Below are 112,487 nucleotides of genomic sequence, written 5' to 3'. Positions count from 1 at the left end.
GATATCGCCGGAATGCGCCCCGGCGAACTGGCCCCGATCCGCGCGGTGCTTCCCCAGCAAAGCGTCCTGAGCTTTCCCTTCACCGTCGCCGAGATCGTGAGGATCGGCCTGACATCCAGCCATGTGCAAGACGACGGCCATGCACTGATCCGCGCCGCCCTGTCCCGTGTCGGTCTGCCTGATCACGCCGGGCGGCTTTACCAGGAGCTTTCGGGCGGAGAGCAGCAGCGCGTGCAACTGGCGCGGGCGCTGGTGCAGATCTGGCACCCGGTCGGATCGGACGGCCCGCGCTGGCTGCTTCTGGACGAGCCGGTCAGCAGCCTCGACATCGCCCAGCAACTGACCGTCATGAGGCTTGCCGCGGAATATGCGCGGCAGGGCGGCGGGGTCGTGGCGATCATGCATGACCTGAACCTGACGGCGATGTTTGCCGATCATGTGCTGCTGATGCAGGAAGGGCGCGCGGTGGCCGAGGGATCGCCCGTGGACGTGCTGACCGATCACCGGCTTTCGGGCGCCTATGGCTGCTGTCTGCAGATCAACCACACCCCGTCCGACGGCGTCTGGCTGTTGCCGCAGGGAGCGGGCCTGTAATAACGATCCGTCCGGGTCTTGACCGGGCAGCCGGGAATGTCTAGCTCCCTCCTTCGAGGACGACCTCCCCATCACGGGCAGCATCGCCGGGACGGCCCGGCCCCTGTCACGAGGCTTTCCATGCCCTGGCTCACCCTCACCATCGCTGGCCTTCTCGAAATCGTATGGGCCACCGCGATGAAGCAATCCGACGGTTTCACCAAAATATGGCCGACCGTCATCATGGTTGTCGGAATGATCGCGTCATTCTGGCTTTTGGCCATCGCCATGCGCCAGCTTCCCCTCGGCACCGCCTATATGGTCTGGACGGGTATCGGCGCCGTCGGCAGCTTCATCCTCGGGATCATCCTGATGGGAGAACCGGTCACGTTTTCCCGCCTCTTTGCCGCCGCCCTCATCCTCGCGGGGATTCTGGCAATGAAAATGGCGTCCTGATCAGCCCTTCTTCTTTGGGCAAATACCTCGGGGGAGCGCCCGGAACGGGCGCGGGGGCAGGGCCCCGGTCCTTTCGCGAAGCAATCCCACCGATCAAGGACAGAAAACATCCCGTTTCCCTCACCTCAGGCAATTTCCTTCCGCCGCAAGGGGTGATAAAGAAGACCGCCAGCTAAAGGAGACCGCTTATGCCCGCCTATCGTTCCCGCACCACAACCCACGGCCGCAACATGGCAGGTGCCCGGGGCCTGTGGCGTGCGACCGGGGTGAAGGACAGCGATTTCGGCAAGCCGATCATCGCCATCGTCAACAGTTTCACGCAATTCGTGCCCGGCCATGTCCATCTCAAGGATCTTGGCCAGCTTGTTGCCCGCGAGGTCGAGGCTGCGGGCGGCATCGCCAAGGAATTCAACACCATCGCCGTCGATGATGGCATCGCGATGGGCCATGACGGGATGCTCTATTCGTTGCCCTCGCGCGAGATCATCGCCGATTCCGTCGAATACATGGTCAACGCGCATTGCGCCGACGCGATGGTCTGCATCTCCAATTGCGACAAGATCACGCCGGGTATGCTGAACGCCGCGATGCGTCTGAACATCCCGGCGGTCTTCGTCTCGGGCGGCCCGATGGAGGCCGGCAAGGTGGTGCTGGAAGACGGCAGGGTCAAGGCGCTGGATCTCGTCGACGCCATGGTTGCCGCCGCCGATGACAATGTGTCAGAGGCCGATGTGCAGGCGATCGAGCGCTCGGCCTGCCCGACCTGCGGTTCCTGCTCGGGCATGTTCACGGCCAATTCGATGAACTGCCTGACCGAGGCGCTCGGCCTGTCGCTGCCCGGCAACGGCTCGACCCTGGCGACCCATGCCGACCGCAAGCGCCTGTTTGTCGAGGCGGGTCACCTGATCGTCGATCTCGCCCGCCGCTACTACGAGGGCGAGGATGACAGCGTGCTGCCGCGCTCGATCGCCAGTTTCAACGCTTTCAGCAATGCCATGACGCTCGATATCGCCATGGGCGGCTCGACCAATACCGTGCTGCACCTGCTGGCCGCCGCGCATGAGGGCGAGGTCGATTTCACCATGGCGCATATCGACAAGCTGTCGCGCAAGGTACCGGTGCTGTGCAAGGTCGCGCCCGCGAAATCCGACGTGCATATGGAGGATGTCCACCGCGCGGGGGGGATCATGGCGATCCTCGGCGAGCTGGACCGGGCGGGGCTGCTCGATACCTCGGTCGGCAATGTCCATTCCGGCACGCTGGCGCAGGCGCTGGACCGGTGGGATGTCGCCCGCACCGATTCCGCCACCGTGCATGATTTCTACCGCGCCGCGCCGGGGGGCGTGCCGACGCAGACCGCCTTTTCGCAGGACCGCCGCTATGACACAGTGGACTTGGACCGCGAGGGCGGGGTGATCCGCGATGCCGAACACGCATTCTCGAAGGATGGCGGGCTTGCGGTGCTTTACGGCAACCTGGCCGAGGATGGCTGCATCGTCAAAACCGCCGGCGTCGATGAATCGATCCTGAAATTCGAGGGTCCCGCCCATGTCTTCGAAAGCCAGGATTCCGCCGTTTCCGGCATCCTGACCGGCAAGGTCAAGGCGGGCGAGGTCGTATTGATCCGCTACGAGGGACCGCGCGGCGGCCCCGGCATGCAGGAGATGCTCTATCCGACCAGCTATCTGAAATCCAAGGGCTTGGGCAAAGCCTGCGCGCTGGTCACCGATGGCCGTTTCTCGGGAGGCTCCTCGGGCCTGTCCATCGGTCATGTCTCGCCCGAAGCCGCCGAGGGCGGAATGATCGGGCTGGTAGAGCAGGGCGATCTGATCCGCATCGACATCCCCAACCGGACCATCGAACTGGCCGTGGACGAGGCCGAACTGGCCCGCCGCCGCGAAGCGCGCGAGGCCGAGGGCTGGAAGCCGGCCGAGCCCCGCAAGCGCAAGGTCACCACGGCCCTGCGCGCCTATGCCGCGATGGCGACCAGCGCGGCCAAGGGGGCGGTGCGGGTCATTCCCGAATGAACCGGCGTGGCGGATATCAGGCATATCCGCCACCCTTTTCACGCCGCAATTGACCGTGCCGCGACATCAATTTCGCATCCGAATGTCGGGAACCCGCCCAGCCAATCGTCCTTGGGATAGAGAGGCTTGGGAGAACGACAATGACCATCACCATTACCGCCTTTGAAAACTCACCCGATCGCGGGCGCGGGCTGGCGCGCGACATGCGCGTTCGTTGGGCACTGGAGGAAGTGGGCCAGCCTTACGACGTCCGGCTTCTTTCGTTCAAGGCGATGAAGGAACCTGCGCATCTTGCGCTTCATCCCTTCGGGCAGATCCCGACCTATGAAGAGGGCGATCTCGCCCTGTTCGAGTCGGGGGCGATCCTGCTCCATATCGCGGAGCATCATGCGGGCCTGCTGCCGGACGGTGCGAATGCCCGGGCTCGCGCGATCGCATGGATGTTTGCCGCGCTCAACACGGTAGAGCCACCGGTCTTCGACCGCGCTCTTGCCATGATCCTCGAGCGTGATGAACCGTGGTATCAGCATCGTCTGCGTGCGCTGGAAGACAGTATCAGCAAACGGCTTGAGGGCCTTTCCCGCCACCTTGGCGATGCGGACTGGCTTGACGGAGCGTTCAGCGCCGGGGACCTGCTCATGGTGACGGTGCTGCGCAGGCTGGAAGGATCGGTTATGCTGGAAGAATATCCAAACCTTTCCGCCTATGTCGCACGCGGCGAGGCGCGCCCCGCATACAAGCGGGCGTTCGAGGCTCAACTGGCGGTATTCACCGCCGCATCGGCCGGCTGACGAAGGCAGGGCAAGACACGGGATAGCGTCTCACCCGGGTTGAAGCTGTGCAATTTCGCCGGGATCGTCGGGCGTCGCCCCCGGGCGAAAGGTAATCTGACCGTAGCCTGACCCGTGACGTAACGTTATTTGCGCAACCCCCGCGGGCGTTGCGCCTTTTTGGTCTGGTTCGATCCAGGTGCCCTGATCAGGCGCGTTCGCTGTATTCGAACAGTTCGGTATTGACGATGATATCCTCGTCCTGCCCGATGAATGGCGGCACCATGATACGCACGCCATTGTCCAGGACGGCGGGCTTGTAGCTGTTGGCTGCGGTCTGGCCTTTTACCACCGGCTCGGTCTCGATGACCTTGCAGGTGACTTTCTGGGGCAGGGCGACGGACAGCGCTTCCTCACCGTAATATTCGATCGTGGCGGTCATGCCGTCCTGCAGGAAGGGGCGGCGCTCGCCCAGCAGATCGGCGTCAAGCTCGGTCTGCTCGAAGGTCTCGCTGTCCATGAAGACCAGCTTGCCGTCGCTTTCATACAGGAATTGCTGGTCTTTCTGGTCCAGACGGACACGTTCAACCTTGTCCTCGCTGCGGAAACGTTCGTTCAGCTTGCGGCCGTCGCGCAGGTTCTTCATCTCGACCTGGGCGAAAGCACCGCCCTTGCCGGGCTTGACATGGTTGACCTTCACGGCGGCCCACAGGCCCCCGTCATGCTCCAGCACATTGCCGGGGCGGATTTCATTGCCGTTTATCTTTGGCATGGAAGCACTCTTGGAACTGTTGCGGGAATCTCCGTCCAGGCATTGAACGGCGTTGCGTCGCCCCTATATCGGGACGGACAAGCTAAGGCAACAAGTGCGGAAACGCGCGGATGTCAAGGCGATTTCCACCTGTCGCCGAAATGCCGGTTCATGCCGAATACAGCGGGAATGTCACAATTTTCCACGCGTTGCATGATATGCATGGCAGATATGTGCTAAGGGGAATATCGAATCGGCGGCATAACGTCTAAGTCAACGTCACCGTCGGAGAAACGGAACTGATAAGAAAGGCCTGTGCTTCTGGCCTGTATAAATGGTCATGGCAGTAGGCCATAGAAACGGAAAGATGTTATGCGCGACTTTGTTGATGGCTCCGCTTTCAATTTCGAACAAGGCCAGCGTGCCCGCAAGCTGTTTGCGGCTGTCGTGCTGGCTGCGCTTGATGATGCGATCGCAGATGACAAGAAATATGGCAATGGTCCCGAGCAGATCGCCCGTTGGGCCCGTTCGCGCGATGGCCGCGAAGTGCTGAGCTGTGCCGGGATCGACCCCAATGAGCGTGTGGTCAAGGGGCTGATGGAGTTTGTTTCCAAGGGCGTCCGGACCTCGGTCGCGCTATCCCGCGAAGAAAGCGAGCGGCGCATGGCCGCAGAGGCAGAAGCCGCTTGACCGGAACCGAACCGGCTGCGAGAAAGGCCGCCTCCGGGGCGGCCTTTCTCGTTCCGTACCACCTTACCGGCGGCGCACCCATTTCCAGCCGGTCAGCATCGGCCGGATCAGGTCCTCGTTCTTCCAGATGCGATAGAACAGGATCGCCGCGATATGCATCAAGACGAAGATCAGGATGAGATCCGCGCCAAGCGCGTGCCACGCATCCGCTTTCGTCGCGATATCGCTGCCGACCTTGTTCGCCAGAGGCCCGACATTCACGAAATCCTCGGGATCCGCGATCAGGCCGGTGCCGACCTGCCATATCAGGACCAGGAGCATGGCGATAACCGCCAATGCGCCAAGCGGGTTATGTCCGGGCCAGTGGCTCGGCTCACGTTTCACCATGTCGCGAAGATAGCCTGTCACGGAACGGGGATGATGGAAGAGGCTCGAAAAGCGTGCGCTTTCGGGACCGATGATCCCCCATATCAGCCGGAAAGCCAGCAATGCCACGATGCTGTATCCCAGCCAGAAATGCAGGGTCATGATGTTGGGGCCGAACTTGCCCAGCAGCCAGTTGGCAACCACCAGAAGCGCGAGAAGCCAGTGAAATGCCCGCAGCGCCGGGTCCCATATTCTGACGCGGCGGGCCTGATCCTCAGCCATCAGTCTTTCTTGCGGTAGTCATCGTGGCAGACCTTGCAGGTGCCGCCCAGTTTTTGCACGACCGGTCCGACATTCGCCTGACCGCCCTTGACCGCTTCGCCCGCACCGGCGGCAGCCTCGCCGAGATCCGCGAATTTCTGCACGAAATCGTCAGGATTTTCCCAGATGGCCGGCAATGCGTCGGAATCGTCGACCTCTCCGTTGGCGGTGCCTTCGATGAACAGGTCGGATACCGCGTAATTGCCGAGCGCCTCGATATTGGCGCCTGCTGTCGAGGCGGCGGCCTCGTCATATTCGATCTCTCCCTTCGCCATTCCGGCGAGGGTGCCCATGTTGATCGCCAGCATGGTCATATAGCCATGACGCGCCTCCAGCGCGTCCTCGATCCTGTCATCGGCATGGGCGAACAGGGGAAATGCAGTAATCGCGGCAATTGCAGTAAGGGAAATCAGACGCATAAGAGTTCCTCGCTATAAGCTGGGGCAGCTTTGATGACATCCATGAACGGCATCCGAAAAGATGCCGTATTTCCATCTTGTCAGAGGGTTGCGCCGCGATCAATCGGGATGGATGCCGCTCACGCCTTTGCTATCTCGCAAGCGGCATCGGGGCAGGGAATCAGTTGTAAAGCCGTGTCGTGCCGACCTCGTCATGGATCTTGTTGACCGCCTCGCGCGGCAGACCCATCGCCTCGGCAAGCGCATGCAGGTAGCGCGCCTCTTCCTCGTTGTCGAAATCGATGGCCAGCAGCGACATCAGGTAAACCTGCGCCTGCAGCCCATCGGGCACTTCGCGGGCCAATGCTGCGGCATCGACCGGTGCGGCCATCTGCTCGCGGATGAACTGGCGCTCGTCATCATCCAGTTCATCGCCCAGATGTCCCAGCAGCCGCTCTTTCTCGGCATCGTCGATACGGCCATCGGATTTGGCCGCCTGGATCATGGCTTTCAGCATCAGCCCGGCGACGGCGTTCTGCTCGGGCGTGGGCGTTACCTCGGGCTCGTCGTTGCGAGACAGGGAATCGTTGAAAAGCTCGCCAAAGCTGGCGTTGTTGCTGGGCTGCGAATCCTTGCGTGCAAGCCCGCCTGCTGCCGCGCCTGCCGCACCGCCTGCAGCGGCACCGCCCAACAATCCGCCCAGCATGTCGCCAAGGCCGCCCGCGCCGGAAGAACCTCTGCCGCCGCTCAACTGGCCCAGCATTCCCCCGAGTCCGCCGCCTGCTCCGCGGCCGCCCAGCCCGTCAAGCATACCGCCAAGCCCGCCCTGGGCACCTGCGGAATTCGGGCCGCTATAGGGGCGTCCGCCTCCTGCGCCGCGCCCGCCCAGAATCTGGCCCAGCTGATCGGTGATGCTGCCGCCGCGCTGACCGGCGACGTTGTTTCCGAGCAGGCTGTCCAGCAATCCTCCGCCCGAACGGCCCGCGGATGATCCCCCGGGGCGGCCCTGCTGGCGGCTTTTCATGACCGCGCCGACGCCTTTTGCCAGCATGACACCGGCGGCAACCTTTGCGAGAGATTTCATCAGGCTCATGATCCTGTCCTTTCGGCTTGGAATACGATTAACATGGCTCCGTTCTGGATGCGAACGTTCGCCGGTTCTCTCCGGTTCCAGAAAGGCATTTGGAAGGCCTTGTGGCAAGAAGGAAATCCGGCCGGTCAAAGCGCATTCCTTGCCCTTGATTTTTCCCCTGCGGCCTTATACATCGCGGCGCACGTTTAACCGGGGCCGTTTCATGCCATGCCCCGCGATCAGGAGGCCCTAGATGGCAAAGGCAAAGTTTGAACGGACGAAACCGCACGTCAACATCGGGACGATTGGTCACGTTGACCACGGCAAGACGACGCTGACGGCCGCGATCACGAAGTATTTCGGCGATTTCCGCGCCTATGACCAGATCGACGGCGCGCCTGAGGAGAAGGCGCGTGGGATCACGATCTCGACGGCTCACGTGGAATACGAGACCGACACGCGTCACTATGCGCATGTGGACTGCCCGGGCCATGCCGACTATGTGAAGAACATGATCACCGGCGCGGCGCAGATGGACGGGGCGATCCTGGTGGTGAACGCCGCCGACGGCCCGATGCCGCAGACGCGCGAGCATATCCTTCTGGGCCGGCAGGTGGGCATCCCCTACATGGTGGTCTACCTGAACAAGGTCGACCAGGTGGATGACGAGGAACTGCTGGAACTGGTCGAGATGGAAGTGCGCGAGCTTCTGACCAGCTACGAGTATCCCGGCGACGACATTCCGATCGTGAAGGGCTCGGCGCTTGCGGCGCTGGAGGGCCGTGATCCGGAGATCGGCGAGAACTCGATCCGCGAGCTTCTGAAGGCCGTGGACGACTATATCCCGACGCCGGAGCGCGCCGTTGACCAGCCCTTCCTGATGCCGATCGAGGACGTGTTCTCGATCTCGGGCCGCGGGACGGTGGTGACCGGCCGCGTCGAGCGTGGCGCGGTGAATGTGGGCGACGAACTGGAAATCGTGGGTATCCGCGACACCAAGAAGACCACCTGCACGGGTGTGGAGATGTTCCGCAAGCTGCTGGACCGTGGTGAGGCCGGCGACAATATCGGCGCGCTGCTGCGCGGGATCGAGCGCGACGGCGTGGAGCGCGGGCAGGTCCTGTGCAAGCCGGGTTCGGTGAAGCCGCATACGAAGTTCGAGGCCGAGGCCTATATCCTGACCAAGGAAGAGGGTGGCCGTCACACGCCGTTCTTTGCGAACTACCGTCCGCAATTCTACTTCCGGACGACGGATGTGACCGGGACGGTGAACCTGCCTGAGGGCACCGAGATGGTGATGCCGGGCGACAACCTGAAATTCGAGGTCGAGCTGATCGCGCCGATCGCGATGGAGGAAAAGCTGCGCTTCGCCATCCGCGAAGGCGGACGCACCGTCGGCGCAGGCGTGGTGTCGAAGATCATCGAGTGATCCGTTAGCGGATCGCGGGAAAGGGCCGTCCTTCGGGGCGGCCCTTTTCGTATTGGCGGTTCGAAACCTGTTTCAGCCCGCTTGGTTCAGGTCAGCGCGTGACCGAATGCGCTGCGGGTTCGGCAACCTCGCCCGGACGGGTGGAGCGCCCTTTTCCACGGCTCATTCCCTGCTGCCGCATTTTGTCAGCAAGCCTGCCGCATGATCCGTCATGAAAGGAGCCTGCCATGATCGATCATATCGGATTTCCCGTTTCTGACATTTCCTCGTCCCGCGCGTTCTACGAGCGTGCGCTTTCGCCGCTCGGTATCTCGCTGCTGATGGAGATCACCGAAGAGATGACCGGGGGGCACGGGGTTCATCTGGGCTTTGGCCGCGATGGCAAGCCGTTTTTCTGGATTGGCACCGGCCGCCCGGCGGCCTCCGGGACGCATGTCGCCTTCGCGGCTCGCGATCATTCGGCAGTGGATGCCTTTCACAAGGCCGCGCTGGAGGCGGGCGGGCGCGATAATGGCGCACCGGGGCCACGGCCCATCTATCACCCGGATTATTACGGTGCCTTCATACTTGATCCTGACGGGAACAATATCGAGGCCGTCTGCCATGGGGAGGGCGGGGCATGAAAACCTATCATGGAAGCTGTTTTTGCGGTGCGGTCGGTTTCGAGGCCGACGGCGATCTGGCCGAGGGGACCATGCGCTGCAATTGCCGGTTCTGCCGCAAGATGCGCTATTGGGAGATGCGGCTGCCTGATCCTGCCGGTTTCCGGCTGATCCGGGGGCATGACCAACTGGCCGAGACCCCGCGCGTTCAGGATGACGGGGTCGAGATGCATCACCGCTTCTGCTCCCGCTGTGGCACGAGGCTGTGGACCGAGGGAAACATTGCCGAAATGGGCGGGCGTTTCGTGCAGGTCATGGTCTCTGCGCTGGACGATGCGACAGAGGAGGAACTGATCTCCGCGCCGGTCTATTGGGCCGATGGCGCGAATGACAACTGGTGGAACCCGGCGCCAGAGACGAGGCATCTGTAACGATTTCCGGCATGCCGGATACTCGGGTTCCCGCGCGGAAATGCATGGGTCTCAAAGGGTTTCACAACGCGCCGAATCGTGCTATATGCGCGTTGCGAGAAAAGGAGTAAGCGCCATGGACAATCCAGCGATCTGACTTTCCCAGTCCAGAATCGAAAGGATTTTCCATGCCCGTCAAATTCCTTGGCGCTGCCTCCCCCTATCCGATGTGCTTTCCAGATGGCCGGGTCAATTATGGTCTGGTTCATCTGAACCGCGTCATAGATCACCCGAATATCGAGATCGGCGATTACACCTATGCCAGCAGTTTCGAGCCGCCCGAGGATTGGGCCGCGCGGTTGGCCCCCTATACCTATCCCGGTGCGCCAGAGCGTCTGGTGATCGGGCGTTTCGGGCAGATTGCCGATGGCGTCCGGATCATCACCGCCTCGGCCAATCACCCGATGGCCGGCGTCTCGACTTATCCCTTCGCGATCTTCGATCACGAGCGGGTCGGGGATTATATCGGGCAGATTTCCGACCTGCCCGATACGATCATCGGCCACGATGTCTGGCTGGGCGATGGTGCGGTGATCCTGCCCGGGACAAGAATCGGCGATGGCGTGATCGTGGGCGCGCGGGCGGTGGTATCCGGCGAGATACCGGATTACGCGATCGTCGCCGGAAATCCGGCGCGGATCGTCCGGATGCGCTTCGATCCCCCGGACATCCGGCGCCTGCAGGAACTGGCTTGGTGGAACTGGCCCGCAAGCCGGATCGACGCCGCCACTTCCGCGCTGGCCGCCGCAGATATCGGCGCATTGGCGGAACTGGCGCCTTAGGCAATCCTTACCCATCCCGGGGCGGGCACCACTTGACCTGTGCAGGAAATCAGGTCAGCACTTCTGCCCCGGCTCCTTTCACTATCTGCAAATTCAGGTGACGCCATGTTCGCGTGGTTCGAGCGACGCATTGACCCTTATCCCAACGACACGCCGGATATGCCGCCGCGGTCGTTGTGGCGATTTCTGCTTCACTACAGCCATGGCGCCTTGCCCTGGCTGGTCTCGCTTGCGCTGTTGTCCAGTGTCATCGCGCTGATCGAGGTGATGCTGTTCAACTGGCTGGGCGAATTGATCAACCGGCTGTCCGACACGCCGCGCGAGGTTTTCTGGCAGGAGCAGGGATCGCGCCTGGCGCTGATGGCGGTCGTGCTGCTGGTGCTGATGCCGGTTCTGAACCTGCTGGGCTCGCTGATCCTGCACCAGTCGCTGATGGGGAATTTTCCGCAGCGTATCCGCTGGCAGGCGCATCGTTACCTGCTGCGGCAGTCGATCGGTTATTTCCAGGACGAGTTCTCGGGCCGGATCGCGCAAAGACTGATGCAGACCGCGCTGGCGGTGCGCGAGGTCGCCATGAAGATCATGGATGTCGGCAGCTACGTGCTGATCTATTTCATTGGTGCATTGACTCTGGCGGCCAGCCAGGACTGGCGGCTGGCGCTGCCCTTCCTTGCATGGGCCATCGGCTATGGCGTGATGCTGTGGCTGATCGTGCCGCGATTGGGGCAGGTGGCGAAGGCGCAGGCGGATGCCCGTTCGGCGATGACAGGACGCGTGGTCGACAGCTATACCAATATCGCTACCGTCAAGCTGTTCTCGCATTCGGCGCGGGAAGAGGCGTGGATGCGCGATGGCATGGATGACTTCCTGCAGACGGTCCACCGGCAGATGCGGCTCAGCAGTGTGCAGGATATCACCCTGAACAGCATGAACGTGCTGCTGGTGGCGCTGGTCACCGGTCTTGGGCTGTGGCTCTGGTCCGAAGGGCAGGTCGCGGTCGGAGCGGTCGCCATCGCGGTGCCGCTGGCGCTGCGCCTGAACAACATGGCGCATTGGATCATGTGGGAATTCGCCGCGCTGTTCGAAAATATCGGCACGGTGCGTGACGGCATTTCCAGCCTTGCCCTGCCGCGCCAGGTGGTGGACAGGCCGGATGCCCGCCCGCTGGTCCCGGGACCGGGCGAGGTGCGGTTCGATCATGTCACCTTCCGCTATGCCAGCATTGCGGGCGCGCAGCCGCTGCCGGTTCTGGACGATCTGACCCTGCATATCGCGCCAAGCGAAAGGGTCGGGCTGGTTGGGCGTTCGGGCGCGGGAAAATCGACGCTTGTGAATCTGCTGCTGCGTTTCCACGATATCGATAGCGGGAGGATCATGATTGATGGTCAGGACATCTCGCAGGTGACGCAGGACAGTCTGCGGGCCGGTATCGGGGTGGTGACACAGGACAGCTCGCTTTTGCATCGTTCGGTGCGCGAGAATATCGCTTATGGCCGCCCCGAGGCCAGCGAGGCCGAGATCGCCGATGCCCTGCGGATCGCCGAGGCGCATGGTTTCGTGCCGGGCCTGTCGGACAGCTATGGCCGGCGCGGGCTGGATGCCCATGTCGGCGAGCGGGGCGTCAAGCTGTCGGGCGGGCAGCGCCAGCGAATCGCGATTGCCCGCGTGGCGCTGAAGGATGCGCCGATCTTGGTCCTGGACGAGGCGACCAGCGCATTGGACAGCGAGGTCGAGGCGGCAATCCAGTCGCGGCTCGAGGCGCTGATGGAGGGCAAGACCGTGATCGCCATCGCGCATCGCCTGTCGACCATCGCGGCGATGGACCGGCTGATCGTCATGGATCAGGGGCGCATCGTAGAGCAGGGCAGCCATACCGAACTGCTGGCGCGAAACGGGCTCTATGCGCGGCTGTGGTCCCGCCAGTCGGGCGGATTTCTTGCCGCCGATGCCGCCGAATGATGCAAGTGGGGCCAAAGCCCCCTTGCACCGGCACCGCCACTGCCGTAAACGGGCGCACGGCCTAGGGGTATAGCTCAGTTGGTAGAGCATCGGTCTCCAAAACCGAGGGTCGGGGGTTCGAGTCCCTCTGCCCCTGCCAGTTTTCATCAATTCCGATTTTAGTTTTCATTCCGAGCAGAGGCGTCTTGCATGGGCCTCCATATTCATGTCGGCGTTCACAAGACTGCCACAACCCATCTGCAGCGGTGTATCAACGCCGTTGAACCGCAGTTGATGGATCGCGATATCATGTTTCTGGGTCCGCAAACCCTGCGGGCAAATCCGGTGGATCTCCGCTCGCTGCTGGATGGCGATCGGTCTGCCACGGAGCGGTGGCGAAAAACGCGGGACGTGCTCCGGGGGTTGCTGGCCGATCATCGTGACACGCTGATCTCGGAAGAACTTCTTTTGGGAGGGCTTGATCCGGCCCGCTTTCTGGGCAGGGACGGGCAAATTTACACCACTGCCGAAGAACGGTTGGCAAACCTGTTCCGGCTGCTGGGCGCCAGGGAAGCGACGCTGTTTCTGGCGTTGCGCTCTCCCGCCGATTTTCTGACCTCGGTATTCGCTGAACAGATGCGCTTTGGCGGCGAGCTGAACATTGCCGAATATATGGGAGGCTTCGACCCTGTTTTGCTGGATTGGCCGGGATTGGTGGCCCGCCTGCTGAAGGCCGGAGCAACCACGGTGGTCTGCTGGCGTTACGAGGATCTTGCGGCAGTGCGATCGAAAATGCTGCGGCGCCTGTTGGGGCAACGGATTGCCGGTCTCACTCCTGATTTGCGGCCGGTGCGCTTAGGCCTGTCCCGGGCAGCCTATCGGATGATCGAGAAAAACGCCGCCAGCGTCGCGGTGGATGAGCGCCAGGAGTTGGTGGCCAGGGCGATGAAGGCCCACCCCAAGCGGCGCAATGATCCGCCGCTGCGCATTTTCGATCCCGCTATCCACGCGCTGTGCGAACAAGGCTATGACCGCGATTGCGCACGCATCGCCGCCATGCCGGGAGTCGAATTTCTGCGGCCCGCCGATACTGCGTGAACCGCGCGAATATGCGGTGCGGGCTTGAAAACCGCCTGCGGCTTGGTTACATCGGCCATGGAATTTCCGAAGGAGCCGACCGTGGCCAATCCCGTCCAGTTCATCAATCAGGTTCGAGCCGAAGGCGCCAAGATCACCTGGCCGACCCGCCGCGAGGTGGTGACCACGACCATCATGGTGCTTATCATGGCGGCGCTGACCAGCCTGTTCTTTTTCCTGGTCGATCTGGCGATTCGCTTTGGTATCACAAACGGATTGCAGATGATCAGCGGTTGATCGGGGCTTGCAATTCCGGGCCGGTGGCGTTATTTGCGCCCGACTGTCCGGCAAACGGCGTGCATCGAATCCGCATGCGCGCCGATTTCAATTTCCGCGGACGTATTTGAATTCAAGGAGTTGGCGCGCGCGTCGCGTGATTCTCCCACGATGAGCAGGGGTCGCTAAAGGCATGGCAAAACGTTGGTATTCGGTCAGCGTCCTTTCGAACTTCGAGAAAAAGGTTGCCGAGGCGATTCGCCAGTCGGTGGCCGAGAAGGGACTCGAGGACCAGATCGACGAAGTGCTGGTGCCGACCGAGGAGGTCATCGAGATCCGGCGCGGCAAGAAGGTGACATCCGAGCGCCGCTTCATGCCGGGCTATGTGCTGGTCCATATGGAGATGACGGACCGCACCTATCACCTGGTGAACTCGATCAATCGGGTCACCGGTTTCCTGGGCGCGCAGGGCAAGCCGATGCCGATGCGTGACGAGGAAGTGAACACGATCCTTCACCGCACCGGCGAAGGGGACGAGGCTGCGCCGCGCAACCTTATCCGCTTCGACGTGGGCGAGAGGGTGAATGTGACTGACGGGCCCTTCGAAGGGTTCTCGGGAATGGTCGAAGAGGTTGACGAGGTGTCCGCGCGCATCAAGGTCACCGTTTCGATCTTTGGCCGGCCAACGCCGGTGGAACTGGAATTCACGCAGGTCGCCAAGACCTCGTGATCGGTCGCGGGAGGCTTGTCGCCGTACCGCTAAGTCGGCCCCATGAACCCAATGACGGGCGGGGCGTGATGATAAAGGAGAAGGCCAGATGGCCAAGAAAGTCGTCGGGCAGCTGAAGCTGCAGATCAAGGCGGGTGAAGCCAACCCGTCGCCCCCTGTTGGTCCCGCCCTGGGTCAGCGCGGCATCAACATCATGGAATTCTGCAAGGCGTTCAACGCCAAGACGCAGGAGATGGAAAAGGGTGCGCCCGTTCCGGTCGTGATCACCTATTACGCCGATAAGTCGTTCACCTTCGAGACCAAGACGCCTCCCGCGTCGTTCCTGCTGAAAAAGGCCGCCGGCCTGAAGCCGCAGGGCAAGCGGAACCGTGCGAAAGGTTCCGAAAAGCCGGGCCGTGCGACCGCTGGCTACGTCACCGTCAAGCAGGTCCGCGAGATCGCCGAGGCCAAGATGGCCGACCTGTCGGCCAATGATGTCGATCAGGCGATGAAGATCGTTCTTGGTTCCGCCCGTTCGATCGGTATCGAGGTGAAAGGCTAAGCCATGGCGAAGATTTCGAAAAAGAAAGCCGCGGCCCGCGCCGCCTTCGAGGGCAAGTCGAACCTCTCGGTCGAGGATGCCGTCAAGCTGGTCAAGGAAAACGCTGCCGCGAAATTCGACGAGACCGTCGAGATCGCGATGAACCTGGGCGTGAATCCGCGCCATGCCGATCAGATGGTGCGCGGTGTGGTGACACTGCCCGCCGGGACCGGCAAGGATGTCCGCGTCGCCGTCTTTGCCCGTGGCCCCAAGGCCGACGAGGCGAAGGAAGCGGGTGCCGATATCGTCGGTGCCGAGGACCTGATGGAAACCGTGCAGTCGGGCAAGATCGAATTCGACCGCTGCATCGCAACCCCGGACATGATGCCGCTGGTCGGCCGTCTCGGCAAGATCCTCGGCCCGCGCAACCTGATGCCGAACCCCAAGGTCGGCACGGTGACGATGGATGTCGCGGATGCGGTCAAGGCTGCCAAGGGCGGCGAAGTCCAGTTCAAGGCCGAAAAGGCCGGCGTCGTCCATGCCGGTATCGGCAAGGCGTCCTTCGATGCCGACAAGCTGGCCCAGAACCTGCGTGCCTTCGTGGATGCGGTGAACAAGGCCAAGCCCACGGGCGCGAAGGGGACCTATATGAAAAAGGTCTCGATCAGCTCGACCATGGGGCCGGGCGTGTCGGTGGATATCGCGTCGGCTACGGCCGAGGCCTGATGAAATTTGCCGGAGCAATCCGGCGAATGGCGGGGCTGCCCATATGCCGCCCCGTCCTGTCCGAGACGGAGGGTGCCTGATCCTGCAAGGGTGACGGCTTAATGTCCTTCCCGAGATGGGGACCAAGCATTTTTCCGAAGGCGCAACCTTCGGGCGATCTTGTCCCTGGCGGACCCGACCCGGTCCCCTGTGGCCGGGAAAAGTGAGAGCCGGGGGGAAACCCCCAAATTGGAGTGAAACCGTGGATAGAGCGCAAAAAGAACAGGTGGTCGAAGAACTCGGCCAGATCTTTGAAAGCTCTGGCGTCGTGGTGGTTGCCCACTACGAAGGGATGACGGTTGCGCAAATGCAGGACCTCCGCTCGCGCATGCGCGAAGAGGGCGGTTCTGTGCGTGTTGCCAAGAACAGGCTCGCCAAGATCGCCCTTGAGGGTAAGCCTTGCGCAAGCATCGCTGAATACCTGACGGGCATGACCGTGCTCACCTATTCGGAGGATCCTGTCGCTGCTGCGAAGGTCGCCGAGAAATACGCCAAGGACAACGAGAAATTCGTGATCCTCGGCGGTGCGATGGGTGACACGGCTCTGGACGTTGCCGGCGTGAAAGCCGTTGCCGCGATGCCTTCGCGCGACGAGCTTATCGCTTCGATCGTGGGTTGCATCGGTGCACCCGCCTCGAACATCGCCGGCGCGATTGGCGCACCTGCAAGCAATATCGCTGGCATCCTCTCGACCCTGGAGGATCGAGAGGCGGCTTGACGCAACCCTTTCCCGACGAGTGGTTGAATACCCGACGTTGGAACACTAACTGAAAGAACGGAAAAATGGCTGATCTGAAAAAACTCGCCGAAGAAATCGTGGGCCTGACCCTGCTGGAAGCCCAGGAACTGAAAACCATCCTGAAAGACGAATACGGCATCGAGCCCGCCGCTGGCGGCGCGGTGATGATGGCCGGTCCGGCTGCCGGTGGCGACGCCGCCGCTGCTGAAGAAAAGACCGAGTTCGACGTTGTTCTGGTCGAAGCCGGTGCCAGCAAGATCAATGTAATCAAGGAAGTGCGCGGCATCACCGGCCTGGGCCTGAAGGAAGCCAAGGACCTGGTCGAAGCCGGCGGCAAGATCAAGGAAGGCGCCAACAAGGAAGAAGCCGAAGAGATGAAGAAAAAGCTCGAGGCGGCTGGTGCCAAGGTTGAACTGAAGTAATCGGCCTGTCCGGCTGATCGAGAAAGGGCAGGGTCCGGGATTTCCCGGTCCCTGCCGAACCTGTCTTGAAGGACGGTCTTTGTTGACGCTACGTCAGACCTTCCTTCAGGGCATGTTCGGGGTTCGGGCGCTGCGCGGTGGGACGGGCGGCAAGTATGGAACCTCATCCCTGCATTCGTAGGCCGCGCCTCGGGGGCCCCGACCCGGGACGCGCGCGAAGACGAAAGGTGACAAGATCCCATGGCGCAATCCTATGTCGGCCAGAAGCGTATCCGGCGCTATTACGGCAACATCCGCGAAGTTCTGGAGATGCCGAACCTGATCGAGGTTCAGAAATCTTCATATGAGTTGTTCCTCAAGTCGGGCGAGGGCGACGGCCACAATGACGGCGAGGGCATTCAGGGCGTCTTCCAGTCGGTGTTCCCGATCAAGGACTTCAACGAGACGGCGACGCTGGAATTCGTGAAATACGATCTGGAACGTCCGAAATACGATGTCGAGGAATGCCAGCAGCGCGACATGACCTATGCGGCTCCGCTGAAGGTGACGCTGCGTCTGATCGTGTTCGATGTCGACGAGAATACCGGCGCGCGTTCGGTCAAGGACATCAAGGAGCAGGACGTCTTCATGGGCGACATGCCCCTGATGACGCAGAACGGCACATTCATCGTGAACGGGACCGAGCGTGTCGTGGTCAGCCAGATGCACCGCAGCCCCGGCGTGTTCTTCGACCATGACCGCGGCAAGACCCATTCCTCGGGCAAGCTGCTGTTCGCCTGCCGCATCATCCCATATCGCGGAAGCTGGCTGGACTTCGAATTCGACGCCAAGGATCTGGTCTTTGCCCGCATCGACCGCCGCCGCAAGCTGCCGGTGACGACGCTGCTCTATGCGCTTGGCATGGATCAGGAGGGCATCATGGATGCCTTCTATGAGACCGTTGATTACAGCTTGCGCAAGAACGGGCGCGAGCAGGGCTGGGTCACGCGTTTCTTCCCCGAGCGCGTGCGCGGCACCCGTCCGTCCTATGACCTGGTGAATGCCGATACCGGCGAGGTCATCACCAAGGCGGGCGACAAGGTGACGCCGCGCCTGGTCAAGCAATTGCTGGAAACGGGCGAGCAGGTGAACCTGCTGGTGCCCTTCGACCGGATCATCGGCCGCTTTGTCGCCAAGGACATCATCAACGAGGAAACCGGCTTCATCTATGCCGAGGCCGGGGACGAGATCACGGCGGAATACGACAAGGAAGGCGACCTGAGCGGCGGGCTGCTGAAGACCCTGCTGGACAATGGCGTGACCGATATCCCGGTTCTCGACATCGATCATGTCAATGTTGGCCCGTATATCCGCAATACCATGGCCGCGGACAAGAACATGAACCGCGAGCAGGCGCTGATGGATATCTATCGCGTCATGCGTCCGGGCGAGCCGCCCACCGTCGAGGCCGCCTCGAACCTGTTCGACAGCCTGTTCTTCGATTCCGAGCGTTACGACCTTTCGGCTGTCGGCCGGGTCAAGATGAACATGCGTCTCGATCTGGACGCGCCCGATACGCAGCGGACCCTGCGCCCCGAGGATATCGTGGCCTGTGTGCGCGATCTGGTCGAACTGCGCGACGGTAAGGGCGAGATCGACGATATCGACCATCTGGGCAACCGCCGGGTGCGTTCGGTCGGCGAGTTGATGGAAAACCAGTATCGCGTCGGCCTGCTGCGGATGGAACGTGCAATCCGCGAGCGCATGTCGCAGACCGAGATCGACACCGTCATGCCGCAGGACCTGATCAACGCCAAACCTGCCGCGGCCGCGGTGCGCGAATTCTTCGGTTCCTCGCAGCTGTCGCAATTCATGGACCAGACCAACCCGCTGTCCGAGGTGACGCATAAGCGCCGCCTGTCGGCGCTTGGGCCGGGCGGTCTGACCCGTGAGCGCGCGGGCTTCGAGGTTCGCGACGTGCACCCGACCCATTACGGCCGGATGTGCCCGATCGAGACGCCGGAAGGTCAGAATATCGGCCTTATCAACTCGCTGGCCACCTTTGCCCGCGTGAACAAATACGGCTTTATCGAGACCCCCTACCGCAAGGTCGAGGATGGCAAGGTCACCGACGAGGTCGTCTATATGTCGGCCACCGAGGAAATGCGCCATACCGTCGCCCAGGCCAATGCCGAACTGGACGAGGATGGCCGTTTCGTGCAGGAACTGGTCAGCACCCGCCAGGCCGGTGACTTCATGCTGAACCCGGTCGATGCCGTCGATCTGATCGACGTGTCGCCGAAACAGCTGGTCTCGGTCGCTGCCGCGCTGATCCCCTTCCTGGAAAACGACGACGCCAACCGCGCGCTGATGGGCTCGAACATGCAGCGTCAGGCCGTGCCGCTCCTGCGTGCCGAGGCGCCTTTCGTCGGCACCGGGATGGAGGCCATCGTGGCCCGCGACTCGGGCGCCGCGATCATGGCGCGCCGTGGCGGGATCATCGACCAGGTCGATGCGCAGCGGATCGTTGTCCGGGCGACCGAGGATCTGGGCTCGGGCGATGCGGGCGTGGACATCTATCGCCTGCGCAAGTTCAAGCGCTCGAACCAGTCCTCGACCATCAACCAGCGCCCGCTGGTCAAGGTGGGCGAAAAGGTCGTGGGCGGCCAGGTCATCGCCGACGGTCCCTCGACCGATCAGGGAGAACTGGCCATCGGCCGCAACGTGGTCGTCGCCTTCATGCCCTGGAACGGCTACAACTACGAGGACTCGATCCTGATCTCCGAGCGGATCCACCGCGACGACGTGTTCACCTCGATCCATATCGACGAATACGAGGTTGCGGCGCGCGACACCAAGCTGGGGCCCGAGGAAATCACCCGCGACATCCCCAATGTCGGCGAAGAGGCGCTGCGCAACCTGGACGAGGCGGGCATCGTCTATATCGGTGCCGAAGTCGGGCCGGGCGATATCCTGGTGGGCAAGATCACGCCCAAGGGCGAAAGCCCGATGACGCCGGAGGAAAAACTGCTCCGCGCCATCTTCGGCGAGAAGGCTTCGGATGTCCGTGACACGTCGCTGCGCCTGCCGCCCGGCGCTTATGGCACGATTGTCGAGGTCCGGGTGTTCAACCGCCACGGCGTCGACAAGGACGAGCGCGCGCTGCAGATCGAGCGCGAGGAAGTCGAGCGTCTGGCCCGTGACCGGGACGACGAGCAGGCGATCCTCGACCGCAACATCTATGCGCGCCTGAAATCGCTGATCATGGGCAAGGTCGCCGTCAAGGGGCCGAAAGGCGTCAAGGCGAATTCCGAGATCACTGAGGAATTGCTGGGCACCCTGAGCCGTGGCCAGTGGTGGCAGCTTGCCGTCAGCGAGGAAGAGATCGCCAAGGAAGTCGAGGCGCTGAACCAGCAATATGACAGCCAGAAGAAGCTGCTGGAGGCCCGTTTCGAGGACAAGGTCGAAAAGGTCCGCCAGGGCGATGATCTGCCGCCGGGCGTGATGAAGATGGTCAAGGTGTTCGTCGCCGTGAAGCGCAAGCTTCAGGCGGGCGACAAGATGGCCGGCCGTCACGGCAACAAGGGTGTCGTCTCCAAGGTCGTGCCGATGGAGGATATGCCGTTCCTTGCGGACGGGACTCCGGTCGATCTGGTGATGAACCCGCTCGGCGTGCCGTCGCGGATGAATGTCGGCCAGATCCTCGAAACCCACATGGGTTGGGCTTCGCGTGGCCTTGGCATCAAGATCGACGAGGCATTGGAGGCCTATCGCCGCGATGGCGACATGACTCCGGTGCGCGAGGCGGTCAGGAACGGCTATGGCGACGAGATGTATGCCGAAACCTTTGCGGAAATGGATGACGACACGCTTGTCGATCATGCGAACACGGTCCGCAGCGGTGTGCCCATCGCGACCCCGGTCTTTGATGGCGCCAAGGAGGCGGATATCAACGATGCGCTGACGCGAGCCGGTTTCGACAGCTCGGGCCAGTCCATCGTGTTCGACGGCCGCACGGGCGAGCAGTTCGCGCGCAAGGTCACGGTGGGGATGAAATACATCCTCAAGCTGCATCACCTTGTCGACGACAAGATGCATGCCCGCTCGACCGGTCCTTACTCGCTGGTCACGCAGCAGCCCCTGGGCGGCAAGGCGCAGTTCGGCGGGCAGCGTTTGGGTGAGATGGAGGTCTGGGCACTCGAAGCCTATGGCGCCGCCTATACCCTGCAGGAAATGCTGACCGTGAAGTCGGACGACGTCGCCGGACGGACCAAGGTCTACGAGTCCATCGTCAAGGGCGAGGACAATTTCGAGGCCGGGGTGCCGGAATCGTTCAACGTGCTGGTCAAGGAGGTCCGGGGTCTGGGCCTCAACATGGAACTCCTGGATGCGGAGGAAGACGAGTGAGGGCCCAGGCCCTCACCCGTCCGACCCGTACCCTTCATTAGGATTTGAAAATGAACCAGGAACTTGCCACCAATCCCCTGAACCCGCTGGCTGCGCCGCGGCAGTTCAACGAAATCAAGATCTCGCTGGCCTCGCCCGAAGAAATTCTGGCCTGGTCCTTCGGCGAGGTGAAGAAACCCGAAACCATCAATTACCGCACGTTCAAGCCCGAGCGTGACGGGCTGTTCTGTGCGCGTATCTTTGGCCCGATCAAGGATTACGAATGCCTTTGCGGCAAATACAAGCGGATGAAGTATCGCGGCCTGGTCTGCGAGAAATGCGGTGTCGAGGTGACGCTGCAAAAGGTTCGCCGCGAGCGCATGGGCCATATCGAACTGGCCGCGCCGGTCGCGCATATCTGGTTCCTCAAGTCGCTGCCCTCGCGCATCGGCCTGATGCTGGACATGACGCTGCGCGACCTGGAGCGGATCCTCTATTTCGAGAATTACGTCGTCATCGAGCCGGGCCTGACCGATCTGGCCTATGGGCAGCTGATGAGCGAAGAGGAATATCTCGACGCGCAGGACAATTACGGCGCGGATGCCTTCCAGGCCGATATCGGCGCCGAGGCGATCCGGACCATGCTGGCCAATATCGATCTGGCGGCGACGGCTGAACAGCTGCGCGAGGACCTGAAAGAGGCCACCGGCGAGTTGAAGCCGAAAAAGATCATCAAGCGGCTGAAGATCGTCGAAAGCTTCCTCGAATCCGGCAACCGTCCGGAATGGATGGTGCTGACCGTCGTGCCGGTCATTCCGCCGGAACTGCGTCCGCTGGTTCCGCTGGATGGCGGCCGTTTCGCGACCTCCGACCTGAACGACCTGTATCGCCGGGTCATCAACCGCAACAACCGCCTGAAGCGCCTGATCGAGCTGCGCGCGCCCGATATCATCGTCCGCAACGAAAAGCGGATGCTGCAGGAATCGGTCGATGCGCTGTTCGACAACGGCCGCCGCGGCCGCGTGATCACGGGCAACAACCGCCGCCCGCTGAAATCGCTGTCGGACATGCTGAAAGGCAAGCAGGGCCGCTTCCGGCAGAACCTGCTGGGCAAGCGCGTGGACTTCTCGGGCCGTTCGGTCATCGTGACCGGTCCCGAGTTGAAACTGCATCAATGCGGTCTGCCCAAGAAGATGGCGCTCGAACTCTTCAAGCCGTTCATCTATTCGCGGCTTGAGGCGAAGGGTCTGTCCTCGACCGTCAAGCAGGCGAAAAAGCTGGTCGAGAAGGAACGTCCCGAAGTCTGGGACATCCTCGACGAGGTGATCCGCGAGCATCCGGTTCTGCTGAACCGTGCGCCGACGCTGCACCGTCTTGGCATCCAGGCCTTCGAGCCGATCCTGATCGAGGGCAAGGCGATCCAGCTTCACCCGCTGGTCTGCTCGGCCTTCAACGCCGATTTCGACGGCGACCAGATGGCCGTTCACGTGCCCCTGAGCCTTGAGGCGCAGCTTGAGGCGCGTGTCCTGATGATGTCCACGAACAACGTGCTGTCGCCCGCCAACGGTGCGCCGATCATCGTGCCGTCGCAGGACATGATCCTTGGCCTCTACTACATCTCGATGGAGCGCGAGGGCATGAAGGGCGAGGGCATGGTCTTCGCCAATGTCGAGGAGGTCGAGCACGCCCTTGCAGCGGGTGAGGTGCATCTGCATGCCAAGGTCACCGCGCGCCTGCGTCAGATCGACGAGAATGGCAATGAGATCATTCGCCGTTTCGAGACGACGCCGGGCCGGATCCGTTTGGGCGCCCTGCTGCCGATGAACGCCAAGGCTCCGTTCGAACTGGTCAACCGGCTGCTGCGCAAGAAGGACGTCCAGCATGTCATCGACACCGTCTACCGTTATTGCGGCCAGAAGGAGTCGGTGATCTTCTGCGACCAGATCATGGGCATGGGCTTCCGTGAAGCCTTCCGCGCCGGGATCAGCTTCGGCAAGGACGACATGGTGATCCCCGACAACAAGTGGACCATCGTGGACGAAGTGCAGGAGCAGGTGAAAGAGTTCGAACAGCAATATCTGGACGGCCTCATCACCCAGGGCGAGAAATACAACAAGGTCGTGGACGCCTGGTCGAAATGCAACGACCGCGTCACCGAGTCGATGATGTCCACCATCTCGGCCAGCAAGAAGGACGAGAACGGCGCCGAGCAGGAACCGAACAGCGTCTACATGATGGCGCATTCGGGTGCCCGTGGCTCGGTCAACCAGATGAAACAGCTGGGCGGGATGCGCGGCCTGATGGCCAAGCCCTCGGGCGAGATCATCGAGACGCCGATCATCTCGAACTTCAAGGAAGGTCTGACCGTTCTTGAATATTTCAACTCGACCCATGGCGCCCGGAAAGGTCTTTCCGACACCGCTTTGAAAACGGCGAACTCGGGCTATCTGACCAGACGTCTGGTGGATGTCGCGCAGGACTGCATCATCCGCGAGCATGACTGCGGCACCGACCAGTCCATCACCGCTTCGGCGGCCGTCAATGATGGCGAGGTGATCGCGCCCCTGTCCGAGCGGATCCTGGGCCGCGTCGCGGCCGAGGACGTGCTGGTTCCGGGCGAGGACGAGATCATCGTCCGTGCGGGCGACCTGATCGACGAACGCAAGGCCGACGAGATCGAGCAGGCGGGCGTTCTTACGGTCCGCATCCGCTCGGCCCTGACCTGCGAGTCCGAGGATGGTGTCTGCGCGCTCTGCTATGGCCGCGACCTGGCCCGCGGCACGCTGGTCAATATCGGCGAGGCCGTCGGCATCATCGCTGCCCAGTCCATCGGCGAGCCCGGCACGCAGCTGACGATGCGGACCTTCCATATCGGAGGTATCGCCCAGGGCGGTCAGCAATCCTTCCAGGCCGCGTCTCACGAGGGCAAGGTCGAATTCCGTAACGAGAACGTGCTGACCAACGCGAATGGCGAGCAGGTCGTGATGGCACGCAACATGCAACTGGTCATCGTTGATGATCAGGGCGTCGAGCGGGCCAACCACAAGCTGTTCTATGGCAGCAAGCTGTTCGTGAAGGCCGGAGAACGGGTCATTCGCGGTGCCAAGCTGTATGAATGGGACCCCTACACCCTGCCGATCATCGCGGAAAAGGGTGGCGTGGCCAAGTTCGTCGATCTGGTCTCGGGTCTTTCGGTCCGGGACGAGACCGACGATGCCACCGGCATGTCGCAGAAGATCGTGACCGACTGGCGCTCGGCTCCGCGCGGCAGCGACCTGAAGCCCGAGATCATCATCATGGATGCCGATGGCGAGCCGGTTCGCAACGATCAGGGCAACCCGGTCAGCTATCCGATGTCGGTGGATGCCATCCTGTCGGTCGAGGACGGCCAGGAAATCCGTCCGGGCGACGTGGTGGCGCGTATCCCGCGCGAGGGTGCCAGGACCAAGGACATCACCGGGGGTCTGCCCCGCGTGGCGGAACTGTTCGAGGCGCGCCGTCCCAAGGACCACGCCATCATTGCCGAGATCGACGGCTATGTGCGCTTTGGCAAGGACTACAAGAACAAGCGCCGCATCGCCATCGAACCCGCCGAGGAGGGTCTTGAGCCGGTCGAGTACATGGTGCCCAAGGGCAAGCACATCCCGGTGCAGGAAGGCGACTTCGTGCAGAAGGGTGACTACATCATGGACGGTAACCCGGCTCCGCATGACATTCTGCGGATCATGGGGATCGAGGCGCTGGCCGACTACCTGATCGACGAGGTGCAGGACGTCTATCGTCTGCAGGGTGTGAAGATCAATGACAAGCATATCGAGGTGATCGTTCGCCAGATGCTTCAGAAGATCGAGATCATCGACAGCGGCGAGACCACCCTGCTCAAGGGCGAGCATGTCGAGCGCGACGAGTTCGAAGAGGCCAATGCCAAGATCGAGGCGCGCGGCGGCCGTCCGGCCATTGGCGAACCGGTCCTTCTGGGCATCACCAAGGCCAGCCTGCAGACCCGCAGCTTCATCTCGGCGGCGTCGTTCCAGGAAACGACCCGCGTGCTGACCGAGGCTTCGGTCCAGGGCAAGCGCGACAAGCTGGTCGGGCTGAAGGAGAACGTCATCGTCGGCCGGCTGATCCCGGCGGGCACCGGCGGCGCGACCGCACGGGTGCGCCGTATCGCGGCCGAACGGGACAACGAGGTGATCGATGCCCGCCGTGCCGAGGCCGAAGCCGCCGCGGCACTGGCCGCGCCGGAACCGGCAGGAAGCGATGCCCCGGCCGGCATGCCCGAAGCGGGCACCGAAGAGTGATCGGTTCGAAATGACGAGAAGGCCCGGCAGACCGCCGGGCCTTTTCCCTTTCGGGATGCCTGCCTGCGGCATTCCGTGGCAACGGACGAAACTGCCCCTTGTCTCGGCAGAAGCGACCTCCTAACGCTTGGGCGATGCAGGAGGAATTCGCCCATGCGCACACCCATCATTTCGCCTTTCCGCAGGGTCAGCCCGGCATCCATCACAACCCAGCCACATCAACCGGGCGACAATCTTCGCGGAGCGGTATTGATGTGCTTTTCGATGATCGGGTTCACCTGCAACGACACGGTGATGAAATTCGTCACGCAGGACATGCCGCTTTACCAGGCGATCACCCTGCGGGGATTGGCGGTCATGGCGGGAATTCTGCTGCTGGCGATGCGCGAGGGCGGCTTGCGGCTGAGCGTCGGCGTCCCCGACCGCATGCCGATGGTGCTCAGGGTGCTGGGCGAGGTCGGTTCGACCGTGCTGTTCCTGAACGCCTTGCAGAACATGGCGATCGGGGACCTTTCCGCGGTGATGCAATCCCTGCCGCTGGTGGTCATGCTGGGGGCCGCCCTGCTATATGGGGAACAGCTTGGCTGGCGGCGGATGAGCGCGGTCGGGATCGGCCTTCTGGGGGTGATGATCATCCTGCGCCCGGGAAGCGGCACGTTCGGCATCTGGTCGCTGGTCGCCCTGGCGTCGGTGGCGCTGGTGGCGATGCGCGATCTGGTGACGCGAAGATTCGGCCGCGGGGTCAGTTCCACCACCATCGCCTTTTACGCGGCGATTTCGGTGACATTGCTGGGCCTGGCCGCCAGCCTCGGGCAGGGCTGGATTGTTCCGAGCATCTCGCAACTGCTGCTTTTGCTGCTGGCCGGCGCCTTCCTGACCGTTGGCTACATGACGGCGGTGGCCGCCATGCGGGTAGGGGAGATTTCCTATATCGCGCCATTCCGCTATACCTCGTTGATCGTTGCCATTGTCGCGGGTCTGCTGGTATTCGGTGAATGGCCGGATATCTGGACCTGGACCGGGGCGATACTGGTGGTTGGCGCAGGAATCTACACCATCTGGCGTGAGGCCCAATTGAGGAGAGAGCAGTGAGGCCGCGGATGTCGGAAATCTGGCGATTACAGGCCGGCCGGGGTCAGCCGATCTTTCGCTGCACAAGCCTCTTTGATTTTTACCATTCTAGGTCAAAGCATTAAAGATGAAAATACAACCTATCGGCGTTTGCCGCTTCTCACTCGTGACCGAAGGGGGCTTCAAGCATCAGTTGTCCTCGTCCGAAGATATCGCCGCCCATATTTTCGAAGACCGGCGGATGGGGATTCGCATGGCATGGTTCCGCCATGTGCTTATGCCATCGATACGGGCGCAAACCGATCAGGACTTTATCTTCGTGGTTCTGGCCAGCACCCTGATGCCGCAAAAATGGCAGGACCAGTTGCTTGAGGCGGTCAGCGGCTGCCCGGCAATCAGATTGGATTTTGTCGAGCCCGGCAAGCACTGGAAAATCTGCAATGCCGCCTTTCACCGTTACACGGAGCCGGACACCGATATTGTCGCGCAGTTCCGGCTGGATGACGACGATGCGCTGGAGCGAAGCTATATCAGCCGTGTCCGGAGCGATTTCAAACAGTTTGTCGCCCCGCTTTATCAGCGGTTCGGAAAGGTGAGCTGCGATTATACAAGGGGTTTCATTCTGGACGCCGATAGTTCCGAAGCGCGGCTCTACAGGACCGACAGCCTGGCGTTGACCTGCGGGCAGACCGTGTATCTGCCGCCGCATTCCCGCGACAGCCTGTTCACATGGGGGCACCACCGGCTGCATTGCGTCATGCCGACCGTGACCCTGAACGACGGCAACATGTATCTGCGCGGGCGGCACGGAACCAATGACACCAGTTTCCGGCTGCCCAAACAAAATATAGTGGACTGGGATTTGAGCGCGCTGGAACGCCGCTTTGACATCAGGCTTGAGCAGTTGCAAAAGGGATTAAGTGCGGTGGCGGCCTAGCGGGTCGGATCGGCGCCGGATCCGGCCGTTCCTTTTGCAATTGATGCCGTGGCCCGTGTTGACAGTCACCGTGATTCCTCCTATACGCCCCGCACCCGGCGGGGTTCCGTTTCGGGTACCAGAACCTGTGTGGTCATGATCCGGGCCATGTTTGCCCCGATCCTCTGGAATTTTCCTGTCCACCCCGACATGCGGGGACGGATGGGTTAGGCATTTCACGATTCGCGTGGAATGCCGTCGAGAAGTGGCGCAGCCGGTGGCTGCGAGTATTGACAGAGCAAGACGGGGAACCGAATGCCGACGATTCAACAGCTGATCCGCAAGCCGCGGCAGCCCAGAGTGCAGCGCAGCAAGTCGATGCACCTTCAAGGATGCCCGCAGAAGCGCGGTGTCTGCACGCGCGTCTATACCACGACGCCGAAAAAGCCTAACTCCGCTATGCGCAAGGTGGCCAAGGTCCGCCTGACGAATGGCTTCGAGGTCATCTCTTACATCCCGGGCGAAAAGCACAACCTCCAGGAACACAGCGTCGTGCTGATCCGTGGCGGCCGCGTGAAAGACCTTCCGGGCGTCCGTTACCACATCCTGCGCGGTGTGCTGGATACCCAGGGTGTCAAGGATCGTCGCCAGCGTCGTTCGAAATACGGCGCCAAGCGTCCGAAGTAAGGAGATAGGCAGATGTCCCGTCGTCACGCCGCTGAAAAGCGCGAAATCCTGCCCGACGCCAAGTTTGGCGATCGTGTGCTGACCAAATTCATGAACAACCTGATGGTTGACGGCAAGAAATCGGTTGCCGAGCGCATCGTCTACAATGCGCTGGACCGTGTCGAACAGCGCCTCAAGCGCGAGCCGATCGAGGTGTTCCACGAGGCCCTCGACAATGTGAAACCCTCGGTCGAGGTGCGTTCGCGCCGCGTCGGCGGTGCCACCTACCAGGTTCCGGTCGAGGTTCGTCCGACCCGTCGTGAAGCCCTGGCGATCCGCTGGCTGATCACCGCGGCCAAGAACCGCAACGAGAACACGATGGAAGAGCGTCTTGCAGGCGAGCTGTCCGATGCCGTGAACGGCCGCGGCACGGCCGTCAAGAAACGCGAAGACACCCACAAGATGGCCGACGCCAACAAAGCGTTCAGCCATTACCGCTGGTAAAGCGAAAGGACCCATTCCATGGCACGCGAATATCCGCTGCAGCGTTATCGGAACTTCGGCATCATGGCTCACATCGATGCCGGCAAGACGACAACGACCGAGCGCATCCTTTTCTATACCGGCAAGTCGCACAAGATCGGCGAAGTGCATGACGGCGCCGCGACCATGGACTGGATGGAGCAGGAACAGGAACGCGGCATCACCATCACGTCTGCCGCGACCACCACGTTCTGGCAGCGTCAGGAGGATCCGACGACCGAAGGGACATCGGACACCAAGTTCCGCTTCAACATCATCGACACGCCGGGCCACGTCGATTTCACCATCGAGGTGGAGCGTTCGCTGGCCGTTCTGGACGGCGCGATCTGCCTGCTGGACGCCAATGCCGGCGTCGAGCCGCAGACCGAGACCGTCTGGCGCCAGGCCGACCGCTACAAGGTTCCGCGGATCGTCTTCGTCAACAAGATGGACAAGATCGGCGCGGATTTCTTCAACTGCGTCCGCATGATCAAGGACCGCACCGGCGGCACGCCTTGCCCGATTGCACTGCCGATCGGCGCCGAGGACAATCTCGAAGGCATCGTCGACCTGATCAAGATGGAAGAATGGGTCTGGCAGGGCGAGGATCTTGGCGCAAGCTGGGTTCGTCAGCCGATCCGCGACGAACTCAAGGACGTGGCCGAAGAGTGGCGCAACAACATGATCGAGCTTGCCGTCGAGCAGGACGATGATGCGATGGAAGCCTATCTCGAAGGCAACGAGCCCGACGAGGAAACCCTGCGCAAGCTGATCCGCAAGGGCACGCTGGCACTGGACTTCTTCCCGGTCACCGCAGGTTCCGCCTTCAAGAACAAGGGTGTGCAACCGCTGCTCAACTCGGTCATCGACTTCCTGCCTTCGCCGCTGGACGTGCCGGCCTATATGGGCTTCTCGCCCGATGACGAGACGGAAACCCGCAATATCGCGCGTCATGCCGATGATGCGGAGCCGTTCTCGGCGCTGGCCTTCAAGATCATGAACGACCCCTTCGTCGGCTCGCTGACCTTCACGCGGATCTATTCCGGCCTGCTGAAGAAAGGCGATTCGATCATCAACTCGACCAAGGGCAAGCGCGAGCGCATCGGCCGGATGATGATGATGCACTCGAACAGCCGCTCTGAGATCGAAGAGGCGTTCGCGGGCGACATCATCGCGCTGGCCGGCCTGAAAGAGACCACCACGGGCGATACGCTGTCGGATGTGAACAAGCAGGTCGTTCTGGAAACCATGACCTTCCCGGACCCGGTGATCGAGATTGCGGTCGAGCCGAAATCTAAGGCCGACCAGGAAAAGATGGGCCTGGCTCTGCAGCGTCTGGCTGCCGAGGATCCGTCCTTCCGCGTCGAGACCGATCTGGAATCGGGCCAGACGATCATGAAGGGGATGGGCGAACTCCATCTCGACATCCTGGTCGACCGCATGAAGCGGGAATTCAAGGTCGAGGCGAATATCGGTGCGCCGCAGGTGGCCTATCGCGAAACCATCTCGTCCGAGGCCGAGATCGACTACACGCACAAGAAGCAGACCGGCGGTACCGGTCAGTTCGCGCGCGTCAAGCTGGTCATCACCCCGACCGAGCCGGGCGAGGGATATTCCTTCGAATCGCGCATCGTGGGTGGTGCGGTGCCGAAGGAATATATTCCGGGCGTCGAGAAGGGCATCAAGTCGGTGATGGATAGCGGTCCGCTGGCCGGCTTCCCGGTGATCGACTTCAAGGTCGCGCTGATCGACGGCGCGTTCCACGATGTCGACTCCTCGGTCCTGGCCTTCGAGATCGCCTCGCGTTCCGCCATGCGCGAAGGTCTGCGCAAGGCCGGTGCGAAACTGCTGGAGCCGATCATGAAGGTCGAGGTGGTCACGCCGGAGGAATATACCGGTTCGATCATCGGCGACTTGACCAGCCGCCGCGGCATGGTTCGCGGGCAGGATTCGCGCGGCAACGCGAATGTCATCGACGCCTTCGTTCCGCTGGCCAATATGTTCGGCTACATCAACAACCTGCGCTCGATGTCTTCGGGCCGTGCGGTGTTCACGATGCAGTTCGACCATTACGAGGCCGTTCCGCAGAACATCTCGGACGAAATCCAGAAGAAATACGCCTGATGCGATGCGCCCTCGGGCGCATCACCCAAGAACGAAAAGGAGCCAATCATGGCAAAGGCAAAGTTTGAACGGACGAAACCGCACGTCAACATCGGGACGATTGGTCACGTTGACCACGGCAAGACGACGCTGACGGCCGCGATCACGAAGTATTTCGGCGATTTCCGCGCCTATGACCAGATCGACGGCGCGCCTGAGGAGAAGGCGCGTGGGATCACGATCTCGACGGCTCACGTGGAATACGAGACCGACACGCGTCACTATGCGCATGTGGACTGCCCGGGCCATGCCGACTATGTGAAGAACATGATCACCGGCGCGGCGCAGATGGACGGGGCGATCCTGGTGGTGAACGCCGCCGACGGCCCGATGCCGCAGACGCGCGAGCATATCCTTCTGGGCCGGCAGGTGGGCATCCCCTACATGGTGGTCTACCTGAACAAGGTCGACCAGGTGGATGACGAGGAACTGCTGGAACTGGTCGAGATGGAAGTGCGCGAGCTTCTGACCAGCTACGAGTATCCCGGCGACGACATTCCGATCGTGAAGGGCTCGGCGCTTGCGGCGCTGGAGGGCCGTGATCCGGAGATCGGCGAGAACTCGATCCGCGAGCTTCTGAAGGCCGTGGACGACTATATCCCGACGCCGGAGCGCGCCGTTGACCAGCCCTTCCTGATGCCGATCGAGGACGTGTTCTCGATCTCGGGCCGCGGGACGGTGGTGACCGGCCGCGTCGAGCGTGGCGCGGTGAATGTGGGCGACGAACTGGAAATCGTGGGTATCCGCGACACCAAGAAGACCACCTGCACGGGTGTGGAGATGTTCCGCAAGCTGCTGGACCGTGGTGAGGCCGGCGACAATATCGGCGCGCTGCTGCGCGGGATCGAGCGCGACGGCGTGGAGCGCGGGCAGGTCCTGTGCAAGCCGGGTTCGGTGAAGCCGCATACGAAGTTCGAGGCCGAGGCCTATATCCTGACCAAGGAAGAGGGTGGCCGTCACACGCCGTTCTTTGCGAACTACCGTCCGCAATTCTACTTCCGGACGACGGATGTGACCGGGACGGTGAACCTGCCTGAGGGCACCGAGATGGTGATGCCGGGCGACAACCTGAAATTCGAGGTCGAGCTGATCGCGCCGATCGCGATGGAGGAAAAGCTGCGCTTCGCCATCCGCGAAGGCGGACGCACCGTCGGCGCAGGCGTGGTGTCGAAGATCATCGAGTGATGATCTGTGACCCGAAAGCCGCATGATCGCGGCTTTCGGATCGCGCGAAAATTTTCCCCCAAAAGGGGATTGCATCGGGGCATACCGGCGGTTAAAGCGCCGGTCTGCCTTTTTGGAACGGTTCGAAGCAGGCGTCGCGTGGTGCGGTGTCTGCCTCTCAACTGAAACTCCCCACCAGAGGGAAGTGACATGCAAAGCCAGAATATCCGCATCCGGCTGAAGGCCTTTGATTACCGCGTGCTGGACGCCAGCACCCAGGAAATCGTCAACACGGCCAAGCGCACCGGTGCGACCGTTCGCGGCCCGATTCCGCTGCCGAACAAGATCGAGAAATTCACCGTCCTGCGCGGTCCGCATATCGACAAGAAATCGCGCGACCAGTGGGAAATCCGCACGCATAAGCGTCTGCTGGACATCGTCGACCCGACGCCCCAGACCGTTGACGCCCTGATGAAACTCGACCTCGCCGCCGGCGTGGATGTCGAGATCAAGGTGTAAGGGGGGCTTCGATGCTACGTACTGGTGTTATCGCCAAGAAACTGGGCATGACCCGGCTGTTCCTAGAGGATGGCCGTCAGGTTCCGGTGACAGTCCTGCAACTGGACAACCTGCAGGTCGTGGACCAGCGCACGGTCGAGCGTGACGGCTACACCGCCGTCCAGCTGGGTGCCGGCACTGCCAAGGCCAAGCGGACCACCGCCGCGATGCGCGGCCATTTCGCCAAAGCTTCGGTCGCGCCCAAGCGCAAGATCGCGGAATTCCGCGTGGCCGAGGAAAACCTGATCAAGGTGGGCGAAGAGATCACGGCTGACCATTATTTCGCCGGTCAGTATGTTGATATCGCCGGCACCTCGATCGGTAAGGGTTTTGCCGGTGCGATGAAGCGGCATAATTTCGGCGGTCTGCGCGCGTCGCACGGCGTGTCGATCAGCCACCGCAGCCACGGTTCGACCGGCCAGTGCCAGGACCCCGGCAAGGTGTTCAAGGGCAAGAAGATGGCCGGTCATATGGGCGCTGCCCGCGTGACCACGCAGAATCTGCAGGTCGTTCGCACCGACGCCGATCGCGGCCTGATCATGGTCAAGGGCTCGGTTCCCGGCTCCAAGGGTGGCTGGGTCACGATCAAGGACGCGGTCAAGAAGGCCCTGCCCGAGAACGCGATCTTCCCCGCCGCGCTGAAATCCGCCGCCGAAGAGGCCAAGCGCCTGGCCGAGGAGGCCGCCGCTGCTGCTGCAGCCGAGGAAGAAGCCGCCCGCAAGGCCGCCGAAGCCGAGGCCGCCGCCGCCGAAGAGGCCGCGCTGAAAGAAGCGGAAGCTTCGATCGAGGCCGAGAAGGCCGAAGGTGGCGAGGCTGCATCTGACGACTCCGCGCCCGAAGGAGACAAGTGATGAAACTCGATGTGATCAAACTGGACTCGGGCAAGGCCGGGTCGATCGATCTGAGCGACGAGGTCTTCGGGCTGGAACCGCGCGGCGATCTCTTGCAGCGCGTGGTTCGCTGGCAGCGTGCCAAGGCTCAGGCCGGCACCCATTCGGTGCTGACCAAGTCGGAAGTCAGCTACTCGACCAAGAAGATCTATCGCCAGAAGGGCACCGGTGGCGCACGTCACGGCAGCCGCAAGGCGCCGATCTTCCGCAAGGGTGGCGTCTACAAGGGCCCGACCCCGCGCAGCCATGCCTTTGACCTGCCCAAGAAGGTGCGGGCCCTGGGCCTGAAACATGCGCTTTCGGCGAAAGCCACGGCGGGCGAGCTGGTGGTCGTCGAGGATCTGAACCTCGCCGATGCCAAGACCGCTGCCGTCGCCAAGGCCGTCAAGGAAAACGGCTGGAAGCGCGTGCTGGTGATCGATGGTGCCGAGGTCAACGAAGGCTTCGCCCGCGCCGCGCGCAACATCGAGGGCGTGGATGTCCTGCCGTCGATGGGCGCCAATGTCTATGACATCCTCAAGCGTGATACCCTGGTCATCACGCGGGCGGGTGTCGAAGCTCTGGAGGCTCGCCTGAAATGAGCGCGAAACCCGAACATTACGATGTGATCGTCAAGCCGGTGATCACCGAAAAGGCCACGCTGACCTCGGAAAACAACGGTGTTGTCTTCCAGGTGACGAATGACGCCACCAAGCCGCAGATCAAGGAAGCGGTCGAGGCGCTGTTCGGCGTCAAGGTGAAGGCGGTGAACACCACCATCACCAAGGGCAAGCAGAAACGTTTCCGTGGCCAGCTTGGCCGCCGGAGCGATGTGAAGAAGGCCTATGTGACCCTCGAGGAGGGGAACACTATCGACGTCTCGACGGGACTCTGATAATAGGCTGCGAATCTGCGGCCCCGGATAACCGGGGCCGCGCGTTTTTTGATTGAAACGGACCAATTCGGTCCAAAGCGACGGAAGACAGAAAGATGGCATTGAAGTCGTATAAACCGACGACGCCTGGCCAGCGCGGGCTGGTTCTGATCGACCGTTCGGAGCTTTGGAAAGGTCGTCCGGTCAAATCCCTCACCGAGGGTCTGACCAAGAAGGGCGGACGGAACAACACCGGACGGATCACCATGCGCCGCAAGGGCGGCGGGGCAAAGCGCCTGTATCGCATCGTCGATTTCAAGCGCAACAAGTTCGACGTGACCGCCGTGGTCGAGCGGATCGAATACGATCCCAACCGGACCGCCTTCATCGCGCTGGTTTCCTATGAGGACGGCGAGCGCGCCTATATCCTCGCGCCGCAGCGTCTGGCCGTGGGCGACAAGATCGTTGCCAGCAGCAAGGTCGACGTGAAGCCCGGCAACGCCATGCCCTTCAGCGGCATGCCGATCGGCACCATCGTCCATAATGTCGAGCTGAAGCCCGGCAAGGGCGGTCAGATCGCGCGTTCCGCCGGCACCTATGCCCAGTTCGTGGGCCGCGACGGTGGCTATGCCCAGATCCGCCTGTCCTCGGGTGAATTGCGGATGGTCCGCCAGGAATGCATGGCGACCATCGGCGCCGTGTCGAATGCCGACCATTCCAACCAGAATATCGGCAAGGCCGGCCGCAACCGCCACAAGGGCATCCGTCCCTCTGTCCGCGGTGTCGTCATGAACCCGATCGACCACCCGCATGGTGGTGGTGAGGGCCGGACCTCGGGTGGCCGCACGCCGGTCACGCCCTGGGGCAAGGACACCAAGGGCAAGAAGACCCGCAGCAACAAGTCGACCGACAAGTATATCCTGCGGTCGCGTCACGCGAAGAAGAAGGGGCGTTAAGTCATGGCACGTTCTGTATGGAAGGGCCCCTTTGTTGACGCCTATGTGCTCAAGAAAGCGGAAAAGGCCCGGGAGTCGGGGAAATCCGACGTCATCAAGATCTGGTCGCGCCGTTCGACCATCCTGCCGCAATTCGTCGGCCTCACTTTCGGCGTTTATAACGGGCACAAGCATATCCCGGTGAACGTCACGGAAGAGATGATCGGTCAGAAATTCGGTGAATACTCGCCCACCCGGACCTATTACGGTCACGCGGCGGACAAGAAAGCCAAGAGGAAGTAATCGTCATGGGTAAGGAAAAGAATCCGCGCCGCGTGGCGGAGAACGAGGCGATGGCGAAGACCAAGATGCTTCGCGTCTCGCCGCAGAAGCTGAACCTCGTCGCAGGCCTGATCCGCGGCAAGAAAGTCGATCGCGCGCTGGCCGACCTGACCTTCTCGCACAAGCGTATCGCCGGTGACGTGAAGAAATGCCTTCAGTCGGCCATCGCGAATGCCGAGAACAACCACGGGCTGGATGTCGACAACCTGGTCGTCGCCGAAGCCTGGGTCGGCAAGAACCTGGTGATGAAACGCGGCCGTCCGCGGGCCCGTGGCCGGTTCGGCAAGATCATGAAGCCGTTTTCGGAAATCACCATCAAGGTGCGCCAAGTCGAGGAGCAAGCGTAATGGGTCAGAAGGTCAACCCCATCGGGATGCGCCTCCAGGTCAACCGCACCTGGGATAGCCGCTGGTATGCAGACGACAAGGAATATGGCGATCTGCTTCTTGAAGACCTGAAAATCCGGGACTTCATCAAGAAAGAGGCCAAGCAGGCCGGTATCAGCCGCGTCATTATCGAGCGTCCGCACAAGAAATGCCGCGTGACCATTCACGCTGCGCGTCCGGGCGTCATCATCGGCAAGAAGGGCGCCGATATCGAGGAGCTGCGCAAGAAACTGTCGAATTTCACCGGCAGCGAACTGCACCTGAACATCGTCGAGGTGCGCAAGCCCGAAGTCGATGCCGCGCTGGTCGCAGAGTCGATCGCGCAGCAGCTCGAGCGTCGTGTTTCGTTCCGCCGCGCCATGAAGCGCTCGGTCCAGAACGCGATGCGGATGGGTGCGCTTGGTATCCGCGTGAACGTGTCGGGCCGCCTTGGCGGCGCCGAGATCGCCCGGACCGAGTGGTATCGCGAAGGCCGCGTGCCGCTGCATACCCTGCGCGCCGATATCGATTACGCGCTGGCCGAGGCCTCGACCCCTTACGGGATCATCGGCGTCAAGGTGTGGATCTTCAAGGGCGAGATCATGGAACATGATCCGCAGGCCCGCGATCGTCGCGCAGCCGAGGCCCAGGAAGGCCCGGCACCTCGCGGCCCGCGTGGCGGCCGGTAAGGAGAAGAAACAATGCTGCAACCGAAACGGACGAAGTTCCGCAAACAGCACAAGGGCCGGATTCACGGCAACGCCAAGGGCGGGTTCGATATCAATTTCGGATCCTTCGCCCTGAAGGCCGCCGAGCCTCAGCGCGTCACCGCCCGCCAGATCGAAGCGGCCCGCCGCGCGATCACCCGGCACATGAAGCGTCAGGGCCGGGTCTGGATCCGGATCTTCCCCGATGTGCCGGTTTCCTCCAAACCGACGGAAGTGCGGATGGGTAAGGGCAAGGGCTCGGTCGATTTCTGGGCCGCCCGCGTGCATCCCGGCCGCATCATGTTCGAGATCGACGGCGTGTCCGAAACCATCGCCAAGGAGGCGCTGCGCCTCGGCGCGATGAAACTGCCAATCCAGACCCGCATCGTCGAGCGGACCGACTGGTAAGGGCAGGGCGGTCTTTCGCCTTAAGTGGAAATGAACGAAGCCCCGGCCGAGAGGCCGGGGCTTTGCCTTGCCGGGGAGTGATCCGAGCGGCGTCAGATGGATGATGCAGGGGCGATAACCAGGTCGGCATCGGATATGGGGCCATTGACCCTGACGCTTACCGAGGCCTCGGTGCCCGAACCGGTTGGATCGGCAAAACGCAGGATGACCTCGGTCGAGTTGCCGTCGTCGAGCGGAATGAACTCGTGCCCCAGATATTCCGCGCCGTTCGCATAGGATTCGGTATCGATCACAAGCTGATCCTCGCCCGACCGGAAGTCCGTGATCTCTGCCATCTGGCCGCCGATGTCATATTCGAACATTGCTGCGGTCATGGCGGGAGCCAGCATGAAATCGTCCTGGCCCTCTCCGCCAGTCAGCAGGCGGCTATTGCTTGCGTTGGTTTCATATGTGTCGAAACCGGGGGGATTGTCGGCATAGGTGACGGCGATCACGTCGTCGCCGCTGCCGCCATCCAGGCTCACCCCATCATTCGCCGCGCTGGCATTCGTCAGGGTTATCGTGTCGGCACCCTCACCGCCGGATACCGCAGTCCCATTCGCCCCGCCCAGATTGATATCGTCGTTGCCGGACCCCGCGTCGACACTCCCGCTGTTCAGTATCAGCCCAAGTGCTTCAGGGCCGCCATCGATACTGTCATCCCCATCGCCGAGATCGATTTCGTCAAGCGAGCTCGAATATTCCAGCGAAATGGTGTCGTTGCCGCCAAGCGTGGCAAGTATGCCCTCATCGTTGATGCCTCTTTCGACTGATATGTCGCTGTCGATCAGATCATCGCCCTCTGAAACCGACCCGGGAATATTGAGCAGTTCCAGATCTCCCTCGGCGATCGTCGGCGTGCCTTCGAGCCACAGGGTGGAATGAAGCGCGGGTGTCGTCGCCCCTTCCGGGCCATAATGGAACTGGATGCCGGTCGACCTGCCGTCCTCTGACTGGATGATCTCGTGCCCCAGGTAATTCACCCCTTCGGCATATGTCACCGGATCCACCGTCAGCCGGTCCTCGCCCGATACGAAATCGGTGATCACGCCGATCGGATTCTCCCTCGGCAATTCGTCTTCGCCGCTGTCAACGAATTCCCTCATGCCTTCATCCAGTTCGATCGACAGATCGAAACCGTCGCTTCCCTCGCCGCCCGACAGGGTGGGGCCGGCGTCACCGTGCTCGGATTCCATCTGGGTCAGGGCATCGATCATGCCGACCCTCAGGATGTCATCACCCTCGCCTCCGGACAGCGAAAGACCCCCGGTATCGAAATAGTCGTCATCGGCAACGGTAAGGGTATCGTCGCCCGCATCGCCATGGATCACCGCAGCGGTGCCGTCTTCCAGTGCAATATCATCATCGCCGGCGCCGCCATGCACCTGGTTGCCATCGGCGATGCCCATGTCGATGGTATCATTTCCGTCACCGGCATCGATATCCGCCTCGAAATCCGAATCCTCATCGAAACGGATAAGATCGTCGCCGCCGAGCGTGGACAGCACCCCGTCCGGATCCTGCTCTGCGTCATACGAGGTAATCTCATCATCGCCTTCGGTGCCCTCGTCGGCGGAAGGAGGAGGAGACGGCGGGTTGCCATCGTCATCATCGTCGTCGCTGTTTCCGAAAATGGTGGCGCCGCCGATCGCCAGCGCAAGCAGGCCGAATCCGATCAAAAACGGATCGTTCATCTGAAATCTCCTGAAATATGGTTTAAACGGAGCGTGCCGCAAGAACATGATTGCGCAAGCCAAACATCGTGGCAATAAGCAACAGGGGTGGGTATCTGCACTTTCCGGCGGCATTCGCTGTTGCATAACGCCTGCTTAGGGTGTATGCGCGCATCTTCATCACGGAACTCCACCGGGAATCAGGGTGGCCTTGGCAATCAGGGGCCCTCCGGTGATGTTGGAAAGGAACAAGCGCAATGGATGCGCAGGAACTGAAATCGAAGACTCCGGACCAGTTGCAGGAGCAGCTTGTCTCGTTGAAGAAGGAAGCGTTCAACCTGCGCTTCCAGCAGGCTACCGGCCAGCTCGAGAATACCGCCCGCATGCGCGCCGTGCGCCGTGACGTCGCGCGTGTGAAGACCATTCTGAACCAGAAAGCGGCGGAAGCCGCGGCATCGAACTAAGGAGGCTGGCTCATGCCCAAACGCATTCTGCAAGGCCGCGTGACCAGCGACAAGAACGATCAGACCGTGACCGTTCTGGTCGAGCGCCGCTTCAAGCATCCGCTGCTGCACAAGACGGTTCGGATGTCGAAGAAATATCGCGCCCATGACGCGAATAACCAGTTCAAGGTCGGGGATACCGTTCGCATTGCCGAATGCGCCCCGGTCTCGAAGACGAAACGCTGGACCGTTCTGACGGATGAGGCCGCTTCGGCGTAACCTCTTTACCAGAATTAATCGAAACCCTGGGGCCGGAAGTGCCGGTCCCCAAAGGTCGGGAGAAACCAAATGATCCAGATGCAGACTAATCTGGATGTCGCTGACAACTCCGGCGCGCGCCGGGTGCAGTGCATCAAGGTCCTGGGTGGTTCGCACCGTCGCTATGCGTCGGTGGGCGACATTATCGTCGTGTCCGTCAAGGAAGCCATCCCACGGGGCCGGGTCAAGAAAGGCGATGTGCGCAAGGCCGTCGTCGTTCGGACCGCCAAGGAAGTAAAGCGCGAGGACGGAACCTCGATCCGTTTCGACCGCAACGCCGCCGTCATCCTGAACAACCAGGGCGAGCCCGTCGGAACCCGTATCTTCGGGCCGGTCGTGCGCGAGCTGCGCGCCAAGAACTTCATGAAGATCATCTCGCTTGCTCCGGAGGTGCTGTAATGGCTGCCAAGCTGAAAAAGGGCGACAAGGTCGTCGTGCTGGCCGGCAAGGATAAGGGCAAGCAGGGCGAGATCACTGCCGTGATGCCCAAGGACAACAAGGCCATCGTTGACGGCGTGAACATCGCGATCCGTCACCAGCGCCAGACCCAGGCAAGCCAGGGCGGCCGCGTGCCGAAGGCGATGCCGATCGACCTGTCGAACCTGGCTCTGATGGACAAGAACGGCAAAGCGACCCGCGTCGGCTTCCGCGTGGAAGACGGCAAGAAGGTCCGTTTCGCCAAGACCACGGGAGACGTGATCTGATGCTGGACGCTTCGAAATACACGCCGCGCCTGAAGGCGCAGTTCCGCGACAAGATCAAGGCCGCTCTCAAGGAAGAGTTCGGCTACAAGAACGACATGCAGATCCCGCGCCTGGACAAGATCGTCCTGAACATGGGTATCGGCGAGGCCGTCAAGGACACCAAGAAGGTCAAGCAGGGCGCCGAGGAACTGTCGCTGATCGCCGGCCAGAAGGCCGTGATCACCAAGGCGAAGAACTCGATCGCCGGCTTCCGTGTCCGCGAGGACATGCCCCTGGGCGCCAAGGTGACGCTGCGCGGCGACCGGATGTATGAGTTCCTTGACCGCCTGATCAATATCGCGCTGCCCCGCGTCCGCGACTTCCGCGGCGTCAAGGGCACGGCTTTCGATGGCCGCGGCAACTATGCCATGGGCCTGAAAGAGCACATCGTGTTCCCGGAAATCAACTTCGACAAGGTCGACGAAGTTCTGGGGATGGACATCATCATCTGCACCACCGCGAAGACCGACGCGGAAGCGAAGTCGCTGTTGAAGCATTTCAACATGCCGTTCAGCAGCTGAGTCGCGGAGGGAAGAAGATATGGCAAAGAAGTCGATGGTAGAGCGCGAGAAGAAACGCGCGAAACTGGTTCAGAAATACGCCGCCAAGCGCGCCGAACTGAACGAGATCATCAAGGATCAGTCCCGCCCGATGGAAGAGCGGTTCAAGGCCACGCTGAAGCTGGCCGAACTGCCGCGGAATTCCTCGGCTACGCGTCTGCACAACCGCTGCCAGCTCAGCGGCCGTCCGCACGCGTATTACCGCAAACTGAAACTGTCGCGGATCGCGCTGCGCGAGCTTGGCTCGAACGGCTATATCCCCGGCATGGTCAAATCCAGCTGGTAAGGGGGCAGATATGTCGATGAACGATCCTCTCGGCGATATGCTGACCCGCATCCGCAATGCGCAGATGCGCGGCAAATCGACCGTGCGCACTCCTGCCTCCAAGCTGCGCGCTTGGGTTCTGGACGTGCTGAAAGCAGAAGGTTACATCCGCGGCTACGAGGAAGTGACCACCGATGCCGGCCATACGGAGCTGGAAATCGGCCTGAAATATTTCGACGGCACCCCGGTCATCCGGGAATTGTCGCGCGTATCGAAGCCGGGCCGCCGCGTCTATGCCGGCGCCAAGGAAATCCCGCAGGTCCGTCAGGGCCTGGGCGTTTCGATCGTGTCGACTCCCAAGGGCGTCATGTCGGATGCAGCGGCTCGCAATGCCAATGTCGGCGGCGAAGTCCTCTGCACGGTATTCTAAGGAGGGCAGCAGATGTCTCGGATTGGTAAAAGACCGGTCGAACTGCCCAAGGGCGTGACGGCCGAGATCAAGGGTCAGACGATCGAGGTGAAGGGGCCCAAGGGCACCCGCAGCTTCACGGCGAATGACGATGTCGACCTGGTGCTGGAAGACGGTTCCGTTTCGGTCAAGCCTCGCGGCCTGTCCAAGCGGGCGCGCCAGCAATGGGGCATGACCCGCACCATGGTAGCGAACCTGGCGCAGGGCGTGTCGGAAGGCTTCAGGAAAGAGCTGGAAATCCAGGGCGTGGGCTACCGCGCGCAGATGCAGGGCAAGACCCTGAAACTGTCCCTGGGCTACAGCCACGAGGTGAATTTCGAAACGCCCGAGGGCGTGACGATCACCGCCCCGAAGCAGACCGAAGTGGTTGTCGAAGGGATCGACCAGCAGCTGGTCGGCCAGGTTGCGGCGAATATCCGCGAGTGGCGTGCGCCCGAGCCCTACAAGGGTAAGGGTATCCGCTACAAGGGCGAGTATATCCTCCGCAAGGAAGGCAAGAAGAAGTAAGGGGCGCGAGAAATGGCACTGAAAAAGCAAAAGCTGTTCCAGAAGCGCCGCTTGCGCGTAAGGAACAAACTGCGGGCGATGTCGAATGGCCGCCCGCGTCTGTCGGTTCACCGTTCGTCCAAGAACATCTCGGTTCAAGTCATCGACGACCTGAACGGCGTGACCCTGGCCTCGGCCAGCACGCTGGAGAAGGATCTGGGCGTCGTGGGCAAAAACAATGTCGAGGCCGCCGCCAAGATCGGTGCGGCAATTGCCGAACGTGCGAAGAAGGCCGGAGTGGAAGACGTTGTCTTCGACCGCGGCGGCTTCCTGTTCCACGGCAAGATCAAGGCCCTGGCCGACGCTGCCCGCGAAGGCGGGTTGAAGTTCTGATCCCTGCGGGTGGCGGCTGCGCCACCCCGATGATCCGGGAGCAACGGGCCACCTGGCCGAAAGGCTCACCTGGATTGATGATAACGGCGTAATTTTGCGCCAGCTTGATAAGGAAAGCCGTATGGCAGAACGTGAAAATCGTCGGGGCCGTCGCGAAGACCGCGAAGAAACCCCGGAATTCGCCGATCGTCTCGTAGCGATCAACCGCGTGTCGAAAACCGTCAAGGGGGGCAAGCGCTTCGGCTTTGCCGCTCTGGTGGTGGTCGGCGACCAGCGGGGCCGTGTCGGCTTCGGCAAGGGCAAGGCCAAGGAGGTCCCCGAGGCGATCCGCAAGGCGACCGAGCAGGCCAAGCGTGGCCTGATCCGCGTGCCGCTGCGCGAAGGCCGCACCCTGCACCACGACATCGAGGGCCGTCATGGCGCCGGCAAGGTGGTGATGCGGACGGCTGTTCCGGGGACCGGGATCATCGCCGGTGGTCCGATGCGCGCCGTGTTCGAGATGCTGGGCGTGCAGGATGTCGTGGCCAAGTCACTGGGGTCGCAAAACCCCTATAACATGATCCGCGCGACGCTGGACGGGCTGAAGAACAACAACAGCCCCCGTTCGGTCGCACAGCGCCGCGGCAAGAAGGTGGCGGATATCCTGCCTTCGCATGACAAGCCGGCCGAGGCACCCGCTGAAGCTGCGGCTGAAGCGTAAGGAGGCAAGGACATGGCCAACAAGAAAACCATCGTCGTCAAGCAGATCGGTTCGCCGATCCGCCGCCCTGCCATTCAGCGGGAAACGCTGAAGGGCCTGGGCCTGAACAAGATGCACCGCACCCGCGAACTGGAGGATACTCCGGCGATCCGCGGCATGGTCGCCAAGATCCCGCATCTCGCGGTGATCGTGGAAGAACGCGGCTGATCAGGTTCAGTTCGGGAATCCTATCGCAAGGGGCGCCTCGGGAAACCGGGGCGCCCTTTACTATTGAGGGTCGGACTGTTCTGATGGACTGTCTTCGGGATGCATCGCTCGACGATCATGTTCCGTTGATATAATTCACCTGAGAATACCAGGATACAATCTTGTAAAAACAAGAAATATCAGAGCAGAAGATAATCCGGGCGACGGTGGATTGGAGAATATGATGAGATGTTGCGCCCTTGACCCGCGCCGCGCCATCCGCTACTCACCCGCGGTGCCCCTAGGCGGGCCGACTCGATAACCAAGAAATGCCGTGTCCGTCCTGTATCGCTTCGGGGACGTGTCCGGCTCAGGAGAAGCGATATGAAACTGCATGAAATCCGCGATAACGAAGGCGCGAACCGTACGAAAAAGCGCGTGGCGCGTGGTCCCGGTTCGGGTAAGGGCAAAACTGCCGGCCGTGGTATCAAGGGCCAGAAATCGCGTTCGGGCGTGGCCCTGAACGGCTATGAAGGCGGCCAGATGCCGCTGTATCGCCGCCTGCCCAAGCGCGGCTTTACCAAGCCCAACGCGCTGAAATTCGCCGTCATCAACCTGGGGCAGCTGCAGCGTTTCGTCGATGCGGGCAAGCTGGACGCCAAGGCCGATGTGACCGAGGATGCGCTGGTTGCCGCCGGTGTCGTGCGCCGCAAGCTGGACGGTGTCCGGCTGCTGGGCAAGGGCGAGCTGAAGGCCAAGCTGAACATCACCGTCACCGGCGCGTCGAAATCGGCTGTCGAGGCAGTCGAAAAGGCGGGTGGCAAGGTAACCCTGCCGGCAGCGGCGGAATAAGCTGTTGAACGGGGCGCCCGCGCCTCATAGATAGCAAACAGGTTTTCCAGGCGCCGCCGGACCCCGGAAACGGATCGGCGGCGCTGTCATGACACGGGACGGAAAATATGGCGTCAGCCGCAGAACAGATGGCCGCGAACCTCTCTTGGGGGGCATTGGGCAAGGCCACGGAACTTCGCCAGCGTATCTGGTTCACGATCGGCCTGCTGATCATCTATCGCCTCGGCACCTATATCCCCGTGCCGGGTATCGACGGCGCCGCGCTGCGCAACTTCATGGAGCAGGCGCAATCGGGAATCGGTGGCATCCTGTCGATGTTCACCGGCGGCGCGCTTGGGCGGATGGGCGTATTCGCGCTTGGCATCATGCCCTATATCTCGGCCTCGATCATCGTTCAGCTCATGGCATCCATGGTGCCCGCGCTCGAACAGCTCAAGAAAGAGGGCGAGCAGGGCCGCAAGAAGATCAACCAGTATACCCGCTACGGCACCGTGCTGCTGGCGCTGTTCCAGGCCTACGGCCTTGCGCGCAGCCTTGAGGCGGGCGGCCTGGCCCATGACCCGGGCCTGTTCTTCCAGGCGTCCGTTGTCATCACGCTGGTCGGCGGCACGATGTTCCTGATGTGGCTGGGCGAACAGATTACCGCGCGCGGCATCGGCAACGGCATCTCGCTGATCATCTTCGTGGGTATCGTGGCCGAGATCCCGGCGGCGCTGGCGAATTTCTTTGCACAGGGCCGTTCCGGCGCGATTTCGACCCCGATCATTCTGGGCGTGATCGTCATGGTGATCGCGGTGATCGGTTTCGTCGTGTTCATGGAGCGCGCCCTGCGCAAGATCCGCATCCAGTATCCGCGGCGCCAGGTCGGCATGAAGGTCTATGACGGCCAATCCAGCCACCTGCCGATCAAGGTCAACCCGGCGGGTGTCATCCCGGCGATCTTCGCCAGCTCGCTGCTGCTGCTGCCGATCACCATCTCCACCTTCTCGGGGAACCAGACCGGGCCGATCATGTCCACGATCCTGGCCTATTTCGGGCCGGGTCAGCCGCTTTACCTGGTGTTTTTCGCGGCGATGATCGTCTTCTTTGCCTATTTCTACACCCAGAACGTGTCCTTCAAATCCGATGATGTCGCCGAGAACCTGAAGAACCAGGGCGGCTTCATTCCGGGCATCCGGCCGGGCAAGCGGACCGAGGAATACCTGGATTACGTCGTCAACCGCGTGCTGGTGATCGGTTCGGGCTATCTGGCCGCCGTCTGCCTGCTGCCCGAGATCCTGCGGCATCAATGGTCGGTGCCGTTCTATTTCGGCGGCACCTCGGTGCTGATCGTGGTTTCGGTGACGATGGATACGATCAACCAGGTTCAAAGCCACCTGCTGGCGCATCAATATGAAGGTCTGATTGAGAAATCCCAGCTCCGTGGTAAACGTAAACCGGGAAGCGGGAAATCGCGCAAGGCGCCTACGCGGCGCTGACCAGTATACCGGAACGGCCAGCCGAGGGGGACACAGGCTACATGACGATCAATATCATTCTTCTCGGACCTCCGGGCGCCGGCAAGGGAACACAGGCCCGCAAGCTGGTCGAAGAGCGCGGCATGGTGCAGCTTTCCACCGGCGACATGCTGCGTGCCGCCCGGACCTCGGGAACGGAAATGGGCCAAAGGGTGGCCGAGGTCATGGATCGCGGGCAACTGGTCACGGATGATATCGTCATCGGGCTGATCCGGGAGAAGCTGGCCGAAGGCGGCAAGGGCTTTATCTTTGACGGGTTCCCGCGCACGCTGGCGCAGGCCGATGCCCTGGGGGCGCTGTTGAATGAGGCCGGGATGGCGCTGGATTCGGTCATCGAGATGCAGGTCGATGACGAGGCGCTGGTGCGCCGGATCACCGGCCGTTTCACCTGCGGCAATTGCGGCGAGGTCTATCACGACGAAACCAAGCCGACCGCCAAACCGGGTGTCTGCGATGTTTGCGGCTCGACCGATCTCAAGCGCCGCGCCGATGACAACGAGGACAGCCTGCGGACCCGCCTGCTGGAATATTACAAGAAGACCTCGCCGCTGATCGGCTATTACTATGCCAAGGGCAAGCTGGCACCGGTGGACGGGCTGGCCGATATCGACGAGGTTGCCGCGCAGATCGGTGCCGCGCTCGCCGGGAAATAGGGGCGGGGGACGAAACGGCCCTTTGTCAAGCCCTTGTTAACCTATGCCCTTGACGTGGACGTGATCTGCCATTAGATCACGACATCTCGAAAGAGAATCACCCTCTCATGGGTGGACCATAGATCGGCCCGAAGGCATGGCTTTCGGGCCTTACGTTGTGAAAAAAGGTTCCGGCGCTACGGAACCGCAACCGAAAAGGATAACGCGTGGCTCGTATTGCTGGCGTCAATATTCCGACGGGGAAGCGTGTCCCCATCGCACTGACTTATATCCATGGCATCGGTCCGGCCAATGCCGAACAAATCTGCGAAGCTGTCGGCATCGACACTGCTCGCCGTGTGAACGAATTGTCGGATTCCGAAGTTCTTCAGATTCGCGAATATATCGACGCCAACCTGACCGTCGAAGGCGATCTGCGCCGCGAAGTGCAGATGAACGTCAAGCGCCTGATGGATCTTGGCTCCTATCGCGGTCTGCGCCATCGCCGCGGTCTTCCGACCCGCGGTCAGCGCACCCACACCAATGCCCGTACCCGCAAGGGCCCGGCGAAACCCATCGCCGGCAAGAAGAAGTAAGGGGGAACGGACATGGCACGTGATAAAACCCGCATGAAGCGCAAAGAGCGCAAGAACATCGCCACCGGCGTGGCGCATGTGAATTCCAGCTTCAACAATACCAAGATCCTGATCTCGGACGTGCAGGGCAACGCGATCTCGTGGTCGTCGGCCGGCACGATGGGGTTCAAGGGCTCGCGCAAATCGACTCCTTACGCCGCCCAGATGGCCGCCGAGGATGCCGGTCGCAAGGCCCAGGAACATGGCGTGAAGACGCTTGAGGTCGAAGTGCAGGGCCCCGGCTCGGGCCGCGAATCGGCGCTCCGCGCGCTAGCCGCGGTCGGCTTCAACATTACCGCCATCCGGGATGTGACCCCGATCGCGCATAACGGCTGCCGCCCGCCAAAGCGTCGCCGCGTCTGATACTGGATCATCATTCACCGGGCCGCGCGTCTTTCGCGCGGTTCGGAAATTCGTATTCAACCTCGGGCGTTTCCGGCCTCGGTCATGGGCTCGGAAACAAGTATGGAGGCAAACCCATGATCCACAAGAATTGGGCCGAACTGATCAAGCCGACGCAGCTTGTCGTCAAGCCGGGCGCCGACGCGACCCGGACGGCGACGCTTGTCGCAGAGCCGCTGGAGCGGGGCTTTGGCCTGACGCTCGGCAACGCGCTGCGCCGTGTGCTGCTGTCGTCGCTGCAAGGCGCTGCCATCACCTCGGTCCAGATCGATAACGTCCTGCACGAGTTCAGCAGCGTTGCCGGTGTCCGCGAGGATGTGACCGATATCGTTCTGAACCTCAAGGGCGTGACCCTGAAAATGGAAGTCGAGGGTCCCAAGCGCCTGTCGCTGACGGCCAAGGGCCCAGGCGAGGTGAAGGCCAGCGATATCCAGGAAACCGCCGGGATCACGGTGCTGAATCGCGATCATGTCATCTGCCATCTGGACGAGGGCGCCGATCTGAGCATGGAACTGACCGTGCAGACCGGCAAGGGCTATGTCGCAGCCGACAAGAACCGCCCCGAGGATGCGCCCATCGGCCTGATCCCGATCGATGCGATCTTCTCGCCGGTCAAGCGCGTCAGCTATGAAGTTACCCCGACCCGCGAGGGCCAGGTGCTGGATTACGACAAGCTGACCATGAAGATCGAGACGGACGGCTCGCTGACCCCGGAAGACGCCGTGGCCTATGCCGCCCGCATCGTTCAGGACCAGCTTTCGGTCTTCGTCAACTTCGAGGAGCCCGAAGCCGCCGGACGCCAGGACAGCGACGACGGTCTGGAATTCGATCCGCGCCTGCTCAAGAAGGTGGACGAGCTGGAACTGTCGGTCCGTTCGGCCAACTGCTTGAAAAACGACAATATCGTCTATATCGGCGACCTGATCCAGAAAACCGAGGCAGAGATGCTGCGGACCCCGAATTTCGGCCGCAAATCCCTGAACGAGATCAAGGAAGTGCTCTCGGGCATGGGCCTGCATCTGGGCATGGATGTCGTGGACTGGCCGCCGGAGAATATCGAGGATCTGGCCAAGCGCTTCGACGACCAGTTCTGAAGCGGAGAATTCCGATGGCGGCGGGTGATCCCGCCCCGTCGAACCCCGGGCATTCCGCCCCAAGGAGAGCGGCCCGCACGCATGGGCTGCCGGACAAAGCAAAAGACGTCAAAGGAGAAATGAAATGCGTCACGCTCGCGGCTACCGCCGTCTCAACCGCACCCATGAACACCGCAAGGCGCTGTTCGCCAACATGGCCGGTTCGCTGATCGAACACGAACAGATCAAGACGACCCTGCCCAAGGCCAAGGAACTGCGTCCCATCGTCGAAAAGCTGATCACGCTGGCCAAGCGCGGCGACCTGCATGCCCGCCGTCAGGCCGCCTCTCAGCTCAAGCAGGACGCCCATGTCGCCAAGCTGTTCGACATCCTGGGCGAGCGCTACAAGGAGCGTCAGGGCGGCTATGTCCGCGTCCTGAAGGCCGGTTTCCGCTATGGCGACATGGCGCCGATGGCGATCATCGAACTGGTCGACCGTGATCCGAGCGCGAAGGGCGCTGCCGATCTCGCACGTGCCGAGGCCGAGGCCTCCGAGGGCGACGAAGGCTGAACCGTCCCGCCAGAGCATGCCGCCAAGGACCTGCGGCAGGCCGTGGACCGAAAGATTGAAAACCCCGTCGCTGACATCAGCGGCGGGGTTTCTCGTTGCCGACATGGCGGCATCGGAATATGGCAATGCCATCCGGGGCTTTCCGTCCCGCCGCCCGCGCCCTAATATGCGCCTGCCATGGCCGATCTTTTCGACACCCCCGACGCATCCGACAGGACGCCCCCGAACCCGGCGACGCGCCCGCTGGCCGACAGGATCCGTCCTGCGCGGCTGGCAGATGTGATCGGCCAGGACAGGGTGCTTGGCCCGGACGGTCCGCTCGGCTCGATGCTGGCGGCGGGCAGCCTGTCCTCGCTGATCCTTTGGGGGCCACCGGGGGTGGGCAAGACCACCATCGCCCGGCTGCTGGCCGACGAGACCGACCTCGCCTTCGTCCAGATCAGCGCGATCTTCACCGGCGTCCCGGATTTGCGCAAGGTGTTCGAGGCCGCCAAGCTGCGCCGGGGGCAGGGGCGGGGCACCCTGCTTTTCGTCGACGAGATCCACCGCTTCAACAAGGCCCAGCAGGACAGTTTCCTGCCGCATATGGAGGATGGCACCATCCTGCTGGTCGGCGCCACGACCGAGAACCCCTCGTTCGAGCTGAACGCCGCCGTCATGTCGCGCGCGCAGGTGATCGTGCTGGAACGGCTGAGCCTCGCCGATCTGGAACGTCTCGCGCAGCGGGCCGAGGGGGAACTGGGCCGGAAACTGCCCCTGACCGCCGAGGCGCGCGAGGCGCTGCTGGAAATGGCGGATGGCGATGGCCGCACTGTCCTGAACCTGATCGAGCAGGTGGCGGCGTGGAAGATCGACAAGCCGCTGGATGCGCAGGCCATGGCCAACCGGCTGATGCGCCGCGCCGCCAAATACGACAAGTCGGGGGACGAGCATTACAACCTGATCTCGGCCCTGCATAAATCGGTGCGCGGCTCGGACCCGGATGCCGCGCTCTACTGGCTGGCCCGGATGCTGGAGGGCGGCGAGGATCCGCGCTACCTCGCCCGCCGCATCACCCGCATGGCGATCGAGGATATCGGGCTGGCGGAACCGGCGGCGGCACGGCATTGCCTGGATGCCTGGGCGATGTATGAACGCCTCGGCAGCCCGGAGGGCGAGCTGGCACTGGCGCAGGCGGTGATCTTCCTGGCGCTGTCTCCGAAATCGAACGCGGGCTATGTCGCCTACAAGGCCTCCCGTGCCGAGGCGAGGCGAACGGGCAGCCTGATGCCGCCCGCCCATATCCTGAACGCGCCCACGAAGATGATGAAGGAACAGGGCTATGGGGCGGGCTACGCCTATGACCACGATGCCGAGGACGGGTTCTCGGGTCAGAATTATTTTCCCGAGGGCATGAAGCGCCCGGTTCTCTACACCCCGATCGAGCGCGGCTTCGAGCGCGAACTGAAAAAGCGGCTGGATTGGTTCGTCGCACAAAGGCTCAAGCGCGGCGGATGATCGTCCGGCGGGCGGGCTCGCTTGTCATGGGATTGAAAATTCACCTCGATACCGTAATCTCGACCCATATTCGTCTATTTTCTCGCAGCCGGATTGGAGAACCTAATGAATTTCGAGGCCATGGATATCAGCCTGCGCCAGATCATGGCGGGTGTCATCAGGCAAAGCGGGCAATTGCAGGTCGGGACGGTCGTCAGGGACAGCAATTCCTATAACGAACTGAAGGCGGAGCTTTTGCAATGGGGCCGGATCCTGAAGGGGATGCAATCCAGCCTCATCTCGGACAATCACCTGAATGCGCTTGTCTACCGACAGAACCGCTTCGGCGAGAACAGCTATTCCGCCGGGCAGCGCTTCCGGGACAAGAGCAGCAACAACGACATGCTCCTGGCCACGGCAGAGCTGCTGGCGCAGGAAATCGCGAGATTGCTGGCCCTGCTGGAAAGCGGCGGGAACCCGGCGGGCGTCGCGCTGGACGGGATCGGCAAGGGGAACAAGGAACTCGGCAAGTTCCTGGAAGATCTGATTGCCCGGAACTCCAATGAACTGGGTGCACGGAAGAACGAGCTTGTCGCAAGCGTCCGGCAGGCCGAGCAGGGCGAGGGGGTCGGTATGCAGGGCAATTACCAATCCCCGATCGTATCCGCGCTGGTCGTGCTGATCGGGGTTTATGCGCTGATCCAGACCATCAGGAAACGCAACGCCTGAAAATTCGCCCGGGCCCCTGTGGCGGGGCGTGGCAAAGGTTGACTTTACGCCCGCCCGGTCACATCACCGCGCCATGATGAATCCCTTTCTCCAGGTCGCCTTGGGCGGCGCAATCGGTGCGACGGCGCGCTATGCGGTCTATCGCGCCATCGCGTGGCATGGGCCGGGTTTTCCCATCGCCACCGGCCTCGTGAACGTGCTGGGCAGCTTCGCCATGGGTCTGCTGGCGGCCTTCATGGCGCATCGCTGGCACAACCATTACGCGCCATTCCTGCTGACCGGCGTGCTGGGCGGTTTCACCACTTTCTCGGCCTTTTCGCTGGACGCGCTGACCCTGTGGGAGCGGGGCCAGATGGCTGGCACGATCATTTACGTCGCGGTTTCGGTCGTGCTGTCGCTCTTTGCGGTGACGGCGGGGCTGGTTGTCGGCCGGGGGCTTTTCGCATGAGCGGCGTGCAGCTGATCCGCGTGAGCCATGACGAGGGCGACCAGCGCCTTGACCGTTGGCTGAAGAAACGCTTTCCGCAACTGACGCAGGGCGCGGTCGAGAAGATGTGCCGCACCGGGCAGTTGCGCGTCGATGGCGGGCGGGTCAAGGCCGCCACCCGGATCGGGGCAGGGCAGGAGGTGCGCGTGCCGCCCTTGCCTGATGCAAAGACGGTGCCCGCTAGGGCCAGATCCGAAAACCCGCGCATTCCCGACAATGATCAGAAGATGATCCAGCAGGCGGTGCTGTGGAAGGACGAGCATATCATCGCGCTGAACAAGCCTCCGGGCCTGCCGTCGCAGGGGGGCAGCGGGCAGGGCACCCGCCACGTGGACGGGCTGACCGGGGCGCTGATGTTCGGCTACAAGGACCGGCCCAAGCTGGTGCACCGGCTGGACAAGGACACCTCGGGCCTGCTGCTGCTCGCCCGCACCGACCGCATCGCCCGCGCGCTTTCCGAGGCGTTCCGCTCGCGCAGCACCCGCAAGATCTACTGGGCGGCGGTGGCGGGCGTTCCCAATCCGCGCATGGGCACGGTCCGCTACGGTCTGGTCAAGGCCGCTGGCCACGGGCGCGGCGGCGAGGGCGAGAAGATGATCGCCGTCCATCCCCGCGATATCGCCTCGACCGAGGGCGCCAAGCGGGCGACCACCGATTATGCCGTGCTGGACGCCTTGGGCACGCGCGCAAGCTGGTGCGCGCTGGTGCCGATCACCGGGCGCACGCATCAGCTTCGCGCGCATATGGCCGAGCTGGGCCATCCCATCGTCGGCGACGGCAAATATGGCGGCTCGGGGCAAGAGAACCTGGGCGATGGCTGGGGCGCGCAGCTTGGCGGAGAGATCAGCCGCAAGCTGCATCTGCACGCCCGCAGCCTGTCCTTCGACCACCCGATCACCAGGCGACGGATGACGCTGACCGCGCCCTTGCCCGACCATATGCAGCGCACGTGGAAAACCCTGGGCTGGCACGAGAATGACGTGCCCGACGATCCCTTCGCGGAGGAAGAATGAAGCTGGTCATCTTCGACGTGGACGGCACGCTGATCGACAGTCAGCACCATATCCACCATGCCATGAGTCACGCCTTTCAGGCCGCCGGGCTGACACCGCTGCCGCAATCGGAGGTGCTCGGGATCGTCGGCCTGTCCCTGCCGGTCGCCGTCGCCCGGCTGGCGCCAGAGACCGACGAACCCACGCAATCGCGGATCGTGCAGGGCTACAAGGACTCCTTCATGAGCGCCCGCAAGGCCGCGCCCGCCCCGCTTTACCCCGGTGCGCGGGACTGCCTGGACGCGTTGTCGGCGCGCGACGATCTGCTGCTGGCGGTGGCCACCGGCAAATCGCGCCGGGGCCTGCGGGCGATGATCGAGGCGCATGGGCTGGAGGGGCGCTTCGTCTCGTTGCAGACGGCGGATGACCACCCGTCCAAGCCGCATCCCTCGATGCTTGAGGCAGTGCTGGCAGAGACCGGAGCAGAGGCCGGGGATGCCGTCATGATCGGCGACACGGCATTCGATATCGAGATGGCCGTCGCCGCGGGAATGCCCGGCTTCGGCGTCGCATGGGGCTATCATCCCGTGGCGGCGCTGCATGATGCCGGTGCGGCGCTGGTCGCGCCCGACTTTCCGGCGCTCACCGCCGCGATCACGGAGTGGGCGGCATGAGCGAATGGAAGGCGCGGCGGTTCTGGAAGGTGGCCGATACGCGGCCAGCGGATGAAGGATGGGAGGTCGCGCTGGACGGGCGCCCCGTCCGGACGCCGGGCAAGCAGCCGTTGATCCTGCCGACAAGCGCGCTCGCGCAGGCCGTGGCCGCCGAATGGGACGCGCAGGCCGAGGTGATCGATCCCCATTCGATGCCGCTGACCCGCGCGGCGAACTCCGCCATCGAGAAAATCCGTCCGCAATTTGCCGAAGTTGCGGCCATGCTTGCCGAATATGGCGGCACCGACCTGTTATGTTACCGCGCCGGGCAGCCCGAGGAACTGGTGCGGATGCAGGCCGAGGGCTGGGATCCGCTGGTCGATTGGGCCGCCACCGCGCTGCAGGCGCCGCTGCGGATCACGCATGGAGTGATCCCGGTCCCGCAATCCCGGGATTCGCTGGCGCGGCTGCGGGCAGAGATCGACAGGCTCGACAGCTTTGCCATGATGGCGCTGCACGACCTTGTGACGCTGCCCGGATCGCTGGTCCTGGGCCTTGCGGTTCTTCACGGGCGGCTGGACGCGCAGGAGGCGCATCGCCTGTCGCGGATCGACGAAACCTGGCAGGCCAGTCAATGGGGGCAGGATGCCGAGGCCGAAACGGCGGCGCGCAACCGGCTGGATGCGATGCTGGCGGCGGAGCGGTTCAGAAAGCTGTGCCTGCCCGGGTGATTTACCGCAGTGACGCGTCACGCTTGACCTGTGAGACAGGATCGGCAAGATGTTGCCGGTAGTGGCTGCATTCCCCTTTGTGGTCCCATTCAGAAATCATGGTCTGGCCAGCAGGCCTCGAAACCCGAACAGGGCAAGAGCGTGGCTCTGTAGATCCAACAACGAGGTAAACATGAAAAAGACAGCATTCCTGGGCACCATCGCAGTTGCCGGCATGGCGGCGGGGATGGGCTTTGCCGATACCCTGTCCGACGTGAAGGCTCGCGGCGTGTTGAACTGCGGGGTCAATACCGGACTGGTCGGCTTCGCCGCGCCTGATGCGAACGGCAACTGGGCGGGCTTCGACATTGATCTGTGCAAGGCGATTGCGGCGGCGGTCCTGGGCGATCCCTCCAAGGTCAAATATGTGCCGACCACCGGCCAGACCCGCTTTACCGCCCTGTCCTCGGGCGAGGTGGACGTGCTTGCCCGGAACTCGACCTGGACATTTTCGCGCGACACCGATCTCAAGCTGGATTTCGCCGGCGTGAATTACTACGACGGGCAGGGTTTCATGGTGCCCAAGGACCTGGGCGTCACCTCGGTCAAGGAATTGAGCGGCGCGACGATCTGCATCCAGACCGGGACCACGACCGAGTTGAACCTCGCCGATTACTTCAAGGCCAACGGGCTGGAATATCAGCCCGTCAATATCGACAGCAATGCCGAGGGCGAGCAGCAATATATGGCCGGGGCATGCGATGCCTACACCACCGACATATCGGGGCTTGCCGCGACCCGCGCCGCTTTCGCCGATCCCGAGAATCACGTCATCCTGCCCGAGGTCATCTCGAAAGAGCCGTTGGGTCCTGCCGTCCGTCATGGCGACAACAACTGGGGCGATATCGTCCGCTGGACCCTGAACGCCCTGATCGCGGCCGAAGAATACGGGGTGACGTCGAAGAATATCGAAGAACTGGTGAAATCCTCGAACAACCCCGAGATCCAGCGCCTGCTGGGCGTGACCGACAATCTTGGCGCGATGATCGGTCTGGACAAGGATTGGGCCAAGCGGGCCATCCAGGCCAGCGGCAATTACGGCGAGATCTTCGCCGCCAATATCGGGGAGCAAACCCCGATCGGGCTGGCGCGGGGGCTGAATGCCCAGTGGAAAGAGGGTGGCCTGCTTTACGCGCAGCCGTTCCGCTGATCCGGAGATTGAATGGGGGCGATCTGTCGCCCCCATCGCATTTGCACGAAAACGAATCCGGTCACAACAAAGCGGTGGCAGGGCATTTTGAGAAAAGCCGGATACCGATTCCCCGTCCGGAGATGAACAAAAGCCATAGATGCCAAAGCCGCGGACCGGCGACAGGGAAATTTATATGACGGAAGCCCCGCTACCGGTCGATCCGCCGTTTCGAATCAGCATGCTGGTCTATGACCGGCGCTATCGCTCGATGACGTTTCAGGTGATCGTTTTCATTCTGGTCATGGCGCTGTGCTGGTGGCTGATCAGCAATACCATCCAGAACCTTGCCGCCTTGGGAAAGGACTTCAATTTCGGCTTCCTGTTCCAGCGGGCCGGTTACGACATTTCGCAAAGGCCGATCCCCTATACTTCGGATGACACGCATCTGCGGGCAACCTTTGTCGGGCTGCTGAACACGCTGATCGTTTCGGTTCTGGGCTGTGTGGCCGCGACGATACTCGGGGTTGCGATCGGCGTCGCCCGGCTGTCGAAAAGCTGGCTGTTCGCCCGGCTGATGACCGTCTATGTCGAAATCTTCCGCAATATCCCGCTGCTTTTGTGGATCCTGATCATCTACGCGATCTTTACCGAGGTCATGCCGCCGCCAAGCGCCTATCGCGGCGACGATCCCGCATGGTCGATGATCCTGTTCGACAATGTCGCGCTGACCAACCGCTATACCGCCATTCCCTCGCTTGGCATGACCAATGATCCGGGCAGCCTCGATCTTGGTGCGAGGATTACGGTCAACTGGGCGACCATCGCGTTCCTGGTCGCGATCATTGGCGGCTGGTTCCTGCGCGACATGATCCTGAAACGGGCGCAGGCCATCCAGGACCGCACCGGGCACCGCCCGACGACATGGTGGATCAATCTTTCGGTGATGACGGTCCCGTCGCTGCTGCTGATCTGGTATTTCGGCCTGCATCTTATGTCGCCCGAGCTGAAGGGGTTCAATTTCGGCGGCGGGCTGAATGTCCATAACTCGCTGGTCGTGCTGTGGCTGGCGCTGACGCTGTATACCGGCGCCTTCATCGCCGAGATTGTCCGGGGCGGGATTCTCGCCATCAGCCACGGGCAAAGCGAGGCGGCCTTCGCATTGGGGTTGCCGCCGAACCGGACGATGAACCTGGTGATCCTGCCACAGGCTTTGCGGGTCATCATTCCGCCGCTGATCTCGCAATATCTGAACCTGATGAAGAACAGCTCGCTGGCCATCGCGGCAAGCTACATGGACTTGCGCGCCACGCTTGGCGGAACCACGCTGAACCAGACCGGGCGCGAACTGGAATCGATGGTGCTGATGATGCTGATCTATCTGGCGCTCAGCCTTGTCATCTCGGCGGGGATGAACATGTTCAACCGCCGCGTCAGACTGAAGGAGCGCTAAGATGGGCAAGACCTCTGCCGCCTTCGTCCGCGAGACCATGCTGCCGCCCGAACCGCCCCCGATGCGCGAAAGGGGCGTGGTGAAATGGCTGCACGAGAACCTGTTTCCCACCCCGGTCAGCACCGTGCTCACGGTTCTCGGGGTGTTGATCATCTGGTTCCTTGTCGATCATTTCTATGCGTGGTTCGCCCATTCCGTCTGGAACGCATCGAGCCTGCCGGAATGCCGCGAGATCATCGCCGCGACATGGGGCGAGGGGGCGAGCGGCGCCTGCTTCGCCGTCATCCGCGAGCGCTGGAACCAATACGTGTTCGGCTTCTACCCCCCGGACCTGTATTGGCGGGCGACCATGACCTTCGGGATGCTTTTCGTCGCCTTGGCGCCGATCCTGTTTTCGGAGTCGCGCGAGATCCGCCGGATCGTCCTGGTTGTAGCCTCTGTCCTGACCCTGCTGTCGATGATGGAACTGAACGCGCCGGGCGTCTGGATGGGTTTCGCGGTTCTGGTGTTCCTGGGTGCCCTCACACTGGCCGAACGGCGTGCCGGCTGGCTGCTGATCTTCTCGGCGCTCTATCCGCTGCTCGGGGTCTGGCTGCTTTGGGGCGGCTCGGTCTGGGGACCGGCCATGGTGCTTGCCGGCTTCGGCCTCGGCTGGCTGGCATTCGTCCTTGTCGGCCGGATCTCGCCCGTGCTGGCGGCTGCCGTTGCGATCCTCGCCGCATTGCTGTTCTGGACGCTTCTGGCCAGGGAGGTCGCGCAATTCGCCGGATGGCTGCTGCCGCTGTCCATCCGCGCGGTCGCATCGGACCAGTTCGGCGGTTTCCTTCTGTCGATCACCATCGGGGTCGCGGGCATCGCCCTGTCGCTGCCCCTGGGGATCGTTCTCGCGCTGGCGCGCCGTTCCGACATGTTCCTGGTGACCTCGCTCGCAGTCATCTTCATCGAGTTCATCCGCGGTGTGCCCCTGATCACGCTCTTGTTCGTGGCGTCGCTGCTGCTGAACTACTTCCTGCCTCCGGGGACGAATTTCGATATCATCCTGCGGGTCATCATCATGGTGACGCTGTTCGCGGCGGCCTATATGGCCGAGGTGATCCGTGGCGGGCTGGCGGCCTTGCCCCGCGGACAATACGAGGCCGCCGATTCCCTGGGGCTGGATTACTGGAAGGCGCAGCGCCTGATCATCCTGCCTCAGGCGCTCAAGATCAGCATTCCCGGCATCGTCTCGACCTTCATCGGCATGTTCAAGGACACCACGCTGGTCACCTTCGTCGGCCTTTACGAGCCGCTGAAATCCATCTCGGACGCCGTTCGCAACAATATCGCCTGGAAGGGCATCTACTGGGAGCCGTTCATCTTTTCCGGCGCCATTTTCTTCATCATCTGCTTCAGTATGTCGCGTTACTCGATGTATCTCGAACGCCGGCTGCAGCGCGACCACAGGTAAGGAAGCCGCCATGAGTAAAGCCATGACCCGTGACATCGACACCAGCCGGACGGCCGTGACTGACGAGGTCGCCATCGAGATCAGCGGCATGAACAAGTGGTTCGGCAGCTTCCACGTGCTGCGCGACATCGACCTGACCGTTCATCGCGGCGAGCGGATCGTGATTGCCGGTCCCTCCGGATCGGGTAAATCGACGCTGATCCGCTGCATCAACCGGCTGGAAGAGCATCAGTCAGGGCGGATCGTCGTCGACGGGATCGAGCTGACCAACGATATCAAGAATATCGACAAGGTCCGCTCGGAAGTCGGGATGGTGTTCCAGCATTTCAACCTGTTCCCGCATCTGACCGTGCTGGAAAACTGCACGCTGGCGCCCATCTGGGTGCGCAAGACGCCGCGCAGGCAGGCCGAAACGACCGCGATGGAATATCTGGAAAAGGTCAGGATCCCCGAACAGGCGGGCAAATATCCCGGTCAGCTATCGGGCGGCCAGCAACAGCGGGTGGCCATCGCGCGCTCGCTTTGCATGCAGCCCCGGATCATGCTTTTCGACGAGCCGACCTCGGCGCTGGACCCCGAGATGATCAAGGAGGTTCTGGACACGATGATCGAGCTTGCCGAAGACGGGATGACGATGATCTGCGTCACGCACGAGATGGGTTTCGCGCAGGCCGTGGCGCATCGCGTGATCTTCATGGATCAGGGCCAGATCGTCGAGCAGAACAACCCGCATGACTTCTTCCATAATCCGCGGTCGGAACGCACCAGGCTGTTCCTGAGCCAGATCCTGGGGCATTGACCGGGGCAGGGGCCTGCGTGGCGGCCCGAATGGCCGTGCTCCGCACAGGCGTTTCGTGACGGCTATGGCACCCGCATCGCGCTTGCCGTTGCCGGAGCCGTTCCAGAGCCGTTTGCACTTATTCGAACCCACCCCGGCCCGCTTCTGTTTCATGCAAATATCCCGGGGGGCGCCGGCCGGTCGCGCCACCGGTTCGAGAGACCTGCCGGCGACGGGGCAGCGCCCCCGGCCATCGCAGGATGCAGTTCGCGACTGAACCCGATCAACTGCAAACTGCCCTACATCGTTTCGGTTTTTCGTTGAAACACCGAAACGATGTAACTTTTTGTTTTTACGCATTTCCGGACGCCAAACCGGGATCCACTTTTGCTGGAAATGCTTTAATGCGGCCGGTCCATGCGTGCATAGATCGATACGCGCCCCTTCAGCGACTTGCTCCAGTTCAGCCGGATCTGGCGCTTGCCGGTGCCGATCTCGGTCTGAACCCATGGCATCTCGGCGACCTGAAGTCCCGCTGAATCAGTCAACCCGCTCTCCATGACTATCGATTTCACCGATTTCGCCCTTCCCTTGAACGGCAACCCCTCGATGGCAGGAAACGTCCAGCGGCGCGAGGCGCTGTTCTGGATATGCGTCACCAGAAGCGGATTCGCGACATAGGTCTCGACCCCGTTGAAGGTGTTGCCCACAAAGGACAGGTTGCGCATCCGGCCATAATCGAGATCGGCGATGGAATTGTCCACGCGCTCGATCCGGTCGATCTTGTCGAATGACTTGAAGACGTTGTTCGTCACCGTCAGGCCGTGGATCGTATGACCGCTTCCATAGGGTTTCATGGTCAGCCAGGTGAACCACGGCGCGACATGGCTGGCCAGGAAGGTGTTGCCGGTGATCGTCAGACCGCCAAAGCTGAATTCATTGCCGGTGAAATCCGGATAGGCGCTGTGCTCGTTCGTCCACTCGATCGAGGCGTTGTCGATGTAATTGCCGGTGACGGTGACCTGCACGTTGTTCTGCGTCAGGACCAGACCGGCAAATCGCACCCCGCTTTCGGCCTTGTCGCCCTGGAACCAGTGGTTCCCGCTGATGATATGGCCACCGCCATGCGCGACCATGAAATGTCCGAAACGGACAAAACGGTTGTTGCGGATCTTCGTGTCATTGGCATTCACATTGATCGCGACGCTCTTGCGGTCCTGTGCAGGCAGGCTGGTCTCGCTCGAAATGAACTCGCAGCGATCGACAAGCATGCCCTGGCAGGCCCGCCCGATCGAGGTGATACCACGGTCTTTCGGGCCGGTAATATGGCAATCCCTTATTGCGATCAGTTCACCCTTGGGCGGAAGCATGATCGCGCTGGCCTCGCCTTTGCAGTAGAACTCGATATCGGTGAAGTTCAGCCGGTCGACCTGCGCCACTCCCGAAAAATCGAAGACATAGCGGTAACGCTCGAAATCGTAACTGCGCGTCCCCGCCCCGCCGTAAAGAGGCTGGGACAGTTCCAGCCGGCTTCTGCCCAGGTCGCGGCTTTTCACAAAGACCTCGCGCCCCACGCCGGTCCCGATGACCCGGCTGCCGACCTCGATGGCGGCGATATTCCGGACATTGGTGAGGGCGGTCGGATCGGCGGGATCATAGCTTGCCGTGCTGCTGGCCTTGCCGGTTTCCCATGCCGGACCCGGCACCGGCATGATGCTGCCATTGGCAATGACCCGGCGGTTGGAATAGGCTTGCAGGCGGGGTGCCAGTTCGTGAATGACAAGGGGCTCGGTCAGTTCGACGCGCCGCCCACACAGGTTCAGCCTGACATGATCGGTATATCCGAACAGCGCTTGCAACGCCTTCTTCAGGCCAAGGGTCTCGTCGCCGAAGGCATCCGCATAGGTCGGAAAATCGAAGCTCTTCATGAAGGAGACGCGCGTCGACGCCGGTGTCGTCAGCGTGCCCCTGAAGCGGATCGGAGAGTTGATGCTGATATCGCCATCGATATGATAGCGCCCCTCGGGCACCAGGATCCTGCCCCCCTTCGCAGCCCTGTCGGCGGCGATGAAGGCATTGCGGTCATTCGTGACCCCATCGCCCCTGGCGCCGAAATCCAGCACGTCCACCCAATCGATCAGCGCGGGGACGAAAGCCGGGGTGACATCCTCGATCCGGATGGACTCGATGCGCAGCACGCTGCCATTCGCACCCAGCAGGTCGATGCCGAAATGTCCGAAGGCCGGGCGCGTGCCCCATGCCATGTCCACGCCCTGCCTCGATCCGACGCCGACGATGGCGCTGGCCTCCACCACTTCGCCGTATTTCTCGACCGCGACGCTCGGCCCGGCTTCGTTCAGCCCGCTCACATGTTTGCGCGACGCGTCGCGTGCCCAGCCCGCAACCCGCACGCTGCATGCAGGCCCCGCGACCAGCTTGATACGGGCAGAGACCCGCAGGTAGACCCCGGGAATCATCGGTGTGTCGCCCCGATAGCGGATGCGGGTTCTGCTTTGCTCCTTCAGGATTTCGAGGCAGGTTCCGAAATCGCGATCGTCGGGAACGATCCCGGCATTGCGTGCGCGGTCCCAGCTTGGATCGGTTTCGGTTCCGTTGCCGCTTGACCAGGTGTCGAGGCCTGCGCTGAAAGCCGGCGGCATCAGCAGGATATTGTTGGTGATGGCGATACTCATGTCATTTCTCCCCGAAACAAGCGGCGGCGGCCTGAGGGAAAGCCCCGCCTTGCCCGCGAAGAAATAGTTCATGAAGGGTTAATCTTGCTTGAATCGCACGTGCGTTGCGGCACCGGTCCGCGCAACGCCGGGGGGCGGAGAGGGGGGCTGTCCGCCCCCGCCCGGCCCATTCGGGCCGGGCTCCCCCGAAGGTATTTTCACAAAGAAGAAGGGGGCGCCAGCAATTCACCCGCAAGCGCCCGTTCGATCAGGCTGCGGGTTTCCTCGATGCCGTAAAGCGCGATGAAGCCGCCAAAGCGCGGCCCTTGGCTGGCTCCCAGAAGTACTTGATAAAGCGCGCTGAACCAGTCGCGAAGCGGCTCGAACCCATGTTCCTTGCCGATGGCGAAGACCATGGATTGCAGCGCCTCGCCGTCAGTGGGCTGGTCCCATGCGGCAAGGCGCCCGGCCAGGTCCTCCATCGCCCGGCGCTCGACATCGGAGGGGGCGCGAAACTCGCGGGTCGGGGCAACGAAATCCTTGAAATAGCGCAGCGCGAATCCGGCGGCCTGATCGAGGCCGGGATGGGTTTCCGGGCTGGCCTCCGGCGCGTAACGGCGGATGAAGCCCCACAGCCCCTCCTTGCCCGAGGCCCCCGCGACCGAGGCGAGGTTCAGCAGCATCTGGAACGGCACCACCATGTCCGAGGCGGGCACGTTGTCGCCATGGATATGCCGCACCGGGTTGGCAAGCTTCTGTTCGATGCTCTGGCCGGGATAGGCGCGCAACTGCTGGTGATATTCGTCCACGGCCTTGGGGATGACGTCGAAATACATCCGCTTGGCGGTCTTTGGCTTCTGATACATGAAATAGGAAAGGCTTTCGGTCGCCGCATAGGTCAGCCATTCGTCGATCGACAGCCCGTTGCCCTTGGATTTGCTGATCTTCTGCCCGTCCTGGTCGAGGAACAGCTCGTAGGTGAAATGTTCCGGCTTCCTGCCGCCAAGGATCTCGCAGATGCGGTCATAGATCGGCGTGTTGGTCGAGTGGTCCTTGCCATACATTTCGAAATCCACGTCCAGCGCCGCCCAACGGGCGCCGAAATCGGGCTTCCATTGCAGCTTGACCTGCCCGCCGGTCACCGGCAGCGTCGTCTCCTGCCCATCCTCGTCGTCGAAGGTGATGGTTCCGGCCTGTGCATCGACATGTTTGATCGGCACGTAAAGCACGCGCCCGGTCGTCGGGCTGATCGGCAGGAAGCAGCTATAGCTTTGCTGCCGTTCCTCGCGCAAGCTCGCCAGCATCACCTCCATGATCGCGTCATAGCGTTCCGCCGCCCGCAGCAACGTCGCGTCGAAACGGCCGGAGCGGTAGAAATCCGTGGCGCTGATGAACTCGTATTCGAAGCCGAACGTGTCCAGGAAGCGCCGCAGCATGGCATTGTTGTGATGGCCGAAACTGTCATATTGCCCGAACGGATCGGGCACCGAGGTCAGTGGTTTCTGGGCGTGTTGGCGCAGCATCTCCTGCTGGGGCACGTTGTCGGGGATCTTGCGCATCCCGTCCATGTCGTCGGAGAAGCAGATCAGCTTGGTGGGGATATCGCTGATGATCTCGAAGGCGCGGCGGATCATCGTCGTCCGCGCCACCTCGCCAAAGGTGCCGATATGCGGCAGGCCCGAGGGGCCGTAGCCCGTCTCGAACAACACGAAACCCTTCTCGGGGGGCTTTTTCTCGTAGCGTTTCAGCACCCGGCGCGCCTCTTCGAACGGCCAGGCCTTCGAACTCATTGCGGCATCGCGCAGGGTGGTCATCGCGTCAACTCCTGTTCCGGGGCCTTGCCGCCTTATTGAAAGCTTACCCGATCGTCAATAATCTAACCACCAACCTTGACGGAGACGTAACCATGACGACCGAACTGCCCTCCCTTTCGCCTTGCGACGCGCTGGTCGCGGTGATGGTCGCCGTGTCGGCCTCGGATGAGAATATGCGCACTGCCGAGCTGGTGGCGATTCAGCGGATGGTCGATCATGCCCCGATTTTCGCCGAATATGACGATGACCGGATTCGCCCGGTCAGCCAGATGGTCATGACATTGTTCGAGGAGGAGGACGGGCTCGACGCGCTGTTCGGCCTGGTCCGCGACGCGCTGCCCGAGAAGCTTTACGAAACCGCCTATGCGCTGGCCTGCGATGTCGGCGCGGCGGATGGGCGGCTCTACGAGGGCGAGATCGCCCTGCTTGCCGAGATCCGGGAGCAGTTGAGCATCACGCGCCTGCACGCAGCCGCCATCGAACTGTCGGCGCGGGTGCGTCACAGGGTGCTGTAGACGGGTCTCCGCTTGCGCTGAAAGGGCGTCAAGCAGGTTTCCGGCCCGGCAGCCCCCACTCCTTGAACAACCCGCGGCGTGCCGGTGTCTCGAAGATCTCGTCCGGGCCGTTGGGATCAAGGATCTCGTTATCGGCCAGCCATTCCTCGATTCCCGACAGCTCGGGAATCTCATAGGGAACCAGCGTGCGCCCCCCGCCACGCAAGGCCTCTATGGTTGCGATCAGCGAGCCGGTCTCCTCCAGCCGCGCCGCCACCTCTTCCTGTGTCGTCCCGAGATGTTCGGCCAGCAAATCGTTGCGGACCGCTGCGATCTCATCGCGCAGGGATTCATTGCCTTCCTCGTCGCTCGACAGCAGCACATCGCATTCGGTATCCAGTTGCAGCGAGCGGTTGTTGAAATTCGACGAGCCAACACGCAGGATCCGGTCGTCCACCACGGTGACCTTGGCATGGACATAGATCTCGGCCCCGCCCGTGGTGACGGGGTGATAGATGCGGAACCGGCCATGCCGGTCCACGCGCCGCAGCGCCTCGACCAGCCGGGCACGCGCCGTATCCATCGCGATGGGTTCCAGCCAGCCATCCGCCGTATGCGGATTGACGATCACCACTTCGGGGCCATTCTCTTCCGCCAGCCGTTCGGCAAGGGCATGAGCGATCTTGCGTGACGCGAAATACTGGCTTTCGGCATAGATGAACCGCTCCGCCCCTGCGATCAGGTCGAGATAGGCAGCCTCGATCTCGTGCACGGGCTCGACATCGTCCATCATCGGAACGGTGCGGGCGATGCCAAGACGCATGTCCCGGAAGGTGGCGGCAAGATCGGCGGGCCAGCAATCGTGATCGCCGGAACATGGCGGCAATTCCTCTTCCGTGGCGGTTTGCCACCGCGCACGGGCCAGATCGCCCATCGCCCGTGCCGCCTTGCCGTCGAAGGCGCTGGTCGCGTCATGCCAGGGACCGTGAGGCTTCCCTCCCGGCCCGGTGCGGCGCGGATCGTCGTCGCGATGCTCCCGCGTATCCCACCGCTCGGTCGTCATGTCGATGCCGCCGCAAAAGGCGATACTGTCGTCGATGGCGACGATCTTCTGGTGATGGGAACTCGCCAGCGGATGCTTGCGATCCAGCCGCAGCGTGATGCGCGGATGTGCCTTCCAGCGAAGAACGGTGAAAAGCGTGTTGCCCCGCATCAGGGCCTTGAGCGCGCCGGTGTCCCACCGCAACAGGCGGATTTCCAGCGATGGTGTGCGATCTGCCAGCCAGAGGATGAAATCCCCGAGCCGTTCGGGCCCTCCGTCGTCAGTCTCTCCAAAGGAGATGCGCGTATCGAAATCCCAACCGACCAGCATGATGCTGCTGCGCGCCTGCAGCATGGCCTTGCGCACCGCCACGAAATAATCGCGGGCATCCACGATGAAGGCGAAACGTTCCGCCGGTTCGATCCGCCAGCAGTTCCGTCCCAATTGCAGCAATGCAGTGTCAGTGTTTTCCATTCGGTCCCCGTCCCGGCATCCTCAGGTCCAAGGACAACCGCCAGAAAACCGGACAGTTCCCGCTTCTGCAACCTTCCGGTGTTTCGTTGAAGAGCGACAATATCCCGGCGCCTGGCCGGACCGCCGGGGTCCGGCAATCACCGGGCGCGCAGGATCAGTCGCGCAGCAACTCATTGACCGAGGTCTTGGCGCGGGTCTTGGCATCCACCCGCTTCACGATCACCGCGCAATACAGGTTCACCCCGTTCTTCGATGGCAACGAGCCCGACACCACGACGGAACCGGCCGGAACCTCGCCATACATGATCTCGCCGGTTTCGCGGTCCACGATCTTGGTCGACTGGCCGATGAACACGCCCATGCCCAGCACCGAGCCCTCGCGGACAATGCAGCCCTCGACCACCTCGGAGCGCGCGCCGATAAAGCAGTCATCCTCGATGATCGTCGGCCCGGCCTGCAGCGGCTCCAGCACACCGCCGATGCCGACACCGCCAGACAGATGGACATTCTTGCCGATCTGCGCGCAGGATCCGACCGTGGCCCATGTATCGACCATTGTTCCTTCGCCCACATTGGCGCCCAGATTGACAAAGGATGGCATCAGCACCGCTCCCTTGCCGATAAAGGCGCTGCGGCGGACGATGGCGCCCGGCACCGCGCGGAACCCCGCAGCGCGCCATTGATTGTCGCCCCAGTCCTTGAACTTGCTGTCGACCTTGTCCCACCAGTTCGCGCGCTGAGGGCCGCCGGCCATCTCCTCCATGTCCCGCAGCCGGAACGACAGCAGGACCGCCTTCTTGGCCCATTGGTTCACATGCCAGTCGCGGCCTTGCTTCTCGGCGACGCGCAGCGTGCCGCTGTCGAGCCGCTCAAGCGCTTCCTCGACTGCCTCGCGGGCTTCGCCATGCGTGGCTGGGGTGATCTCGGCCCGCTTTTCCCACGCGGCTTCGATGGCTTTTTCCAGGGCTTGGGTCATCTTCGGCTTTTTCCTTGATCTGTCGCGTTCGGGTGGAAACTGTTTCTTCAGGGCTATAAGCGTAGGAAAAGCGCCGTGCAATCCGCACTGGCTGCCAATCGCGCCGAGGATCCGATGACCGACAAGGAAGAACGTGCCCATTCCATGCCGCATAGCGGTGAAGATGCCGCTCGTGCCGAGCGTATGCCGGACACGCCCCAGACCCGCGCCCCGGCCTACAAGCTGGCCTTCACGGATCGGGAGTTTCTCCTGCGCAAGGAACTGCGCCCCGTGCGGCTGCAGCTTGAACTGCTCAAGCCCGAGATGATCATGGACGAGCGGGGGATCGAGTCCACCGTGGTGCTGTTCGGCGGCGCACGGATTCCCGCGCCCGAACACGCGGATGCGGCACGTACCCCGACGCTTGGCGAATTATCCAGATATTACGAGCAGGCCCGCCGCTTCGCCCGCATCATGACCGAACGCAGCCTTGCCACCTATGGCCGCGAATTCGTGATCTGCACGGGTGGCGGTCCGGGCGTCATGGAGGCGGGCAACCTCGGGGCGGAAGAGGCCGGGGGCCAGTCCATCGGCCTGTCCATCGTCCTGCCGCACGAGCAGGCGCCCAACGATTATGTCACGCCCGACCTGTGCTTCAACTTCCATTATTTCGCCATCCGCAAGATGCATTTCCTGATGCGCGCGCGGGCCGTCACCGTGTTTCCCGGTGGTTTCGGCACCATGGACGAGCTGTTCGAGACATTGACCCTGATCCAGACCGGAAGAATGAAGCGCATTCCGATCCTGCTGTTCGGCCGGGAGTTCTGGGACGAGGTCATCAACTGGAAAGCCCTGGCCAGGGCCGGAACGATCAGCGACGACGACCTGAACCTGTTCCGCTATGTCGAAACAGCCGACGAGGCAGTTGAGATCATCGACGATTGGGAAACGCCCTGCACCTGAGCCTCCCGGTTTGACAGGTCGCTGAAATAACCGGCCCCGGCGCGGCGTCAGGAATATGCTTCGACAAGGAGCGGTTGCCGCAAGAGCATGTTGCAGTTGCGGGCCGCCCCCTCACGATCGGTCATATCGGCCCCGGTCGCGCCGTCCTGTCGGATCATCCGTTTAAGGCGTCTGCCCGAACGGGTATCACGTTTTTCGCTGGATGACCTTGTCGGTTCCGGCGATCCTGAAGCATTTGTCTCCTTGCCCGACGGGGGTTGCCGGGCTTCCGTTGGACAGGCGATACTCATAGCCCCCGCTGGCCTGCTGCCTTCCGTTCGTCGGAGTGAGGGAGACGGCCTCCCTGAGCTTGACAACCAGATAGGGATTGTGGTCGTTGTCCTCGCAACTGATGCGTCCAATCTCTCGCATTTTGGTTCCTCCTCGATTTCATCCTCCTGCCTCGAAACGCGATTATGCAAGCAATGGTTGCGATGCGGCATACACGGTGCCGGCACTGTCGCATGAAAGTGACAGGTGACGGCTGGTCATCGATGCCGGCGGCAGATACTGACCGGGCGGAAATCCTGCATGACCACGGGCGAATGGACGGAGGCCGTCCCTGGCAAACGAAGAATTTTCCAGGGACATAAAATGGTCGTGATGCAAGGATAGGTATGCGGGACAAAACGGTCGTTCGTTGATTGTCAATCAACATGGTGCTTGGCATATGAAGGCATGATCATTCGACAGGCCCGCAGGCAGGATGCAGATTGGATTGCGAGGCTCCTCACAGAACGATGGGGAGGAGTTACGATTGCCGCTCATGGGGAAGTATTCGACGTCCGGAGCCTTCCGGCGCTCGTCGCTGACCCCAATCAGGGACTGGCGACATATCGGGTGCGGGGTAAAGAAGCGGAATTGATGTTGCTCGATGCCGTTTACCGGGGCCGAGGTATCGGCACCCGACTCATAGAGGCTTTAGTCGAATTTCTGAGAGAGCAGGGAATCTTCTCGCTCTGGGTCATGACAACCAACGATAATCTCACTGCGTTGCGATTCTACCAGCGGCGAGGCTTCGAGCTGCGGCAGGTACGAGCAGGCGCGGTAAGCGAGGCCAGATTGCTAAAGCCAACTATTCCGGAGATTGGTGATCACGGGATACCAATCAGAGACGAAATAGATTTGTGCCGTCGGCTCATTTGAGTTCCCTCTCCGCCGAATCTGGAATGCAATGACCGAAATGGGTTCCAACTGTCACGGGAACGCGCGGAGGCAAATAAGCCCTTTCAATCTTATAGGTTTGGCGACTGGAAAAGGTTTGCTGGGCTGCGTGAAATAAAAAAAGCCCGCCACGAGGGCGGGCTTCACTATAAATAACTTGCTCACCCTAAACATTTGCTCGCTAATGATTCATTTCTAGATGATCGGGCGGCGCATGATCTATGCGTGCGATTACCTAAGTATTCCTACCTAAAGCATTTCCCGCAAAATCGGATACCGGTTTTGCGTCCGGAAATGCGTAAAAACAAAAACTTACATCGTTTGGATGTTTCAGCGGAAAACCGAAACGATGTAATGGAATACAGGCGCAGAGAGCCGGTCCGCTGCCCGGCAGGCGATGCCGGAACAGGGCACCGGATCGCGGATGCCCTGTTCCCGCTGCCTGATCAGATCAGCCACCAGCCGGAATTTTTAAGCGGATTGCGAATCATATGCTCTTTCGAGGGCAGGATGCTGCGGTCGAACATCGTCCGGATCTTGTCCCGTCCCTTGCCCTGAAAGATCAGCTTGCGGGCCGCATCCCATTGCCCGACATGCTCCTTGACCCGGTTGTGGCTGACCGTTGCCTCCAGCACTTCGACAACCGTATCGGATTCGCGGGCATATAACAGGGACAGGTTGCGGTAATGGCATGTCACATGGCCATCCAACTCGGCCAGGCCCGGTCCCGGCCTGCCGCCGCCGAAGGAATGGATGACAAGGGGCAGAACGATCTGGTCCAGCCAGGGATGGAGCTTCTGGCAGGCCAGTTCCTCCCGGGGATCGTCGCGTATGGCAAGGGCCCATTCGAGAAACCGGCGCCCGAACTCCGTCGGATCCTCGCCAAAGAACCAGCCCGCGTTGAAATAGAGATACCGTTCCCAATGCTCGTCCGGCTGGCTCAGGTCCAGGCTGCTGTCGAAATCTAGCCCGAACCGATCGTAGAGCGATCTCCAGATGCCGGCGTATCCCGGACCGTAAAGCGGCGGAATCGGCCATGTGCCTTCGCGGCGCATCGATGCCGAGGGGCGCCTGAAGTCGAATTCGACCTTGCCCAGTGAATCCAGGATCAATGTGTCGGTGTCGAAAAAGACGAACGGTTCCCTTTCGGGCAGAATCTGCAATGCCTCGATCTTGTTGCCATAGGGATAGCTCGCGCCGAAATGCCGGGCGGTGAACGGGCGGATATCGGCCCCCAGCCATTCCAGCGCCTCCCGGATTTCCGGCGCGATCCTCGTGTCATGCCCCTGCCACGCGTCCTCGGGCTGCGGCTCGGCAATAACCAGCCGCCCCGGATAATCGGGGGAGAACTGACGCAGGCTCGCGGCAAAAAGCAGGGCCTCGAATTGCAGGCGCCCCGCCTGCGCAACGATCAGGATATTCGCAGGTTCTGTCCCGGCGCCCTTGTCTGCCCTGATCGTCTTTACCGCTATGTTAGGGCTGTCTTGCTCGGCCATGTTCGATCCCTTGCCTGTCGCAGACACTAATTCATGCATGGCCGCAGTAAAGGGCCGATTGGCTAAGGTCGCGCGACAATTGCCGCAAAGCCTCTAATCGAAGACTTTACGGGCAGGCGCATGAAGTTCGGGAAATGGAGCAAGCAGAGCGCTTGCAGCCCGTTCGCGGCCTTTCTATAGAAGGCGGCATGGAATTTCCGGTGTTCGGATCACGAATTAGCTGCCCGGTGGCGTGAGGTCTCGCGCCGCCGGGTCAGCTATTGTCCAACCGATCTTCGAACACCCGAACAAGGAACGCCACGATGAGCGCCGATACATCCCAGGCCGACGCGCCCGACTACCGCGATACCGTCTTTCTGCCGCAGACCGAATTCCCCATGCGGGCCGGCCTGCCCGCGCGCGAGCCCGAATGGCTGGCCCGGTGGCAGCGGATCGGCATCTATGACCGCCTGCGCGAGCGGGCAGGGGAGCGGGCGCCCTTCATCCTGCATGATGGCCCCCCTTACGCGAACGGGAACCTGCATATCGGGCACGCGCTGAACAAGGTGCTCAAGGATTTCATCGTCCGTTCGCAGCAGATGATGGGCCGCGATTCGCGCTATGTGCCGGGATGGGATTGCCACGGCCTGCCGATCGAATGGAAGATCGAAGAGCAATACCGCGCCAAGGGGCTCGACAAGGATGCGGTCGATATTGTCGAGTTCCGGCAGGAATGCCGCCGTTTCGCCGATGAGTGGATCGACGTGCAGCGCGAGGAGTTCAAGCGCCTTGGCGTGACCGGCAAATGGGATGATCCCTACCTGACCATGGATTTCCATGCCGAGGCGGTGATCGCGGCCGAGTTCATGAAACTGCTGATGAACGGTTCGCTTTACCAGGGCTCCAAGCCGGTGATGTGGTCGCCGGTCGAAAAGACCGCGCTGGCCGAGGCCGAGGTCGAGTATCACGATCATACCAGCCATACGATCTGGGTGCGGTTCAAGCCGGTGGACGGGGCGCTGGACGGCGCGTCGGTGGTGATCTGGACCACGACGCCATGGACCATCCCGCAGAACCGGGCCGTCGCCTATCACCCCGGCATTGCCTACGGGCTTTACGAGATCGGCGAGACTGCCGAGAATTCGACCGCGACGCCGGGCGAAAAGCTGATCCTCGCCGATGCCTTGGCCGAAAGCGTGATGACCGCGGCCAGGGTGGAAAGCCATAAACGCCTGCGCGACGTATCCGCGGGTGAATTCAAGGGCCTGACCCTCGCCCATCCGTTCCGCGCCGTCGAGGGTGCGGCAGGCGAATGGGATTACGATGTTCCGATGCTGCCCGGCGATCATGTCACAGACGAGGCCGGGACGGGTTTCGTCCATACCGCGCCCAGTCACGGCGATGACGACTATCAGCTTGGCCTGAAGCATGGCCTGCCGATGACCTATAATGTCGAGCCGGATGGCAGCTATCGCGCCGATCTGCCGATCTTCGGCGGGCAGGAGATCATCGCCGCGGATGGCAAGGACGGCCCCGCCAATGTCAGTGTCATCAAGCAGCTGGCCTATGCCGGGGCGCTTCTGGCCAAGGGCAGGATCAAGCATTCCTACCCGCATAGCTGGCGCTCCAAGGCGCCGCTGATCTTCCGCAATACGGCGCAATGGTTCGCCGCCATCGACAAGCCCCTGGATGACGGCATGGACGCGCATGGCGACACGATCCGCGCCCGCGCGCTGGCCTCGATCGACAAGCTGGTGCGCTGGACGCCGCAGACCGGGCGCAACCGGATTCACTCGATGGTCGAAAACCGGCCCGATTGGGTGCTGTCGCGGCAGCGGGCATGGGGTGTGCCGCTCACCTGTTTCGTCCGGAAGGGCGCCAAGCCCACCGACCCGGATTTCCTGCTGCGCGACCAGCGCGTCAACGACCGCATCATCGCCGCCTTCGAGGCCGAGGGCGCGGATGTCTGGTATCGCGAGGGTTTCAAGGCACAGGTTCTGGACGGTGTCGTGAACCCCGAGGAATACGATCAGGTCACGGATGTGCTGGATGTCTGGTTCGATTCCGGCTCGACCCATGCCTTCGTGATCCGCGACCGCGCCGATGGCTCGCCCGACGGGATTGCCGACCTGTATCTGGAAGGCACCGACCAGCATCGCGGCTGGTTCCAGTCCTCGCTCTTGCAGGCCAGCGCCACCAGGGGGCGCGCGCCCTATCGCGGCGTGCTGACGCATGGTTTCACGCTGGATGCCAAGGGCATGAAGATGTCCAAATCGCTTGGCAACACCATCGTTCCGGCCGAGGTCGTCAGGCAATATGGCGCGGATATCCTGCGGCTCTGGGTGGCGCAGGTGGATTATACCGCCGACAGCCGTATCGGTCCCGAGATCCTGAAGGGCACCGCCGACAGCTATCGCCGCTTGCGCAACACGCTGCGTTTCATGCTGGGCAACCTGGCCGGTTTCTCGGATGCCGAAAAGCTGGACCCTTCCGAGATGCCCGAGCTGGAGCAATGGGTGCTGCATCGCCTGGCGCAACTGGATCACGCGGTGCGCAAGGGCTATGACGCCTATGACTTCCAAGGCGTGTTCCAGAAACTGTTCCAGTTCTGCACCATCGACCTGTCGTCCTTCTATTTCGATATCCGCAAGGATGCGCTTTACTGCGATGCGCCCGGCGGCACCCGCCGCCGTGCCGCGCGGACGGTGCTGGACATCCTGTTCCACCGGCTGGTGACATGGCTCGCGCCGATCCTGCCCTTCACGATGGAGGATGTGTGGCTGTCACGCTTCCCCTCGGAAGACGACAGCGTGCATCTGCATGATTTCCCGACCACTCCGGCGGACTGGCTGAACGAGCCGCTGGCCGCGAAATGGGATCAGGTGCGCCGCGCCCGCCGGGTCGTCACGGCGGCGCTGGAGATCAGGCGCAGCGACAAGACCATCGGCGCCAGTCTCGAGGCCGCGCCAGTCGTCCATGTCGAGGACCAAGAGGCGCTGGCGGCGCTGAGATCGGTGAATTTCGCGGATATCTGCATCGTTTCCGATCTGGTCCTGACCGCCGATCCGATTCCGAACGAGGCGTTCCGCATGGCCGAGATCCCTGGCATCGGCGCGGTTTTCGAACTGGCGGAAGGCGAGAAATGCCAGCGCTGCTGGAAGATCCTGCCCGATGTCGGCAGCCATGCCCATCCGGGGGTCTGCGCACGTTGCGACGAGGTGCTGGGCGGCGGCGAATAGCCGGCGCGGCCCGGCTTTGTCAGCTTCGCGGTGCCGCCGCGCGCCGGAGCCTGTCATTGATGGCAAGGCCCATCCCGCGCTGCGGTATCGGCGCGACGGCGATGCTGTGCACCCCTATCGCATCGGCCTTGTGCATCAGGTCGAACAGGTTTCGCGCCGCCTCGGCCAGATCGCCGGAGGGACTGAGATTGAAGACTTCCGCCGCTGCCTCGATCCCCGCTATCGGGTCTTGCCCGAAGCCGAGGACGGCCTCGCCGGGTTCGATCCGTCTGGCATCCAGCCGCAGGCTTGCCCGCGGGGCGTAATGCGAACTCATCATGCCCGGAGAGAGCTTCTCGGCATCTTTCGCCACCTCGGTCAGCGGCGCATCCGCCACCTCGGCAAGAATATCGGCGGTCAGCGCGCCCGGGCGCAGGATAGCCACGCCCGTATCGCCGACATGTATCACGGTGGACTCGACGCCCAGTGAAGTGGGACCGCCGTCGATGATCAGGAGGATCCGCTCGCCAAGGTCGTCGGCAACATGCCGGGCGGTGGTCGGGCTGATACGGCCCGACAGGTTCGCGCTCGGGGCGGCTACCGGCATTCCAAGCTGCGCGATGACATCATGTGCGAACCCCTTGGGCGCGCGAAGCGCCACCAGTTCCCGGCCGGCGGTCGAACTGCGGTCGATGCCCTTCCCGTCGCGCAATGGCAGGATCAGCGTCAGCGGACCGGGCCAGAATGACTCGGCCAGCCTGCGAGAGATGGGATCGAAGACGGCATAACGCTCTGCCATCGCAATATCGGCGACATGCGAGATCAGCGGATTGCCTTGTGGCCGGTTCTTGGCGGCGTAGATTTTCGCAATCGCCTCGGGAGAGGTCGACAGCCCCGCGAGGCCGTAGACGGTTTCGGTCGGCACGGCGACCAGATCCTGCCGGGACAGCAGGTCAACGGCAAGCGGCAGGGCCCGGGCGTCCGAGTGGTGAATGATCATCGCGTTCCCTTTGCGGTCGGGGACTTGGCCATAACCCAGCCATGACGGCTTGAAAATACCGCGAATGCAGGGGTCAGCCTTGCGCCAGCACCGCCTCGACGGCCTCGCGGACCAGGGCGCCGCGATGGCGGATGACCTGACGGCTCAGTTCATGGCCGGCGCGGATAGCTGATCCGACATCGGCGCCCTGCAGTCTTGCGGCCAGATAACCGGCATTGAAACTGTCCCCGGCCGAGGTCGTGTCAACCGGTGTCTCACGCTCCAGGTCGTCGATCAGCCCCTCTCCCTCGTTGCCGCCATACCGGACCGGATCGCCGCCTGCCTTCACGATCACCTGCCCGGCGCCGCGTTCCAGATAACGGGCGATGGTCGCCTGTGGATCGCTGTCGCCGAAATGGTCCCGCTCGTCATCGAAGCTGGGCAGGATCAGGTCGGATATCGCGGCAGCGGCCTCGACCCGGTCGCACATAGTCGCCGTGCCGGGCCACAGCCGGGGCCGGAGATTCGGGTCGAACACGACCTGCGTGCCCAGTGCCCGCGCCTCACGGAGAGCTTGCAGCAAGGCCATCCGTGCCTCGTCCGGCAGGATCGCGAGCGTAATGCCCGACAGATAGGCGATGCGCGTCCCGGCCAGCGCCTGTGCCAGTATGGCGGGATCGTCGGCCAGCCCCTTCGCGGCGGAACTGTCGCGCCAATAGCTGAAGCTGCGTTCCCCATCCTTCAGCGAGATTGCATAGAGGCCGATCTCGCGTTGCGGGTCGCGCCCGACATGTGCCGTGTCGATGCCCTCGGCGGTCAGGAAGTCGATCATCCTCTGCGAGAACTCGCCCGAGCCGACGCGCGTGAAATAGCCGACCTGCCATTCATCGGGCAGCAGGCGGCGCAGATACCACGCGGTATTGAGCGTATCACCCGCTATACCCACCTGCCAAAGCCCGTCCCTGCCGGCCTGCGACAATTCCACCATGGCTTCGCCGATGGACAGGATCATGGGTGCGGTCATCTGGCAGTCTCCGTTATCTCGATGCGTAATCCCGCGCGATGCCGTCCATGGATCGCGGCGGGGCAAACATGGCGATTGCATGCCTCCTTGAGCTGACGGTTACAACCCTTTCCACCCGTGTCTCGCGGGAAATACGCTACCGGGCGCCGAATGCCGTCAGCCGCGTCAGCAGGGTGTAATCGGATTCGAGCACCATGATGACGACAAGGATCAGGATGATGAGCGGCGGCAGCAGGATCGCATAGCCAAGCGCCAGCCGTTCCCATGCCATATGCATGAAGACCGCGACGATAAGCCCGGCTTTCAGCATCATGAAGATCACGATCAGGCTCCAGCGCAGCCCTCCCTCAAGCTGCATGTAATCCACGAGATAGGAGGCCGCGCTGAGCACGAACAGGAGCCCCCAGACCAGAAGATAGAGCCTGATCGGATGCTGCTGGCCCTCGTGATGACCGGCGGTCCTTGCCTGCGGGGGATGTCTCATCGGTGTCTGCACCATGGCCGCTGTCCTACCACAAATAGAAGAATGCAAAGATGAAGACCCAGACCAGATCGACGAAATGCCAGTAAAGGCCCATGATCTCGACGCTTTCGTAATCGCCGTTGCCCCGTGACAGCCAGTTGCGCCGGTCAAGGTCGAAATCACCCCGCCAGACCCGATGCGCCACCAGCAACAGGAAGATGACACCGATGGTCACATGCGTGCCGTGAAAGCCGGTGATCATGAAAAAGCTCGCGCCGAACTGTTCGGCTCCCCAGGGGTTGCCCCAGGGCCGGACGCCCTCGGCGATCAGCTTGGACCATTCGAAGGCCTGCATGCCGACGAAACCCGCCCCGAGCAGGGCGGTGGCAAGCATCAGCAGGGCGGTCGGTCCCCGCGCCCGCCGATAGGCGCTGTTGACCGCCATCGCCATGGTTCCCGAGGACGAGATGAGGACGAAGGTCATGATCGCGATCAGGATCAGCGGAATATCCGCCCCGCCGATATGCAGGGCAAAGACCTCGCTGGCATTCGGCCAGGTCTCGGGGGTGGAGCTGCGCGCGACCATATAGGCGACCAGGAACAGGCCAAAGATGAAGGTGTCGCTCAGAAGCAGGATCCACATCATCGCCTTGCCCCAGGACACGTTCTTGAAAGCACGCTGGTCCGAGCTCCAGTCGGCAACGAAGCCCGCAAGCCCCGCAGTGTATCGGGGTTCCGTCTTGTTCAATGTCCTGTCGGTCATTTGCTTTCCCTCATCTCAGTACCGAACGGCACAGCGCCAGCACCTCGTTGCCCCATCCGGTGAACAGGGCGATCAGCACGATCCAGATGAACAGCAGGGCATGCCAGTAGAGCGCGCAGAGTGCGACCGCGGCATGTGCCTGCTTTGGCCGGGACCCTGGGGCCAGCCGCAGCCAGACAATGCCCATCGCCACCATTCCCCCAAGGATATGCAGGCCGTGCAGCCCGGTAATCAGGTAAAAAAAGCTGGCGGCCGGTGCCCCGGCCAAGAGATGGCCGCTTGTGGTAAGCACCTTCCAGGCGGTGATCTGGCCGACCAGGAATACAAGCGTGGATGCTCCGCCCGCAGCCAGGGACAGGTTGAGAAGGCGCATTTCTCCGTGCCGTGCGGCAATGGCTGCGATCTGCAGGAAAACGCTGCTCAATACCAGCACGCCGGTATTGACCCAGACCAGCCGGGGCAATGGAACGAGTTGCCACGGCGTTGCGTCGATCTGCAGGACAAAGGCGCTGCCCAACATCGCGAAAAGCGCTCCGACGACTGCCAGGAAAATCCAGAGGCCAAGCGTTTCGGGAGGTGTTGCCGGGCTGTCCATCGTCATCGGCTGTATGCCGGTTTCAAGCCACGGCTTCGAAAAAAGCCGCTGCTGCGCCAACCACCAGCCGATTGCCGCGACAAGGAGTGCGAGAAAGGCGAGAACGATGCTCATGGCTGCTCTCCGGCGGGCCGGATTGTCACGGGATCGTTCTGGGCGATGAAATCCGCTGCCGCGCCCGGCACGCTGTAATCATAGGCCCAACGATAGACCAGTGGCAGCGATTCTCCCCAATTGCCGTGCCTGGGCGGTGTTTGCGGCGTTTGCCATTCCAGCGTCGTCGCGCGCCAGGGGTTGGGTCCGGACTCGCGCCCGTGACGCAGGCTCCAGCCGAGATTGAACAGGAACAATATCTGCGCCGCTCCCACGATCAGTGCGGCCACCGAGATGAAGGCGTTGAGCCCGCCTACCGGGGTCGAGATGAAGGCAGGTTCACCCAGTTCGTAATAACGCCTCGGCACCCCCACCAGCCCGACATAATGCATGGGGAAAAAGATCGCATAGGCGCCGAGGAACGTGACCCAGAAATGGATCTGGCCCATCGCCTCGTTCAGCATCCGGCCGGTGATCTTGGGATACCAGTGATAGATCGCCCCGAAGATCACCATGATCGGGGCCACGCCCATGACCATGTGGAAATGCGCGACCACGAACATCGTGTCAGACAGGGGCACGTCCACGACCACATTGCCCAGGAACAGCCCGGTCAGCCCGCCATTGACGAAGGTGACGATGAAGGCCAGCGCGAACAGCATCGGCAATGTCAGGTGGATGTCGCCGCGCCACAGCGTCAGCACCCAGTTATAGACCTTGATCGCCGTCGGCACCGCGATGATCAGCGTGGTGGTGGCGAAGAAATAGCCGAACCATGGGTGCATGCCGCTGACATACATGTGATGCGCCCATACGACAAAACTGAGCGCACCGATGATCACGATGGCCCAGACCATCATCCGGTAGCCGAAGATGTTCTTGCGGGCATGCACGGCGATCAGGTCCGATACGATGCCGAATGCCGGCAGCGCGACGATATAGACCTCGGGATGACCGAAGAACCAGAACAGGTGCTGGAACGCGATCGGGCTGCCGCCGCCATAGCTCAGCTTTTCGCCCATCTCGACCAGCATGGGCATGAAGAAGCTGGTGCCCAGCACCCGGTCGAACAGCATCATGACCGAGGCCACGAACAGCGCCGGAAACGCCAGCAGCGCCATCACCGTGGCGGTAAAGATGCCCCAGACCGTCAGCGGCAGCCGCATCATCGTCATGCCGCGGGTGCGCGCCTGCAGCACGGTAACGACGTAATTCAGCCCGCCCATGGTGAAGCCGATGATAAACAGGATCAGCGAGACCAGCATCAGCACGATACCCGCCTGCTGCCCACCCGGCGTGCCCGACAGGATCGCCTGCGGCGGATACAGCGTCCAGCCGGCCCCGGTCGGCCCTCCGGGCACGAAGAAGCTTGCCACCAGCACCAGCACCGCCAGCAGGTAAATCCAGTAGCTGAGCATGTTGACGAAGGGGAACACCATGTCGCGGGCGCCCACCATCAGCGGGATCAGGTAATTGCCGAATCCGCCGAGGAAGATCGCCGTCAACAGATAGATCACCATGATCATGCCATGCATGGTGATGAACTGGTAATAGGCCTCGGGCGTGATGAAATCGAAGATGCCCGGAAAGCCGAGCTGCAGCCGCATCAGCCATGACAGGACCAGCGCGACCAGCCCGATCGCCAGGGCGGTGCAGGCATACTGGATGGCGATATACTTGGCATCCTGCGAAAAGACATAGCGGCCCCACCAGCCATGCGCATGGGGTGGCATGACATCGGGAACCTCCAGCGGCGGGAGCCCGGCGCCTGCCTCATGGCGGATATCACCCATCTCTCTCCTCCTCTTCCGCAGCGCCTCCTGCACCGTCCGGGCGCTGCCTTGCCCGTCATGCCCGGTTCGGGATCACTCCCCTTCGGCCAGGCGGGTCGGCCGCTCCGGTTGCGATGCGGCGCCCGCATATTCGGCAAAGCTCAGCTGCTCTTGCAGCCATGCGTCATATTCCTCCTGTTCGACCACCTGGACATAACCGCGCATGAATGCGTGGCCGGTGCCGCACAGTTCGGCGCAAAGTATCTCGAACTCGCCGGTGCGGGTCGGCTCGAACCAGAAATAGGTGATCATTCCGGGAACCATGTCCATCTTGGCCCGGAACTCGGGAACATAGAAATCATGCAGCACATCGACCGAACGCAGCAGCATCTTCACCGGGCGGTTGACCGGCAGATACAATTCGCCGCCCTCGATGATCAGGTCATCCGCGCCGGTCGGATCATGCGGATTGATGCCAAGCGGGTTGTCCGGCCCCATCCATTGCGGATCCGATGTGGCCAGCCGCCCATCCTTGCCCGGCAAGCGGAAGTTCCACAGCCATTGCTGCCCGACGACCTCGACTTCGGTGGCATGGTCCGGGACGGTCACGAATTGCTTCCACACGAACAGCCCCGGCAACAGCATCGCCGCCACCCCGACCCCCGTCGCCACGGTCAGCACGATCTCAAGCCGCCTGTTTTCGGGGTTGAAATCGGCCTTGCGGCCTTCCCGGTGGTGAAAGCGGAACACGCAATAGGCCATGAACAGGACGACCGCGGCGAATACGACGCCGGTGATCCAGAAGGTGATGATCAGCGTGCTGTCGATATAATCCCAGTTTGACGCAATCGGCGTCCACCACCACGGGCTGAGGAGGTGGAACGTCACAGAAGCGACAACGATCAAGGCAAGGACAAGTGCGATTATCATTCCGCGCACATCCTGTTTTCCTCGATATGCGGATCGGGGAGGGTCCGCATTCTCGATAACAGCTAAGATTATAAAGGAAAAACGCGCAAAAATCCAGCGAATGACTCCTGGCGCGATGTGGTGAAGCCAGAGCGGTCCACAGTTAATCGGGTTCAGCCGCGAGCCGCATCCTGCGATGGCCGGGGGCGCTATCCGTCGCCGGCGGGTCTCTCGAACCGGTGGTGCATCATCCGGTGATCCCCGGGATACTTGCATGAAGAAGAAGTGGGTCGGGGTGGAAACGATCAAGCGCAAACTGCGCTATATCCGGAGGGGCAGGGGTCTCAGGCCGGCGCCCGCGTTCGCATGCCCGATTCCGGAACCGGCACGACCGCAGCGCCGTTGCAGAGCTGCCCTCGCAGCCTTGCACGACATGCACGGAAACATCCTGGCGTGATCCGGTCAGGCTCTATCAGCCGAGATTTCGGCCAGCTTGGCGACCGTGTTCAGGTTCCGGGCAGTTCCGGACTCCATGGCGGAAAGGTGAAGCCGGGAACGCCCCATGCCGGATGGGTAATGAATGAATATCTCGCGCTCGCCGGGAGCGATTTCTTCATCCGTGCGCCTCTTTGCCGTGTCCAGGACATCCGCTGGCGGCGGGTGATCGAGGAAGAGAACCGCGATCCGGTTCGGTGCCTCTTTCGGGAAGGGATTTTTCGCGAGAACCTCGTGCAGGCTTTGGGAGTCACGCATGATAACGCCTACGGGCTTGCCCATCCATTCGTGGAGCCTTGTCTCAAGCCTGGCCTTTGCGGCTTCGCCGGACCAGCCGGTCCGGAACACGACATTGCCGGATTGAATGTAGGTGCGAACCTCCTCGAACCCGATCGCCTCGCATATGGCGCGCAGATCGGCCATCGGCAATTTTCCCGTTCCGCCGACATTCACGGCGCGGAGAAGTGCGACGAATACCGCCATGGGCTGATTCCATATCGTTTCCCTGTCATTCAACCATAACCACGGAAAGGCAGGAAGGCCGGCATCGCCGGTGGAAGCGAAACGGTTCCGCGGCGCGGCTTTCGAATGCGGATACCCATTGCGCGCCGCGTCCTTATGGCATCAACCAACCCGGCACATCGCCACCAGGCAGCAATGTGCAAGTGGCGGGCCTGCGACGCCCGCGCTACCAGATCATCGGGTCAGAGACCGAGAATCTCCTTTGCCTCGGCCAGCGCGTCGACTGCAGCCTGATGGTTGCCGGCTTCATGCTCGGTTTCTCCGAGGGCGCGTAATTCCTTCACCTTCGCGAGATCGGCTTCCGAGAGCGAGGCGGTTTCCAGCGCGGCATCGATTTCGCTCATATCCGCCGGGCATTGAAAGGCGAGGGCGGGACCGGCAGCAAACGCAGCGATGGCCAGGGCGAGGCTCAGGCGTTTCATGGCATTGTCTCCTTTTCATCTGGCGTGACAATGGCGGAACTATAGCACATGAGCGGGTGCCCGGTGATGGTGATCGTGATCCCGCAGCCGGAATTGTCAGGCCGGCCATCAGCCCCGCATGGCCGGCCTGATCCAGGTGCTTTACGGCAGGGCCGCCATTTGCGAGCCGCCATGCCGGGCGATGATCCTATTCGGCCAGATCGCGCATGACGCCGATGAGATCCGCTTTCCCCTCGAAGCCGATACCGGGCAGCTCGGGCATGGTGATATGCCCGTCCTCGACCTTCACCATGTCGGGAAAGCCTCCATAGGGCTGGAACAGATCCGGATAGCTTTCATTCCCGCCGAGCCCCAGTCCGGCGGCGATGTTCAGCGACATCTGGTGCCCGCCATGCGGAATGACGCGCCGGGGCGACCAGCCGAACTGATCCAGCACCTCCAGCGTGCGCTCGAACTCGACAAGGCCGTAGGACAGGGCGCAATCGAATTGCAGCCAGTCACGGTCGGGGCGCATCCCTCCGTAGCGCAGCAGGTTCCGCGCGTCCTGATGTGAAAACAGGTTCTCGCCGGTGGCCATCGGCCCGGGGTAGAATTCAGATATCGCGGCCTGCAGCGCATAATCCAGCGGATCGCCGATTTCTTCGTACCAGAAAAGCGGATAACCCCGCAGCATCTTGGCGTAAGCGATTGCGGTTTCGAGGTCGAAGCGGCCATTGGCGTCCACGGCCAGCCGCGCCTGATCGCCGATCTCTTCCAGCACGGATTCGATCCGGCGCCGGTCCTCGTCGATCCTTGCGCCGCCGATCTTCATCTTGACCACGGTATAGCCACGGTCGAGATATCCCCGCATCTCGGCGCGAAGGGCAGCATCGTCCTTGCCCGGATAGTAATAACCCCCGGCGGCATAGACGAAGACGCGCGGATCCGGCTCGATCCCCTTGCGCTCTGCCAGCAGGCGGAAGAGCGGCTTGTCCTCGATCTTGGCGATGGCGTCCCACACCGCCATGTCGATGGTGCCGACTGCCACCGAACGTTCGCCATGGCCGCCCGGTTTTTCGTTCTGCATCATCGCGGCCCAGATCCGGTGGGCGTCGAGATTGCTTCCATCATCGTTCAGCAGTGAGGCAGGGTCGGCCCCGAGGATGCGATCGCGAAACCTTTCACGGATCAGCCCGCCCTGACCGTAGCGCCCGTTCGAGTTGAAACCATAGCCGACGACGCGGCGCCCGTTCCGCATCACATCGGTGACGACGGCCACGAGACTCGCCGTCATCTTGCTGAAATCGATATAGGCATTGCGGATGGGTGACGAGATCGGCTTGGTGACCTCGCGAATCTCGATGATGCGCATGTAAAGCTCCTTGATGTGCCGCGCTGTTCAGTGCCTGTTACACCGGCGCCATGCGGATACTCCAATGCCGTTCTCTCAATCATGCATGCAATTCTTGCATGGATGCGGTGATTGCCCTCTGCCAGAAACTTTCGGCATGCGGTGAAAGGCGCGCGCGCGGGCGATAAAGAACGATGTTCACGGGGACATCGTGCCGGTGGCCCCCGGCGCGGACCAGCGATTCATTCGCCAGCAGATCCCCTGCCAGGGAGAGCGGAAGCCATGAAACCCCCAGTCCCTGCCGTGCCATTTCCATGTTGGTCGTTGCCAGCACGGAGCTCATGCGCGGCTCCAGCCTTGGTTTGGGCTGCATTTTCCAGGCGGCTTCGAGGATATGGTGCAGCCCCGAAGCCGAGCCATAGGTGATCCAGGGGATGTCATGCGAGGTGTCGTCCAGAGACCACAGGGGGCTGCCATCCGCCGCCCTGGCACATAATGGCACGAGCAGGTCATGGCCGATGGCATGGGAGCGGTAATGCCGGGAAGGCAATCCGGATATGTCCATCTGGCTGGAACCGTAGCAAACAAGAAAATCCGCGGCTCCGCGCAGCATCTGTCCCGCAAGCTGCTGCTGCGTGTCCGAAACCATGCTGAGTGCGCCTATCCCCGCCGGGCCAGCCACATGCATGAGCCAGCCGGGCACGAACCGGTGCGACAGGGCATGGGTCGCGGCAAGGTTGAGCGTCAATTCCGCCCGTCCGGCAGCCGCGAGGGCTTCGGCCTGCGCGTCAGCGATCAAGCGCAGGATTGTGGCCGCGTGCGGCTGAAAGGTTTTGCCCGCGGGTGTAAGCCGCACCGTCCGGCTGGTGCGATGGACCAGGGCGGTTCCAACCGTCTCCTCCAGCGCCCTTATCCGGCGGCTGAACGCGGGCTGTGTCATCGAGCGCATCTCGGCGGCGCGCGAGAAGCTCAGCTCCTTTGCGAGTTCGAGGAAGTCCTCCAGCAGTTCGCTATCCATTCCCCACGCCTCCTTTTCATGCGCATCAAGCATAGGTGAACGTGATGCCGGTGTCAGCGGGTCCGGAGGCTGCCCGTTCGGGTTCCGATATCCGCTCCGGTCAGTTGCAGCGGGTTGCGACTGTTCGCCTTTCGAACCCTGGCGGCCAGGAAATCGACGAAAACGCGCACCTTGGCCGAAAGGTTGTGCCGCTCGGGATAGACCGCGGCGATATTCGCGGTTTGCCGGTATTGGGGCAGTATCACCCTGAGGCGGCCTTCGCGGACATGGTGCGAGATATCCCATTCCGAACGCAGCATGATGCCATGACCGTCAAGCACCCAGCCAAGCGCGATCTCGCCGTCATTGGTGCTGAGCCCGCCGCCGACCTTGATCGACGGAGCCTCGCTGCGGACATCGTCGAAGCGCCAGATGTCATAGGCGTCGTAATCCTGCCGCAGCACGATGCAGTTGTGCCTTTGAACCTCCGCGAGCGTTTGCGGGATGCCGTGCCGCCTGAAATAGGACGGCGAGGCGCACATGAAGCGCCGGTTGCGCTGTATGAGGCGCATGATCATCCGGCTTGCCGCCGGTGTGCCGAAACGTATGCCGAGATCGATCCCCTCCTCGACGAGGTTGAGCGGGGCATCGGTCAGGATCAGCTGCACATCCACATCGGGAAATTCCTGCTTGAAGGCCGAAGCGGCAGGCGCGAGATAAGCGCGGCTGAATCCCAGGGTCGCATTGATCCGCAGCATGCCGGATGGAACGTCGCGCGCCTGCGAGAGATTCTGTTCCAGCGTTGCGATATCGCCCATGATCCGCAATGCCTCAGAGAAATAGACCTCGCCCTCGCCGGTCAGGCTGACGCGGCGGGTGGTGCGGTTCATCAGCCGGACGCCAAGCCGGTCTTCAAGACGGGCAAGACGGCGGCTGACAGCTGACGCCGAAATGCCGAGATCCCGGGCGGTGTCACTGAAACTCTCGCGCCGGGCAAGGAGCACGAAGAAGGCAAGATCGCTTTCTCTCATTGTGAACCTTATCGCAATAATGAAGTGCATTTTGAGAAATTAAGTATTTCATCGAAATAGTCTAGGTTTTCCTGGTCCGTCCGCGAGTGGTGATTGGACATGTGGCAGGTTCAGGGTCGCCCCATCCGGCGCTGCGGCAAGGGTAACTGCTGCGGTGATAGAGGCCATTCGTGGCCGTAACGACTGAAGGAGCAGCCAATGACAAGCAATCATCTGAATATCGCCGCCATCCCGGGAGACGGCATCGGCAAGGAAGTCATGCCCGAGGGGATGCGCGTGCTGGAGGCGGTGGCAAAGCGCCATGGCATCGACCTGCGTTTCGACGAGTTCGATTTCGCGTCCTGCGATTATTACGGCAGGCATGGGCAGATGATGCCGGATGACTGGAAGTCGCAGATCGAACGGCATGACGCATTGTTCTTTGGCGCGGTGGGCTGGCCTGAAACCGTGCCGGATCATGTTTCGCTCTGGGGTTCGCTGATCCAGTTCCGCCGCCAGTTCGACCAGTATATCAGCCTTCGGCCCGCGCGGCTGATGCCCGGCGTGCCCTCGCCGCTTGCCGGGCGCGGCCCCGGCGATATCGATATGTGGATCGTGCGCGAGAATACCGAGGGGGAATATTCCTCTATTGGCGGCAGGATGTTTCCCGATACCGATCGGGAAGTGGTCATGCAGGAAACGGTGATGACCCGTATCGGCGTCGACCGGGTTCTGAAATATGCCTTCGAGCTGGCGTCAAGGCGCCCTCGCGGACGGCTGACCTCGGCCACCAAGTCGAACGGCATCTCGATCACCATGCCCTATTGGGACGAGCGGGTGGAAGAGATGGCGAAATCCTATCCCGGCGTGACATGGGACAAGTATCACATCGACATTCTGACCGCGCATTTCGTGCTGAACCCCGACCGTTTCGACGTGGTGGTCGCCTCGAACCTGTTCGGGGATATCCTGTCAGATCTCGGTCCCGCCTGCACCGGTACCATCGGCATTGCGCCTTCGGGCAACATCAATCCCGAGCGCGACTTCCCGTCGCTGTTCGAGCCGGTCCACGGTTCGGCGCCCGATATCGCGGGGCAGGGCATCGCCAATCCCATAGGCCAGATCTGGGCCGGTGCGATGATGCTCGATCATCTCGGCCATGCCGAGGCCGGGGCGGAAATCGTCGCCGCCATCGAGCGTGTGCTGGCCGAGCCGGCGCTGCGAACGCCTGATCTGGGAGGTTCGGCGGATACCGAAACCTGCGGGAAGGCGGTCGCGGATGCCCTTGGCTGAGCGCGTATCCGCGATCAGCACGGCACCATGAGCCTTGGAACCCGGCAGGGCGAGGCTCGGGCTGCACTTTGGAATGCCGGCTCATTCCCGAATGAAACGGAGCCGGTCGGAAGTCATGCGCCAGCCGGAAACCGCCCCTGCGATTGTCTCCGGCTGCGGCGAAGCTGGCCAATTGTGCCATGTGCTTTTCCGTCATGCCTCAACGGCAGGGCTCCGGGGTGCCTGAACGCAGGCCGTTGACGTCTTTTTCGACAGGAGCGACGGGCAACCCGATCCCACAGGCGAGGATATTGACCTTGCGCAGCTGTTTCGCGACTGCCTGCCCGCCCCCGATTGCCGCGGTTTCGACGGCGAGTTGACGCGAGCCGGTATAACCCTGCGAGGTCGCAAATGCTGGTATTCCCCCTGCCGCGAGCGCCACGGCCAGCGCGGCTTCCCCTTGCACCCTGGAAGAGATGGAAATCCCATGCAGGCTTGCCTGACCGAAAGTCTGGACAATTGCGTCCATTCTCTGGTCCGCCATGCCGGCGCCAATTATTGTCTTCCGGAGGCGCCGAGCTGATACCTCTTCGGCCTGAAGCGAGGTTTCTGCGCAGCACTTACGGCATTGAGACCGGAACGACCGTTATTTCCTGAGGTGCTCTTCCATTCCACCAAAAGGCAACAAGGGGGATAAGGGGTGCCATTCCATGTTTCGCACTGCGATGGTATCCTCTGGGCACTTTCCGCCGTGTGGCATGTAAGCTGACAAGAGTTCGAGATCATGGAGGTGGCCTGTGCCCCGTTTCCTTGCCGTTTACACCATGAAGCCCGAAGACCTCGCATCTTTTCGAAGCCTGCCCAAAGCGGAACAGGACGCCGTTGACGCGATCGGCATCGAAAAATGGGCGGCCTGGGAGGAAAGAAACGCGGCATCTATCCTTGATCGTGGCGGTATGGTGGGAAAGACGACGCGCATCACCAAAGACGGCATCACCAAAGCTGTAAATCCATTCTGCGGCTATCTGGTGGTGGAGGCTGAAACTGCCGATGACGCTGCACGGCTTTTCCAGGACCATCCCCACATTACCGTCTTTCCCGGTGACGGCGTGGATATCATGCCCTTTCTAACCTGACCCCTCGCAGAACCTTTCAACGATAATGGCGGTGAAGGTTTGTATAAGACTCGTCCGGGCGATTGCCATCAGGCCTTGCCCGCAATCAGTTCAGCATATCGCCGCAGGTAAAGCGGCCAGCCCTGATCACTGCCGACACCGTCGCGAACGCTTTCCCAACCCTTGCCATGGCGCTCCAGATGCCGGTGCTCGATCTCGACGCGGGTTCGATCAGCGGTCTCTGCGGTGAAGGACACCTCCCACTCGCTGGTCTTGTCCGGATCGGTTTCGATTTGCCATTGCGGGCTGATGTCCCAGCTGAGCAGCACGCGGTCGGGCGGCTCATAGGCCAGCACGCGGGCCCAGCGGCATTCGCTGCCATCAATGCCGCGGTCATAGATGCAGCCGCCGACCCGGGGCTCGAACACCGTCTCGGCGATCTCGACGCCGAGCAAATTGTGCTCGGGAGGTTTGAAACTGCCAAATTTCTCGGTGAAGACCTTGAAAGCCTGCGCGATCGGCGCCTCGACCACGATGGACTGTTTCACGGGCGAAGCTGATACGTGAATGCTCATGGTGACTCCTCTGGTGATTGCTCGACGACCACCTTGTAGGCCGCCAGGGTCCTGTTCCAATACCGGTCGAGCCAGGCGCGCATCTGGCCAAGCCCGTGCGGATCGATGTGGTAGACATTGCTGGCACCTCTCGGCTCGGGGCGAACCAGATGCGACTCGCGCAGCACCTTGAGATGCTGGGATACAGCCGATTGCGACACCGGAACCTGCCGCGTGATCTCGGCCACCGTATGCGGGCGTTCCGCAATCAGTTCGAAGATCCTGCGGCGGGTAGGGTCGCCAAGGGCGGCAAGTTGGGCATTATCAGCAGTCATGACTTATGATTAGTATAAACTAATTATTGTGTCAACCGGGATTGCCCGATGCGAAGGTCCGCAAGGGGGATGAGTTGCCAATCACCTGCGCGATGCCGCAACCTGCCGGTCCCCCTCAAGGAGCCATATTGACGGCCCGGAAGGCTTCTGCGACGAGACATCATCATTGTGAGCGAGCCCTGCTGAACGCATCGTGTCACGCATTACTACAAGGGACAAAAGACCATGATCCAAGGCAACCCTGACCTGATTGCGGAAATTCGCGACCGCTTCGAATATGTGGACAGCTGCCCCTTTCAGGGTCCCCGGGTGTTTTTCGAGAATGCCGGAGGTGCGTTGACGCTGAAATCCGTCATCGGGACCTCGGCCAAGTTCGCCGCTATTCCGGACAATCAGGGACGGGACAATCCCGCCGCGCATGCTCTGGTTGACGTGATCAACAGGGCCAAGAGGGACATGGGGCTCTTTATGAACGCCTCTGCGGGGCAGTTCATTGCCGGCGAGAGCGGCACCGAATTGCTGTTCCGCATGATCCGCACCGCCTGCGTCAATGCCTCGAAGGGAAGCAAGGTGATCGGCTCGTCCATCGAGCATCCTGCCAGCCGGAGTGCCGCCCGCCGCTGGGCCGGGATTGCAGGCCTCGACTATGTCAACGTGCAGCATGATAACGCGACGGGAATGGTGAGCGCGGATGCCTATGCGGCCCGGATGACGCCCGACGTGTCGGTGGCGACGATCTTGCATGCCTCGCCGGTGACCGGCATGGGCATGGATGTGGCGGCCATCTCGAAAGCCATCCGCGCGGTGGCGCCGGATTGCCTGATCATCGTCGATGGCATCCAGCACGCGGCGCATGGCCAGATCGATATCGATGCCTACGGGATCGATGGCTACGCCATCTCGCCCTACAAGGTCTTTTCGCGCCATGGTTTCGGGATCGCATGGCTATCGGACAGGCTCGGCGCCATGCCCCATGACAAGCTGATCGATGCGCCGGAAACCAGCTGGGAATTCGGCACCCGCGATACCGGAGCCTATGCGACGATGTCCGATGTGGCCGCCTATTTCGACTGGCTCGGCGGCCGGGTCTCGGACGAAACCGCGCCGCGCGCACGGATCGAGGCTGCGGGCCGCGCGATCCACGCCTATGAGAGTCATCTGACCAACGCCCTGATCCATGGAACCGGTAATCTGCCGGGCCTGGCCGAAATGGCGCATGTCACGATCCTGGCGGGCGCGGACAACCCGGCACGTGAAGGTCTGGTATCAATCGTGGTCGACGGGATGGCCTCGCCGGAGGTCGTGGCGATCCTGAACGAACAGGGCATCCGCACCCACACCCGAAAAGCCGACCATTACAGCGGTAATGTCCTGACCCCCCTGGGACTGCCCGATTGCATCCGCATCTCGCTTTGCCATTACAACACCGAACAGGAGGTGGCCCGGCTTCTGGCGGTGGTCAACGAGTTGGGCAACCGCTCCTGAGTGACGAAGCGCGCGGCGTTGCTCCGCTCTCACGGCTGGCGCGAAAGTTGGTATAGGGCTCGAACAAGACATTGGGACCACCTTCCGACGGGCACAGATGCGGACGAGGCAGCCGTTCGCCCATCGCTTGGGCTTATGTCTGCCGTGGCTTGAACCCTCAGCAGCGAGTGTCCAACCAGTCACGCAACCGGGCCTGAAGGTAGGGAACTGCGTCAGGGCGGTGCAAGAAGTCACGGAGGGTGGCTACTTCCCACCTTTCGCCTTCATCACCGAAGCGAATCTCCGCCAGGATGCTTTCCTCAACCTCCGCGACCAGGAAGTAGCTATATTCCGTTGGATAGCGGTGATTGGGATACGCGCGGCAGAAACAAATCCTCGACGCCTCGATATGAAGGCCGAACTCCTCGTGCGTCTCACGTAATGCACAGTCCAAGGGGCTTTCGGAACCTTCCCGGCCGCCTCCGGGCAGGTCCCACAGTCCGGGAAACGGGATCGTCGGGATATCATCGCGTTTGTAGATGATCGTGCGATCACCTATCACCAATGCCAGTTTCGCTCCCGAGAAATCGCGACCGTCCCACATGGATACAGCTTACGCGGCTGACCACGAACGGCAATAGCTGTTTGCCCTGGCGTTCCAGGGATTTCTTTAGCCAGACGACTGACCTCGCGAACCTTAGCAAAGGGCTCTGACCGGCAAATGCGATCGGCAGGCGACATGAATGCCATCGATACGATCGAAGCGCAGGCTCGAGCTTGTTTCGTCAATGTCGGGAAGAGGATCGCTGCCCTGCTTGCGGGCACTGACCGTGAGAAAATTTTCATGAGCGCGATTCTCGCCAGTTTTGAATGACATTTGATGTCCTTGTGGGCGGTGAGGCGTCCTCCAGTTTGTGGATCCGTTTCCGGAGGGGTGTGGGTAACGTTACACCTTTTCTGGGCGAAGTTTCTGACGGTTCTCCAGCTTGCGGTTTTGTTATGCTGATGATGGCTGTTGACTGGATTATGCGGACAGAATGTTACGCATGGCATCCGCGCCAACAGCGGATCGGCCTTCAGCCGGTCCAGCAATTCCTGCGTGCCGTAAGAAACAAAGATGTCGACATCTTCGAAGCGGTCGATCATTTCCCGGAGCATTTTTTCCCGCCGCAGTGAGCGACGGGTTTTTCCTGGATTCACTCAGGTCATACTTCTGGACGCCAGGCAGGTACATCTGACGTTCCCAAGCGGTCTCGGTCAGTGTCGGATCAGACAGTTTCTGGAACGCGGTTTCAGTCATGCTTCATGCTCTTGATTGGATTGATCCAAAGAAGGCGGTGTGCCGTTTTTGGGCCAGCTACATCTGGTGGTTATGAAGCATTCACTAGACTAAGAACCGTCGTAACCTACTGACTTTGGGTCATATATGATCGCTATGCCAGCGATTTTGCTCTCGATTCAAGTCTCCCGGGGGAATCCGGCCCGGATGGGCCGGATGGGGCAGCGCCCCGATCGCGGGGCGCCCCACCCGTCAGTTAAAGATCAGGTAGCTCGATATCACGATGGCGACGATAACCACGCCGAGGGGTTTCGCCAGCGCATAGGGCGTCATGTCGACGGGGCTCGCCCCGACAGGTGCCCAAGAGCGGGTCATCGGCCTGACCTTGCCGATCACCAGCATGATGCAGACGTTCAGCACGAAAAGCCCGAACATCACATGCAGGAAATGCGGGTAGCTGTCAGCGCCGACGACCGGCTTCAGCACGAACTGGCTGATGATATACAGTCCCACGCCCGAGGCGAGGCCGATCTTGGCCGCGATGGGCGGCACACGGCGCGAAAAGATTCCTACCAGGATGATGGTCAGGATCGGGATGCTGTAGCAGCCATTCACCTCTTGCAGGTAACCGAACAGACCTTGCGGGGCATTGGCGATGAAGGGTGCGATGGTCATCGAGGCGATGGCCAGCAGGATGCCGAATTTCTTGCCCGCGCTGACCACCTGCCCGTCGCGGGCCTCCTGGTTGAAATATTGCCGGTAGATATCGACCCCGAACAGCGTCACCGAAGAGTTCAGCGCCGAGTTGAAGGAACTCAGGATCGCGCCGAACAGCACCGCGGCAAAGAACCCCCGCAGCCAGAAGGGCAGCACCTCGGTCACCAGCCGCGGATAGGCCTGGTCGGCGACCTCCAGCCCGCCCTCGAACAGGTGATAGGCGACGATGCCGGGCAGCACAACGATCACCGGGCCGAAAATCTTCAGCGCCGCCGCGATCAGCAGGCCCTTCTGGCCCTCCTGCAGATCCCGCGCGCCCAGAGCTCGCTGAATGATTGCCTGGTTGGTGCCCCAGTAGAACAGTTGCACCAGCATCATGCCGGTGAAGATCGTGGCGAAGGGGATAGAGGAATCCGGTCCGCCGACGGCGTCGAATTTTTCGGGATTCTCGGTGTAGAGGGTCGAGATGCCCTTGAACACACTGCCCCCGCCGATCGCCGCCAGCCCGAAAAGCGGGATCAGCAGCCCGCCCAGGAACAGCCCCACGGCGTTGATCGTGTCCGACACGGCGACGGCCTTCAGCCCTCCATAGATGGCATAGACCGAACCGACGATACCGATCGCCCAGACCGTGATCCATAACGCGACCGTATCGGATACGCCAAGCAGCGCCGGCACGTCGAACATCGTCGACATCGCCAGCGCGCCGGAATAAAGCACGATTGGCAGCAGCACGATCACGTAACCCGACAGGAACAGGATCGAGGTGATGGTCTTGGTCTGCGCGTCGTAACGCTCTTCGAGAAAGCCGGGGATGGTGCTGACTCCGCTGCGCAGATAGCGCGGCAGCAGGATCAGGGCCGTGACCACCATGGCAATCGCGGCCAGCGTTTCCCAGGCCATCACGAGAACGCCCTCGGAATAGGCCTGGCCGGTCAGGCCGACGATCTGCTCGGTCGATAGATTGGTCAGCAAGAGCGAGCCGGCGATCACCGGCGCGGTCAGCGAGCGCCCGCCGAGGAAATAGCCCTCGGAATGATGTTCGTCCGTGCCCCGTGTCCAGTAATAGGACAGCACGGCGACAAGTGCCGTAAAGCCTATGAATGTCAGGATATTGAATGCTCCCATGCGTCCCTCTCCCTTGTGTTTCCCGGCAGGTTAGCGGTTCTTTTGCGCGAGCAGGAGCAAATATTCAACACGAATGGATATTCGTTCCGGGACTGTTGATAGGATCAGGGCTGATGCGGCTCTTGCTGCCCAACAGTTTGTGTCATCTGTAATAGTCGGTTCGGAAACGCCGTTCTGGAGCGCCGCATCGGGCGAGCGATGATGTCATCTGGCTGTTTCCTTCCGCGCCGGACACGATCCCATCCCGGACCCATAAGCTATCACCCGTCAGACGTAAGCGCCTGACGATGGCCCGCGAACCTGTCAGCCGGGCTCGGGACCATCCGGGGATTCGATCTGAAGAGTTCCGAAGGGCACGAGGATCTCAGGCAAAGACCATCGGGTAAACTCGCACCGGTCAAGCAGGTGTAACGCCCTCATCGAAAATGATACTGCGACAGGCCGTGAACAATGCGGCACGCACATCCTTCTTAACGCGGGGTAACTGGCGCAAAACCAGGACACTGGAAATTTGCCTTTTATACAGGAATGCTGCCTGTCATTTTTCAATTGCCTCCTTCCAGCAGCCTCGCGATCTCGGAATATCCCCGGGCGCGGGCATGGGCGAGAGGAGAAACACCATCACGGTCGCCGATTGACCGGTTGGCGCCAGCGTCGACCAACATACGGACGACCTGCTGATGATCGGATCCCCCGTCACCCAGCACCACAGCCTCCATGAGCGCGGTCCAGCCGAGGTTATTGACATGATCGAGCGGCGCTCCGGCAGCTATGAGACGGCGCACGACCTCTACGTGACCAAGATGCGCGGCGGCGATCAACGCCGCTCCTTCATATGGACTTGTCGTCAGCCCCGGATCGTTGCCAAGCTCGATGGCGAGCGACATCAGTTCGGGATCGTCGGCGACGGCAGCGATGGTCACGACGTCATAGGCCTGGTTGTCCAGGGCATTCATGTCCGCGCCGGCGTCAGCCAAAGCACGAAGCGCCTCGTTGTTGGAGGCGAAGGCGGCGACATGCGCAGGCGTGCGGCCATTCCCGTCTCGCCCGTCAAGATCGGCGCCCGACATCGCCAACCGGTGTATCTCTTCGAGGTCGCCGCTATGGGCTGCCCGATGCAAATCCTGATAGGCGGTTATCTCGGGTGGCGCCGGCGCAATCTGTGCCTGTGCAGCGCCAGCCGCGGCCAGCGAGAGGCAAACAAGAAGCATTCTCAGCATATGGATCTCCGTAAGCGAGTGCGGCCAGTTGCAGAACGGGCCGCACCTGTTTCCGTGGCAGTTTATTCCGCCGCTCCAATCGCAGTCAGGCCGGCAACGGCGCAGTTGGCGTCAATATCGCCCGAGGGTGCGCCGCCGACACCGATGCCACCGACCAGGGCGTCGCCGAGCCTGATCGGCAGGCCGCCAGCCTGGATGACCATCCGCGCATCCATGTCGCGCAGCCCGTCATTGGCAGGTTGAGAGGCAATGAACTCGGCGAGGCCAGCCGTATCGCGCCCCATGGCGGCGGAAGTGAAAGCCTTGCCGGTTGCGCTCGACGCGGTGTGGGGACCGGAATTGTCGGCTTTCAGCAGCACCTTGGTCGAACCGTCACGCGCCACGATGGCGACGCTGACATTATGGCCCTCGGCAATGCAGGCGTTAAGCGCGGCGTCCGCTGCCTTGGTGGCCAGTTCCAGCGGCAAATAAGGTGCGGTGGGCAGTTCCTGCGCGGTGGCGGCCAGAGGGGCCAGAACTGCGGTCGCGAAAACGAAATTGCGGATCATGATGGTTCCTTTCCAGTTTATGGAGAGAAATCTAATCCAGCCGGGAGGCATCCTGTATTCGTAGATCTGGCGGCGGGTTCCGTAGTTCTACGGAGTTTCACGCCCGTCCAGCCACAACCGCGTCATTTCCGCCTGCGAGGTCGTGCCCAACTTGGCGCCGATGGCGGCCCGGTGGCTTTCCACCGTTCGCGGGGACAGGCTTAACCCCTCCGCTATCTGGCGGGTGGTAAAACCTTGGGCGATACGGTCGAGCACTTCGCGTTCACGCGGCGTCAACGCAGCCAAAAGCGCCAGCGTTTCCGCCCTTTCGGCGCGGCGGTTCAGCATTTGCTCCAACGCTTCCTGCCCCCTCTGGATGGCATCTATCAGATCCTGCTCGTCGATCGGCTTGGACAGGAAATCGACCGCACCGTTGCGAAAGGCGCGCCGGCAGGCTTCGATGTCACCATGACCGGAAATGACGATGGTCGGCCAGTCGATATTCTGACCTGCCAGCCGCTCTTGCAGTTTCAGGCCCGAGATCGCGGGCATACGGATATCAAGGACCAGGCAACCGGGAGCGAGTTTCGGCACCCGGGCAAGAAATGCCTGGGGATCGGCGAAACCCGTGACCTTGATACCGACCGTGGACAAGAGCAGGCCAAGCGCATGGCGCACGGCCTCGTCGTCATCCACGAGGTAGACGGGATGTATCATTGCGCGGCCTCCGTTATCCCCTCGGCACGCGGCAGGACGACCCGGAAAGTCGCGCCCGTTCCGCCGTCGACCAGGGCAATTTCACCGCCTGCACGCTCCACCAGACGCTGGCTCAGCGCAAGACCAAGGCCGGTGCCGTCGGCGCGCGTCGTGGTGAATGGTGTGAACAGGCGTGGACGTAACCCCGCCGGCACGCCGGGGCCGTTATCGGAAATCTCCAGAACGACTTCATTTTCCCGCAGCCGCAAGGCCACGATCACCTGTGCCGCGCCGCCCTGATCGGCCGTGGCGTCGATCGCATTGCGCAGCAGGTTGAACACCACCTGTTCCATTTCCACCGGATCGGCGATGACGGGTGCGGGATGATCGGGCAGCCTGAATGCAAGCCGCACATCATGCGACGCGGCTTGCGGGGCGAGCAGGATTTCCACGTTTCTTACCGCATTGCGCAGGTCAAAAACCGATGTCGGCGCATGTTGTGGACGCGACCAGTTGCGAAAACGCTCCAGAATGGCCGAAGCCCGGCGTGCCTGCTTTACGGTATCGTCAAGCACCGGCTCCAGTGCCTTCGCATCGCCCCGGCCAAGCATTCTCCGTCCGGCCTGGACCTGCGCAAGAATTGCGGTGAGAGGTTGGGTCACTTCATGCGCAAGGCCGCTTGCCATCTCGCCCAACGCGTTGACGCGCGATGCATGGGCAAGGCGTGATTCCAGTGCGTTGAGCCGCGCCTGTTCTACGGCCATCCGCGTGCGCGCCCGCTGACGGAGGATCGACAGCGCCGCGAGGCTGGCAAGACCGACAGCGAGAAACGTCAATCCTGTCCTTGCAGGAGGAAACAGGTCGGCAAATCCGATCCTCATCCCCGTTTCCAGCAGCAAGGGCTGGGATGGGCTGCTGAGCGGCTTGGAAAACCGCAAGGTCTCGGGGATTTCCCCCTGCCTGAAAAGCGGATGGCCATCCGGAAGGGACAGGGTAAGCGCGACACCTGATCGCGACCAGAACGGCTCGGCCTCATCCAGCAGCCTTCCGCTATCGATGCCAAGCATCAAGCCATAACGCGCTGCATCCGAATTAGGGCTGCGCTTGACCATGATGTAATGGCGCGGCTTGCCCGGGTGCGGCAGCAAGGCGATTCTGCCGTCCGAGGTCCTGGCGGCCGAGCGGATGGTATCGGCAAACGCCGGATCGATGGGTTCCGTGCCTGTCATCCCTTCATGCGGGTCAAGAGGAACGAGCTGGACCTCGTCAATACGGGGATAAAAGCGCGAAATGGTTGCCGCAACATCCAGGAACAAATCCTGCCGTTCGCCTTCCGCCGCCGTGGCGAGTGCCGAGAGCGCCGTCAAATGGGCGTCATGCTGATCCACCCGCTGCGAGGCAAGACGATGCAGAACCGTGCTTTCCTGCTCCAGCTCGGCAATCAGCGCATAGCGTTCGACGACCGCGAGAATCATGGCTGTGGCAAGCAACAGGAACAAGCCGATGGCAATCAGCTTGTGCGGGCTTTCAAGAACGGAACGGTTGCTGCGTGTCATGGGCGCATTCCTGCAGTTTATGCGCGTGATCGGGATAGTACCCGACGACGACGCTGCCATATCCTACCCGGTTTTGCGCCAGGCCGTGAAGTTCTGGCGGCAAGTGCCTTCAGTATTGATGCGACCGGCTCGGGGCGATCCCCGGTGCATTTCCATGAATAAAGGGAAACAACCATGGCTGTTTCACGCCGAAAGGCGCATAAGGTCCCATGCGATGGCCCTTTGCCGCGCTGACAGGCAGAAGCGATAGGCCCAGCCTGGCCTCGACGGCCATGAACAGGTCAAAAGGATATCGGCGGCGAAGGCGATATCGCGGCGAAAGTCAGCCGTGACGGGCCGCATCGCAGCATTTCAAAGGAGCGCTGGAAGCCTGTTCCGGACCGATCATTTCAGAAATGCCGATCAGGCATAGGGAACGAATTCACTTCCGTGCCGCCATCGTCCTTGCCGCCGCATCCCTGCCTGATGCCCGCTGCGTGATCCAGGAAAGAGCGGCTGAAAGCACACATAAACCCGCCATGGCCCAGGCAATCGCCGAGAATGCGGCGTCGCTTGCGGCAAGGCGCGCGGCTTCCAGCACTGGGGAAAGCCCGCCCACAGATTCGCCAAAGCCGGGAACGGCGGCGGCCTTGTCGCCAAGCACGGAGGCATAGCGATATGCCGCGAGACTCCCCATGGCCGCGACCGCGATCAGGCCGGCCACGCGGGAAATCGCATTGTTGATGCCCGACGCAGCCCCTGTATCTGCATCTTCGACCGAGGTCATCACCGCTGTCGAGAGCGGTGACACCACCAGGGCCATGCCCAGCCCCATTACGACCATCGACGGGAACACCGCGAACCAGAAACTGTGCATGCCGGAACCGACCGCAACAGCCAGGCCCGCAAAGGCCACGGCCACGATCATGCTGCCCACAGTCATGGGCAGGCGTGGTCCAAGGCGGTCCGATAAATGGCCGACCGGACCGGACAGGGCCGCGATGGCCAGCGACAGGGGCAGGAACAGGACACCGACCGTCGCCTCGGCCACGCCCCAACCGGCGATAAGCAGCATGGGCAGATAAAAGAGGATTCCCGACAAGGCGAAATAGAGAAAGAAGGTCGCCGCGTTGGCGCCGGAAAAAGCCCCGATCCTGAACAATGACAGGTCGATCATGGGGGTTTTCTGGAAAGCCTCCCAGATAATGAACCCGACCAGTGCGGCCAGTCCGCCAGCCATGAAGATGGTCGTCGAGCCGGATGTCTGATGAGCCTCGGCAGTTGGCGCGGTGAGGCCATAGGCCAGCGAACCGAATGCCACGATCGCGAGTATGGCCCCGATCAGGTCGAGATTGCGCTGCCCCGTCGCCTCGTCCGGCGGAACCTTCAGCAAGAGCAGGATGGCGACGCCGCCAAGCGGCAGGTTGATCGCGAAGATCGCGCGCCAGATACTGTCATCGAAGGCGGATAACAGAAGACCACCCAGCACCGGCCCAAGTGCCGTGGTCAGGGCCGACGACGCAGCCCAGATCCCGATCGCCCGGCCCCGCTCATCTTTCGGATAGGCCTTGGCGATGATTGCAAGGCTTGCGGGAACCATGAAGGCCGCGCCTGCACCTTGCACGGCACGGGCCAGGATCAGGAAGCGCGCATCGGGCGCGGCCGCGCAGACAAGGGACGCCAGGATGAACAGGGCGATCCCGGCGATGAAGATGCGCCGCAGGCCGAACCTGTCACCCGCGCTTCCTCCAACGAGAATCAAAGCCGATAACGTCAGGGCATAGGCGTTGGATATCCACTGCGCATCGGCGAGAGACGCGCCGATATCGCTGCGAATTGCCGGGATCGCGATCGAAACCACCGACCCATCGATGAATCCGAGCGCCGAGGCGAGTATGGCCGCGATCAGGACAAGACGCCGCCGCGACCGAGGACAAAACGAGCCCTCCCCTCCGGGAGCAGGGGAAAGGGATATCGTGTCCGGGCTGGCCTCGCAGGGGGAACGCATGTGGATAAATCTAGCTGCAGCTTACCTCTCTGACAATGAGGATGCCGCTTTCCGCGGAGTTGATCGTGCCATGCGCTGCAGGAGTGGCCGCAAAAAGGCAAACTTCGCTGTCACATGGCCGCGGGTTGATCCTGCGGCCTGCCCGGAATTCCGTGACCGGCACAACCTCGATGACGATGACTGGTTTCGAGCAAGCGGCCAGGCCCTTTACAGGGCGGTTATCGCGCTGAGCTATTATCCAGGCGGTAAGAATGAAATGCTCCGCCGCCAGTCATGACCGACGGTTTCGCGGTCAGGGCTGTTACTTTGGCTCGCAAGCCTTGAAGGGCATGAACATCTTGCTTCTGCCTCATTCTCCCTTCGTCCGGTTGCACGTTGCCCGGACGAAGGGGCAAGCTCTGATCAAGCCCCTGTCGCGTTCCTGGGTTGTTGTGACGAATACCTGGCCTCAGATGCGGGAAACCGGATCATTGCTACAACCGCCCTGATCACCGGTGGTCCCTTGCCGCAATCCCATATCAGATGCGCGGCTTCGGAGCGGGCTCCCGGTCGGAATCGCCGGAGTTCGGCTCTCCCTTTGGTTCGATCAAGAGCACCTTGACCTCTTTTTCCGCACGCGGCCGATGGACGACGCCCCTGGGAACGATGAACAATTCGCCAGCCTTGACCGTTCGAGAGGGCTCTCCCTCGATGTCCATCTCCATCTCACCTTCAATTACAAGGAAGAAGTCATCCGTCGAATCATGCTTGTGGAACGGATACTCGCCGATGAACTTCACGACCATCACGTCGTTTTCGTTGTAATCCGCGATTACATGAGGGTCCCAATGGCTTGAGAATTGGCCCAGCTTATCGAAAAGGTTCACTGTTTTCATATGAATTACCCTGTCTTCTTTCTGGTTGCCGTTCAGGCCGGCGCCGGCCCCGGGGGAAAAGGGCATCTCGACGCTGCCCAGCAGATCATGCTTAGATCACAGGCAAACGAAAGGATCGGCAAATGAAAATCATCCGCCCGGGGCAAACGCCCTCCAGCATTGGCCCGGCTGACTGGTTTACCGGCTCTGTCCGCATCGACCCGTTATTTCCGGCAGAAGCGCCGGGCCGTACCAGCGGTGCCCATGTGACATTCGAGCCGGGTGCACGCACCGCATGGCACACCCATCCGGCTGGCCAGACCCTGATCGTGACCTTCGGTTGTGGCCGCGCTCAGCGTGAGGGTGGAGCGGTCGAGGAAATCCGTGCCGGTGACGTAATCTGGTTCCCCGCCGGGGAAAAACACTGGCACGGAGCCGCCCCCGACACCGCCATGAGCCATATCGCAATACAGGAGGCCATCGACGGATCGCCTGTTACCTGGATGGAACCGGTCACGGACGCCGATTACCTGGGCTGAATACCGCTTGGCGAGACCCCGGCCGCATGTTTCCGTGACCGGTTCCGGTTGCGCAATTCATTGATATGTGTCGAGAGGCATTGTTGCAACAAAACCGGCCGACATGACCCGTGGCCGAGGATATCCGCGCGATAAGAAAAATCTTGCCTGCCACAAATCTTTTAAATTGGACAATGGCCGGGGCAAGCGTGTCGGATATGGTCAAGTGAAAGCCCGAAGAAGCCCTCAGCATAGGAGCAAGATCGGCGCAATGTCCATCGGATACGCGAGTCATGCCCACGTCTTCCATTCGCGCCTAGCCCGACAAAGAGCCCATGAGGCGCGGCATCGGCTTCAGGTGGGCTGCCAGGATTTCCATCGCGCGGGTTTCGTCGAAAACTTGCAGCGCGGCGATCAGGGCGCGATGCTCCTGTTCGATCTGCCTGGTCTTGCCGATGCCCAGTTGCAGGGACAGCATGGCGACACGGGTCAGGTTGGCCTGAAGACTATCGAATACCTGGGTCAGAACCGTATTGCCGGCCGCCGCGACCAGGGCCTGGTGAAACAGCCTGTTGATCTCCACACAGGCCAGCAGATCCCCGGCCGAGGTCGCCTCATGCGTGTCGCAGAGTTCGGACATCTGGGCCGGGACCGGACGGCGGTTGCGGCAGATGAGGCGGATGGCCTGACTCTCGATCATCTGGCGAACCTCATGGAGATCGCGCAGTTCAGCGGCAGAGAGCGTCCTGACCATCGCCCCGCGCCGCGGATGCAGCTCCAGAAAACCCTCTGCCGCAAGCCGGTTGAGCGCCTCGCGCACCGGGCTGCGCGAAACGCCGGTCGCCTCGCAGGCCATTGCCTCCTCGATGAAGCTGCCGGGAGGAAAAGCTCCTTTCAGGATGCCGGCGCGAATCCCGTCATAGGCGCGCTGCCGGGCGGTGACGGGCGCTTCGCCCGGCCTGTTCGCGGGACGCTTTCGCGCGGCGCTTTTGGGGCCGCTGCCGGTCGGTTGGGTCATATGTCTACTCCTTGCTTCGGGCGGATCTCGGCCTTCGCTTCGTTACGGGACTGGACAGCGTTCGCGCTCTCATATTGTATACATGACGTACACGCTAAAAGGACAGCAGTGACATAATGGATGGTTCGCGAAACCCCGGCGAAGCAGGAAGCTGGCGCGTGGGCGTCGATTCCGGCGGAACCTTCACCGATGTCTGCCTGTTCAACGAGGTCACGGGCGATGTCGCGGTCTGGAAAGTATCCTCCACGCCCGACGATCCTTCGCGCGGCATCGCCCAGGGCGTCGAGGAGGGGATGTGCGAATGTGCCGGCGCGGCGGACGATCCGGCTGCGGCGATCGGCTATCTGGGGCATGGCACGACAGTTGCGACCAATGCGCTTATCACCCATCGGGGGGCCAGGATCGGCCTGCTGACGACCGGGGGATTCCGCGACCTGCTGGAGATCGGGCGGCAAAAGCGCCCCGATCTCTATGACCTTTTCGCCGGCAAGCCGCCGGTTCTCGTGCCCCGCTCCCTGCGGTTCGAGGTGCCGGAACGGGTTCTGCACAGCGGAGAGATCGCAACCCCGCTGGACGAGGATGCCACCCGGGCGGCGGCCCGTGCCTTGAAAGAGGCGGGGGTCGAGGCGGTGGCGATCTGTTTCCTTTATGCCTTCGTGAATCCGGCGCATGAACAGGCGGCGCGGCGCATCGTCGAGCAGGAGCTTCCCGATGCCTTCATCTGCGCCAGCCATGAAATCGCCCCGGAGTTCCGCGAATTCGAGCGTTTGTCCACGACGACCGTCAATGCCTATCTCGGCCCGATCATGCATCGCTATATCAGCCGCCTGACGCCGCGGCTGACCGATCTGGGCCTGCCTGTCCCGCCGCATCTGACCCAGTCCAATGGTGGCGTCGTCCGTTTCGGGGTGGCGGCGCAGACGCCGGTGCGAGCGGTGCTTTCGGGACCGTCGACCGGTGTCGTCGCCGCGCAGGCCATCGGCAGCAGCGCGGGTTACGAGGATATCATCACCTTCGACATGGGCGGCACCTCGTCGGATGTGGCGCTGATGGCGCGGGGGCAGACCACGCAGACCAATGAAAGTGTCGTGCATGGCTATCCGATCAAGGCGCCGATGCTCGACATCCACACGGTCGGGGCAGGGGGCGGTTCCATCGCATCGATCGATTCCGGCGGCCTGCTCAAGGTTGGTCCCGAAAGCGCGGGCGCCGATCCCGGGCCTGTCTGCTACGGGCGGGGCGCGACCGAGCCCACCGTGACCGACGCCAATATCGTGCTGCAGGTGCTGAACCCCACTCATCTGCTGGATGGGCGGATGGCGGTGCGCCGCGATCTTGCCCTCGAGGCGATCGGCAGGCTGGCCGGGCGTTTGGGCATGGACCGGATGGACACCGCGCAGGGGATCATCTCCGTGGTGACCGCGAACATGGCCAAGGCCATCCGGGTGATCTCGGTGCAGCGCGGGCATGATCCGCGCGCCTACGCGCTGATGGCCTTTGGCGGGGCGGGGCCGCTGCATGCGGTGCGGCTGGCGCAGGAGTTGGGGATGTCGCGCGTGATCGTGCCGCGCAATCCGGGCATTCTCTGCGCGATGGGCCTGCTGCTGACCGATCTGCGCGCGGATTTTTCGATCACCCGGCTGATCCCGCTCGAACGAGCGTATCTCGCCGGGATCGCCACGGCGGCGGCCGGAGTCGAGGCCGAGGCCGGAGATTGGTTCCTGCAGGAGGATATCGCGCCGGACCGCCGCCGCGTCACCCGCCGCGTGGATATGCGTTACGAGGGCCAGAATTACGAGCTTTCCGTTCCCGTCCCCGACGGGCCGATCACCGAGGCAGTGCTTGACGCGCTGCGGGCGGGTTTCACTCGGGCGCATGAACGCATGTATGGATTTGCCGTCGAGGATGAACGCATCCTCTGCGTGACCTTCCGCGCCGAAGCGCTTGGCCTGGTGCGCAAGGCGGAACTGCCCCGGCATCCGATGGGTCCCGGGGATGCCGCCGGCGCGATCACCGGCAGCCGCGAGGTCTGGTATCCCGAGACGCGCGAATTCACCGGAACCACGCTGTATGCCCGTGACCGTCTTGCGCCGGGGATGCGCTTCACCGGCCCCGCCATCGTCGAGCAGATGGATACCACCACGCTTGTGCCGCCTGGCGTGACCGCGCGGGTGGATGAGATCGACAACCTCATACTGGAGTTGCCCCAATGACCGCCCGGCCCACCGCGTTGACGCTCGATCCGATCACCGTCGAGGTGATCGGCGCGGCACTGTCCTCGATTGTCGAAGAGACGGGCGAAGCACTGGTCCGCGCCTCCTATTCGACCAATATCAAGGAACGTCGCGATTGTTCGACGGCGCTGTTCGACCGCGAGGGGCGAACCCTGTGCCAGGCCGAGCATATTCCCGTGCATCTCGGCAGCTTTCTCGATTTCATCCCGATGGTATTGGCCGAGCACGATCCGGCCGGGATGCGTCCCGGCGATGTCTTTGTCGGCAACGACGCCTATCGCGGCGGCGGCACCCATCTTCCCGATATCGTGCTGGCCGAGCCCATCTTTATCGATGGTGAACTGGCTGCATGGACCGTGAACCTTGCCCATCATTCGGATTTCGTGGACCGCGCCCATGCCCATATCTACCAGGAGGGGCTGCGCATCCCGCCGATCAGGCTGTATCGTGCGGGGGAATTGCAAAAGGATGTGCAGGAACTGATCCTGCTCAATTGCCAGGTCCCGCGCGAACGTCTGTCGGATCTGCGTGCGCAGATGGCGGCGAACCGGGTCGGGGTGCATCGCTTCCAGGAGCTTTGCGCCCGGCATGGTGTAAACACCGTGCTCGCCGCGGGAGAGGCGCTGCTGGACTACGCCGAACGCAAGATGCGCGCGGGGATCGCGGCCCTGCCTGACGGAAGCTGGCGTTTCGAGGATGTGTTCGACACGCTCGATTTCGACGATCCGATTCCGCTGGCCGTGACCGTGACCATTTCCGGTGACGAGATCGGGCTGGAGTTCGAGGCGCCGCAGCAGATGCGTTCGGGCATCAACATGACCCGCACCGCTTTGCTGGCGACGGTCTATTACATCGTGAAATCCGTGATCGATCCGACCATCCTGCCCAATGCCGGGCTTGCCCGTCCGATCACCGTCACCGCACCGCAGGGCTCGCTGCTCAATTGCAGCCATCCGGCCGCGGTGAACGGGCGTGTCCAGACCTGCCAGCGGGTCGCGGATCTCATTATCGGGGCCTTTGCGCAGGCGGCGCCGGAACGGGTTTCGGCCTGCACCAACTCGGCCTGCACCGTGGCGGTTTTCTCGGGCACGCGGCAGACCGGTCCCGGCAAGGGCAGCTACTGGGTCTATCTGGAGACCATCGGCGGCGGCGGGGGCGCGCGCCCCGATGCCGACGGGTTGGATGGCATCCATGTGCATGCGACCAACACCTCGAACCTGCCTGTCGAGGCGCTGGAAGTAGAGTATCCCCTGATCCTCGAACGCTATGAACTGGTCGATGGCTCGGCGGGAGCGGGAAAGCATCGCGGTGGCATGGGGCTGCGACGGGTCTACCGGGCGACCGAGGACTGCATGGTTCGCGTCGATATCTCACGCAATCTCTCGCGGTCCTGGGGCCTTCTGGGCGGAGGACCGGGCGGTCACGGGAGTTTCGCGACCGGCCCCGACACCTCGGCTTTCGATCGCGGGCAGGGTGAATTGCGCGCCGGAGAATGGCTGGAGGTCGTCACCCCCGGCGGCGGCGGCTATGGCCGCCCCGAAGAACGCGCCGCTTCCTGTGCGGAAAATCAGGTCGCGGCAGAATAACCGACTGACACGCAATAAAAATATAATCAAAGGCTGCAAAGCGGCAGCCATACCGACAAGGAGATCAGGAACATGACCACAGGATTCAATCGCCGCAGATTTCTTGCCTCCACCGGCGCCGTTGCCGGCGGGCTCGCCTTTCTCGGCCCGCGCAGGCTGATGGCGCAAGAAGGCGGTACGCTGCGCTTTGCGCTGTCGACCTTCCCGCCGACATTCGATGCCTGGACTTCCGGCGGGACCGCCGCAGGAACGATCAAGCTGATGATCCATCGCGGGCTGGTCAGCTATGGCCCCGACGGGATGCTGCGCGGCGAACTGGCCGAAAGCTGGGAGGTCGATGACGAGGGAGCATGGGTATTCAGGCTGCGTGACGCGACCTGGCATGACGGCTCGCCTGTCACCGCCGAGGATGTGGCCTGGACCGTCGCCGAGGTGCAGAAGCCCGATTCCGCTGCCTATATGCAGGGCCAGCTTGCCCGCATCACCAGCGTCGAGACACCCGACGAAAAGACCGTCCGCATGATCACAGCCGAACCTCTGGCCGTGCTGCCCGGCTGGTTCGCCCATTACCATATGCCGATCCTCAAGAAGGGAGAGGCGCCCGACACGAAGATCGGTTCCGGCCCCTTCATGCTGGACAGGATCGATCGCGGCGTGTCGATCAGCCTCAAGGCCTATGACGGCTATTACAAGGAGGGATTGCCGAAGCTCGCCGGAATCGAGGCCACCGTCTACGCGGATGAGAACCTGCGCGTGGCGGCGCTCGAGGCGGGGGATGTGGATCTTGTCGAATATGTGCCGTGGCAGGCGATGGCGCAGATCGACGAGAACGAGAATCTCAGGCTCGACGCGGTGGATGGCCCGTTCATGTATCTGACTTTCAACGGTAGCCGCGCGCCCTTCGACAATCCGCTGGTGCGCCGTGCCGTGGCGCATGCGATCAAGCGCGAGGACATCGTGCAGGCGGCCTTTTTCGGTCGCGGCGGCGCGCTGGAGCATCTGCCCATCGCGGAGCAATCGGAATTCTTCAACCCCGATCTTGCCAATAGCTGGAACTACGACCCTGAAAAGGCGATGGCGCTGCTGGCCGAGGCGGGCTACCCCGATGGCTTCGACTGCGTGATGCTGGCCACCGCGCAATACGGTATGCATCAATCCACCGCAGAGGTCTGCCAGGCCTATCTTTCGATGGTCGGCATCAACGCCACGCTTGACCTGCCGGAATGGGCGACACGGGTGAAAAAGGGCAACGAGGGACAGTTCGATCTGGCGGTCATGGGAACCACGGCGGACAATAACGATCCCGACGGGTTGGGCAATGTTCTGGATGGCTCTCTGCCGGCGAATTTCTCGCGCAGCTATGGATTGGAAACGCCTGAGATATCCGAACTTTTCGCTAAAGGCCGGGCAACATTCGACAATGCGGAGCGCAAGGCAATCTACAAGCAACTGGAAGAGGTGGCCATCGAAACCACGCCGATCGCCGGTCTGGCATGGCGGTCGCAGGGCTATGGCATGAAGGCGTCCGTCAGCGGCTTTAGCAACATGCCGGGGCAACTCACCTTCTATTCCGGCATCACGCTGGAAGAAACCCTGCTTGGCTGACCGGCCTCATGCTCAGATATATCGCCTACAGAACCCTCGTCGCCTTGTTCCTCGTCTGGATCGTCGTCACTGCGGTGTTCCTGCTGCTACATCTCATCCCGGGCGATCCGGCAGAACTACTGCTGAGCCAGGGGGGCATCGCTGCAGATCCCGAAGCGGTCGCGGCACTGCGCGAGAAGATGGGGCTCAACGCCCCGTTATGGCAGCAATATATCGCGCATATGGGCGGGTTCCTTTCCGGCGATTTCGGAGAGTCGTTCCGGGATGGCACGCCGGTGATCGGGCAGATCGCGCTCCGGCTGCCGCGCACGCTCGAAGTGATCGCCGGGGCGGCGCTGCTGGCCACGATCTTCGGGGTTCCACTGGGAACCTATGCCGCCATCAGGGCGGATGGCAAGGCGGATGCGCTGATCTCGCTGCTGTCTTCGGTGGCGCTGTCGACGCCGGTTTTCGTGGTCGGCTCGGTGGTCATCCTGATCTTCGCGCAAGAGCTCAAAATCCTGCCCGCGGGCGGTTTTGTGCCGTTCTCGCAGAATCCTCTGGAGCATCTGAAGCTGCTGCTTTTGCCGGCGGGAACCGTGGCGATCGCCCTTTGGGCGGTGATCACCCGGATGAGCCGCGCCTCGGTGCTCGAGGTGCTGCAGCGCGATTACGTCCGCACTGCCCGGGCCAAGGGGCTGGGGCGTAGCCGCATTCTGCGCCGCCACGTTGTGCGCAATGCGCTGATCCCGGTGCTGACCGTTCTGGGACTTGAAATGGGCACGCTGATCGGCGGCACGGTGCTGGTCGAGTTCGTCTTCAACTGGCCCGGCCTGTCCGGCTATCTCGTCGCGGCGGTGGATGCGCGCGACTATCCCGAGGTCGTCGGGATCGTCATGACGATCTCGGTGCTTTTCGTCTTTCTCAATCTCGTGGTCGATGTGGTGAACGCGCTGCTCGACCCACGCATCTCGCTGGTGAAGTCATGAGCCGCGCGACCCGCAAGCTGCTGCTGCCCGGCGCGATCATCTCGGTCATCGTGGCGCTGGTGCTGGCGGCGCCGATCCTGCCATTGCCCGATGTCCGGGGGATGGACGTGACCAATCGCTTTGCGGGCCCCTCCGCCGGGCACTGGCTGGGGCAGGACGAATTCGGCCGCGATGTGCTGGCGCGGCTGATCTGGGGCGGGCGGGCCTCGCTGTTCATCGCGGTCGGATCAGCGCTGGCCGCCGCCTTCATCGGGACCGTGCTGGGCCTGCTGGGCGGCTATTTCCGCGGCGCGGTCGAGTTCCTGACGGTGCGCGCCTCCGAGGTCGTCCTGTGCCTGCCGCCCCTGCTGCTCGCGCTGCTGGTGGTGACGATCCTCGGCGCGGGAACATGGCCGCTGATCCTTGCGCTGACCATCCTCTATACACCCAATTACGCGCGGGTGGTCTATGCCGCGACGCTGCAGATCCGGGCGCTCGATTTCGTCACCGCGCAAAGGGCCATGGGCACGCATCCGCTGACCATCCTGTGGCGGACGATCCTGCCCAATGTCACGCCTCCGCTGCTGGTGCAGATGTCGCTCGTCGTGGCTTCGGCCATGGTGATCGAAAGCGGGCTGAGTTTTCTGGGCCTCGGCGTCGTGCCGCCGACTCCGTCATGGGGGCTGATGATCCGCGCGGCGCGCGGGGCGATGGAGGTTGCGCCGCTCTTGCTGGTCTGGCCGTCACTGGCGCTGGCCGGCACGATCCTGACCTTCAACCTGCTCTGCGACCGGCTGCAATCGGCGCTCGATCCGCGTCATGTGACCGCCGGGGGCGCGCTGTGGCTGCGCCGGTCGCCGCGCCGGTCCGGTGCCGCCGGCGTCACGGGCAACCACCGGGCCGCCAACCCGCCGCTGCTGGAGATCCGCGATCTTTCGATCTCGGTCGAGGCGGGGCGGCAACCGCTGGAACTGGTGCATGACGTCTCGATCACGCTGAACCCCGGAGAGACGCTGGCCCTGGTCGGAGAATCCGGCTCGGGCAAGACATTGACCAGCCTCGCGCTGATGGGGCTCCTGCCCGATATGCTGGGCGTTTCGGGCGGCCGGATGATCTGCGCGCCGCGGCAGGGCGGGAGAATCGATCTCGCGCAGCTTGACGAGGACGGGTTCCGCGGGCTGCGCGGTGGCGAGATCTCGATGGTCTTTCAGGACGCCGCCGCCGCGCTCAACCCGGTGCTGCGCATTGCCGAGCAACTGGCCGAGGCGATCCGCGCCCGCAGCGACCTGCGGGGGCCCGCGCTTCATTCGCGGATGGTGGAATTGCTGCGTCAGGTGGGCATTCCCGATCCCGAACGCCGGCTGGCCGCCTATCCGCACGAGCTGTCCGGAGGCCAGCGTCAGCGTGCGATGATCGCGGTGGCCATAGCCAACAACCCGCGCCTGCTGATCGCCGACGAGCCGACCACCGCGCTCGACCCGACTATTCAGGCGCAGATCCTGCGCCTTTTCCAGCAACTCAAGCGCGACACGCCCGAGATGGGGCTGATCTTTGTGACCCATGATCTTGCCGTGGTGGCCGAGATCGCCGACCGGGTGGCGGTCATGTATGCCGGCGAGGTGGTGGAGCAGGGACCGGTGGCCGAGGTATTCGCCCGCCCGCGCCATCCCTATACGGCGGCGCTTATTGCATCGGTGCCCGAAGGCAGGGCGGAACGGCTCACCGCGATCCCGGGCACGGTGCCGCAGCCGCATGCCATGCCACCGGGCTGCCGTTTCGCTCCCCGCTGCACCCAGACCCGCCCGGCATGCTCTGCCCGCGCGCCCGAGGTCAGCATCCCCGCCGGGGGCCGGATGACCCGCTGCATCCGCTGGAAGGAGGTCACTTGATGTTCGACATGCCGCAGGAAGCGCCGCCGCTGGTCGAGGCGCGGAGCCTTGGCCGGAATTTCCCGGCGAGGCAAGGGCTGCTTGGCCGCCGCCGCGATGTCTGGGCGGTGCGTGATGTGTCGCTTGCTCTTGCGCGGGGGGAAACCGTCGGGGTGGTGGGCGAATCCGGCTGCGGCAAATCGACCCTTGGCCGGATGATGCTGGGGCTGGACCAGCCCACCACCGGCCATGTGGTGTTCGACGGGCGCGATCTGGCCGATCTTGCCGGGGGCGAACGCCGCAGGCTCGCGCGGCGGATGCAGATGGTGTTCCAGGATCCGTTCGGTTCACTGGATCCGCGCCGTTCGGTCGGGGCGCAGATCGCCGACGGGCTGCGCATTCATGGCATCGTGCCGGCGGGGAAGGTCAGATCCGAGATCGCCCGCCTGCTCGATCAGGTCGGCCTGCCCGCGACGGTCGCGAGCCGCCGCCCGCACGAGTTCTCCGGTGGCCAGAGGCAGAGGATTGCCGTTGCCCGCGCGATTTCGACCCGGCCCGATTTCATCGTCGCGGACGAGCCGGTCTCGGCGCTCGATGTCTCGATTCAGGCGCAGGTGGTGAACCTGCTGATCGATCTGCGCAGCGAGCTTGATCTCGCCATGCTGTTCATCAGCCATGACCTGCATGTGGTGCATCATCTCTGCACCCGGATCGTGGTCATGTATCTGGGCCGTATCGTCGAGGAGGGATCGGCCGCGCAGGTTTTCGACAGCCCCGCGCACCCCTATACGCGGGCGCTGCTTGCTGCCACGCCCTCACTGCATCCCCGCAAAACCGAGGTGGGCGGAGGCGTGCTTCCGGGCGAATTGCCAAGCCCGGCCAACCCGCCCTCCGGCTGTCCGTTCCGCACCCGTTGCCCGGTCGCGGAGAAAGCCTGCGCCGCCGCGATGCCCGAATATCGCCAGATGGGGACAGGCTGGCGCGCGGCCTGTATCAAGGCCGGAACCGGTAATACCGAGAGGAGGGACATGGCATGACCGAAGATGCTCCCGTCGCGATGATCACCGGCGCGAATCGCGGGATCGGGGCGGCGATCGCGCGGGCTCTTGCGGGGCAGGGTTATCGCCTGTCGCTTGGGCTGCGCGATCCCGGCTCTCTCCCCGCCGATCTGGCGGCCTGCGATCCGCTTGTCACCGCGTATGACGCCGAGCGTGCCGATGCCGCGCGGGCGTTCACCGAGGCGACCGAAAAGCATTTCGGCCGGATCGATGCCCTGGTGAACAATGCCGGGACGGGCGGCCCGCTGGAGCTTATGCCCGATCCGCCGCAGCCCGACGGTGAGATGGAGGAAATGCTGGAGCGTCTGCTGGCGATCAATGTGAAGGCGCCCTTTCGCCTGACGCGCGCGGCATTGCCGGCACTTTGCCGCAGCGGGCGGGGGCGGGTGATCGTGCTCGCCTCGCTGTCGGGCAAGCGGGTGCTGGGGCTGAATGCGGGCTATCAGATGACCAAGCATGCCGCGGTGGCGCTGTCGCATGCCGCCCGCCGCGCGGGTTGGGATTCGGGCGTTCGCGCCTGCGCCATTTGCCCGGGTTTCGTCGCCACCGATATGACCCTGCGCCATGACCTGCCCCGGCACGAGATCACCCGCCCCGAGGATCTCGCCCGGCTGGTGGCAGATATCGTGATGCTGCCGAACACGGCGAGCGTGTCGGAACTGGCGGTGAACTGGCGCTATGAGCCGGGCTTGTGATGCGGCCCGCGGCGGATAGCGTCGAAGGCGGTGCCACGCTTCCGCAGGAGGTGGATCTCGTGGTGATCGGCGGCGGCATCGTCGGATGCTCGGCGGCGCTTTGGGCGGCCGAGCAGGGGCACCGGGTGGCGCTGCTGGAGAAAGGGAGGATCGCGGGCGAACAGTCCAGCCGCAACTGGGGCTGGGTCCGGCGCATGGGCCGTGCCCGCGCGGAATACCCACTGGGAATCGAGAGCCTGCGCATCTGGGAAGGGCTCAGCGCGCGGGTGCGGCGCGACACCGGGTTTCGTCGGACCGGGATCATCTATACCGCCGCCACGGACAGGGAGATGGCGTGGCTCGACGCCGTGGAGCGCGATGCCGAAGGCTTCGGGCTGGCGGTGCGAAGGCTCACAGGGGCGCAGGTTGCCGCGCATTTCCCGGAAGCGGCCCTGACTGCGGCCGGCGCGCTTCTGACCGAGGATGACGGCCGGGCAGAGCCCGCCCATGCGACGGCGGCGCTCGCACTTGCGGCGCGGGAGGCCGGGGCCGCGATCCTAACCGGCTGCGCGGCGCGAAGTCTTGAAACGCATGCCGGTCGGATCTCCGGCGTGGTGACCGAGCGTGGCCGCATCGGCTGTGCAGCTGTGATCCTTGCGGGCGGCGCGTGGTCCCGGCTGTTTGCCGGAAATTTCGGCCTCGACCTGCCGCAATTGCGGATCCGCAGTTCAGTGCTGCGGACCGGCCCGGTCGCCAATGGACCGCGTTTCGCCATCGGCAACGGGGAATTCGGCCTGCGTCCCAGGCTCGATGGCGGCTATACCATTGCACGCCGTGGCCGCGCCGCCGTGCAGGTGACGCCTGACGCCTTCCGGTTATTGCGGCTTTTCCTGCCGGGATTGCGGCGCAACTCCTCTGAAATCACCCTGACCCTCGATCGATCGGCCTGGAATGGCTTTTTCATACCGCGCCGCTGGAACGCCGATGCGATCACTCCGTTCGAGCGTTGCCGCGTGCTGGACCCCGAACCGCAGCACCGGCAAATGCGCAAGGCGATGCAGTCGGTGCGCCGGGCATTCCCGGTATTCGACAATGCCCGGATCGCCGAAAGCTGGGGTGGGATCATCGATGTCACCCCCGATGCGGTGCCGATCATCGACAGGGTGAGGGACTGGCCCGGACTGGTTGTTGCAACCGGCTTTTCGGGCCATGGTTTCGGGATCGGCCCCGCCGCGGGACAACTGGCGGCCGAGCTTGCGACCGGAGCGCCGCCGCTGGTCGATCCCGCCCCGTTCCGGCTGTCGCGTTTCCCCGCAGGCG

Annotated in this window: 115 protein-coding genes and 1 tRNA gene (2 of these 116 running past the window's edge); 81 read left to right on the top strand and 35 right to left on the bottom strand. The window is 62.4% G+C overall.

Going from position 1 to position 112,487, the window contains the following annotated elements:
- The 4 genes from C9E81_RS01135 to C9E81_RS01120 form a co-directional block, all read left to right on the top strand.
- Positions 1–594, top strand: the 3' portion of a protein-coding gene (locus tag C9E81_RS01135; protein ID WP_122110480.1) for a heme ABC transporter ATP-binding protein. The gene continues 192 nt to the left of window position 1, outside the view; only the last 594 of its 786 coding nucleotides appear in the window; the start codon falls outside the window, past its left edge; it ends in the stop codon at positions 592–594.
- A 120-nt stretch (positions 595–714) separates the two neighbouring features.
- Positions 715–1,029 carry a DMT family transporter gene (locus C9E81_RS01130; protein WP_122110479.1) on the top strand — a complete coding sequence of 105 codons (315 nt, stop codon included), beginning with the start codon at positions 715–717 and terminating at the stop codon, positions 1,027–1,029.
- A 188-nt stretch (positions 1,030–1,217) separates the two neighbouring features.
- Positions 1,218–3,056, top strand: a complete 1,839-nt coding sequence (ilvD, locus tag C9E81_RS01125) for a dihydroxy-acid dehydratase (RefSeq protein ID WP_122110478.1) — start codon at positions 1,218–1,220, stop codon at positions 3,054–3,056.
- Positions 3,057–3,196: 140 nt separating this feature from the next.
- Positions 3,197–3,847: a glutathione S-transferase family protein gene (locus C9E81_RS01120; RefSeq protein ID WP_122110477.1), complete on the top strand. Its 651-nt coding sequence runs from the start codon at positions 3,197–3,199 to the stop codon at positions 3,845–3,847.
- Positions 3,848–4,034: 187 nt separating this feature from the next.
- Here the strand turns inward: C9E81_RS01120 and efp are convergent, their stop codons facing one another.
- Complete coding sequence (gene efp, locus C9E81_RS01115) at positions 4,035–4,598, bottom strand: elongation factor P (RefSeq protein ID WP_122110476.1); 564 nt, start codon at positions 4,596–4,598, stop codon at positions 4,035–4,037.
- Between the two features lie 351 nt (positions 4,599–4,949).
- Here efp and C9E81_RS01110 point away from each other — a divergent pair, with 351 nt between their 5' ends.
- Positions 4,950–5,267, top strand: coding sequence for a DUF6280 family protein (locus tag C9E81_RS01110; RefSeq protein ID WP_122110475.1), 318 nt, complete (start codon positions 4,950–4,952; stop codon positions 5,265–5,267).
- 63 nt (positions 5,268–5,330) lie between these two features.
- Here the strand turns inward: C9E81_RS01110 and C9E81_RS01105 are convergent, their stop codons facing one another.
- The 3 genes from C9E81_RS01105 to C9E81_RS01095 form a co-directional block, all read right to left on the bottom strand.
- Entirely contained in the window at positions 5,331–5,915 is a 585-nt protein-coding gene (locus C9E81_RS01105) for a cytochrome b/b6 domain-containing protein (protein WP_122110474.1), read from the bottom strand.
- On the bottom strand, positions 5,915–6,373 hold the full coding sequence (locus C9E81_RS01100; RefSeq protein WP_122110473.1) for a c-type cytochrome: 459 nt from the start codon (positions 6,371–6,373) through the stop codon (positions 5,915–5,917). Before C9E81_RS01100 ends, C9E81_RS01105 begins: the two co-directional genes overlap by 1 nt.
- Positions 6,374–6,533: 160 nt before the next feature.
- Positions 6,534–7,445 carry a DUF533 domain-containing protein gene (locus C9E81_RS01095; protein WP_122110472.1) on the bottom strand — a complete coding sequence of 304 codons (912 nt, stop codon included), beginning with the start codon at positions 7,443–7,445 and terminating at the stop codon, positions 6,534–6,536.
- 232 nt (positions 7,446–7,677) lie between these two features.
- Between C9E81_RS01095 and tuf (C9E81_RS01090) the strand changes: the two genes are divergently transcribed.
- The 30 genes from tuf (C9E81_RS01090) (at position 7,678) to rplP (ending at position 37,400) form a co-directional block, all read left to right on the top strand.
- Entirely contained in the window at positions 7,678–8,853 is a 1,176-nt protein-coding gene (gene tuf, locus C9E81_RS01090) for an elongation factor Tu (protein ID WP_122110454.1), read from the top strand.
- Positions 8,854–9,080: 227 nt separating this feature from the next.
- Complete coding sequence (locus tag C9E81_RS01085) at positions 9,081–9,476, top strand: VOC family protein (RefSeq protein WP_122110471.1); 396 nt, start codon at positions 9,081–9,083, stop codon at positions 9,474–9,476.
- Complete coding sequence (locus tag C9E81_RS01080) at positions 9,473–9,886, top strand: GFA family protein (RefSeq protein ID WP_122110470.1); 414 nt, start codon at positions 9,473–9,475, stop codon at positions 9,884–9,886. The genes C9E81_RS01085 and C9E81_RS01080 overlap by 4 nt, the downstream gene beginning before the upstream one ends.
- 167 nt (positions 9,887–10,053) lie before the next feature.
- Positions 10,054–10,707 (top strand): CatB-related O-acetyltransferase, encoded by a 654-nt coding sequence (locus tag C9E81_RS01075; protein WP_122110469.1) that lies wholly within the window; start codon positions 10,054–10,056, stop codon positions 10,705–10,707.
- A gap of 105 nt (positions 10,708–10,812) precedes the next feature.
- Positions 10,813–12,666: an ABC transporter ATP-binding protein gene (locus tag C9E81_RS01070; protein WP_122110468.1), complete on the top strand. Its 1,854-nt coding sequence runs from the start codon at positions 10,813–10,815 to the stop codon at positions 12,664–12,666.
- A 63-nt stretch (positions 12,667–12,729) separates the two neighbouring features.
- A tRNA-Trp gene (locus C9E81_RS01065) sits at positions 12,730–12,805 on the top strand.
- A 50-nt stretch (positions 12,806–12,855) separates the two neighbouring features.
- The gene (locus C9E81_RS01060; RefSeq protein WP_122110467.1) at positions 12,856–13,743 is read left to right on the top strand and encodes a hypothetical protein; all 888 of its coding nucleotides are present in this window, start codon (positions 12,856–12,858) and stop codon (positions 13,741–13,743) included.
- Positions 13,744–13,800: 57 nt separating this feature from the next.
- The gene (gene secE / locus C9E81_RS01055) at positions 13,801–14,019 is read left to right on the top strand and encodes a preprotein translocase subunit SecE (RefSeq protein WP_122110466.1); all 219 of its coding nucleotides are present in this window, start codon (positions 13,801–13,803) and stop codon (positions 14,017–14,019) included.
- 172 nt (positions 14,020–14,191) lie between these two features.
- Entirely contained in the window at positions 14,192–14,728 is a 537-nt protein-coding gene (nusG, locus tag C9E81_RS01050; protein ID WP_122110465.1) for a transcription termination/antitermination protein NusG, read from the top strand.
- 88 nt (positions 14,729–14,816) lie between these two features.
- Complete coding sequence (rplK, locus tag C9E81_RS01045; protein ID WP_122110464.1) at positions 14,817–15,269, top strand: 50S ribosomal protein L11; 453 nt, start codon at positions 14,817–14,819, stop codon at positions 15,267–15,269.
- Positions 15,270–15,272: 3 nt separating this feature from the next.
- The gene (rplA, locus tag C9E81_RS01040; RefSeq protein ID WP_122110463.1) at positions 15,273–15,974 is read left to right on the top strand and encodes a 50S ribosomal protein L1; all 702 of its coding nucleotides are present in this window, start codon (positions 15,273–15,275) and stop codon (positions 15,972–15,974) included.
- Between the two features lie 241 nt (positions 15,975–16,215).
- A complete protein-coding gene (rplJ, locus tag C9E81_RS01035; RefSeq protein ID WP_122110462.1) occupies positions 16,216–16,731 on the top strand; it encodes a 50S ribosomal protein L10 in 516 nt (171 codons plus the stop codon).
- A gap of 65 nt (positions 16,732–16,796) precedes the next feature.
- A complete protein-coding gene (rplL, locus tag C9E81_RS01030) occupies positions 16,797–17,174 on the top strand; it encodes a 50S ribosomal protein L7/L12 (protein WP_122110461.1) in 378 nt (125 codons plus the stop codon).
- Positions 17,175–17,414: 240 nt separating this feature from the next.
- A complete protein-coding gene (gene rpoB / locus C9E81_RS01025) occupies positions 17,415–21,560 on the top strand; it encodes a DNA-directed RNA polymerase subunit beta (protein ID WP_122110460.1) in 4,146 nt (1,381 codons plus the stop codon).
- Between the two features lie 50 nt (positions 21,561–21,610).
- Entirely contained in the window at positions 21,611–25,840 is a 4,230-nt protein-coding gene (rpoC, locus tag C9E81_RS01020) for a DNA-directed RNA polymerase subunit beta' (RefSeq protein WP_122110459.1), read from the top strand.
- Between the two features lie 153 nt (positions 25,841–25,993).
- Positions 25,994–26,932, top strand: coding sequence for a DMT family transporter (locus C9E81_RS01015; protein WP_122110458.1), 939 nt, complete (start codon positions 25,994–25,996; stop codon positions 26,930–26,932).
- 106 nt (positions 26,933–27,038) lie between these two features.
- Complete coding sequence (locus C9E81_RS01010) at positions 27,039–27,848, top strand: glycosyltransferase (protein WP_122110457.1); 810 nt, start codon at positions 27,039–27,041, stop codon at positions 27,846–27,848.
- 294 nt (positions 27,849–28,142) lie between these two features.
- Positions 28,143–28,514, top strand: coding sequence for a 30S ribosomal protein S12 (gene rpsL, locus C9E81_RS01005; RefSeq protein ID WP_042252808.1), 372 nt, complete (start codon positions 28,143–28,145; stop codon positions 28,512–28,514).
- Positions 28,515–28,526: 12 nt separating this feature from the next.
- Positions 28,527–28,997: a 30S ribosomal protein S7 gene (gene rpsG, locus C9E81_RS01000; RefSeq protein ID WP_122110456.1), complete on the top strand. Its 471-nt coding sequence runs from the start codon at positions 28,527–28,529 to the stop codon at positions 28,995–28,997.
- A gap of 18 nt (positions 28,998–29,015) precedes the next feature.
- Positions 29,016–31,139, top strand: a complete 2,124-nt coding sequence (fusA, locus tag C9E81_RS00995; RefSeq protein WP_122110455.1) for an elongation factor G — start codon at positions 29,016–29,018, stop codon at positions 31,137–31,139.
- 48 nt (positions 31,140–31,187) lie between these two features.
- Positions 31,188–32,363 (top strand): elongation factor Tu, encoded by a 1,176-nt coding sequence (gene tuf, locus C9E81_RS00990; RefSeq protein WP_122110454.1) that lies wholly within the window; start codon positions 31,188–31,190, stop codon positions 32,361–32,363.
- Positions 32,364–32,552: 189 nt separating this feature from the next.
- Positions 32,553–32,861: a 30S ribosomal protein S10 gene (rpsJ, locus tag C9E81_RS00985; protein ID WP_042247848.1), complete on the top strand. Its 309-nt coding sequence runs from the start codon at positions 32,553–32,555 to the stop codon at positions 32,859–32,861.
- 11 nt (positions 32,862–32,872) lie between these two features.
- Positions 32,873–33,751 carry a 50S ribosomal protein L3 gene (gene rplC / locus C9E81_RS00980; RefSeq protein ID WP_122110453.1) on the top strand — a complete coding sequence of 293 codons (879 nt, stop codon included), beginning with the start codon at positions 32,873–32,875 and terminating at the stop codon, positions 33,749–33,751.
- Entirely contained in the window at positions 33,751–34,371 is a 621-nt protein-coding gene (rplD, locus tag C9E81_RS00975; protein ID WP_122110452.1) for a 50S ribosomal protein L4, read from the top strand. Before rplC ends, rplD begins: the two co-directional genes overlap by 1 nt.
- Complete coding sequence (locus C9E81_RS00970; RefSeq protein WP_122110451.1) at positions 34,368–34,664, top strand: 50S ribosomal protein L23; 297 nt, start codon at positions 34,368–34,370, stop codon at positions 34,662–34,664. Before rplD ends, C9E81_RS00970 begins: the two co-directional genes overlap by 4 nt.
- 95 nt (positions 34,665–34,759) lie before the next feature.
- Entirely contained in the window at positions 34,760–35,599 is an 840-nt protein-coding gene (rplB, locus tag C9E81_RS00965; protein WP_122110450.1) for a 50S ribosomal protein L2, read from the top strand.
- 3 nt (positions 35,600–35,602) lie between these two features.
- Positions 35,603–35,881: a 30S ribosomal protein S19 gene (rpsS, locus tag C9E81_RS00960; protein ID WP_122110449.1), complete on the top strand. Its 279-nt coding sequence runs from the start codon at positions 35,603–35,605 to the stop codon at positions 35,879–35,881.
- A gap of 5 nt (positions 35,882–35,886) precedes the next feature.
- Positions 35,887–36,267: a 50S ribosomal protein L22 gene (rplV, locus tag C9E81_RS00955; RefSeq protein ID WP_122110448.1), complete on the top strand. Its 381-nt coding sequence runs from the start codon at positions 35,887–35,889 to the stop codon at positions 36,265–36,267.
- Complete coding sequence (rpsC, locus tag C9E81_RS00950; RefSeq protein WP_122110447.1) at positions 36,267–36,974, top strand: 30S ribosomal protein S3; 708 nt, start codon at positions 36,267–36,269, stop codon at positions 36,972–36,974. Before rplV ends, rpsC begins: the two co-directional genes overlap by 1 nt.
- 12 nt (positions 36,975–36,986) lie before the next feature.
- On the top strand, positions 36,987–37,400 hold the full coding sequence (gene rplP / locus C9E81_RS00945; protein WP_122110446.1) for a 50S ribosomal protein L16: 414 nt from the start codon (positions 36,987–36,989) through the stop codon (positions 37,398–37,400).
- 92 nt (positions 37,401–37,492) lie between these two features.
- Here the strand turns inward: rplP and C9E81_RS00940 are convergent, their stop codons facing one another.
- Positions 37,493–39,133, bottom strand: a complete 1,641-nt coding sequence (locus C9E81_RS00940) for a hypothetical protein (protein WP_122110445.1) — start codon at positions 39,131–39,133, stop codon at positions 37,493–37,495.
- A gap of 236 nt (positions 39,134–39,369) precedes the next feature.
- On the opposite strand from C9E81_RS00940, the gene rpmC reads away from it, so the two are divergent.
- From rpmC to C9E81_RS00800, 28 genes are all read left to right on the top strand, one after another.
- Complete coding sequence (rpmC, locus tag C9E81_RS00935) at positions 39,370–39,576, top strand: 50S ribosomal protein L29 (protein WP_122110444.1); 207 nt, start codon at positions 39,370–39,372, stop codon at positions 39,574–39,576.
- Positions 39,577–39,588: 12 nt separating this feature from the next.
- Positions 39,589–39,834 carry a 30S ribosomal protein S17 gene (rpsQ, locus tag C9E81_RS00930; protein ID WP_122110443.1) on the top strand — a complete coding sequence of 82 codons (246 nt, stop codon included), beginning with the start codon at positions 39,589–39,591 and terminating at the stop codon, positions 39,832–39,834.
- Positions 39,835–39,903: 69 nt separating this feature from the next.
- Entirely contained in the window at positions 39,904–40,272 is a 369-nt protein-coding gene (gene rplN / locus C9E81_RS00925) for a 50S ribosomal protein L14 (protein ID WP_010400243.1), read from the top strand.
- Positions 40,272–40,577, top strand: a complete 306-nt coding sequence (gene rplX, locus C9E81_RS00920; RefSeq protein ID WP_122110442.1) for a 50S ribosomal protein L24 — start codon at positions 40,272–40,274, stop codon at positions 40,575–40,577. Before rplN ends, rplX begins: the two co-directional genes overlap by 1 nt.
- Positions 40,577–41,137, top strand: a complete 561-nt coding sequence (rplE, locus tag C9E81_RS00915) for a 50S ribosomal protein L5 (protein ID WP_122110441.1) — start codon at positions 40,577–40,579, stop codon at positions 41,135–41,137. Before rplX ends, rplE begins: the two co-directional genes overlap by 1 nt.
- Before the next feature lie 19 nt (positions 41,138–41,156).
- Complete coding sequence (gene rpsN, locus C9E81_RS00910; protein ID WP_106691836.1) at positions 41,157–41,462, top strand: 30S ribosomal protein S14; 306 nt, start codon at positions 41,157–41,159, stop codon at positions 41,460–41,462.
- Positions 41,463–41,472: 10 nt separating this feature from the next.
- Complete coding sequence (rpsH, locus tag C9E81_RS00905; protein WP_122110440.1) at positions 41,473–41,871, top strand: 30S ribosomal protein S8; 399 nt, start codon at positions 41,473–41,475, stop codon at positions 41,869–41,871.
- A 12-nt stretch (positions 41,872–41,883) separates the two neighbouring features.
- Positions 41,884–42,417: a 50S ribosomal protein L6 gene (gene rplF / locus C9E81_RS00900; protein ID WP_122110439.1), complete on the top strand. Its 534-nt coding sequence runs from the start codon at positions 41,884–41,886 to the stop codon at positions 42,415–42,417.
- Between the two features lie 12 nt (positions 42,418–42,429).
- Positions 42,430–42,789, top strand: coding sequence for a 50S ribosomal protein L18 (gene rplR, locus C9E81_RS00895; RefSeq protein WP_122110438.1), 360 nt, complete (start codon positions 42,430–42,432; stop codon positions 42,787–42,789).
- A 121-nt stretch (positions 42,790–42,910) separates the two neighbouring features.
- The gene (gene rpsE, locus C9E81_RS00890; protein ID WP_122110437.1) at positions 42,911–43,489 is read left to right on the top strand and encodes a 30S ribosomal protein S5; all 579 of its coding nucleotides are present in this window, start codon (positions 42,911–42,913) and stop codon (positions 43,487–43,489) included.
- A 12-nt stretch (positions 43,490–43,501) separates the two neighbouring features.
- Complete coding sequence (rpmD, locus tag C9E81_RS00885) at positions 43,502–43,696, top strand: 50S ribosomal protein L30 (RefSeq protein ID WP_122110436.1); 195 nt, start codon at positions 43,502–43,504, stop codon at positions 43,694–43,696.
- 363 nt (positions 43,697–44,059) lie between these two features.
- Complete coding sequence (rplO, locus tag C9E81_RS00880) at positions 44,060–44,527, top strand: 50S ribosomal protein L15 (RefSeq protein ID WP_122110435.1); 468 nt, start codon at positions 44,060–44,062, stop codon at positions 44,525–44,527.
- A 107-nt stretch (positions 44,528–44,634) separates the two neighbouring features.
- Positions 44,635–46,005, top strand: a complete 1,371-nt coding sequence (gene secY, locus C9E81_RS00875; RefSeq protein ID WP_122110434.1) for a preprotein translocase subunit SecY — start codon at positions 44,635–44,637, stop codon at positions 46,003–46,005.
- Between the two features lie 41 nt (positions 46,006–46,046).
- Positions 46,047–46,697, top strand: a complete 651-nt coding sequence (locus C9E81_RS00870) for an adenylate kinase (RefSeq protein ID WP_166461779.1) — start codon at positions 46,047–46,049, stop codon at positions 46,695–46,697.
- 206 nt (positions 46,698–46,903) lie between these two features.
- Positions 46,904–47,272, top strand: a complete 369-nt coding sequence (rpsM, locus tag C9E81_RS00865; RefSeq protein WP_122110433.1) for a 30S ribosomal protein S13 — start codon at positions 46,904–46,906, stop codon at positions 47,270–47,272.
- Between the two features lie 12 nt (positions 47,273–47,284).
- A complete protein-coding gene (gene rpsK / locus C9E81_RS00860) occupies positions 47,285–47,674 on the top strand; it encodes a 30S ribosomal protein S11 (RefSeq protein WP_089344978.1) in 390 nt (129 codons plus the stop codon).
- 116 nt (positions 47,675–47,790) lie between these two features.
- Entirely contained in the window at positions 47,791–48,807 is a 1,017-nt protein-coding gene (locus tag C9E81_RS00855; protein WP_122110432.1) for a DNA-directed RNA polymerase subunit alpha, read from the top strand.
- Positions 48,808–48,931: 124 nt separating this feature from the next.
- Positions 48,932–49,357 (top strand): 50S ribosomal protein L17, encoded by a 426-nt coding sequence (gene rplQ / locus C9E81_RS00850; protein ID WP_122110431.1) that lies wholly within the window; start codon positions 48,932–48,934, stop codon positions 49,355–49,357.
- A gap of 177 nt (positions 49,358–49,534) precedes the next feature.
- A complete protein-coding gene (locus tag C9E81_RS00845; protein WP_122110430.1) occupies positions 49,535–50,854 on the top strand; it encodes a replication-associated recombination protein A in 1,320 nt (439 codons plus the stop codon).
- Between the two features lie 105 nt (positions 50,855–50,959).
- On the top strand, positions 50,960–51,562 hold the full coding sequence (locus C9E81_RS00840; protein ID WP_122110429.1) for a hypothetical protein: 603 nt from the start codon (positions 50,960–50,962) through the stop codon (positions 51,560–51,562).
- A gap of 73 nt (positions 51,563–51,635) precedes the next feature.
- Positions 51,636–52,010 (top strand): fluoride efflux transporter CrcB, encoded by a 375-nt coding sequence (gene crcB, locus C9E81_RS00835; protein ID WP_122110428.1) that lies wholly within the window; start codon positions 51,636–51,638, stop codon positions 52,008–52,010.
- The gene (locus C9E81_RS00830) at positions 52,007–53,062 is read left to right on the top strand and encodes an RluA family pseudouridine synthase (RefSeq protein WP_122110427.1); all 1,056 of its coding nucleotides are present in this window, start codon (positions 52,007–52,009) and stop codon (positions 53,060–53,062) included. The genes crcB and C9E81_RS00830 overlap by 4 nt, the downstream gene beginning before the upstream one ends.
- Positions 53,059–53,715, top strand: a complete 657-nt coding sequence (locus tag C9E81_RS00825; protein ID WP_122110426.1) for an HAD-IA family hydrolase — start codon at positions 53,059–53,061, stop codon at positions 53,713–53,715. Before C9E81_RS00830 ends, C9E81_RS00825 begins: the two co-directional genes overlap by 4 nt.
- On the top strand, positions 53,712–54,425 hold the full coding sequence (locus C9E81_RS00820) for an ATP12 family chaperone protein (RefSeq protein WP_122110425.1): 714 nt from the start codon (positions 53,712–53,714) through the stop codon (positions 54,423–54,425). The genes C9E81_RS00825 and C9E81_RS00820 overlap by 4 nt, the downstream gene beginning before the upstream one ends.
- Before the next feature lie 172 nt (positions 54,426–54,597).
- Positions 54,598–55,614, top strand: a complete 1,017-nt coding sequence (locus C9E81_RS00815; RefSeq protein ID WP_122110424.1) for an amino acid ABC transporter substrate-binding protein — start codon at positions 54,598–54,600, stop codon at positions 55,612–55,614.
- Positions 55,615–55,789: 175 nt separating this feature from the next.
- Positions 55,790–57,046 (top strand): amino acid ABC transporter permease, encoded by a 1,257-nt coding sequence (locus C9E81_RS00810; protein WP_243698449.1) that lies wholly within the window; start codon positions 55,790–55,792, stop codon positions 57,044–57,046.
- Position 57,047: 1 nt separating this feature from the next.
- Positions 57,048–58,493: an amino acid ABC transporter permease gene (locus C9E81_RS00805; RefSeq protein ID WP_122110423.1), complete on the top strand. Its 1,446-nt coding sequence runs from the start codon at positions 57,048–57,050 to the stop codon at positions 58,491–58,493.
- 10 nt (positions 58,494–58,503) lie between these two features.
- Positions 58,504–59,292 carry an amino acid ABC transporter ATP-binding protein gene (locus tag C9E81_RS00800; RefSeq protein WP_122110422.1) on the top strand — a complete coding sequence of 263 codons (789 nt, stop codon included), beginning with the start codon at positions 58,504–58,506 and terminating at the stop codon, positions 59,290–59,292.
- A gap of 380 nt (positions 59,293–59,672) precedes the next feature.
- On the opposite strand, the gene C9E81_RS00795 is transcribed toward C9E81_RS00800, so the two are convergent.
- Entirely contained in the window at positions 59,673–61,964 is a 2,292-nt protein-coding gene (locus C9E81_RS00795) for a glycosyl hydrolase family 28-related protein (RefSeq protein WP_122111106.1), read from the bottom strand.
- Positions 61,965–62,161: 197 nt separating this feature from the next.
- Entirely contained in the window at positions 62,162–63,757 is a 1,596-nt protein-coding gene (locus C9E81_RS00790) for a lysine--tRNA ligase (protein ID WP_122110421.1), read from the bottom strand.
- 92 nt (positions 63,758–63,849) lie between these two features.
- On the opposite strand from C9E81_RS00790, the gene C9E81_RS00785 reads away from it, so the two are divergent.
- Positions 63,850–64,272: a tellurite resistance TerB family protein gene (locus C9E81_RS00785; protein WP_122110420.1), complete on the top strand. Its 423-nt coding sequence runs from the start codon at positions 63,850–63,852 to the stop codon at positions 64,270–64,272.
- Positions 64,273–64,300: 28 nt separating this feature from the next.
- Here the strand turns inward: C9E81_RS00785 and C9E81_RS00780 are convergent, their stop codons facing one another.
- Both C9E81_RS00780 and dapD read right to left on the bottom strand, forming a co-directional pair.
- On the bottom strand, positions 64,301–65,767 hold the full coding sequence (locus tag C9E81_RS00780) for a phospholipase D-like domain-containing protein (RefSeq protein ID WP_122110419.1): 1,467 nt from the start codon (positions 65,765–65,767) through the stop codon (positions 64,301–64,303).
- A 154-nt stretch (positions 65,768–65,921) separates the two neighbouring features.
- A complete protein-coding gene (gene dapD / locus C9E81_RS00775) occupies positions 65,922–66,743 on the bottom strand; it encodes a 2,3,4,5-tetrahydropyridine-2,6-dicarboxylate N-succinyltransferase (RefSeq protein WP_122110418.1) in 822 nt (273 codons plus the stop codon).
- Positions 66,744–66,857: 114 nt separating this feature from the next.
- Here dapD and C9E81_RS00770 point away from each other — a divergent pair, with 114 nt between their 5' ends.
- A complete protein-coding gene (locus C9E81_RS00770) occupies positions 66,858–67,685 on the top strand; it encodes an LOG family protein (RefSeq protein ID WP_122111105.1) in 828 nt (275 codons plus the stop codon).
- 186 nt (positions 67,686–67,871) lie between these two features.
- On the opposite strand, the gene C9E81_RS00765 is transcribed toward C9E81_RS00770, so the two are convergent.
- A complete protein-coding gene (locus tag C9E81_RS00765) occupies positions 67,872–68,096 on the bottom strand; it encodes a hypothetical protein (protein ID WP_122110417.1) in 225 nt (74 codons plus the stop codon).
- Between the two features lie 306 nt (positions 68,097–68,402).
- Here C9E81_RS00765 and C9E81_RS23615 point away from each other — a divergent pair, with 306 nt between their 5' ends.
- On the top strand, positions 68,403–68,870 hold the full coding sequence (locus C9E81_RS23615; protein ID WP_122110416.1) for a GNAT family N-acetyltransferase: 468 nt from the start codon (positions 68,403–68,405) through the stop codon (positions 68,868–68,870).
- Positions 68,871–69,334: 464 nt separating this feature from the next.
- Here C9E81_RS23615 and C9E81_RS00755 read toward each other — a convergent pair whose 3' ends face one another.
- A complete protein-coding gene (locus C9E81_RS00755; RefSeq protein ID WP_243698448.1) occupies positions 69,335–70,384 on the bottom strand; it encodes a hypothetical protein in 1,050 nt (349 codons plus the stop codon).
- A 302-nt stretch (positions 70,385–70,686) separates the two neighbouring features.
- Between C9E81_RS00755 and ileS the strand changes: the two genes are divergently transcribed.
- Positions 70,687–73,602, top strand: coding sequence for an isoleucine--tRNA ligase (gene ileS, locus C9E81_RS00750; RefSeq protein ID WP_122110415.1), 2,916 nt, complete (start codon positions 70,687–70,689; stop codon positions 73,600–73,602).
- A 19-nt stretch (positions 73,603–73,621) separates the two neighbouring features.
- On the opposite strand, the gene C9E81_RS00745 is transcribed toward ileS, so the two are convergent.
- The 12 genes from C9E81_RS00745 to C9E81_RS00690 all read right to left on the bottom strand — a co-directional run bounded on the left by C9E81_RS00745 (position 73,622) and on the right by C9E81_RS00690 (position 84,976).
- Positions 73,622–74,581, bottom strand: a complete 960-nt coding sequence (locus C9E81_RS00745; protein WP_122110414.1) for an L-threonylcarbamoyladenylate synthase — start codon at positions 74,579–74,581, stop codon at positions 73,622–73,624.
- A gap of 73 nt (positions 74,582–74,654) precedes the next feature.
- Positions 74,655–75,584, bottom strand: a complete 930-nt coding sequence (locus C9E81_RS00740; protein WP_122110413.1) for a sugar kinase — start codon at positions 75,582–75,584, stop codon at positions 74,655–74,657.
- Positions 75,585–75,720: 136 nt separating this feature from the next.
- Entirely contained in the window at positions 75,721–76,068 is a 348-nt protein-coding gene (locus tag C9E81_RS00735; protein WP_122111103.1) for a cytochrome C oxidase subunit IV family protein, read from the bottom strand.
- 25 nt (positions 76,069–76,093) lie between these two features.
- Positions 76,094–76,810: a heme-copper oxidase subunit III family protein gene (locus C9E81_RS00730; protein WP_122110412.1), complete on the bottom strand. Its 717-nt coding sequence runs from the start codon at positions 76,808–76,810 to the stop codon at positions 76,094–76,096.
- A 10-nt stretch (positions 76,811–76,820) separates the two neighbouring features.
- Positions 76,821–77,519 carry a cytochrome c oxidase subunit 3 gene (locus C9E81_RS00725; RefSeq protein WP_122110411.1) on the bottom strand — a complete coding sequence of 233 codons (699 nt, stop codon included), beginning with the start codon at positions 77,517–77,519 and terminating at the stop codon, positions 76,821–76,823.
- Entirely contained in the window at positions 77,516–79,291 is a 1,776-nt protein-coding gene (locus C9E81_RS00720) for a cbb3-type cytochrome c oxidase subunit I (RefSeq protein ID WP_122110410.1), read from the bottom strand. Before C9E81_RS00720 ends, C9E81_RS00725 begins: the two co-directional genes overlap by 4 nt.
- A gap of 72 nt (positions 79,292–79,363) precedes the next feature.
- Positions 79,364–80,200 carry a cytochrome c oxidase subunit II gene (gene coxB / locus C9E81_RS00715; RefSeq protein ID WP_122110409.1) on the bottom strand — a complete coding sequence of 279 codons (837 nt, stop codon included), beginning with the start codon at positions 80,198–80,200 and terminating at the stop codon, positions 79,364–79,366.
- A 441-nt stretch (positions 80,201–80,641) separates the two neighbouring features.
- The gene (locus tag C9E81_RS00710) at positions 80,642–81,157 is read right to left on the bottom strand and encodes a DUF1697 domain-containing protein (protein WP_122110408.1); all 516 of its coding nucleotides are present in this window, start codon (positions 81,155–81,157) and stop codon (positions 80,642–80,644) included.
- A gap of 221 nt (positions 81,158–81,378) precedes the next feature.
- The gene (locus C9E81_RS00705) at positions 81,379–81,618 is read right to left on the bottom strand and encodes a hypothetical protein (protein ID WP_122110407.1); all 240 of its coding nucleotides are present in this window, start codon (positions 81,616–81,618) and stop codon (positions 81,379–81,381) included.
- A gap of 187 nt (positions 81,619–81,805) precedes the next feature.
- Complete coding sequence (locus C9E81_RS00700; RefSeq protein ID WP_122110406.1) at positions 81,806–82,969, bottom strand: mandelate racemase/muconate lactonizing enzyme family protein; 1,164 nt, start codon at positions 82,967–82,969, stop codon at positions 81,806–81,808.
- Between the two features lie 79 nt (positions 82,970–83,048).
- Positions 83,049–83,966: a LysR family transcriptional regulator gene (locus C9E81_RS00695; protein WP_166461778.1), complete on the bottom strand. Its 918-nt coding sequence runs from the start codon at positions 83,964–83,966 to the stop codon at positions 83,049–83,051.
- A 53-nt stretch (positions 83,967–84,019) separates the two neighbouring features.
- Positions 84,020–84,976 (bottom strand): LysR family transcriptional regulator, encoded by a 957-nt coding sequence (locus C9E81_RS00690; RefSeq protein ID WP_122110404.1) that lies wholly within the window; start codon positions 84,974–84,976, stop codon positions 84,020–84,022.
- Positions 84,977–85,174: 198 nt separating this feature from the next.
- Here C9E81_RS00690 and C9E81_RS00685 point away from each other — a divergent pair, with 198 nt between their 5' ends.
- Positions 85,175–86,248 carry a tartrate dehydrogenase gene (locus C9E81_RS00685; RefSeq protein ID WP_122110403.1) on the top strand — a complete coding sequence of 358 codons (1,074 nt, stop codon included), beginning with the start codon at positions 85,175–85,177 and terminating at the stop codon, positions 86,246–86,248.
- A 199-nt stretch (positions 86,249–86,447) separates the two neighbouring features.
- On the opposite strand, the gene C9E81_RS00680 is transcribed toward C9E81_RS00685, so the two are convergent.
- The gene (locus C9E81_RS00680) at positions 86,448–86,756 is read right to left on the bottom strand and encodes a hypothetical protein (protein WP_122110402.1); all 309 of its coding nucleotides are present in this window, start codon (positions 86,754–86,756) and stop codon (positions 86,448–86,450) included.
- A gap of 268 nt (positions 86,757–87,024) precedes the next feature.
- Between C9E81_RS00680 and C9E81_RS00675 the strand changes: the two genes are divergently transcribed.
- Positions 87,025–87,363, top strand: coding sequence for a hypothetical protein (locus C9E81_RS00675; RefSeq protein WP_166461777.1), 339 nt, complete (start codon positions 87,025–87,027; stop codon positions 87,361–87,363).
- Positions 87,364–87,431: 68 nt separating this feature from the next.
- On the opposite strand, the gene C9E81_RS00670 is transcribed toward C9E81_RS00675, so the two are convergent.
- Together C9E81_RS00670 and C9E81_RS00665 are read right to left on the bottom strand one after the other, a co-directional pair.
- Positions 87,432–87,917 (bottom strand): SRPBCC family protein, encoded by a 486-nt coding sequence (locus C9E81_RS00670; protein ID WP_122110401.1) that lies wholly within the window; start codon positions 87,915–87,917, stop codon positions 87,432–87,434.
- Positions 87,914–88,231: an ArsR/SmtB family transcription factor gene (locus C9E81_RS00665; RefSeq protein WP_122110400.1), complete on the bottom strand. Its 318-nt coding sequence runs from the start codon at positions 88,229–88,231 to the stop codon at positions 87,914–87,916. Before C9E81_RS00665 ends, C9E81_RS00670 begins: the two co-directional genes overlap by 4 nt.
- 225 nt (positions 88,232–88,456) lie before the next feature.
- On the opposite strand from C9E81_RS00665, the gene C9E81_RS00660 reads away from it, so the two are divergent.
- On the top strand, positions 88,457–89,716 hold the full coding sequence (locus tag C9E81_RS00660; protein WP_122110399.1) for an aminotransferase class V-fold PLP-dependent enzyme: 1,260 nt from the start codon (positions 88,457–88,459) through the stop codon (positions 89,714–89,716).
- 157 nt (positions 89,717–89,873) lie between these two features.
- Here the strand turns inward: C9E81_RS00660 and C9E81_RS00655 are convergent, their stop codons facing one another.
- Positions 89,874–90,299 (bottom strand): NUDIX hydrolase, encoded by a 426-nt coding sequence (locus tag C9E81_RS00655; protein WP_122110398.1) that lies wholly within the window; start codon positions 90,297–90,299, stop codon positions 89,874–89,876.
- A 135-nt stretch (positions 90,300–90,434) separates the two neighbouring features.
- On the opposite strand from C9E81_RS00655, the gene C9E81_RS23500 reads away from it, so the two are divergent.
- Together C9E81_RS23500 and C9E81_RS22625 are read left to right on the top strand one after the other, a co-directional pair.
- Positions 90,435–90,569, top strand: a complete 135-nt coding sequence (locus C9E81_RS23500) for a hypothetical protein (protein ID WP_279432694.1) — start codon at positions 90,435–90,437, stop codon at positions 90,567–90,569.
- Positions 90,566–90,871 carry a hypothetical protein gene (locus tag C9E81_RS22625; RefSeq protein ID WP_147457541.1) on the top strand — a complete coding sequence of 102 codons (306 nt, stop codon included), beginning with the start codon at positions 90,566–90,568 and terminating at the stop codon, positions 90,869–90,871. The genes C9E81_RS23500 and C9E81_RS22625 overlap by 4 nt, the downstream gene beginning before the upstream one ends.
- A gap of 355 nt (positions 90,872–91,226) precedes the next feature.
- Here C9E81_RS22625 and C9E81_RS00645 read toward each other — a convergent pair whose 3' ends face one another.
- The 7 genes from C9E81_RS00645 to C9E81_RS00605 form a co-directional block, all read right to left on the bottom strand.
- Positions 91,227–92,819, bottom strand: a complete 1,593-nt coding sequence (locus tag C9E81_RS00645; protein ID WP_122110396.1) for a solute:sodium symporter family transporter — start codon at positions 92,817–92,819, stop codon at positions 91,227–91,229.
- 545 nt (positions 92,820–93,364) lie between these two features.
- Complete coding sequence (locus C9E81_RS00640; protein ID WP_122110395.1) at positions 93,365–94,039, bottom strand: ankyrin repeat domain-containing protein; 675 nt, start codon at positions 94,037–94,039, stop codon at positions 93,365–93,367.
- 62 nt (positions 94,040–94,101) lie between these two features.
- Entirely contained in the window at positions 94,102–94,587 is a 486-nt protein-coding gene (locus C9E81_RS00635; protein WP_122110394.1) for a GlcG/HbpS family heme-binding protein, read from the bottom strand.
- 87 nt (positions 94,588–94,674) lie between these two features.
- Positions 94,675–95,283 carry a response regulator transcription factor gene (locus tag C9E81_RS00630; RefSeq protein ID WP_122110393.1) on the bottom strand — a complete coding sequence of 203 codons (609 nt, stop codon included), beginning with the start codon at positions 95,281–95,283 and terminating at the stop codon, positions 94,675–94,677.
- Positions 95,280–96,818 carry a sensor histidine kinase gene (locus C9E81_RS00625; protein WP_122110392.1) on the bottom strand — a complete coding sequence of 513 codons (1,539 nt, stop codon included), beginning with the start codon at positions 96,816–96,818 and terminating at the stop codon, positions 95,280–95,282. The genes C9E81_RS00630 and C9E81_RS00625 overlap by 4 nt, the downstream gene beginning before the upstream one ends.
- A 421-nt stretch (positions 96,819–97,239) precedes the next feature.
- A complete protein-coding gene (locus C9E81_RS00615) occupies positions 97,240–98,805 on the bottom strand; it encodes an MFS transporter (protein ID WP_122110390.1) in 1,566 nt (521 codons plus the stop codon).
- A gap of 518 nt (positions 98,806–99,323) precedes the next feature.
- Positions 99,324–99,680: a cupin domain-containing protein gene (locus C9E81_RS00605; RefSeq protein WP_122111101.1), complete on the bottom strand. Its 357-nt coding sequence runs from the start codon at positions 99,678–99,680 to the stop codon at positions 99,324–99,326.
- Positions 99,681–99,802: 122 nt separating this feature from the next.
- Here C9E81_RS00605 and C9E81_RS00600 point away from each other — a divergent pair, with 122 nt between their 5' ends.
- Positions 99,803–100,198: a (R)-mandelonitrile lyase gene (locus tag C9E81_RS00600; RefSeq protein WP_122110388.1), complete on the top strand. Its 396-nt coding sequence runs from the start codon at positions 99,803–99,805 to the stop codon at positions 100,196–100,198.
- A 295-nt stretch (positions 100,199–100,493) separates the two neighbouring features.
- Here C9E81_RS00600 and C9E81_RS00595 read toward each other — a convergent pair whose 3' ends face one another.
- A complete protein-coding gene (locus C9E81_RS00595) occupies positions 100,494–101,195 on the bottom strand; it encodes a GntR family transcriptional regulator (protein WP_122110387.1) in 702 nt (233 codons plus the stop codon).
- A gap of 116 nt (positions 101,196–101,311) precedes the next feature.
- Between C9E81_RS00595 and C9E81_RS00590 the strand changes: the two genes are divergently transcribed.
- The 8 genes from C9E81_RS00590 to C9E81_RS00555 form a co-directional block, all read left to right on the top strand.
- Complete coding sequence (locus C9E81_RS00590) at positions 101,312–103,408, top strand: hydantoinase/oxoprolinase family protein (RefSeq protein WP_243698447.1); 2,097 nt, start codon at positions 101,312–101,314, stop codon at positions 103,406–103,408.
- A complete protein-coding gene (locus C9E81_RS00585; protein ID WP_122110385.1) occupies positions 103,405–105,015 on the top strand; it encodes a hydantoinase B/oxoprolinase family protein in 1,611 nt (536 codons plus the stop codon). The genes C9E81_RS00590 and C9E81_RS00585 overlap by 4 nt, the downstream gene beginning before the upstream one ends.
- A gap of 72 nt (positions 105,016–105,087) precedes the next feature.
- Positions 105,088–106,620 (top strand): ABC transporter substrate-binding protein, encoded by a 1,533-nt coding sequence (locus C9E81_RS00580; RefSeq protein WP_122110384.1) that lies wholly within the window; start codon positions 105,088–105,090, stop codon positions 106,618–106,620.
- A gap of 8 nt (positions 106,621–106,628) precedes the next feature.
- Positions 106,629–107,588 (top strand): ABC transporter permease, encoded by a 960-nt coding sequence (locus C9E81_RS00575; RefSeq protein WP_122110383.1) that lies wholly within the window; start codon positions 106,629–106,631, stop codon positions 107,586–107,588.
- Positions 107,585–109,456 carry a dipeptide/oligopeptide/nickel ABC transporter permease/ATP-binding protein gene (locus C9E81_RS00570; protein ID WP_122110382.1) on the top strand — a complete coding sequence of 624 codons (1,872 nt, stop codon included), beginning with the start codon at positions 107,585–107,587 and terminating at the stop codon, positions 109,454–109,456. Before C9E81_RS00575 ends, C9E81_RS00570 begins: the two co-directional genes overlap by 4 nt.
- Positions 109,456–110,472: an ABC transporter ATP-binding protein gene (locus C9E81_RS00565; RefSeq protein ID WP_243698446.1), complete on the top strand. Its 1,017-nt coding sequence runs from the start codon at positions 109,456–109,458 to the stop codon at positions 110,470–110,472. The genes C9E81_RS00570 and C9E81_RS00565 overlap by 1 nt, the downstream gene beginning before the upstream one ends.
- Positions 110,469–111,188 carry an SDR family NAD(P)-dependent oxidoreductase gene (locus C9E81_RS00560; protein ID WP_122110381.1) on the top strand — a complete coding sequence of 240 codons (720 nt, stop codon included), beginning with the start codon at positions 110,469–110,471 and terminating at the stop codon, positions 111,186–111,188. Before C9E81_RS00565 ends, C9E81_RS00560 begins: the two co-directional genes overlap by 4 nt.
- Positions 111,188–112,487, top strand: the 5' portion of a protein-coding gene (locus C9E81_RS00555) for an NAD(P)/FAD-dependent oxidoreductase (protein ID WP_122110380.1). The gene runs 41 nt beyond the window's last position; the window shows 1,300 of its 1,341 coding nt (coding positions 1–1,300); the start codon lies at positions 111,188–111,190; the stop codon falls past the right edge of the window. Before C9E81_RS00560 ends, C9E81_RS00555 begins: the two co-directional genes overlap by 1 nt.

It is taken from the genome of Paracoccus alkanivorans, from assembly GCF_003697785.1.
Lineage (GTDB): Bacteria > Pseudomonadota > Alphaproteobacteria > Rhodobacterales > Rhodobacteraceae > Paracoccus > Paracoccus alkanivorans.
This window is presented reverse-complemented; position numbering and strand designations above follow the sequence as displayed.

Coding starts and splice junctions, on each gene's coding strand:
- nusG (WP_122110465.1), top strand. CDS start 14,192: ATGGCAAAACGTTGGTATTCGGTCAGCGTCCTTTCGAACTTCGAGAAA.
- C9E81_RS01100 (WP_122110473.1), bottom strand. CDS start 6,373: ATGCGTCTGATTTCCCTTACTGCAATTGCCGCGATTACTGCATTTCCC.
- rplD (WP_122110452.1), top strand. CDS start 33,751: ATGAAACTCGATGTGATCAAACTGGACTCGGGCAAGGCCGGGTCGATC.
- rplE (WP_122110441.1), top strand. CDS start 40,577: ATGCTGGACGCTTCGAAATACACGCCGCGCCTGAAGGCGCAGTTCCGC.
- C9E81_RS00695 (WP_166461778.1), bottom strand. CDS start 83,966: ATGGATAGCGAACTGCTGGAGGACTTCCTCGAACTCGCAAAGGAGCTG.
- C9E81_RS01105 (WP_122110474.1), bottom strand. CDS start 5,915: ATGGCTGAGGATCAGGCCCGCCGCGTCAGAATATGGGACCCGGCGCTG.
- rplK (WP_122110464.1), top strand. CDS start 14,817: ATGGCCAAGAAAGTCGTCGGGCAGCTGAAGCTGCAGATCAAGGCGGGT.
- C9E81_RS00795 (WP_122111106.1), bottom strand. CDS start 61,964: ATGAGTATCGCCATCACCAACAATATCCTGCTGATGCCGCCGGCTTTC.
- C9E81_RS01130 (WP_122110479.1), top strand. CDS start 715: ATGCCCTGGCTCACCCTCACCATCGCTGGCCTTCTCGAAATCGTATGG.
- C9E81_RS01080 (WP_122110470.1), top strand. CDS start 9,473: ATGAAAACCTATCATGGAAGCTGTTTTTGCGGTGCGGTCGGTTTCGAG.
- C9E81_RS00630 (WP_122110393.1), bottom strand. CDS start 95,283: ATGATACATCCCGTCTACCTCGTGGATGACGACGAGGCCGTGCGCCAT.
- C9E81_RS01015 (WP_122110458.1), top strand. CDS start 25,994: ATGCGCACACCCATCATTTCGCCTTTCCGCAGGGTCAGCCCGGCATCC.
- secE (WP_122110466.1), top strand. CDS start 13,801: ATGGAATTTCCGAAGGAGCCGACCGTGGCCAATCCCGTCCAGTTCATC.
- C9E81_RS00735 (WP_122111103.1), bottom strand. CDS start 76,068: ATGAGACATCCCCCGCAGGCAAGGACCGCCGGTCATCACGAGGGCCAG.
- C9E81_RS23615 (WP_122110416.1), top strand. CDS start 68,403: ATGATCATTCGACAGGCCCGCAGGCAGGATGCAGATTGGATTGCGAGG.
- C9E81_RS01010 (WP_122110457.1), top strand. CDS start 27,039: ATGAAAATACAACCTATCGGCGTTTGCCGCTTCTCACTCGTGACCGAA.
- rplQ (WP_122110431.1), top strand. CDS start 48,932: ATGCGTCACGCTCGCGGCTACCGCCGTCTCAACCGCACCCATGAACAC.
- rpsK (WP_089344978.1), top strand. CDS start 47,285: ATGGCACGTGATAAAACCCGCATGAAGCGCAAAGAGCGCAAGAACATC.
- C9E81_RS00770 (WP_122111105.1), top strand. CDS start 66,858: ATGACCGACAAGGAAGAACGTGCCCATTCCATGCCGCATAGCGGTGAA.
- tuf (WP_122110454.1), top strand. CDS start 31,188: ATGGCAAAGGCAAAGTTTGAACGGACGAAACCGCACGTCAACATCGGG.
- C9E81_RS00640 (WP_122110395.1), bottom strand. CDS start 94,039: ATGCTGAGAATGCTTCTTGTTTGCCTCTCGCTGGCCGCGGCTGGCGCT.
- C9E81_RS00565 (WP_243698446.1), top strand. CDS start 109,456: ATGTTCGACATGCCGCAGGAAGCGCCGCCGCTGGTCGAGGCGCGGAGC.
- C9E81_RS00645 (WP_122110396.1), bottom strand. CDS start 92,819: ATGGGAGCATTCAATATCCTGACATTCATAGGCTTTACGGCACTTGTC.
- C9E81_RS00685 (WP_122110403.1), top strand. CDS start 85,175: ATGACAAGCAATCATCTGAATATCGCCGCCATCCCGGGAGACGGCATC.
- rpsS (WP_122110449.1), top strand. CDS start 35,603: ATGGCACGTTCTGTATGGAAGGGCCCCTTTGTTGACGCCTATGTGCTC.
- C9E81_RS00665 (WP_122110400.1), bottom strand. CDS start 88,231: ATGACTGCTGATAATGCCCAACTTGCCGCCCTTGGCGACCCTACCCGC.
- C9E81_RS00740 (WP_122110413.1), bottom strand. CDS start 75,584: ATGACCGCACCCATGATCCTGTCCATCGGCGAAGCCATGGTGGAATTG.
- C9E81_RS00800 (WP_122110422.1), top strand. CDS start 58,504: ATGAGTAAAGCCATGACCCGTGACATCGACACCAGCCGGACGGCCGTG.
- C9E81_RS00595 (WP_122110387.1), bottom strand. CDS start 101,195: ATGACCCAACCGACCGGCAGCGGCCCCAAAAGCGCCGCGCGAAAGCGT.
- C9E81_RS00690 (WP_122110404.1), bottom strand. CDS start 84,976: ATGAGAGAAAGCGATCTTGCCTTCTTCGTGCTCCTTGCCCGGCGCGAG.
- C9E81_RS01110 (WP_122110475.1), top strand. CDS start 4,950: ATGCGCGACTTTGTTGATGGCTCCGCTTTCAATTTCGAACAAGGCCAG.
- C9E81_RS00625 (WP_122110392.1), bottom strand. CDS start 96,818: ATGACACGCAGCAACCGTTCCGTTCTTGAAAGCCCGCACAAGCTGATT.
- C9E81_RS00820 (WP_122110425.1), top strand. CDS start 53,712: ATGAGCGAATGGAAGGCGCGGCGGTTCTGGAAGGTGGCCGATACGCGG.
- C9E81_RS00710 (WP_122110408.1), bottom strand. CDS start 81,157: ATGGCGGTATTCGTCGCACTTCTCCGCGCCGTGAATGTCGGCGGAACG.
- C9E81_RS00810 (WP_243698449.1), top strand. CDS start 55,790: ATGACGGAAGCCCCGCTACCGGTCGATCCGCCGTTTCGAATCAGCATG.
- C9E81_RS00605 (WP_122111101.1), bottom strand. CDS start 99,680: ATGAAAACAGTGAACCTTTTCGATAAGCTGGGCCAATTCTCAAGCCAT.
- fusA (WP_122110455.1), top strand. CDS start 29,016: ATGGCACGCGAATATCCGCTGCAGCGTTATCGGAACTTCGGCATCATG.
- C9E81_RS00785 (WP_122110420.1), top strand. CDS start 63,850: ATGACGACCGAACTGCCCTCCCTTTCGCCTTGCGACGCGCTGGTCGCG.
- C9E81_RS00575 (WP_122110383.1), top strand. CDS start 106,629: ATGCTCAGATATATCGCCTACAGAACCCTCGTCGCCTTGTTCCTCGTC.
- rpoC (WP_122110459.1), top strand. CDS start 21,611: ATGAACCAGGAACTTGCCACCAATCCCCTGAACCCGCTGGCTGCGCCG.
- C9E81_RS00585 (WP_122110385.1), top strand. CDS start 103,405: ATGACCGCCCGGCCCACCGCGTTGACGCTCGATCCGATCACCGTCGAG.
- rpsH (WP_122110440.1), top strand. CDS start 41,473: ATGTCGATGAACGATCCTCTCGGCGATATGCTGACCCGCATCCGCAAT.
- rplX (WP_122110442.1), top strand. CDS start 40,272: ATGGCTGCCAAGCTGAAAAAGGGCGACAAGGTCGTCGTGCTGGCCGGC.
- rplA (WP_122110463.1), top strand. CDS start 15,273: ATGGCGAAGATTTCGAAAAAGAAAGCCGCGGCCCGCGCCGCCTTCGAG.
- C9E81_RS01120 (WP_122110477.1), top strand. CDS start 3,197: ATGACCATCACCATTACCGCCTTTGAAAACTCACCCGATCGCGGGCGC.
- C9E81_RS00790 (WP_122110421.1), bottom strand. CDS start 63,757: ATGACCACCCTGCGCGATGCCGCAATGAGTTCGAAGGCCTGGCCGTTC.
- rplR (WP_122110438.1), top strand. CDS start 42,430: ATGGCACTGAAAAAGCAAAAGCTGTTCCAGAAGCGCCGCTTGCGCGTA.
- C9E81_RS01095 (WP_122110472.1), bottom strand. CDS start 7,445: ATGAGCCTGATGAAATCTCTCGCAAAGGTTGCCGCCGGTGTCATGCTG.
- rplP (WP_122110446.1), top strand. CDS start 36,987: ATGCTGCAACCGAAACGGACGAAGTTCCGCAAACAGCACAAGGGCCGG.
- C9E81_RS22625 (WP_147457541.1), top strand. CDS start 90,566: ATGACATTTGATGTCCTTGTGGGCGGTGAGGCGTCCTCCAGTTTGTGG.
- rpsE (WP_122110437.1), top strand. CDS start 42,911: ATGGCAGAACGTGAAAATCGTCGGGGCCGTCGCGAAGACCGCGAAGAA.
- rpsN (WP_106691836.1), top strand. CDS start 41,157: ATGGCAAAGAAGTCGATGGTAGAGCGCGAGAAGAAACGCGCGAAACTG.
- C9E81_RS00660 (WP_122110399.1), top strand. CDS start 88,457: ATGATCCAAGGCAACCCTGACCTGATTGCGGAAATTCGCGACCGCTTC.
- C9E81_RS00825 (WP_122110426.1), top strand. CDS start 53,059: ATGAAGCTGGTCATCTTCGACGTGGACGGCACGCTGATCGACAGTCAG.
- rplV (WP_122110448.1), top strand. CDS start 35,887: ATGGGTAAGGAAAAGAATCCGCGCCGCGTGGCGGAGAACGAGGCGATG.
- C9E81_RS23500 (WP_279432694.1), top strand. CDS start 90,435: ATGAATGCCATCGATACGATCGAAGCGCAGGCTCGAGCTTGTTTCGTC.
- C9E81_RS00705 (WP_122110407.1), bottom strand. CDS start 81,618: ATGAAACGCCTGAGCCTCGCCCTGGCCATCGCTGCGTTTGCTGCCGGT.
- rplC (WP_122110453.1), top strand. CDS start 32,873: ATGCTACGTACTGGTGTTATCGCCAAGAAACTGGGCATGACCCGGCTG.
- rplL (WP_122110461.1), top strand. CDS start 16,797: ATGGCTGATCTGAAAAAACTCGCCGAAGAAATCGTGGGCCTGACCCTG.
- C9E81_RS00680 (WP_122110402.1), bottom strand. CDS start 86,756: ATGGACGCAATTGTCCAGACTTTCGGTCAGGCAAGCCTGCATGGGATT.
- ileS (WP_122110415.1), top strand. CDS start 70,687: ATGAGCGCCGATACATCCCAGGCCGACGCGCCCGACTACCGCGATACC.
- rplO (WP_122110435.1), top strand. CDS start 44,060: ATGAAACTGCATGAAATCCGCGATAACGAAGGCGCGAACCGTACGAAA.
- C9E81_RS00870 (WP_166461779.1), top strand. CDS start 46,047: ATGACGATCAATATCATTCTTCTCGGACCTCCGGGCGCCGGCAAGGGA.
- rpsQ (WP_122110443.1), top strand. CDS start 39,589: ATGCCCAAACGCATTCTGCAAGGCCGCGTGACCAGCGACAAGAACGAT.
- C9E81_RS01075 (WP_122110469.1), top strand. CDS start 10,054: ATGCCCGTCAAATTCCTTGGCGCTGCCTCCCCCTATCCGATGTGCTTT.
- C9E81_RS00940 (WP_122110445.1), bottom strand. CDS start 39,133: ATGAACGATCCGTTTTTGATCGGATTCGGCCTGCTTGCGCTGGCGATC.
- crcB (WP_122110428.1), top strand. CDS start 51,636: ATGATGAATCCCTTTCTCCAGGTCGCCTTGGGCGGCGCAATCGGTGCG.
- C9E81_RS00855 (WP_122110432.1), top strand. CDS start 47,791: ATGATCCACAAGAATTGGGCCGAACTGATCAAGCCGACGCAGCTTGTC.
- rpsJ (WP_042247848.1), top strand. CDS start 32,553: ATGCAAAGCCAGAATATCCGCATCCGGCTGAAGGCCTTTGATTACCGC.
- rplF (WP_122110439.1), top strand. CDS start 41,884: ATGTCTCGGATTGGTAAAAGACCGGTCGAACTGCCCAAGGGCGTGACG.
- C9E81_RS00805 (WP_122110423.1), top strand. CDS start 57,048: ATGGGCAAGACCTCTGCCGCCTTCGTCCGCGAGACCATGCTGCCGCCC.
- C9E81_RS00655 (WP_122110398.1), bottom strand. CDS start 90,299: ATGTGGGACGGTCGCGATTTCTCGGGAGCGAAACTGGCATTGGTGATA.
- C9E81_RS00845 (WP_122110430.1), top strand. CDS start 49,535: ATGGCCGATCTTTTCGACACCCCCGACGCATCCGACAGGACGCCCCCG.
- C9E81_RS00570 (WP_122110382.1), top strand. CDS start 107,585: ATGAGCCGCGCGACCCGCAAGCTGCTGCTGCCCGGCGCGATCATCTCG.
- C9E81_RS00600 (WP_122110388.1), top strand. CDS start 99,803: ATGAAAATCATCCGCCCGGGGCAAACGCCCTCCAGCATTGGCCCGGCT.
- C9E81_RS00590 (WP_243698447.1), top strand. CDS start 101,312: ATGGATGGTTCGCGAAACCCCGGCGAAGCAGGAAGCTGGCGCGTGGGC.
- C9E81_RS00970 (WP_122110451.1), top strand. CDS start 34,368: ATGAGCGCGAAACCCGAACATTACGATGTGATCGTCAAGCCGGTGATC.
- C9E81_RS00765 (WP_122110417.1), bottom strand. CDS start 68,096: ATGCGAGAGATTGGACGCATCAGTTGCGAGGACAACGACCACAATCCC.
- rpsC (WP_122110447.1), top strand. CDS start 36,267: ATGGGTCAGAAGGTCAACCCCATCGGGATGCGCCTCCAGGTCAACCGC.
- rpmD (WP_122110436.1), top strand. CDS start 43,502: ATGGCCAACAAGAAAACCATCGTCGTCAAGCAGATCGGTTCGCCGATC.
- C9E81_RS00840 (WP_122110429.1), top strand. CDS start 50,960: ATGAATTTCGAGGCCATGGATATCAGCCTGCGCCAGATCATGGCGGGT.
- dapD (WP_122110418.1), bottom strand. CDS start 66,743: ATGACCCAAGCCCTGGAAAAAGCCATCGAAGCCGCGTGGGAAAAGCGG.
- C9E81_RS01085 (WP_122110471.1), top strand. CDS start 9,081: ATGATCGATCATATCGGATTTCCCGTTTCTGACATTTCCTCGTCCCGC.
- C9E81_RS00755 (WP_243698448.1), bottom strand. CDS start 70,384: ATGGCCGAGCAAGACAGCCCTAACATAGCGGTAAAGACGATCAGGGCA.
- rpoB (WP_122110460.1), top strand. CDS start 17,415: ATGGCGCAATCCTATGTCGGCCAGAAGCGTATCCGGCGCTATTACGGC.
- coxB (WP_122110409.1), bottom strand. CDS start 80,200: ATGATAATCGCACTTGTCCTTGCCTTGATCGTTGTCGCTTCTGTGACG.
- C9E81_RS00745 (WP_122110414.1), bottom strand. CDS start 74,581: ATGATCATTCACCACTCGGACGCCCGGGCCCTGCCGCTTGCCGTTGAC.
- C9E81_RS00615 (WP_122110390.1), bottom strand. CDS start 98,805: ATGCGTTCCCCCTGCGAGGCCAGCCCGGACACGATATCCCTTTCCCCT.
- rpmC (WP_122110444.1), top strand. CDS start 39,370: ATGGATGCGCAGGAACTGAAATCGAAGACTCCGGACCAGTTGCAGGAG.
- C9E81_RS00830 (WP_122110427.1), top strand. CDS start 52,007: ATGAGCGGCGTGCAGCTGATCCGCGTGAGCCATGACGAGGGCGACCAG.
- C9E81_RS00560 (WP_122110381.1), top strand. CDS start 110,469: ATGACCGAAGATGCTCCCGTCGCGATGATCACCGGCGCGAATCGCGGG.
- C9E81_RS00730 (WP_122110412.1), bottom strand. CDS start 76,810: ATGACCGACAGGACATTGAACAAGACGGAACCCCGATACACTGCGGGG.
- tuf (WP_122110454.1), top strand. CDS start 7,678: ATGGCAAAGGCAAAGTTTGAACGGACGAAACCGCACGTCAACATCGGG.
- rpsL (WP_042252808.1), top strand. CDS start 28,143: ATGCCGACGATTCAACAGCTGATCCGCAAGCCGCGGCAGCCCAGAGTG.
- efp (WP_122110476.1), bottom strand. CDS start 4,598: ATGCCAAAGATAAACGGCAATGAAATCCGCCCCGGCAATGTGCTGGAG.
- C9E81_RS01070 (WP_122110468.1), top strand. CDS start 10,813: ATGTTCGCGTGGTTCGAGCGACGCATTGACCCTTATCCCAACGACACG.
- C9E81_RS00635 (WP_122110394.1), bottom strand. CDS start 94,587: ATGATCCGCAATTTCGTTTTCGCGACCGCAGTTCTGGCCCCTCTGGCC.
- C9E81_RS00580 (WP_122110384.1), top strand. CDS start 105,088: ATGACCACAGGATTCAATCGCCGCAGATTTCTTGCCTCCACCGGCGCC.
- C9E81_RS00725 (WP_122110411.1), bottom strand. CDS start 77,519: ATGAGCATCGTTCTCGCCTTTCTCGCACTCCTTGTCGCGGCAATCGGC.
- C9E81_RS00780 (WP_122110419.1), bottom strand. CDS start 65,767: ATGGAAAACACTGACACTGCATTGCTGCAATTGGGACGGAACTGCTGG.
- ilvD (WP_122110478.1), top strand. CDS start 1,218: ATGCCCGCCTATCGTTCCCGCACCACAACCCACGGCCGCAACATGGCA.
- C9E81_RS00670 (WP_122110401.1), bottom strand. CDS start 87,917: ATGAGCATTCACGTATCAGCTTCGCCCGTGAAACAGTCCATCGTGGTC.
- C9E81_RS00720 (WP_122110410.1), bottom strand. CDS start 79,291: ATGGGTGATATCCGCCATGAGGCAGGCGCCGGGCTCCCGCCGCTGGAG.
- rplN (WP_010400243.1), top strand. CDS start 39,904: ATGATCCAGATGCAGACTAATCTGGATGTCGCTGACAACTCCGGCGCG.
- secY (WP_122110434.1), top strand. CDS start 44,635: ATGGCGTCAGCCGCAGAACAGATGGCCGCGAACCTCTCTTGGGGGGCA.
- rplB (WP_122110450.1), top strand. CDS start 34,760: ATGGCATTGAAGTCGTATAAACCGACGACGCCTGGCCAGCGCGGGCTG.
- C9E81_RS00815 (WP_122110424.1), top strand. CDS start 54,598: ATGAAAAAGACAGCATTCCTGGGCACCATCGCAGTTGCCGGCATGGCG.
- C9E81_RS01060 (WP_122110467.1), top strand. CDS start 12,856: ATGGGCCTCCATATTCATGTCGGCGTTCACAAGACTGCCACAACCCAT.
- rpsG (WP_122110456.1), top strand. CDS start 28,527: ATGTCCCGTCGTCACGCCGCTGAAAAGCGCGAAATCCTGCCCGACGCC.
- C9E81_RS00700 (WP_122110406.1), bottom strand. CDS start 82,969: ATGCGCATCATCGAGATTCGCGAGGTCACCAAGCCGATCTCGTCACCC.